The organism is Maribellus sp. YY47, from assembly GCF_023111095.1.
GTDB lineage: Bacteria > Bacteroidota > Bacteroidia > Bacteroidales > Prolixibacteraceae > Draconibacterium.
Window position 1 is genome coordinate 1 of the sequence record NZ_JALGYW010000004.1, and the last position, 115,343, is coordinate 115,343.

Annotated in this window: 104 protein-coding genes (1 of these 104 running past the window's edge); 45 read left to right on the top strand and 59 right to left on the bottom strand. The window is 43.8% G+C overall.

Going from position 1 to position 115,343, the window contains the following annotated elements:
* Positions 1-135: 135 nt before the first annotated feature.
* The 12 genes from nifJ to MR764_RS04080 form a co-directional block, all read right to left on the bottom strand.
* Positions 136-3,699, bottom strand: a complete 3,564-nt coding sequence (gene nifJ, locus MR764_RS04025; protein WP_247978108.1) for a pyruvate:ferredoxin (flavodoxin) oxidoreductase — start codon at positions 3,697-3,699, stop codon at positions 136-138.
* A gap of 42 nt (positions 3,700-3,741) precedes the next feature.
* Positions 3,742-4,854 carry an AAA family ATPase gene (locus MR764_RS04030; protein WP_247978109.1) on the bottom strand — a complete coding sequence of 371 codons (1,113 nt, stop codon included), beginning with the start codon at positions 4,852-4,854 and terminating at the stop codon, positions 3,742-3,744.
* A gap of 199 nt (positions 4,855-5,053) precedes the next feature.
* Positions 5,054-5,626 carry an electron transport complex subunit RsxA gene (gene rsxA, locus MR764_RS04035; RefSeq protein ID WP_247978110.1) on the bottom strand — a complete coding sequence of 191 codons (573 nt, stop codon included), beginning with the start codon at positions 5,624-5,626 and terminating at the stop codon, positions 5,054-5,056.
* Positions 5,627-5,635: 9 nt separating this feature from the next.
* Positions 5,636-6,220 carry an electron transport complex subunit E gene (locus MR764_RS04040; protein ID WP_247978111.1) on the bottom strand — a complete coding sequence of 195 codons (585 nt, stop codon included), beginning with the start codon at positions 6,218-6,220 and terminating at the stop codon, positions 5,636-5,638.
* Positions 6,221-6,299: 79 nt separating this feature from the next.
* Positions 6,300-6,692, bottom strand: a complete 393-nt coding sequence (locus MR764_RS04045; RefSeq protein WP_247978112.1) for a four helix bundle protein — start codon at positions 6,690-6,692, stop codon at positions 6,300-6,302.
* 31 nt (positions 6,693-6,723) lie between these two features.
* Complete coding sequence (locus MR764_RS04050; protein ID WP_247978113.1) at positions 6,724-7,311, bottom strand: RnfABCDGE type electron transport complex subunit G; 588 nt, start codon at positions 7,309-7,311, stop codon at positions 6,724-6,726.
* 1 nt (position 7,312) lies between these two features.
* Complete coding sequence (locus tag MR764_RS04055) at positions 7,313-8,290, bottom strand: RnfABCDGE type electron transport complex subunit D (protein WP_247978114.1); 978 nt, start codon at positions 8,288-8,290, stop codon at positions 7,313-7,315.
* Positions 8,291-8,463: 173 nt separating this feature from the next.
* The gene (rsxC, locus tag MR764_RS04060; protein ID WP_247978115.1) at positions 8,464-9,795 is read right to left on the bottom strand and encodes an electron transport complex subunit RsxC; all 1,332 of its coding nucleotides are present in this window, start codon (positions 9,793-9,795) and stop codon (positions 8,464-8,466) included.
* 10 nt (positions 9,796-9,805) lie between these two features.
* Complete coding sequence (locus tag MR764_RS04065; protein ID WP_247978116.1) at positions 9,806-10,666, bottom strand: Fe-S cluster domain-containing protein; 861 nt, start codon at positions 10,664-10,666, stop codon at positions 9,806-9,808.
* Between the two features lie 3 nt (positions 10,667-10,669).
* Positions 10,670-11,089: a SoxR reducing system RseC family protein gene (locus MR764_RS04070; RefSeq protein ID WP_247978117.1), complete on the bottom strand. Its 420-nt coding sequence runs from the start codon at positions 11,087-11,089 to the stop codon at positions 10,670-10,672.
* A 107-nt stretch (positions 11,090-11,196) separates the two neighbouring features.
* Positions 11,197-13,110 carry a monovalent cation:proton antiporter-2 (CPA2) family protein gene (locus MR764_RS04075; RefSeq protein ID WP_247978118.1) on the bottom strand — a complete coding sequence of 638 codons (1,914 nt, stop codon included), beginning with the start codon at positions 13,108-13,110 and terminating at the stop codon, positions 11,197-11,199.
* Entirely contained in the window at positions 13,103-13,699 is a 597-nt protein-coding gene (locus tag MR764_RS04080; RefSeq protein ID WP_247978119.1) for an NAD(P)H-dependent oxidoreductase, read from the bottom strand. Before MR764_RS04080 ends, MR764_RS04075 begins: the two co-directional genes overlap by 8 nt.
* A 338-nt stretch (positions 13,700-14,037) precedes the next feature.
* On the opposite strand from MR764_RS04080, the gene MR764_RS04085 reads away from it, so the two are divergent.
* The 8 genes from MR764_RS04085 to MR764_RS04120 all read left to right on the top strand — a co-directional run bounded on the left by MR764_RS04085 (position 14,038) and on the right by MR764_RS04120 (position 29,380).
* Positions 14,038-19,560: an Ig-like domain-containing alpha-2-macroglobulin family protein gene (locus MR764_RS04085; protein WP_247978120.1), complete on the top strand. Its 5,523-nt coding sequence runs from the start codon at positions 14,038-14,040 to the stop codon at positions 19,558-19,560.
* 13 nt (positions 19,561-19,573) lie between these two features.
* Positions 19,574-21,934, top strand: coding sequence for a penicillin-binding protein 1C (gene pbpC / locus MR764_RS04090; protein ID WP_247978121.1), 2,361 nt, complete (start codon positions 19,574-19,576; stop codon positions 21,932-21,934).
* A 117-nt stretch (positions 21,935-22,051) separates the two neighbouring features.
* Positions 22,052-23,278, top strand: coding sequence for a bifunctional 3,4-dihydroxy-2-butanone-4-phosphate synthase/GTP cyclohydrolase II (locus MR764_RS04095; protein WP_247978122.1), 1,227 nt, complete (start codon positions 22,052-22,054; stop codon positions 23,276-23,278).
* A gap of 161 nt (positions 23,279-23,439) precedes the next feature.
* Positions 23,440-23,730: a hypothetical protein gene (locus MR764_RS04100; protein WP_247978123.1), complete on the top strand. Its 291-nt coding sequence runs from the start codon at positions 23,440-23,442 to the stop codon at positions 23,728-23,730.
* 164 nt (positions 23,731-23,894) lie between these two features.
* Complete coding sequence (locus MR764_RS04105) at positions 23,895-25,247, top strand: HlyD family efflux transporter periplasmic adaptor subunit (RefSeq protein WP_247978124.1); 1,353 nt, start codon at positions 23,895-23,897, stop codon at positions 25,245-25,247.
* A 9-nt stretch (positions 25,248-25,256) separates the two neighbouring features.
* Entirely contained in the window at positions 25,257-26,648 is a 1,392-nt protein-coding gene (locus MR764_RS04110; RefSeq protein WP_247978125.1) for an ABC transporter permease, read from the top strand.
* A gap of 16 nt (positions 26,649-26,664) precedes the next feature.
* Positions 26,665-28,152, top strand: a complete 1,488-nt coding sequence (locus tag MR764_RS04115; RefSeq protein ID WP_247978126.1) for a TolC family protein — start codon at positions 26,665-26,667, stop codon at positions 28,150-28,152.
* Between the two features lies 1 nt (position 28,153).
* A complete protein-coding gene (locus tag MR764_RS04120) occupies positions 28,154-29,380 on the top strand; it encodes a hypothetical protein (protein ID WP_247978127.1) in 1,227 nt (408 codons plus the stop codon).
* Positions 29,381-29,441: 61 nt separating this feature from the next.
* Here the strand turns inward: MR764_RS04120 and MR764_RS04125 are convergent, their stop codons facing one another.
* From MR764_RS04125 to MR764_RS04140, 4 genes are read right to left on the bottom strand one after another with little or no spacing between them, the layout of a single operon-like run.
* On the bottom strand, positions 29,442-29,915 hold the full coding sequence (locus MR764_RS04125) for a hypothetical protein (RefSeq protein WP_247978128.1): 474 nt from the start codon (positions 29,913-29,915) through the stop codon (positions 29,442-29,444).
* A gap of 1 nt (position 29,916) precedes the next feature.
* A complete protein-coding gene (locus MR764_RS04130) occupies positions 29,917-30,366 on the bottom strand; it encodes a hypothetical protein (protein WP_247978129.1) in 450 nt (149 codons plus the stop codon).
* Positions 30,367-30,421: 55 nt separating this feature from the next.
* Positions 30,422-30,970 carry a sigma-70 family RNA polymerase sigma factor gene (locus MR764_RS04135; RefSeq protein WP_247978130.1) on the bottom strand — a complete coding sequence of 183 codons (549 nt, stop codon included), beginning with the start codon at positions 30,968-30,970 and terminating at the stop codon, positions 30,422-30,424.
* Positions 30,971-31,016: 46 nt separating this feature from the next.
* Positions 31,017-31,763 carry an NUDIX hydrolase gene (locus MR764_RS04140; protein ID WP_247978131.1) on the bottom strand — a complete coding sequence of 249 codons (747 nt, stop codon included), beginning with the start codon at positions 31,761-31,763 and terminating at the stop codon, positions 31,017-31,019.
* 157 nt (positions 31,764-31,920) lie between these two features.
* Here MR764_RS04140 and ychF point away from each other — a divergent pair, with 157 nt between their 5' ends.
* Together ychF and MR764_RS04150 are read left to right on the top strand one after the other, a co-directional pair.
* Positions 31,921-33,021 (top strand): redox-regulated ATPase YchF, encoded by a 1,101-nt coding sequence (gene ychF, locus MR764_RS04145; protein ID WP_247978132.1) that lies wholly within the window; start codon positions 31,921-31,923, stop codon positions 33,019-33,021.
* Between the two features lie 327 nt (positions 33,022-33,348).
* Positions 33,349-35,169, top strand: a complete 1,821-nt coding sequence (locus MR764_RS04150; protein WP_247978133.1) for a cation:proton antiporter — start codon at positions 33,349-33,351, stop codon at positions 35,167-35,169.
* A gap of 76 nt (positions 35,170-35,245) precedes the next feature.
* On the opposite strand, the gene yajC is transcribed toward MR764_RS04150, so the two are convergent.
* The 6 genes from yajC to MR764_RS04180 form a co-directional block, all read right to left on the bottom strand.
* Entirely contained in the window at positions 35,246-35,569 is a 324-nt protein-coding gene (yajC, locus tag MR764_RS04155) for a preprotein translocase subunit YajC (protein WP_247978134.1), read from the bottom strand.
* Between the two features lie 11 nt (positions 35,570-35,580).
* The gene (locus MR764_RS04160; RefSeq protein WP_247978135.1) at positions 35,581-36,012 is read right to left on the bottom strand and encodes a DUF1573 domain-containing protein; all 432 of its coding nucleotides are present in this window, start codon (positions 36,010-36,012) and stop codon (positions 35,581-35,583) included.
* Positions 36,009-36,959 carry a transcription antitermination factor NusB gene (gene nusB / locus MR764_RS04165; protein WP_247978136.1) on the bottom strand — a complete coding sequence of 317 codons (951 nt, stop codon included), beginning with the start codon at positions 36,957-36,959 and terminating at the stop codon, positions 36,009-36,011. The genes MR764_RS04160 and nusB overlap by 4 nt, the downstream gene beginning before the upstream one ends.
* Before the next feature lie 210 nt (positions 36,960-37,169).
* Positions 37,170-38,486 (bottom strand): acyloxyacyl hydrolase, encoded by a 1,317-nt coding sequence (locus MR764_RS04170; protein WP_247978137.1) that lies wholly within the window; start codon positions 38,484-38,486, stop codon positions 37,170-37,172.
* 91 nt (positions 38,487-38,577) lie between these two features.
* Complete coding sequence (locus MR764_RS04175) at positions 38,578-39,294, bottom strand: rhomboid family intramembrane serine protease (RefSeq protein WP_247978138.1); 717 nt, start codon at positions 39,292-39,294, stop codon at positions 38,578-38,580.
* A gap of 27 nt (positions 39,295-39,321) precedes the next feature.
* Entirely contained in the window at positions 39,322-40,356 is a 1,035-nt protein-coding gene (locus MR764_RS04180) for a low specificity L-threonine aldolase (protein WP_247978139.1), read from the bottom strand.
* 108 nt (positions 40,357-40,464) lie between these two features.
* Between MR764_RS04180 and MR764_RS04185 the strand changes: the two genes are divergently transcribed.
* From MR764_RS04185 to MR764_RS04200, 4 genes are all read left to right on the top strand, one after another.
* Complete coding sequence (locus MR764_RS04185) at positions 40,465-41,136, top strand: GPP34 family phosphoprotein (RefSeq protein WP_247978140.1); 672 nt, start codon at positions 40,465-40,467, stop codon at positions 41,134-41,136.
* Between the two features lie 10 nt (positions 41,137-41,146).
* On the top strand, positions 41,147-41,458 hold the full coding sequence (locus MR764_RS04190; protein ID WP_247978141.1) for a hypothetical protein: 312 nt from the start codon (positions 41,147-41,149) through the stop codon (positions 41,456-41,458).
* Between the two features lie 149 nt (positions 41,459-41,607).
* The gene (locus MR764_RS04195) at positions 41,608-42,711 is read left to right on the top strand and encodes a DNA polymerase III subunit gamma/tau (protein ID WP_247978142.1); all 1,104 of its coding nucleotides are present in this window, start codon (positions 41,608-41,610) and stop codon (positions 42,709-42,711) included.
* A gap of 338 nt (positions 42,712-43,049) precedes the next feature.
* Positions 43,050-43,349 carry a hypothetical protein gene (locus MR764_RS04200; protein ID WP_247978143.1) on the top strand — a complete coding sequence of 100 codons (300 nt, stop codon included), beginning with the start codon at positions 43,050-43,052 and terminating at the stop codon, positions 43,347-43,349.
* Between the two features lies 1 nt (position 43,350).
* Here the strand turns inward: MR764_RS04200 and pdxH are convergent, their stop codons facing one another.
* Positions 43,351-43,986: a pyridoxamine 5'-phosphate oxidase gene (gene pdxH / locus MR764_RS04205; protein WP_247978144.1), complete on the bottom strand. Its 636-nt coding sequence runs from the start codon at positions 43,984-43,986 to the stop codon at positions 43,351-43,353.
* Positions 43,987-44,105: 119 nt separating this feature from the next.
* On the opposite strand from pdxH, the gene MR764_RS04210 reads away from it, so the two are divergent.
* Positions 44,106-44,714, top strand: coding sequence for a thioredoxin family protein (locus tag MR764_RS04210; protein WP_247978145.1), 609 nt, complete (start codon positions 44,106-44,108; stop codon positions 44,712-44,714).
* A gap of 82 nt (positions 44,715-44,796) precedes the next feature.
* On the opposite strand, the gene rsmD is transcribed toward MR764_RS04210, so the two are convergent.
* Genes rsmD through MR764_RS04225 form a run of 3 tightly spaced genes read right to left on the bottom strand, consistent with a single transcriptional unit; the run spans position 44,797 to position 46,779 of the window.
* Complete coding sequence (rsmD, locus tag MR764_RS04215; protein WP_247978146.1) at positions 44,797-45,330, bottom strand: 16S rRNA (guanine(966)-N(2))-methyltransferase RsmD; 534 nt, start codon at positions 45,328-45,330, stop codon at positions 44,797-44,799.
* 4 nt (positions 45,331-45,334) lie between these two features.
* Positions 45,335-46,141: a DUF3822 family protein gene (locus MR764_RS04220; RefSeq protein WP_247978147.1), complete on the bottom strand. Its 807-nt coding sequence runs from the start codon at positions 46,139-46,141 to the stop codon at positions 45,335-45,337.
* A gap of 5 nt (positions 46,142-46,146) precedes the next feature.
* Positions 46,147-46,779, bottom strand: a complete 633-nt coding sequence (locus MR764_RS04225; protein WP_247978148.1) for a hypothetical protein — start codon at positions 46,777-46,779, stop codon at positions 46,147-46,149.
* A 92-nt stretch (positions 46,780-46,871) separates the two neighbouring features.
* Between MR764_RS04225 and MR764_RS04230 the strand changes: the two genes are divergently transcribed.
* Entirely contained in the window at positions 46,872-48,290 is a 1,419-nt protein-coding gene (locus MR764_RS04230) for an AAA family ATPase (RefSeq protein WP_247978149.1), read from the top strand.
* A 10-nt stretch (positions 48,291-48,300) separates the two neighbouring features.
* On the opposite strand, the gene MR764_RS04235 is transcribed toward MR764_RS04230, so the two are convergent.
* The 3 genes from MR764_RS04235 to rpsA are packed head-to-tail and all read right to left on the bottom strand — an operon-like array spanning position 48,301 to position 51,521.
* The gene (locus MR764_RS04235; protein ID WP_247978150.1) at positions 48,301-49,212 is read right to left on the bottom strand and encodes a ribonuclease Z; all 912 of its coding nucleotides are present in this window, start codon (positions 49,210-49,212) and stop codon (positions 48,301-48,303) included.
* 7 nt (positions 49,213-49,219) lie between these two features.
* Positions 49,220-49,573 (bottom strand): STAS domain-containing protein, encoded by a 354-nt coding sequence (locus tag MR764_RS04240; RefSeq protein WP_247978151.1) that lies wholly within the window; start codon positions 49,571-49,573, stop codon positions 49,220-49,222.
* Positions 49,574-49,613: 40 nt separating this feature from the next.
* Complete coding sequence (rpsA, locus tag MR764_RS04245) at positions 49,614-51,521, bottom strand: 30S ribosomal protein S1 (RefSeq protein WP_247978152.1); 1,908 nt, start codon at positions 51,519-51,521, stop codon at positions 49,614-49,616.
* A 305-nt stretch (positions 51,522-51,826) separates the two neighbouring features.
* On the opposite strand from rpsA, the gene rfbA reads away from it, so the two are divergent.
* The 8 genes from rfbA (at position 51,827) to MR764_RS04285 (ending at position 58,936) form a co-directional block, all read left to right on the top strand.
* Complete coding sequence (gene rfbA, locus MR764_RS04250; protein ID WP_247978153.1) at positions 51,827-52,708, top strand: glucose-1-phosphate thymidylyltransferase RfbA; 882 nt, start codon at positions 51,827-51,829, stop codon at positions 52,706-52,708.
* Positions 52,709-52,720: 12 nt separating this feature from the next.
* The gene (rfbC, locus tag MR764_RS04255) at positions 52,721-53,266 is read left to right on the top strand and encodes a dTDP-4-dehydrorhamnose 3,5-epimerase (protein WP_348773069.1); all 546 of its coding nucleotides are present in this window, start codon (positions 52,721-52,723) and stop codon (positions 53,264-53,266) included.
* Position 53,267: 1 nt separating this feature from the next.
* Positions 53,268-54,137: a dTDP-4-dehydrorhamnose reductase gene (gene rfbD / locus MR764_RS04260; RefSeq protein ID WP_247978155.1), complete on the top strand. Its 870-nt coding sequence runs from the start codon at positions 53,268-53,270 to the stop codon at positions 54,135-54,137.
* Positions 54,138-54,177: 40 nt separating this feature from the next.
* Complete coding sequence (locus tag MR764_RS04265) at positions 54,178-54,360, top strand: hypothetical protein (RefSeq protein ID WP_247978156.1); 183 nt, start codon at positions 54,178-54,180, stop codon at positions 54,358-54,360.
* Positions 54,348-54,644: a type II toxin-antitoxin system RelE/ParE family toxin gene (locus tag MR764_RS04270; protein ID WP_247978157.1), complete on the top strand. Its 297-nt coding sequence runs from the start codon at positions 54,348-54,350 to the stop codon at positions 54,642-54,644. Before MR764_RS04265 ends, MR764_RS04270 begins: the two co-directional genes overlap by 13 nt.
* A gap of 14 nt (positions 54,645-54,658) precedes the next feature.
* Positions 54,659-56,401, top strand: a complete 1,743-nt coding sequence (locus tag MR764_RS04275; protein ID WP_247978158.1) for a phospho-sugar mutase — start codon at positions 54,659-54,661, stop codon at positions 56,399-56,401.
* A gap of 108 nt (positions 56,402-56,509) precedes the next feature.
* Complete coding sequence (locus MR764_RS04280; protein WP_247978159.1) at positions 56,510-57,265, top strand: DUF1080 domain-containing protein; 756 nt, start codon at positions 56,510-56,512, stop codon at positions 57,263-57,265.
* Between the two features lie 54 nt (positions 57,266-57,319).
* On the top strand, positions 57,320-58,936 hold the full coding sequence (locus tag MR764_RS04285) for a CotH kinase family protein (protein WP_247978160.1): 1,617 nt from the start codon (positions 57,320-57,322) through the stop codon (positions 58,934-58,936).
* Between the two features lie 33 nt (positions 58,937-58,969).
* Here the strand turns inward: MR764_RS04285 and MR764_RS04290 are convergent, their stop codons facing one another.
* From MR764_RS04290 to MR764_RS04305, 4 genes are all read right to left on the bottom strand, one after another.
* Positions 58,970-59,788 carry a hypothetical protein gene (locus tag MR764_RS04290; RefSeq protein WP_247978161.1) on the bottom strand — a complete coding sequence of 273 codons (819 nt, stop codon included), beginning with the start codon at positions 59,786-59,788 and terminating at the stop codon, positions 58,970-58,972.
* Positions 59,763-60,473, bottom strand: coding sequence for a L,D-transpeptidase (locus tag MR764_RS04295; protein ID WP_247978162.1), 711 nt, complete (start codon positions 60,471-60,473; stop codon positions 59,763-59,765). The genes MR764_RS04290 and MR764_RS04295 overlap by 26 nt, the downstream gene beginning before the upstream one ends.
* Positions 60,470-61,588: a L,D-transpeptidase gene (locus MR764_RS04300; protein WP_247978163.1), complete on the bottom strand. Its 1,119-nt coding sequence runs from the start codon at positions 61,586-61,588 to the stop codon at positions 60,470-60,472. The genes MR764_RS04295 and MR764_RS04300 overlap by 4 nt, the downstream gene beginning before the upstream one ends.
* A 79-nt stretch (positions 61,589-61,667) precedes the next feature.
* A complete protein-coding gene (locus MR764_RS04305; RefSeq protein WP_247978164.1) occupies positions 61,668-62,270 on the bottom strand; it encodes a hypothetical protein in 603 nt (200 codons plus the stop codon).
* A 151-nt stretch (positions 62,271-62,421) separates the two neighbouring features.
* Here MR764_RS04305 and MR764_RS04310 point away from each other — a divergent pair, with 151 nt between their 5' ends.
* Together MR764_RS04310 and MR764_RS04315 are read left to right on the top strand one after the other, a co-directional pair.
* Positions 62,422-62,991 carry an RNA polymerase sigma factor gene (locus tag MR764_RS04310; protein WP_247978165.1) on the top strand — a complete coding sequence of 190 codons (570 nt, stop codon included), beginning with the start codon at positions 62,422-62,424 and terminating at the stop codon, positions 62,989-62,991.
* Between the two features lie 55 nt (positions 62,992-63,046).
* Positions 63,047-63,454 (top strand): hypothetical protein, encoded by a 408-nt coding sequence (locus tag MR764_RS04315; protein ID WP_247978166.1) that lies wholly within the window; start codon positions 63,047-63,049, stop codon positions 63,452-63,454.
* Positions 63,455-63,690: 236 nt separating this feature from the next.
* Here MR764_RS04315 and hutH read toward each other — a convergent pair whose 3' ends face one another.
* Together hutH and hisS are read right to left on the bottom strand one after the other, a co-directional pair.
* Positions 63,691-65,202, bottom strand: a complete 1,512-nt coding sequence (hutH, locus tag MR764_RS04320; RefSeq protein WP_247978167.1) for a histidine ammonia-lyase — start codon at positions 65,200-65,202, stop codon at positions 63,691-63,693.
* A 212-nt stretch (positions 65,203-65,414) separates the two neighbouring features.
* Positions 65,415-66,776, bottom strand: a complete 1,362-nt coding sequence (hisS, locus tag MR764_RS04325) for a histidine--tRNA ligase (RefSeq protein ID WP_247978168.1) — start codon at positions 66,774-66,776, stop codon at positions 65,415-65,417.
* 173 nt (positions 66,777-66,949) lie between these two features.
* Between hisS and MR764_RS04330 the strand changes: the two genes are divergently transcribed.
* From MR764_RS04330 to MR764_RS04345, 4 genes are all read left to right on the top strand, one after another.
* Positions 66,950-67,411, top strand: a complete 462-nt coding sequence (locus MR764_RS04330; RefSeq protein ID WP_247978169.1) for a GAF domain-containing protein — start codon at positions 66,950-66,952, stop codon at positions 67,409-67,411.
* Positions 67,412-67,554: 143 nt separating this feature from the next.
* Positions 67,555-68,130, top strand: coding sequence for a hypothetical protein (locus MR764_RS04335; protein WP_247978170.1), 576 nt, complete (start codon positions 67,555-67,557; stop codon positions 68,128-68,130).
* A gap of 159 nt (positions 68,131-68,289) precedes the next feature.
* Entirely contained in the window at positions 68,290-68,880 is a 591-nt protein-coding gene (gene msrA, locus MR764_RS04340; protein WP_247978171.1) for a peptide-methionine (S)-S-oxide reductase MsrA, read from the top strand.
* Positions 68,881-68,894: 14 nt separating this feature from the next.
* The gene (locus MR764_RS04345; protein ID WP_247978172.1) at positions 68,895-69,299 is read left to right on the top strand and encodes a YciI family protein; all 405 of its coding nucleotides are present in this window, start codon (positions 68,895-68,897) and stop codon (positions 69,297-69,299) included.
* 360 nt (positions 69,300-69,659) lie between these two features.
* On the opposite strand, the gene MR764_RS04350 is transcribed toward MR764_RS04345, so the two are convergent.
* Positions 69,660-70,028 carry a YccF domain-containing protein gene (locus MR764_RS04350; RefSeq protein ID WP_247978173.1) on the bottom strand — a complete coding sequence of 123 codons (369 nt, stop codon included), beginning with the start codon at positions 70,026-70,028 and terminating at the stop codon, positions 69,660-69,662.
* Between the two features lie 2 nt (positions 70,029-70,030).
* On the bottom strand, positions 70,031-70,159 hold the full coding sequence (locus tag MR764_RS20220) for a hypothetical protein (RefSeq protein WP_282189125.1): 129 nt from the start codon (positions 70,157-70,159) through the stop codon (positions 70,031-70,033).
* Between the two features lie 176 nt (positions 70,160-70,335).
* Between MR764_RS20220 and MR764_RS04355 the strand changes: the two genes are divergently transcribed.
* The 3 genes from MR764_RS04355 to MR764_RS04365 all read left to right on the top strand — a co-directional run bounded on the left by MR764_RS04355 (position 70,336) and on the right by MR764_RS04365 (position 72,774).
* Entirely contained in the window at positions 70,336-70,746 is a 411-nt protein-coding gene (locus MR764_RS04355) for a secondary thiamine-phosphate synthase enzyme YjbQ (protein WP_247978174.1), read from the top strand.
* Positions 70,747-71,122: 376 nt separating this feature from the next.
* Positions 71,123-71,389, top strand: a complete 267-nt coding sequence (locus MR764_RS04360) for a cupin domain-containing protein (protein WP_247978175.1) — start codon at positions 71,123-71,125, stop codon at positions 71,387-71,389.
* 59 nt (positions 71,390-71,448) lie between these two features.
* Positions 71,449-72,774, top strand: coding sequence for an alpha-L-fucosidase (locus tag MR764_RS04365; protein WP_247978176.1), 1,326 nt, complete (start codon positions 71,449-71,451; stop codon positions 72,772-72,774).
* 8 nt (positions 72,775-72,782) lie between these two features.
* Here MR764_RS04365 and MR764_RS04370 read toward each other — a convergent pair whose 3' ends face one another.
* The 7 genes from MR764_RS04370 to ligA all read right to left on the bottom strand — a co-directional run bounded on the left by MR764_RS04370 (position 72,783) and on the right by ligA (position 81,577).
* Positions 72,783-73,208: a Rieske (2Fe-2S) protein gene (locus tag MR764_RS04370; protein ID WP_247978177.1), complete on the bottom strand. Its 426-nt coding sequence runs from the start codon at positions 73,206-73,208 to the stop codon at positions 72,783-72,785.
* 66 nt (positions 73,209-73,274) lie between these two features.
* Positions 73,275-76,499, bottom strand: coding sequence for a UvrD-helicase domain-containing protein (locus MR764_RS04375; protein WP_247978178.1), 3,225 nt, complete (start codon positions 76,497-76,499; stop codon positions 73,275-73,277).
* A gap of 165 nt (positions 76,500-76,664) precedes the next feature.
* A complete protein-coding gene (locus MR764_RS04380; RefSeq protein WP_247978179.1) occupies positions 76,665-77,198 on the bottom strand; it encodes a hypothetical protein in 534 nt (177 codons plus the stop codon).
* Between the two features lie 122 nt (positions 77,199-77,320).
* Positions 77,321-78,199 (bottom strand): 4-hydroxy-tetrahydrodipicolinate synthase, encoded by an 879-nt coding sequence (gene dapA, locus MR764_RS04385; protein ID WP_247978180.1) that lies wholly within the window; start codon positions 78,197-78,199, stop codon positions 77,321-77,323.
* On the bottom strand, positions 78,196-78,714 hold the full coding sequence (locus MR764_RS04390; protein WP_247978181.1) for a hypothetical protein: 519 nt from the start codon (positions 78,712-78,714) through the stop codon (positions 78,196-78,198). Before MR764_RS04390 ends, dapA begins: the two co-directional genes overlap by 4 nt.
* A gap of 9 nt (positions 78,715-78,723) precedes the next feature.
* Positions 78,724-79,305, bottom strand: a complete 582-nt coding sequence (locus MR764_RS04395) for a hypothetical protein (protein ID WP_247978182.1) — start codon at positions 79,303-79,305, stop codon at positions 78,724-78,726.
* 262 nt (positions 79,306-79,567) lie between these two features.
* On the bottom strand, positions 79,568-81,577 hold the full coding sequence (ligA, locus tag MR764_RS04400; RefSeq protein ID WP_247978183.1) for an NAD-dependent DNA ligase LigA: 2,010 nt from the start codon (positions 81,575-81,577) through the stop codon (positions 79,568-79,570).
* Between the two features lie 131 nt (positions 81,578-81,708).
* Between ligA and MR764_RS04405 the strand changes: the two genes are divergently transcribed.
* The 5 genes from MR764_RS04405 (at position 81,709) to MR764_RS04425 (ending at position 88,401) form a co-directional block, all read left to right on the top strand.
* Positions 81,709-82,293 (top strand): thioredoxin family protein, encoded by a 585-nt coding sequence (locus tag MR764_RS04405; RefSeq protein ID WP_247978184.1) that lies wholly within the window; start codon positions 81,709-81,711, stop codon positions 82,291-82,293.
* 216 nt (positions 82,294-82,509) lie between these two features.
* Positions 82,510-84,081 (top strand): arylsulfatase, encoded by a 1,572-nt coding sequence (locus tag MR764_RS04410; protein WP_247978185.1) that lies wholly within the window; start codon positions 82,510-82,512, stop codon positions 84,079-84,081.
* Positions 84,082-84,129: 48 nt separating this feature from the next.
* A complete protein-coding gene (locus MR764_RS04415) occupies positions 84,130-84,474 on the top strand; it encodes a hypothetical protein (protein ID WP_247978186.1) in 345 nt (114 codons plus the stop codon).
* 38 nt (positions 84,475-84,512) lie between these two features.
* On the top strand, positions 84,513-86,789 hold the full coding sequence (locus MR764_RS04420; protein WP_247978187.1) for a TonB-dependent receptor: 2,277 nt from the start codon (positions 84,513-84,515) through the stop codon (positions 86,787-86,789).
* 295 nt (positions 86,790-87,084) lie between these two features.
* Positions 87,085-88,401 (top strand): amidohydrolase, encoded by a 1,317-nt coding sequence (locus tag MR764_RS04425; RefSeq protein ID WP_247978188.1) that lies wholly within the window; start codon positions 87,085-87,087, stop codon positions 88,399-88,401.
* A 36-nt stretch (positions 88,402-88,437) separates the two neighbouring features.
* Here the strand turns inward: MR764_RS04425 and MR764_RS04430 are convergent, their stop codons facing one another.
* Both MR764_RS04430 and MR764_RS04435 read right to left on the bottom strand, forming a co-directional pair.
* The gene (locus MR764_RS04430; RefSeq protein WP_247978189.1) at positions 88,438-89,208 is read right to left on the bottom strand and encodes a hypothetical protein; all 771 of its coding nucleotides are present in this window, start codon (positions 89,206-89,208) and stop codon (positions 88,438-88,440) included.
* A 213-nt stretch (positions 89,209-89,421) separates the two neighbouring features.
* Positions 89,422-92,697 (bottom strand): S41 family peptidase, encoded by a 3,276-nt coding sequence (locus MR764_RS04435; protein ID WP_247978190.1) that lies wholly within the window; start codon positions 92,695-92,697, stop codon positions 89,422-89,424.
* 683 nt (positions 92,698-93,380) lie between these two features.
* Between MR764_RS04435 and MR764_RS04440 the strand changes: the two genes are divergently transcribed.
* Positions 93,381-93,848, top strand: a complete 468-nt coding sequence (locus tag MR764_RS04440; RefSeq protein WP_247978191.1) for a hypothetical protein — start codon at positions 93,381-93,383, stop codon at positions 93,846-93,848.
* A gap of 168 nt (positions 93,849-94,016) precedes the next feature.
* On the opposite strand, the gene gnd is transcribed toward MR764_RS04440, so the two are convergent.
* The 8 genes from gnd to MR764_RS04480 all read right to left on the bottom strand — a co-directional run bounded on the left by gnd (position 94,017) and on the right by MR764_RS04480 (position 103,897).
* Positions 94,017-95,471 (bottom strand): decarboxylating NADP(+)-dependent phosphogluconate dehydrogenase, encoded by a 1,455-nt coding sequence (gene gnd / locus MR764_RS04445; protein WP_247978192.1) that lies wholly within the window; start codon positions 95,469-95,471, stop codon positions 94,017-94,019.
* 90 nt (positions 95,472-95,561) lie between these two features.
* Positions 95,562-96,692 carry a 4-phosphoerythronate dehydrogenase PdxB gene (pdxB, locus tag MR764_RS04450; RefSeq protein ID WP_247978193.1) on the bottom strand — a complete coding sequence of 377 codons (1,131 nt, stop codon included), beginning with the start codon at positions 96,690-96,692 and terminating at the stop codon, positions 95,562-95,564.
* Between the two features lie 63 nt (positions 96,693-96,755).
* Positions 96,756-97,763 (bottom strand): Gfo/Idh/MocA family oxidoreductase, encoded by a 1,008-nt coding sequence (locus MR764_RS04455; protein ID WP_247978194.1) that lies wholly within the window; start codon positions 97,761-97,763, stop codon positions 96,756-96,758.
* Positions 97,764-98,035: 272 nt separating this feature from the next.
* Positions 98,036-99,322 (bottom strand): lactate racemase domain-containing protein, encoded by a 1,287-nt coding sequence (locus MR764_RS04460; protein ID WP_247978195.1) that lies wholly within the window; start codon positions 99,320-99,322, stop codon positions 98,036-98,038.
* Between the two features lie 122 nt (positions 99,323-99,444).
* A complete protein-coding gene (locus MR764_RS04465) occupies positions 99,445-100,524 on the bottom strand; it encodes a sugar kinase (protein WP_119439985.1) in 1,080 nt (359 codons plus the stop codon).
* A gap of 87 nt (positions 100,525-100,611) precedes the next feature.
* Positions 100,612-101,835 (bottom strand): mannonate dehydratase, encoded by a 1,224-nt coding sequence (uxuA, locus tag MR764_RS04470; RefSeq protein ID WP_247978196.1) that lies wholly within the window; start codon positions 101,833-101,835, stop codon positions 100,612-100,614.
* 136 nt (positions 101,836-101,971) lie between these two features.
* Positions 101,972-102,823: an SDR family oxidoreductase gene (locus tag MR764_RS04475; RefSeq protein WP_247978197.1), complete on the bottom strand. Its 852-nt coding sequence runs from the start codon at positions 102,821-102,823 to the stop codon at positions 101,972-101,974.
* A gap of 12 nt (positions 102,824-102,835) precedes the next feature.
* Positions 102,836-103,897, bottom strand: coding sequence for a LacI family DNA-binding transcriptional regulator (locus tag MR764_RS04480; protein ID WP_348773070.1), 1,062 nt, complete (start codon positions 103,895-103,897; stop codon positions 102,836-102,838).
* 1,124 nt (positions 103,898-105,021) lie between these two features.
* Between MR764_RS04480 and MR764_RS04485 the strand changes: the two genes are divergently transcribed.
* From MR764_RS04485 to MR764_RS04495, 3 genes are all read left to right on the top strand, one after another.
* Entirely contained in the window at positions 105,022-106,284 is a 1,263-nt protein-coding gene (locus MR764_RS04485; RefSeq protein WP_247978199.1) for an AbiH family protein, read from the top strand.
* 190 nt (positions 106,285-106,474) lie between these two features.
* Positions 106,475-106,729, top strand: coding sequence for a hypothetical protein (locus MR764_RS04490; protein WP_247978200.1), 255 nt, complete (start codon positions 106,475-106,477; stop codon positions 106,727-106,729).
* A complete protein-coding gene (locus tag MR764_RS04495) occupies positions 106,726-106,968 on the top strand; it encodes a hypothetical protein (protein ID WP_247978201.1) in 243 nt (80 codons plus the stop codon). Before MR764_RS04490 ends, MR764_RS04495 begins: the two co-directional genes overlap by 4 nt.
* 158 nt (positions 106,969-107,126) lie before the next feature.
* Here MR764_RS04495 and MR764_RS04500 read toward each other — a convergent pair whose 3' ends face one another.
* Positions 107,127-107,729 carry an aminotransferase class IV gene (locus MR764_RS04500; RefSeq protein ID WP_247978202.1) on the bottom strand — a complete coding sequence of 201 codons (603 nt, stop codon included), beginning with the start codon at positions 107,727-107,729 and terminating at the stop codon, positions 107,127-107,129.
* Entirely contained in the window at positions 107,710-108,720 is a 1,011-nt protein-coding gene (locus MR764_RS04505; protein WP_247978203.1) for an aminodeoxychorismate synthase component I, read from the bottom strand. The genes MR764_RS04500 and MR764_RS04505 overlap by 20 nt, the downstream gene beginning before the upstream one ends.
* 196 nt (positions 108,721-108,916) lie before the next feature.
* On the opposite strand from MR764_RS04505, the gene MR764_RS04510 reads away from it, so the two are divergent.
* The 3 genes from MR764_RS04510 to MR764_RS04520 are packed head-to-tail and all read left to right on the top strand — an operon-like array spanning position 108,917 to position 112,894.
* Complete coding sequence (locus MR764_RS04510) at positions 108,917-109,591, top strand: YggS family pyridoxal phosphate-dependent enzyme (RefSeq protein ID WP_247978204.1); 675 nt, start codon at positions 108,917-108,919, stop codon at positions 109,589-109,591.
* A 54-nt stretch (positions 109,592-109,645) separates the two neighbouring features.
* Complete coding sequence (locus MR764_RS04515) at positions 109,646-110,635, top strand: dihydroorotate dehydrogenase-like protein (RefSeq protein WP_247978205.1); 990 nt, start codon at positions 109,646-109,648, stop codon at positions 110,633-110,635.
* A gap of 12 nt (positions 110,636-110,647) precedes the next feature.
* Positions 110,648-112,894 carry a PKD domain-containing protein gene (locus tag MR764_RS04520; RefSeq protein ID WP_247978206.1) on the top strand — a complete coding sequence of 749 codons (2,247 nt, stop codon included), beginning with the start codon at positions 110,648-110,650 and terminating at the stop codon, positions 112,892-112,894.
* A gap of 257 nt (positions 112,895-113,151) precedes the next feature.
* Here the strand turns inward: MR764_RS04520 and MR764_RS04525 are convergent, their stop codons facing one another.
* The 3 genes in view from MR764_RS04525 to MR764_RS04535 are tightly spaced (at most 46 nt apart) and all read right to left on the bottom strand, a layout consistent with a single transcriptional unit that may run on beyond the window.
* Positions 113,152-114,132 (bottom strand): type IX secretion system membrane protein PorP/SprF, encoded by a 981-nt coding sequence (locus MR764_RS04525; protein WP_247978207.1) that lies wholly within the window; start codon positions 114,130-114,132, stop codon positions 113,152-113,154.
* Between the two features lie 46 nt (positions 114,133-114,178).
* Positions 114,179-115,153, bottom strand: a complete 975-nt coding sequence (locus MR764_RS04530; protein WP_247978208.1) for a type IX secretion system membrane protein PorP/SprF — start codon at positions 115,151-115,153, stop codon at positions 114,179-114,181.
* A gap of 12 nt (positions 115,154-115,165) precedes the next feature.
* Positions 115,166-115,343 carry the end of a HEAT repeat domain-containing protein gene (locus MR764_RS04535; protein WP_247978209.1) on the bottom strand. Its footprint extends 329 nt past the window's final position, so only the last 178 of its 507 coding nucleotides appear in the window; its start codon lies beyond the right edge, outside the window; its stop codon occupies positions 115,166-115,168.

Sequence of the window (115,343 nt, forward strand, 5' to 3'; positions counted from 1 at the left end):
CACAAACAAGATACCATTAAAATTAAAAGCTATAAAAGAACAGACCGTTTCAAAGCTAGCTTTGAAACGGTCTGTGAATCTATTAACTTAGTCCAATAATCTGTAACGCTTATTTAGGACTAGTCAAGGTTTTTTTTATGCCTCTACTTCAGCTTCTGGCTTCGAGAAGTCCATGGCTGCCAATCGTTTGTACGATGCGTAACGCCATTTTGCGTTGTCTTCGGCTGCAACAAACAGTTCGTCGGCAACGGCCGGGAACGATTTCTTGAGTGAAGTGTAACGTACCTCGCCATTCAGGAACTCCTGGAATTTAGTCCATTCAGGTTCTTTTGAATCCAACTGGAACGGGTTTTTACCTTCGGCTTCCAACAGCGGGTTGTAGCGGTACAAGTGCCAGTATCCTGATTCCACTGCTTTTTTCTCTTCTTCCTGAGTACGACCCATGCTCGCGCGCAGACCGTGGTTGATACAAGGAGCGTAAGCAATGATAATTGACGGACCCGGATATGCTTCAGCTTCGCGCAGCGCTTTGAAGTACTGCGACTGGTTAGCGCCCATGGCCACCTGTGCCACGTAAACATAACCATAGCTCATCATCATGGCGCCCAAATCTTTTTTGCGAACACGTTTACCGGCTGCAGCAAATTTAGCAACGGCACCTACCGGAGTAGATTTTGATGACTGACCACCGGTGTTTGAATACACTTCGGTATCCATTACCAGTACGTTTACATCTTCGCCGCTGGCCATTACGTGGTCGAGACCACCGTAACCGATGTCGTATGCCCAACCGTCACCACCGAATACCCAGATTGATTTTTTCACCAGGTATTGTTTCAGGCTTTTGATTTCAGCTGCGTATTTGCTATCGCTGTTTTTGATTACTTCCAATACTTTATTGGATGCAACAATTGAACCTTCACCGTCATTCTTTTGAGCGATCCATTCAGCAAAAGCTTCTTTTTCAGCTTCTGATGCACCGTTCGAAAGGGCAGTGGTCATGATGTCTTCGATACGGTTGCGTTGTGCAGAAACACCTTCAGCAAAACCAAAACCGTATTCGGCGTTGTCTTCGAACAGTGAGTTTGCCCATGCCGGACCGTGACCCGATTGTTTGTGTTTACAGTATGGAGTTGAAGGAGCCGAACCACCGTAGATAGAAGAACATCCGGTAGCGTTGGCAACCATCATGCGCTCGCCGTACAACTGAGTGATCAGTTTAATGTATGGAGTTTCACCACAACCTGCACAAGCTCCCGAGAACTCGAACAATGGCTGAGCGAACTGTGAGTTTTTAACCGATTTGGTTTTGTCAACCACGGTTTCTTTCACCGTTACTTTGCTGTCCATGTAGTTCCAGCGCTCTATTTCAGCCTGCTGTGTTCCAAGCGGCTTCATAACAAGTGCTTTTTCTTTTGAAGGACAAACATCGGCACAGTTACCGCAACCTGTACAGTCGAGTGGCGATACCTGGATACGGAAATTCAATCCGCCAAACATTTTTGAAGGAGTGGCAGTTTTTACTTCAGTTCCGGCTGGTGCTGCGTCCACTTCTGCTTCATCCATCAGGAACGGACGAATAGCAGCGTGAGGACAAACGTACGCACACTGGTTACACTGGATACAGTTGTCGGCCTGCCATTCAGGTACGTTAACAGCGATACCGCGTTTTTCGTAAGCAGCTGTTCCGAGCGGAAATTGTCCGTCTTCCGATCCAACAAAAGTTGAAACAGGAAGATCGTCACCACGCTGGCCGTTGATTACGTCAACAACTTTGCGGATGTATGAAGGACGTGCTGATTCTTCATCGTCGCCTTTCAGTACGATGTTTTTCCATTCGGCCGGTACTTCTACTTTTACCACATTTTTACCACCGGCGTCAACTGCAGCGTAGTTCATGTTTACAATGTTCTCGCCTTTTTTACCGTATGATTTTACAATGGCTTTTTTCATTTGTTCCACCGCCATTTCATAAGGAATTACTTCAGTAATTTTGAAGAATGCCGATTGCATGATGGTGTTGGTACGGGTTCCCAATCCAAGTTCTTCACCCAGTTTGGTACCGTTGATGATGTAGAAGCTGATATCGTTTGTTGCCATGTATTTTTTCATACTGTCAGGCAACTGATTTTTTGTTTCTTCTTCGTCCCAGATCGAGTTCAAAAGGAAAGAACCTCCTTTTTTCAAACCTTTCAATACATCGTACAGATGAATGTAGGCAGGAACGTGACAGGCAACAAAGTCGGGAGTGGTTACCAGGTAAGTCGAGCGAATAGGTTTGTCGCCAAAACGCAGGTGAGAACAGGTAAAACCACCCGATTTTTTTGAGTCGTACTGGAAGTAACCCTGACACATTTTGTCAGTTGCACTACCGATAATTTTGATCGAGTTTTTGTTGGCACCAACCGTTCCGTCAGAACCCAAACCGTAGAATTTAGCCTGGTAAGTTCCTTCCGGAGTCATGTTGATCTCTTCTTTCATCGGGAGCGATGTAAAAGTTACGTCGTCAACAATACCGATGGTAAATGCATTTTTCGGCTCATTCATTTCAAGGTTTTCGTAAACCGAAAGAATCTGAGCAGGAGTAGTATCTTTTGATCCCAAACCATAACGGCCACCAACGATAAGCGGCGCATTTTCTTTTCCGTAGAAATGAGAGCGGATATCGAGGTACAATGGTTCTCCGGCAGCTCCCGGTTCTTTTGCACGATCGAGAACAGCAATTCTTTTAACTGTTGAAGGAAGTGCTTCAACAAAGTGTTTTGCTGAGAATGGACGGAACAGGTGAACCGAAATCAAACCTACTTTTTTACCCTGGGCAGCCAGGTAATCGATGGTTTCTTTGATGGTTTCGGTAGCCGAACCCATTGCAATAATGATGTTTTCAGCATCCGGCGCTCCGTAATAGTCGAACGGACGATAGCTGCGACCGGTAATTTTGCCTACCTGATCCATGTAGTCGGCTACAATATCAGGAACTGCATCGTAAAATTTGTTGGCAGATTCTTTTGCCTGGAAGAAAATATCGGGGTTTTGAGCTGTACCGCGGGTTACAGGATGTTCAGGATTCAACGCTCTGTCGCGGAATGCCTGTATCGCTTCCATATCTACCAGCGGAAGCATGTCTTCCATTTCAATGGCTTCGATCTTCTGGATTTCGTGTGATGTGCGGAAACCGTCGAAGAAAGCCAGGAAAGGAACTCTTGATTTCAGGGTAGCCAGGTGAGCAACACCTGCAAGGTCCATTTCTTCCTGAACAGAACCGGCAGCAAGCATAGCAAAACCGGTCTGGCGTGCAGCGTAAACGTCGCTGTGGTCACCAAAGATCGACAAAGCATGACCTGCAAGAGCACGTGCACTTACGTGGAATACGGTTGGAAGAAGCTCGCCTGCAATTTTATACATGTTAGGAATCATTAATAACAATCCCTGAGAAGCAGTATAAGTTGATGTTAATGCTCCTGATTGCAATGCTCCGTGAACAGCGCCTGCTGCACCTGCTTCACTTTGCATTTCTGCCAAACGTACCGGGCGTCCGAACATGTTTTTCTTACCAAAAGCAGCCCATTCATCCACATACTCAGCCATAGTTGAAGACGGTGTAATAGGATAGATACAGGCAACTTCACTGAACATGTAACTCATATGCGCCGCAGCGTAGTTTCCGTCACATGTAATGAATTTTTTTTGTTTTGCCATTTTTATTTGCGTTTTTAATTTATTAGTTGCTTGATTTTTTTCTTAGTATAAAAATCCGAAAAGCCATAATGGAATTTTTTTGCCCTGTCCGATTTCAATGACATCAGACGCCGCATAAACATCACCTTCTGCTTGCAGTTTTCTACCTCCCACATTAAACGGATATTTACCGTCGACACAGAAATCGGCGACCGGCGATTTCGACAGTGTTCTTTTATAACCTACCTGGTTGTAAAAGAAGGTCTGGCGCATGGTCAGGTTGTCGGTATTATCGGGCGCAATCGCATGCAGCAGGTTGGTATTGTGCATGTATACTTTGTCCGGTTTTTTCATTTGATCTTCGTCTCCACCGCCGTTGGCGTATAGAAGATTGATCAGCCTTGCGTTTTTGAGGTATTTCAGGTAATTCATTACCGTTGCACGCGAGGTCTCAATCGATCCGGCCAGTTTACTTACATTCGGTGTAAACGGTGTTTCCGAGGCCAGTAAAAGAAGCAATTTTCTTAGCTTCGACAAGTATTTGAATTCGATTTGGTTGATGTACGGTACATCAATTTCCAAGGCAAAATTTATGTTTTTGAGCAAGCGGTCAGTATAGAAATTCGGATCATCCATGTAATACGGGAAATATCCGGTTTTCAGATAGTCGTCGAAATAGGCCAGCGGGCGAATTTCCCCTACTATTTCCTGAGCGATGGCTACATGATTGGCCAATATGTCTTCGAAACGATATACTTTAAAATTCTTGCCGGTTTGGTGATTCAGGTATTCTCTGAATGAAAGTCCTTCCAGGTGATAAATCTTTGCAAGTCCTTCCAAATCCGGGTTTCCTTCAGTAATTCTTAATACAGGCGAAGATGAAAAGATGATCTGAATTTCAGGAATTTCATCCATACATTTTCTAAGATCTTCCGACCAGTCGGGGTATTTCTGAATTTGATCGAGTACCAGTATTTTTCCACCCCTTTTGGCAAATTCATCAGCAAACGAACTGATTTTTCTTTTGGTGAAATAGAAATTGTTGAGGTTCAGGTACAGAACATCGTTACTGTCGAAATGATACTTACGGATATAGTCCAGCAGAAAGGTTGTTTTTCCAACTCCTCTGAATCCTTTGATACAGATTAAGCGGTGGCTCCAGTCTATATTGTCCATCAGTTCCCGTTTGATGGTTTCTTTCTGACTGACGAGCAAAGATTTATGTATCTGCTGAAAAAATTCCAAGGTATTTGCTTTTTATGAGGTTGCTAAAATTGCTATCTATACATAGCAAAAATAGCAAAAATTTGTCATTTACTGAAGTTGATAATGAGCAGTTCGCTCTTTTATTTTGCTTATTAATGTACAGTTAAACTTACACCAAACCCGAGAATCCCATAAACGCCATTGCCAGGATACCCGCTGTAATTAAGGCAATTGGAGTTCCTTTTAATCCCTTCGGAACATTTTGTAAGTCGAGGTGTTCGCGAATACCTGCAAAAAGGATCAGCGCGAGTCCAAAACCAATAGCATTTGAAACGGCGTAAATCACCCCTTCCACCAGGTTAAATTCTTTTTGTATGGTCAAAATCGCAACACCCAAAATCGCACAGTTAGTGGTGATTAACGGAAGAAAAATACCCAGAGCCTGGTAAAGTGGAGGGCTTACCTTTTTCAGAATAATTTCAACCAGCTGAACCAGTGCTGCAATTATCAGGATAAATGCAATGGTTTGCAGATAAGCCAGGCCGAATTTGTTCAAAACATAATTTTGAACGAGGTACGTAACGATGGTTGCCAAAACCATTACAAATGCTACTGCACCTGTCATTCCGACGGCGGTAGAGATACGTTTGGAAACCCCCAGAAACGGGCAAATTCCCAAAAATTTCATTAGTACAATGTTGTTGACTAATATGGCGCTTATTGCAATTACTAAATAATTCATTTTTCCCTCCTAGTTCTTTTTCATTCGGTTGATGATGGCAATTAAATAGCCCAGTACGATAAAGGCACCCGGTGCCAGTACAAAAAGAAGTGTTACAAAATTTTCAGAGTACAATGTCAGGTTGAAGATTTTGCCGCTTCCGAGAACTTCCCTGATACTTCCAAGCAGTACCAGTGCAAAGCTGAATCCCAATCCAATTCCCAGTCCGTCGAGTGCCGATGAGAGGGGATTGTTTTTCGATGCAAAAGCTTCGGCACGACCCAGTACGATACAGTTCACAACGATCAGGGGGATGAATAACCCAAGACTTTTGTACAGGGCAGGAACAAAGGCCTGCATCAGTAACTGAACAACCGTAACAAAAGCGGCAATGATTACAATGAAAGCAGGAATCCTTACTTTGTCAGGAATAACACCTTTTACAAGCGAAATGGCGATGTTCGACATCATCAAAACAAAGGTGGTGGCCAGGCCCATTCCCAAACCATTTATGGCTGAAGAAGTAACCCCCAGAGTAGGACACATCCCGAGTACCAATACAAATACCGGGTTTTCTTTTATAAATCCTTTCGAAAAATTTTTCCACTGATTCATATTTCCTTAGTTTAGAGTTTAGTGTTCAGTGTTTCGAGTTATTCCTCTTATCAACTAAATCTACTAAACTTATACTTATTTACTTTTTATATTTTTCGCCTTTCAGTTCGCTTTCCTTTAAATGACTGATTAAGCCTCGGTCCAATTTTCCGACTTCATCGGCTAAATCGTATGCCTTTTGGAACTCTTCCTGATTAATATATTTGTTGTCCAGAGCACGATAAAGTTGAGAACGAACTTCTCCGACAGAACCTTTAGAGATGAACAGAAATTGAACAAACTCTTTATTCCCACCTCTTTCAAATCCTTCTGCAATATTATCCATGGCTGAACCCGACGAACCTTTTATTTGATTCACCAGTTTAAAGTCTTTTGAAAAAGCATCGTAACCCGTGTAAACGTTAATGAGTTTACAAAGCTCTCTGGCTTTTTGCCAGGCGATGATATCTTCAAATTGATTAAACGTTGCCATTTTCTTTGAACTTTAAACTCTGAACTCTGAACTATTTTTTCTGTTCGTAAGCGGTGTATCCTCTGCGTATAGCGTCGAGGAAAGCACGTGAAGAGATGGTTGAAGCGGTGATTGCGTCAATGTCGCCACCATCTTTTGTTACCGTGAGATTTGTGGTCTCCGGGTTTTTCCCAATTACGTTCTGCTTTGTCTTTGCAGGGTCCGGATTTCTAAACCAGGTATCCATTTTTGATCCTAGTCCCGGAGTCTCTGCATGATCAAGGACCGAGTAACCTGAAATATTTCCATCCTTGTCGATACCGACCATAATTGAAATGTTACCGCTGAATCCAAGTCTGGTATAAGTGCTGATGGCTGTTCCTACAAGTTCGCCTCCCTTGAATGCAGGGAACAATTGGATACTGTCTCCACCGGCTTCGGTCAAAACTTTATAACTGGTCCCCAGTTCGTCAAATTCAGGAAGAACCTGGGTGATCGCTTCTGTTTGTGCTTTAATTTTTGCTGCTTCGATAGGCGCTTTGGTAAAGTCGTACACATAACCCAGTGCAGCGGCAGCAATTCCGGTTACTAAAACCAGGGTTACTACCATATTTGTAAAAGTCGATTCTTTCTTTGCCATCTTATTGTCCTCCGAATCGTTTGGGTTTAATGTAATAGTTGAGTAGCGGGGTTACAGCATTCATAATCAGAATCGCAAATGAGATACCTTCGGGGTAGGCACCAAACATACGAATGTTGATGGTGATCAGCCCAATTCCAATTCCGTAAATGATCTGTGCTTTCGGATTCATGGGTGAAGTCACCATATCGGTTGCCATAAAAACAGCACCTAACATTAATCCCCCTGCCATAATGTGGTAAACCGGATTAACGTACATTTCAGGATTGATCATCCAGAAGATTCCGGAGAATACCAATACTGTGGCCAGAATTGATACAGGAATATGCCAGGTAATTACCTTTTTCCAGATCATATAAATTCCACCTAAAACCAGCAAGAACGCCGATACTTCTCCCAGCGAACCGGCATTCATACCAAGTGCCATATCAGTGAGGTCGGGTAGTCCCTGTATTTTCGAGATCGGAACTCCGTTTTTTACACTTTCTTTAATCAATGCCAGAGGCGTTGCAGCAGATACTGCATCAACCGATGCCAGTTTTATCCCTGGCCACGAAGTCATTTGAACCGGGAACGACAACAACAAAAACACACGACCTACCAAAGCCGGGTTAAAAATGTTGCTTCCCAGGCCCCCAAACGAAAGTTTACCAATTCCCATCGATGCCAGCGCACCAATAAGAATGATCCACCACGGAAGGCTCGACGGAACGTTAAAGGCCAGTAATATACCTGTAATAATTGCCGATCCATCGGTAACCGAAGGTGTAACTTTCATCAGGTATTTTTGAATAAGGTATTCGAAAGCCACACAGGCTGCAACCGCAATCAGTGTTACGCGCAGAGCATCAACCCCGAACATAAATACTGACCAGGCCAACGCCGGAATCATGGCGTAGATCACCCGGTACATGATTTTTTGTGTCGAGTCGCTCGAATGTACGTGCGGCGAAGGCGAAACTGTTAATAATTTACTCATTATGCAGTTTATTGTTTATAGTTCAAAGTTTAAAGTTCAAAGATTCTTGTCGCGATGTTCTTCTGTGCGAAAATCATTTCTTCTGTAACTTTAGACATTTTTGTTTATTATTTCAGAATAATATTTTAAACTGGCCTCTATTTCCCCTCCTTGGGAGGGGTTCGGGGAGGCATTTATTTTTTTCTTGAACGAATGATTTGACCCACTTTCCCTTTTCCAAAACGGATGTAGTCGAGCAGTGGCCGGTTGGAAGGACAGGTGTAGCTGCACGAGCCACATTCGATACAGTCCATAACCTTTTCTTTTTCGGCGCGGTCAAAAATTTGTTTTTCTCCCAAAGTCATCAAAAGGAAAGGTTCCAGGCCCATCGGACAAACCGAAACACAACGGGAACAACGAATACAGGCGATGATTTCTTCCCGTTTCGATTCTTCTTGTTTCATCAGCAGTATGCCCGAAGTTCCTTTTGTTACCGGAACATCCAGTGAGCTGATGGCGCGTCCCATCATTGGTCCGCCGCTGATGATTTTTCCTGTGTTTTCAGGTAATCCGCCTGCTGCTTCCACCAATTCTGAAGTAGCCGTTCCAATCCTAACCAAAAAGTTGGAGGGTTGTGAAACGCCTTTACCAGTAATGGTAACTACGCGTTCAAACAGCGGTTTATTTTTTTGTACTGCTTCGTAAACGGCAAAAGCAGTACCCACATTGCTTACTACAGCGCCAACTGCAATTGGTAGTGCACCTGACGGAACTTCGCGACCGGTAACGGCATTGATCAGCTGTTTCTCACCTCCCTGGGGGTATTGAACTTTCAGCGCAACAACACTTATTCCGGCAACTGACTTGCATTTTTCGGAAAGGAGCTCAATCGCGTCAGGTTTGTTGTTTTCGATTCCGATTACCGCTTTGTCCACATTCATGGCCTTCATCAGCAATTGGATACCCACCATAATTTCATCGGCCTTTTCCAGCATTAAGCGATGATCGGAAGTAAGATAAGGCTCACACTCCACGCCATTGATCAGCAGTACTTCGGCTTTCATTCCCTTTGGAGGAACCAGTTTTACGTGGGTAGGAAAGGTGGCGCCACCTAAACCTACAATACCGGAATCCTGAATTTTCCTGACGATTTCAGCGCCATCAAGCGAAATTTCACTTACCAGTGTTTCTGAACGGTCGATGTCTTCCATCCACTCGTCGCTTTCCACATCGATAAAAATTCCTTGTTTGGGATAACCCGAGCTGTCAGCCGAGAAATCTATTTTTTTAACTGTTCCTGAAACGGAAGAATGAATGTTGGTGGAAACAAAGCTACTGCTTTGTGCAATGATCTGTCCCACTTTTACTTTGTCGCCTTTTTTCACAACCGGTGTTGCCGGTGCTCCGATGTGCTGTGCCACCGGAATAAATACCGCCGACGGAATCGAAAGAACTTCGATTTTCCGGTCTTTCGACAATTTATTTTCGGGAGGATGTACTCCGCCTATTTTGAACGTTTTTAACATCCTTAATTATTTAGCTATTGGTTTCAACTTCTACTTCGGGTTTCACTTTTCGCGGAGGAAAGTTCAGCTCGATAATTGCATTGGTTGGGCAAACTGCCACACATTTGCGACACAGTTTACATTTGTCGGAGTCGATAAATGCCAGGTTGTTTTCCATGGTGATGGCATCAAACGGACACTCTTTGAAGCATTTGCTGCAACCGATACAGGCAACGCTACAAGCCTTTTTCGCAGCAGCGCCTTTGTCCTGGTTACGACAGGCCACCACTACTTTCCGGTCTTTTGGCATTTTCTTGCGCAGTTCGATCAGGTTTTTCGGACAGGCATCCACGCATGCTCCGCAGGCCACACATTTGTCGTCGAGGATGAGCGGAACGCCCATGCCGGCGCGCAGGTCGATGGCATCGAAGTCGCAGGCATCCACACAATCGCCGTAGCCCAGACAGCCATACTGGCAATCGGTTTCGCCACTGTATACCGACGATGCGATGGCACAGGTTGTTGCGCCGTCGAATTGACTGGTTTTTGGACGGTTGTCGCAGGTTCCGTTACAGCGGATAAAAGCCACACGCGGATCTTTCTTAACGGCTTCCAGCCCCAGAATAGAGGCTACTTGTCCCATGGTTTCGTTTCCTCCAACCGGACAGTTCAAGTCGCCCAGTTCGCTGGCCTTCACACAAGCTTCGGCAAAAGCCCTGCAGCCTGCAAAACCACATCCTCCGCAGTTGGCTCCCGGAAGCGCCCCTTCTACATCGTCGATACGCGGATCTTCAAAAACCTTGAATTTTTGTGCCACAAAGTAAAGGATGACAGCCGCAGCTCCACCGATTACAACAAGTGTGACAATGGTATATACAACAGTGATACTCATTTGTTAATCAGTTTCTTCAAGTTCGAATTTGAATATTTTTTTTAATAGATGCCTAAAAAAATATAATGTTATATAGTATGGAATCAGAATTGCCAGCGAAATCAGCCCCGATTGTAATTCATTACCGGTAACCGATTGCATAACGATCAATGTCAACATTACGAAGAGGAAGGGAACGATGTACCCCCAGAGCAGCGCTGCAAAACCTTTTGATTCCTTAAAGAGAATGGTGACTTCCTGTCCGACTTTGTAATCACCCTTGTAATCAGTGATTTCAATTTCCTTGTCCTGGTAGTCGGCTACAGTGCAGGCTCCCTGAGCATGGCAGGAAGAACAAGCCGACTGGTTAATGATGGTGACAATTAACGAGCTGTTGTTCACTGCTTTTACAAAACCTTTATGTCGAATATCTGTAGTCGTCACTTTAAATTTTGCTATTTAGAGATTGCAAATGTATGCATTGGTTTGAATCTACAAGTGACAAAAAATTAATTTTTCTGAAATCTCAGAAATTTAGAAATAGTCTAAATTTAGTTTTCTGTACCTTCCATTTTTGAATTTGAAAGTTCTTCTTCTTTTATGGAATTAATATCCCAGGCGCATTCCGATTCGTGTATCAGATAGTTCTTTTCTGCCTGAAGCGTATCGGAGACCTGTTCCGAGAATCGTCTGCTTTCTCTGATAAAACGGTTGTGGTCTTCGAGCCAGTGTTCGTACAATTCGTCGGTGATCTGGTCTTCGTGATGTTTGAATGTGCGTGATATTCGGTAAGCTTCGTAGCGGTTAAAACCAAGCTCAACCAAGGCTTTTGCTCCCAGTTCGTTGGCCGAATCAAAGGTTTCACGCTGAACGATACGAACATTTAAGTTGTAAAACTCGAAGGTGTGAAAAATGTCTTTTGCCCGCGCCAGAATTTTCACCTTCGGATATTTCTCCCGCACATATTTGGCCACTTTTAATGCATCGTCGTGCTCGGCCATACTGAGTATCAACATGCGGGCATTTTGAATTCCCGCCTTTTCTAGCATTTGTGACCGGGTTACATCTCCGAAATAGAGCTTGAACCCATATTTCCGCAGCACTTCAACATTACTTGGGTTGTTGTCGAGAATGGTAACTTTTATGTTGTTAGCCAGCAGAATACGACCAATCACCAATCCGAAACGGCCAAACCCGGCAAGTATAACCGGGCTTTCCTGTTCGTCGACTTCGTCGTATTCCGGTTTATTTTGACGGCGTGCCAAAATCGGACTTACCGCTTTGTCGTTAAAAATCAGCAGTAAAGGCGAGATGGCCATCGAAAGTGTGACGATTAACAATAGCATGGAAGCGGTTTTTTCGTCGAACAACTGGTTTTGTTTCGAAAAGGAAATCAAAACAAAACTGAATTCGCTGGACTGTGCGAGTAAAAAGGCAAACAGAAACTCAAAACCTTTTCTCAATCTGAAAATGCGTCCCAAAATCAACAGAACTATGAATTTTACGACGATCAGCAAAATGACAAAAAAGACAACTGTTCCCGGATTTTCGACGAGTAAGTTAAAATTTATACTCGCGCCAACCGAGATAAAGAATAAGCCAAGAAGCAGCCCTTTAAACGGATCAATCGTAATCTCGAGTTCGTGGCGGTATTCGCTGTCGGCCAAAACCACACCGGCAATAAAAGTTCCCAACGCGGGGGAAAGACCGATTTTGTCCATGCCAAGCGCGATCCCGATGACCATCAGCAAGGATAGGGCAACGAACACTTCGTGTAAGCCTGTTTCTGCAATTAACCGGAAAACATAACGCGCCATAAAACGCCCCACAACCACCAATGCAGCAATGGCGCCGATAATGATTAAAAGCTGCAGCCAGCCGGGGAGTTGTGCCATTCCTCCAATTTTGCTCAGGCTCGAGTCAGACAAAGCGGCCGGTTGCCCCAAAGTGGCAATAAGAGGTAAAAGCGCTAGAATGGGGATAACTGCCATATCCTGAAACAGTAGAACCGAGAAAGCAGATTTTCCGGCAATGTTTCGCATTAATCCTTTTTCCGACAAAGTTTGAAGCACAATTGCAGTGGAAGATAAAGCAAAGATCAGCCCGATGGCAATAGCGCGGTTGATTTGAAAGTTGAATGCCAGCGAAATAACGGTAATAACTCCTGCGGTAATCAGAACCTGCAGTCCGCCAAGCCCAAAAATGGATTTTCGCATTTTCCACAAAAGGGATGGTTCCAGTTCCAGGCCGATTATAAACAGCATCAATACCACACCAAACTCGGCAAAATGCATTACATCGTCGGCATCGTTACCGATAAGTCCCAACACAAACGGCCCGATAAGGATTCCTGCCAGCAAATAACCCAAAACAGAACCCAGTCCGAGTTTTTTGGCCAGCGGAACCGAAATAACTGCCGCTCCCAGGTAAATGAGTGCCTGTGTGAAAAAATCCTGATTATGCATTTGATGTTGTTAAGTGGTTGAAATATTCTACGTTTTCAAAATCCTTTTCAGGATACTTTTCGTCTCTCAGTCCCGTGATTGCTTCTAGGTAACGGGCAGCTTGTTTGTTTAGCTCAGCTGGCGTGATGGTGTGCGCGCCATGTGTTACAAAAGGGGGCAGGTATCGCATTCTGCACAGCGTTGCCGATTGTTTGAACGGGATCAGGAATTCGTTTACAGAGTAATGATGACTCCCGGTTTCGGTGTACACTTCCTGCCGCCCACCCGTCGACACGGCCGACAGGACCCATTTCCCTTGTAAGGCACGCCCGGTTCTCCCGTAGGCAAAACCATGTTGGAGGACCAGGTCCATCCACTCTTTTAAAATGGCCGGAGCGCTGTACCAGTAAAAAGGATGGTGCCATACGATGATGTCGTGTTCCACCAGCAGCTTTTTTTCTTTTTCGACGTCGATAAAGAAATCGGGGTAATTTTCGTACAGTTCGTTGATCGTTACATTTTCGAGTCCCCGCACCGCACCAATCAATGCGCTGTTGATCATCGATTTATGAAAGGCAGGGTGGGCAAATAAAATCAATATCTTCTTCATATTTGTCGGCGGATATTTCGCGTTGTTCGTATTGTGCTGCTATTATGGAGTAAAATAATCATTTTAGAAATGCCTTCAAGAAGAAAAATTGAAAAAGCTTGCATGTTTTTTGTAAGAATGGCCAATCGAAAAACGGTAGCATATGTTAGGCTTTATAACTCAAATCGGTTAAATAACATAATTTATTGTGTGAAAAACTCTTCCTTGCGGGAAGGTAAGTGAAACATATTAGCTACTTTTAAAATGCCGCAGAGATCAATCCTTGTGAAAATAATGCATTGTTTTTGATGCCCGGTCCAAATTCATAATAAAACTGAAAAACGAATAACGATAACCCAATGAAAAAATTGATTTTCCCCATCGTAGCTTTGTTGATCATGGCTGTTTCGTGCACAAAAAGCGAGAGAAAAACAGTTACAACCGATGTTGCATTTAGCCGCTATGTGCAGGCGTTTACCAGCGGTGTTATTTCCAGCGAATCCACCATTTCGGTGTACATGTCGCAGCCTGTTGAAGGTGAAATAAACACTGAAGATCTGTTTCGGTTTAAACCGGAAGTTAAAGGAAAAACAGTGTTGGTGGGAGGACGCATTTTTGAATTCAGGCCGGATGAAGCGCTAAAGCCCGGAACCAATTACAAAGCCGAGTTTGCATTGGGCAAAGTTCTAAAAGTGGAGAGTAAATTTCAGCAATTGCCTTTCGAATTTGCTACCGTAAAGCAAACCTATTCGATCACCGTGGAGGGACTGAGAAATTACGAAGGGTTGAATTCCACGCAAATGCAGTTGACAGGATATGTTTTAACGGCAGATGTTGCCGATTCGGACCCGATTGAAAAAATTGTAACGGTTACCGCCAATGGAAAAGACCTGCCGGTAGCCTGGAATCATGACAGCAACCGTCGCAAGCACTTTTTTACGGTCGACAGCATTGCGCGCATGCAGGACGATGCAGGAAAAGTAATCGTTAAATGGGATGGCAGCCCGCTGAATGCCGATGTTTCAGGAACAAAGGAATTGGAAATTCCGGCGTTGAGTACGTTCAAAATATTGGAGGCGACTGTTGTTCAGCAGCCCGAGCAGTATGTAAGTGTTCGTTTTTCGGATCCGCTTTTAAAGACTCAGGATTTGGAAGGATTGATTGAGATGGATAACACCAAAGACCTGCGGCTGGAAATTGATGGGAATGTGGTGAAAGTGTGGCCCGGTAAACGTGTTTCGGGAGTAAGGACGATGAATGTGTATGAGGGGATAAAAAGCGCGAATTATGCCCGTTTAAAATCGGCAGAGACTTTCATTCTTAAGTTCACCAATGCCGAGCCGGCACTGCGTTTGATCGGTAAAGGAGTGATTGTTCCGGAAAACGACCACCTCGAATTTCCTTTTGAAGCCATTAGTCTGAACGCTGTGGATGTGCGTTTAATTGAAATTTACAAGGATAATATTGCTCAGTTTTTACAGGAAAACCGATTAAACGGAAGTTCGGAGTTGAAACGTGTCGGGAGATTGGTGTACGAAGGAAAGGTTGATTTGATGGCCGACAATCCGGTAAATTACAACGAATGGAATACTTTCAAAATTGATCTGGCCAAACTGGTTAAACTTCAGCAGGGGGCCGTTTACCGGGTAGAACTTCGCTTTTGCAAGGAGTATTCGCAATATGTTTGTCAGGAGGATTCTGCGAAGGAGGAAATTCCCGAAATCAGCTTGTCAACCGGTGAAGATTACGAAACCGAGTGGGATGCGCCGGGTTGGTACAGCGACTATTATTATCCTCCGGGGTATATTTGGGAAGAGCAAGACAATCCGTGTCACGTTTCCTATTACAACTCCGATCGTTTTGTGAGCCGGAACATCATGGCGTCGCAACTTGGTATTATTGCAAAGGAAGGTCGCGATCACCGCATGTTATTTGCCGTCTCGAACCTGGTTTCAACCAACCCGGAAGCGGATGTTGAACTCCAGCTTTACAATTATCAAAACCAATGGATTGAAACCATCAAAACGGATGCAAGGGGATTTGCCAGCGTTGATTTGAAAAAGAAACCGTTTCTTCTGGTCGCAAAAAAAGGCAGCCAGTTTGGCTATCTGCGCCTTGATGACGGAACCTCGCTTTCGGTGAGTAATTTCAATGTGGCGGGACAGGAGATCACCGACGGGATGAAAGGTTTTATATACGGCGAACGCGATGTGTGGCGGCCGGGTGATACTTTATTTGTGAACTTCATTCTTGAAACAGCGTCAGATAATCCTGAAAATCATCCTGCAATTTTCAGCCTGATCAATCCAAAGGAACAGGTGGTTGAACGACGCGTGATTACCCATAACGAAAATGGTTTTTATCAGCTGACGACGCAAACCAAAAAAGATGCTCCTACCGGAAACTGGCGGGCTGAAGTACAGGTAGGCAATAGCACCTTTTCAAAACGGGTAAAAATAGAAACCATTAAACCGAACCGCTTAAAAATTGAACTCGGTTTACCCAAAGATAAGTTACTCGGAGTTGATGATAAGAATTTGCCGATCAGCGCTTCCTGGTTACATGGAACTCCGGCAAAATCGTTAAAAGCCAAAGTCGAAGTACTGTTTACAAAAAGTGCGACACAGTTTGCCGATTTTAGGAACTATACTTTTACCGATCCGGCAACACGGTTCTCGAACAAGGAAGAAACCATTTTCGATGCTCAACTCGACGAAACCGGAAAAGGAACGATTCCTTTAAATCTGGAAGGCTTGGACAATGCTCCGGGAATGTTGAATGCCTGGTTTACCTCGCGGGTGTTTGAATCCGGTGGCGATTTTAGTACTTCGGTTACCAAAGCCCTTTATTCTCCGTATTCCACGTATGTGGGAATTCGCATGCCCGAGTCGGAAGATAACTGGTACAAAACCGACACCGAATATCTGCCCGAGATTGTATTGGTCGATAAAAACGGGAAAGCAGCTTCGGGCGACGATCTGGAAGTGCGCCTCTACAAAGTGAACTGGCGCTGGTGGTGGGAGTCAGGTTCCGAAAGCCTTGCTCACTATGTTTCCGGAAGTTATTATCAGCCGGTTGCTTCGTGGGCCATTAAAGATGCCAAACCAAAATCGCAGGTCCGGTTGAACGTAAAATACAACAACTGGCAAGACAACGGCCGTTACTTCCTGTGGGTGAAAGACAATACTTCGGGGCATTCCGCGGGTATTACATTTTACATGTCGGAGTGGGGTGGCTGGCGTTCCGACGGGATGACGGAAGGCGCTACTATGTTGAGTATCCGCGCCGACAAGCAAAAATACAATGTAGGCGAAGACATTGAAGTGATCATTCCTTCGTCAAAAACCGGAAAAGCGCTGGTAAGTCTAGAAAACGGAACCGGGGTACTCGATATGTTTTGGATGGAAACTTCCGATAAACAAACCCGCTTTACCATAAAGGCTAAACCGGAAATGGCACCCAATTTCTATGTTCATGTGAGTTTAATCCAGCCTTTTGGAAGTACTGAAAACGATGCACCGCTGCGGCTTTATGGCGTAATTCCGGTGGAAGTGGAGAATCCGGAAACCATTTTGAAGCCGGTAATTAAAGCTCCGGATGAAATTGAACCGGAAACAGACTACACGGTGGAAATTTCGGAAGCCAATAACAAGAAAATGACTTACACATTGGCCATTGTTGATGAAGGCTTGCTGGGACTGACGAATTATTCTACACCAAATCCACATGCAACTTTTTACCAGCGCGAAGCTCTGGGCGTGAAAACCTGGGATTTGTACGATTATGTAGCCGGCGCTTACGGCGCCCGTCTCGAAAAAGCTTTTGCCGTAGGTGGCGATGACGAAATGGTAGACTCTGAAAAGAAAGAAGCCAACCGTTTTAAACCTGTGGTGCAGTTTGCCGGGCCGTTTACACTCGAGGCCGGGAAGAAACAAAAGCATACTTTCAAAATGCCGAATTATGTGGGCGCAGTTCGAATGATGGTGGTGGCCGGAAACCAGGGGGCTTACGGTGCTGAAGAGGTTTCGGTGCCTGTTCGGAAGGGCTTGATGTTGCTGGCAACAGTTCCGCGCATGCTGGCTCCACTCGAAACGTTTGATTTGCCGGTGGATGTTTTTGCGATGAAAAGCAATGTGAAAGATGTTTCGATCACCGTAAAAACCAACGATTTGTTTGAAATCGTTGGAAGCAAGGAGAACAAGCTTCAGTTTACCGAAACGGGCGAGAAAATGAGTTATTTCAAACTGAAAGTGAAAGCTCAAAGTGGTGTTGGAAAAATTGTGGTGGAAGCAAAATCGGGTAAAGAAATGGCGAGTTACGAAGTAGAAGTTCAGGTGCGCAATCCAAATCAGGCTGTTACCGTTCAGCAATCGAAACTGGTAAAAGGTGGCGAAAGCTGGAATTCAGAATTGCAAAACCCGGGAGAACCGGACAGTAACGAAGCCTGGGTGGAAGTTTCCGGATTTCCTCCGCTGAATCTGGCAAAATACCTCGATTATCTGATTCAATATCCGCACGGTTGTGTGGAACAGGTAACGTCTTCTGTTTTTCCACAGCTGTTTTTGGCGAATCTGACAACGGTTTATGCCGATCAGAAACTGAAGATCGAAACCAATATTCGTCAGGCTCTGATCAAATTACAGTCGTACCAGTTGGGAAGTGGTGGATTTAGTTACTGGCCGGGTTCGTCGTATGCCAACGAATGGGGGACCAGCTATGTAGGGCATTTCTTGGTTTGCGCTGAAAATGCCGGATATTCTTTGCCTTACGGAATGAAGGACAAGTGGGTGCGCTACCAGAAATCGGCGGCCCGTAACTGGAAAAAGGAACAGAGCAACACGAATATTTATTATTACCGGAATTACGATCTGAATCAGGCGTATCGTTTATACACGCTGGCTTTGGCCGGAAACCCTGACCTGGGGGCAATGAACCGCCTGCGCGAGAAAGGTTCCAAATCTCCGGATGTGCTTTGGAGGCTGGTTTCGGCGTATGTTTTGGCGGGTAAAAAGGAAATTGCACAACAATTGGTTGCCGGTTTATCGAGCGAAGTAGAAGAGTACAACGAAATGGGCGGAACATTTGGTTCGTCGCTGCGTGATAAGGCAATGATTCTGGAATCGCTTGTTTTGCTAGAGGAACAGGAAAATGCCTTCAGCATGTTACAGGAAATTTCCGACGACATTAATAAAAGTAGCTGGCTAAGTACGCAAACCGCTGCCTGGAGCCTGTTTTCTGCAGCACAGTTTTCTGAGAAGTTTTATAAAAACGGTAGCGAAACCGCTTACGATTTATCCGTTAACGGAGAAAAATCGAATGCCCGTACCCAGATTCCGGTCATTAAAATTCCGGTGAAAAATGGAAAAACAAAGCAGTTTTCGCTCAATTATAAAAATACAGGGGCAAATGCCACTTTTGTGCGTTTGGTTGCCAAAGGAATTCCGGCAGGAGTGGATTCTTCTTCTGCTGCAAGTAATTTATTGCTGGAGGTCAAATATCTTGATGCGGCCGGCAAGTCAATCGACCCGGCTTCCATTCAGCAGGGAACCGATTTCAAAATGGAAGTTACGGTGAAACACCCGGGCAAAAAGGTGAATTACGAAGAGATGGTGCTTTCCACTTTGGTTCCGTCGGGTTGGGAAATCCTTAATAAACGGTTGGGTGACGCTCCTCAAAACGATGCAAATTTCGAGTACCAGGATATTCGCGACGACCGGATTTATACTTATTTCGATCTGGAAATGGGCAAACAAAAAACATTTACGTTTTATCTGAATGCAGCGTACAAAGGCGAATTTTATCTTCCGCCGGCAAGCTGCGAAGCCATGTACGATAACAGTGTAAATGCCCGTCTTGGCGGAAAAATGGTGACGGTGAAGTAGAAATATGATCTAAGTGTTTGGAAGGAAAATTTATATAAAAAGAGCAGGGAGAAAATTATTGATCTTCCTGCTTTTGTTCCTGATGTTGTTTTTCATCGGAGGATGGCTGGTGCCGCGTCCGCTTTTCAAAACATCCTATTCAACTGTATTGGAGAGTAGCGAAGGCGAGTTGCTCGGCGCCCGCATTTCAGATGATGAACAGTGGCGTTTTCCGCCGGTGGATTCGGTTCCCGTGAAATACGAAAAATGTGTGCTGAATTTCGAAGACAAATATTTTTATTTCCATCCCGGAATTAATTTGTTTTCCATGGCCCGCGCTGTTTTTCAAAACATACGGGCGCGGAGAATCGTTTCGGGCGGTAGCACCATTACCATGCAGGTTTGCCGCCTGGCGCGCGGGCAAAAGGAACGAACGATAAAAAATAAACTGATCGAGATTTTCTGGGCACTACATGTGGAATTGCGGTATTCCAAATCCGAAATTCTGGAAATGTATGCTTCTCACGCACCGTTCGGAGGAAATGTGGTGGGGCTTGATGCTGCTGCCTGGCGTTATTTTGGCCGCGATCCCGGTCAGTTGTCGTGGGCCGAGGCAGCTACATTGGCGGTATTACCCAATGCTCCGTCGCTCATTTATCCCGGGCGTTTAGATCAGCGCTTAAAGCAAAAACGCGATCAGTTACTGAATCAATTGTTATTTGAAAACGAGATCGACAGCATTACGTATGATTTAGCCATTTCGGAGCCCTTACCTGAAAAGGTAAATGCGTTGCCTGAACTGGCTTTTCACATTACAGAAAAGGCGAATGCCGAAAAACACGGGCAAAGGATTCATTCGACACTTCGTTATGAACTTCAAAACCGCGTGAATGAAATTGTTGCCCGGCATCATCAGCGCTTGAAATCCAATTTTATCCATAACATGGCGGTGCTGGTGGTCGAAATTCCGTCGAAAAAAGTATTGGCTTATGTGGGAAACACAGCCAGTACCGATAGCACAGCGCATGGAAACCAGGTGGACGTTGTACAGGCGCCGCGAAGTACCGGAAGTATTTTGAAACCCTTTCTCTATTGCAAAATGCTAGACGATGGTTTGCTTTTGCCAACCATGTTGGAGCCTGATATTCCTGTTCGTTTGGGAGGTTTTACGCCTGTTAATTTTGATAGGGAGTACAACGGAGCTGTTCCGGCTGAAGAAGCGCTGGCGCGTTCTCTGAATATTCCGGCCGTTCATATGTTAAAAGATTACGGTGTCGGCCCGTTTTATTCTTTTCTGAAAAAAGCAGGGATGAGTTCCTTAAAAGAACAACCCGAACATTATGGTTTGTCGCTGATTTTGGGTGGGGCCGAAGTTAAATTATGGGACTTGGCCGGAATGTACGCATCGCTGGGAACCATTTTGAAACGATACGATGAGGAAGATGGGTTTTATTCATCCGATCCATTTAGCCCGTTAATCTGGGATGAAAACTTACAGATAACAGAAGAGGAACGGACACAGCCACTTGTACGGGCAGCATCGGTTTATTCCACATTCGATGCTTTGCTAAAAGTAAAACGCCCGGAGAGCGAAGCGGGGTGGGAGCATTTCGCACATTCACGAAAAATTGCCTGGAAAACCGGAACCAGTTTTGGTTTCAGAGATGCCTGGGCGGTTGGAGTTACTTCGCGGTATGTGGTGGCGGTTTGGTGTGGAAACGCCGACGGGGAGGGCCGTGCTGGTTTGACGGGTGTTACCGCAGCTGCACCGGTAATGTTCGATGTGTTTTCGTCACTTCCTTTTTCGGAATGGTTTCCGGTTCCTGTAGACGAAATGACAAGCATTGAGGTTTGTGCTGAGAGTGGTTATCGTCCGGGAAAATTTTGCCCTGAACGAAAAGTGGTGCAGATCCCGACAGGAAATAAAATAGGTGTTTGTCCGTGGCATCAGCGCATTCACTTAAATAAAGAGGGAACGCACCGTGTAAATGCCGATTGTTACCCGGTTTCGGAGATGCAACACAAAAGCTGGTTTGTTCTTCCTCCGGCCATGGAGTATTATTACAAACGTCAGAATGTTTTGTATGCAACTTTACCGCCGTTAATGCCCGGTTGTTCAGAAACAGAGCAGCAGCTGGAGTTTATTTATCCGCGCGAATGGAACCGGCTCTTTATTCCGGTTGATCTCGACGGAACTCCCGGAAAAATAATTTTTGATCTGGCTCACCGGTCAAATAATGTAACCGTGTACTGGTATCTAGATAATCGTTTCCTGGGGACAACAAAAAACGTACATCAGCTGGAACTGAGGCCAGACGAGGGCTGGCATAATATTACGGTAACCGATAATCTTGGAAATTCGTTGACAAAAAGGTTCAAAGTAGTTAACCGCTGACCGTTCAATTTCAGAGAGATGTATGTTATTATAATCCAAACAGGTTTCTCTTATCACTTAAATCATGAACTGATTTCGTAAAAGTTTGTAATTTTGCACCTGATTTTAGAGACAGGTATGACAGACATCAAGCTTAATACGATACCCGAAGCCATCGCTGCCATCAAAAATGGTGAGATGATTATTGTGGTAGACGATGAGGACAGAGAGAATGAAGGGGATTTGATTGTTGCTTCTGAATTGGTGACAACCGAGATCGTAAATTTTATGGCTAGTCAGGCGAGAGGCCTGATTTGTGTAGCCCTGACCGAAAAAAGATGTCAGGAACTCAGCCTGGATTTAATGGTGGGAAAAAACACATCGTCGAACGAGACTAATTTTACGGTTTCTGTCGATGCCATTCATCCCGAAGTAACAACGGGTATTTCTGCAGCCGACAGGGCGATCACCATCCGTATGTTGGTGGACGATAAAACCCGACCGGAACAACTCGGCCGCCCCGGACATATTTTCCCGTTAAAAGCAAAAAACCGCGGAGTGCTTCGAAGAAGCGGGCACACCGAAGCGGCAGTCGACCTTACCCGTTTGGCCGGATTAAAACCATCGGGAGTTCTGGTCGAAATAATGAACGAAGACGGAACAATGGCACGCTTGCCTCAATTGTACGAATTCTCTCAAAAACATAACCTGAAAATTGTAACCATAAAAGATTTGATTTCTTTTCTGTTTCAGAGCGAAAGCCTGATCGACAGGGGAGAAGAGGTCGAGTTACCTACTCAATTTGGAGATTTCAGAATCGTACCTTTCCGTCAGAAATCGAACGGAGCAGAACATGTCGCGTTGATCAAAGGCACATGGGATACTAACGAGCCCATTCTGGCGCGTGTGCATTCATCGTGTATGACCGGAGATATTTTTGGTTCGATGCGATGCGAATGCGGCGACCAGTTGCACAAGGCCATGGAAATGATCGAAAAAGCCGGGAAAGGTGTGATCGTTTATATGATGCAGGAAGGCCGGGGAATTGGCTTGCTCAATAAAATTGCAGCCTACAAATTGCAGGATCAGGGACTGGATACTGTGGAAGCTAACCTTCATCTGGGTTTTAAAGCCGATGAACGCGATTACGGTGTGGGAGCACAAATACTCTCGAATTTGGGTGTTACCAAAATGCGCCTGATGACCAACAACCCGGTGAAACGCGTGGGATTGGAAGGTTACGGGCTGGAAGTGACCGAAATTGTACCGGTTGAAATTCCGCCAAACGAACACAACCAGCGGTACATGAAAACCAAACGTGATCGAATGGGGCATCACCTGAAAGGTTTCAATTACGACAAATAACGGAACAGATTTCTTTGTCCACAACCCCAGAAAGAAGCTGCCTTTTGGGGCAGGAAGTATTGCTGAAAGGTAAAACGGGAAAGATTTTGCTTAAACTCATCTTCCCTTTTGTTAAATAACATTTCATTGCTTATTTTAGTCGAAATTTAAATCTCGAAACAATGGATGGAAAAACAAAAGCAATTGTTGCGCACATTTACTGGATTGGCTGGGTAATTGCGCTTATTTTGAATTCGAACGACAAGGATGAACTTGCCAGTTTTTACATTCGACAGCTGCTCGGCTTATTTTTGCTGAGTATCGTATTGTTATTTATTCCTATTATTGGTTGGATTGCGAATATTGTTGTGTTCGTATTTTGGATTATTAGCCTGATCGGAGCAATCAATGGTGAGAAAAAACTAATTCCTTTAGTAGGGAACTTATTTCAGGATTGGTTTAAAGCCCTGTAATAACATTTTTATTTTTCTGATTTAATCTTTCGATATCAGCATTTATGGTGAAATGGGTTGGAATTCATTTTCAGCTCATTTTTATTTTTTTGATTATGTTAATGGCATAATCTTTGTCGGAACTGATTCCCATATAATTCGTAACAATCAATAACCTATCTTATATGATCCGCCGAATATCCATCGTCACAATTTTAGTCGTTTTGGCCGTAATTATTTCGGTATTTGCGTTAAGCCCATCAAACGACAATGAAGCATTGTTAACCACAATTGCACAAAAAGGTAAATTCGAATCTTTAGTTTACTCCTCCGGGCAACTGGAATCACAGGAAGCTGACTATATTCCTGTTCCGGAAATTTTTAGGGATAACCGACTAAGGATTTGGGAAATTACAATTGCCGATATGATAGAAGAGGGCTCTTCTGTCGATTCAGGTGATTATGTCGCTACCGTTGACCATTCTGCAGTAGACGAACAGTATAAAAATGCAATGGACGAACTTGACCAGCGTTTTACTGAATACGAAGACAGTAAAATTGATTCGAACCTTACGCTTAGTAATCAGCGCGACCTGATTGTAAATGCACAACTCGATCTGGAAGAAAGAGAGATCGTGATAAAAGAATCGGCTTATGAGTCGCCATCGGTAAAAAGAAAAGCCGAAATGGACTTTGAAAAAGCCGAACGTAAACTGGAACAAATGAAGCAGGCTTACGTGTTGAAACAGCAACAGGAAGCCAATAAGGTAGATCGAAGATTTATCAACTACAAGCAGGCAAAAGAAAGGGTTGATCTGTTGAAAAGCGTTTACGATGCGTTAACGATTCGTTCACCAAAATCCGGAATTATCGGGTACTACCGCTATTCGGGAAGAGGAGCTGCTATTCAGGCCAATTCTACCATTTCTACCCGAAGTCCCGCCATTGCAACTTTCCCGAAAATGAATACGCTGATATCTACAACCTATATCAACGAAATTGATATTTCCAGGATTAAAACCGGGCAGAAAGTTGACATCGGGATTGATGCTTTTCCTGAAAAAATGCTGGAAGGCGAAGTAAGTTCCATCGCAAATGTGGGGCAATTGCTCCCGCGAAGTGATGCAAAGGTTTTCGAAGTGAAAATAAAGGTAATCGGTGATGATGAAGAATTGAAACCATCGATGACCACCAGTAATGTAATTCAAACCGGTTATGCCGAAGATGTGGTTTATGTACCGCTGGAAGCTGTTTTTACCAACGATTCGCTGAGCTATGTTTATTTGTCTGACGGCGATGGTCGTAAGATGGAAAAGCAGGTGATTGAACCCGGAATCCAGAATGAGAATTATATGGTGGTGCTGCAGGGAGTCGCAGAAGGTGACCACATTGCACTTTCTGAACCTGAAACTGCCGAATCCATGGATTTTCAAGGGATGGAGATCTATGAAGCAATAAAGGTTAAGGAAAATCAGCCAGCTGAAGAAAATTCAAAGGAAGCATCTGTAGCCAAAACAAATGAGTTCACCTCCAAATAATCCAATCTCATGTTTATAAAACGTTATCTGCACGACATTGGCATTGCCGTAGAAGCGATTATTGCGAATAAAGTGAAATCGATACTAACGGCGCTCGGTATTATATTCGGAGTAGCTGCGGTTATCAGTATGATGGCCATAGGCAACGGAGCCGAGCAGGAAATTCTGGACCAGATAAAAATGGTCGGCGTAAACAACATCATCATTACTCCAAGCACACTCACCGTGGAAGGGGGAGCCGGTGGTGGTGGCGATACCGGAGACGACAAAGCCGGAGCAAAAAAGTTTTCACGGGGCTTAACCCTTATGGACGCAGAGGCCATTCAAAAAATTGTGCCTTCGGTTCAACAGTTGTCGCCTGTCATTTCATTTAACTACTCTGCCTTGCTTGATGCTCACTCCAAGCCGGTTGTGCTGGAGGGAGTAAATAACAACTACTTCGATTTGTTTAATATTCAATTGAGCGAGGGAAACCAGTTTAGCGATCAGCAAAGCGAAAAAGGCTATCCGGTCTGTATTATCGGGGACAATATAAAAACCGAATTTTTCAGAGGTAGGGAAGCCGTGGGCGAACTAATCAAATGCGGCCAGATATGGCTCAAAGTGATAGGCGTTGTAGAAAGGCGCGATTTTACCGCTTCGGCATCCGATGAACTGGGAATCAGCAGCTCCGATAACAAAATATTTATTCCGGTACAGACCATGTTGCTGCGCTTTAAAAACCGGTCGCTGGTAAGAGCCGATGAAGTAGCAAAAGCAAATAAAGGAAGCGGTCCCGGGGGCGGCGGAATGGTGGTGTACCGGGTTGGAGATAATTCTTCGGAGGAAGAATACGAAGAAACAGATTCGAACCTGAACCAGTTGGATAAGATTGTTGTACAGGTAAAAGAAACTGACCAGCTAAATGAAACAGCTTTGTTAATTAAACGGATGCTGTTGCGGCGCCATTCCGAACTGTACGACTTTGAAGTGACCATCCCGGAATTGCTCCTGAAACAACAACAAAAAACCCGTAACATATTTAACATCGTGTTGGGTGTAATTGCGGGTATATCGCTTGTAGTAGGCGGAATTGGCATCATGAATATTATGCTGGCTTCGGTAATGGAACGTATTCGGGAAATCGGTGTAAGACAAGCAGTTGGTGCCAAAAAGAAAGATATTATAGCCCAGTTTTTGGCTGAATCGACTTTGATCAGTCTTACCGGTGGTTTAATCGGAATCGTTCTTGGTATTGTGCTTTCAAAGATCATTACGGGAATGTTCGATATCAAAACCATCGTTTCTTTTTTCAGTGTATTTATTGCGTTTGGAGTGTCGGTGCTGGTAGGAATAACTTTTGGTTATCTCCCGGCCAAACGAGCTTCCGACAACGACCCGGTTGAATCATTACGTCAGTAAACAAAAAAACTATCTTATGAAACAATTTATTATAGCGCTGTTTTTGTTAGGCATAACAGCTGTTCCGGTTTATTCTCAGAATCAATCACTTCGGTTGACATTGCCTGAGGTGATCGATCTGGCAACAGAACAATCCATTGATGCATTCCGAAATAAAAATATGTATTTGGCCCGTTACTGGGAGTTCCGGTATTACAAAGCTGATCGCTTACCCGGGTTGTCGCTTAGTTCGTCGCCCATTGATTTGAACCGATACAGCCGGAAGGAATATAATTTTAATACCAACCAGGATGAATACCGAATGCGGGAGTATTTTAATTCCGACGTATCGTTATCGCTGGTGCAAAATGTTGCACAAACCGGTGGTCAGCTTTTTTTGCGGTCGAGTTTAGGGATGGTAAAAAACCTCGGAGATGGGGGATCTACTTCTTATGCTGCGACTCCTATCAGTATCGGTTATTCTCAGGAATTGAACGGATACAATGCTTTAAAATGGAAATCGAAAATCGAGCCGTTGAAGTATGAAAAAGCAAAAAAGCAATTGATAGAGAACAACGAAACGTTAAAGCAAAAGGCGGTTTCTGTATTTTTTAGCCTCACTCGTGCTCAGATCCAAAAATCAATAGCCGAAACCAATTATGCCAACGCCGATACCTTGTATAAAATCGGGCAGGGGCGTTACCAGGTGGGTACGGTTACTCAGGATGAATTGCTGAAACTGGAGTTAAGTTTGTTAAATGCCAGTCAGGCGCTGAACCAGGCCAACGTGAGTGTAAAACGTTTACAATCGTCGTTCAACTCATTCCTGGGCCTCGAAAAAGAAACAAACGTAGAATGTGTTATGCCTGAAGTGATCCCGGATTTTAAGGTGAATGCCGATAATGCTATTTCACTGGCTGTGGAAAACAACCCAACGATTATCGATCACCAGCAACGTACGTTGGAAGCCAACCAGGCAGTGGCTTCTGCCAAATCGGAGACGGGTTTAAATACTTCCGTTTATGCTTTGTATGGCCTGAACCAGGATTCAGAAGAATTTTCAGATGTTTACGGAAAGCAAAATGAAAGTCAGCGTTTTAACCTTGGAATAAACATACCCATTGTAGATTGGGGAAAAAGAAAGGGACGGTTTGAAATGGCAAAATCAAACCGGGAGGTTGCCCTGGCTGTAATTGAACAGGAAAGAATTGATTTTGAACAGGAAGTATATCAACGTGTTCTTGAATTCAATCTTCAGGCCGGACAGGTATACAATGCCGCAAAGGCCGATACCGTGGCTAAAATGGGATACGATGTTACTTTTCAACGTTTCCTTATCGGGAAAATTGATGTGGTGAAGCTGAATATCGCCAGCAACGATCAGGAAAGTGCACGCATACAGTATGTGGATGCCTTGAATCAGTTTTGGACCAAATATTATCAGCTGAGAGGGCTGACACTGTACGATTTCGAAAGAAAGGAACAGCTTATTGTAGAATACGATAAAATCCTCCAAAAACAGTGATATGAATAAAAAGCGAATAATTACTGCCGGGATTATACTGGTTTCAGTCGTTGCCTTGTTTCTTATTTTCAGAAAAGAGGTGACAGGTGAGGCAAAAGGAATTTACACCGTCCAGAGCGGGAGTTTTGAAGAAGTTATCAAATGTAAGGGTGAGATCAACAGTGCAGATGTTGTTGAAATACGACTTCCGAATATACTGGCTGATCGTTCTCTTCGGGTATGGTCGTATCGTATTCTTGATATTGTAGACGAAGGAAAAGCGGTAAAAAAAGGTGACTTTATTGCACAATTAGACCAGAGTCAGCTGACCACACGAATGCGTGAAGTAACCCAGGAACTGGAACGTTTGAATGCCGATTTAAAAAATGCGGTGATCGATAGTACCGTATCGCTCACTCAGCTTCGGGAAGATATTAAGGATGCCGAACTCGATTTGGAGTACAATAAAATCGACCTCGAACAGTCGGTTTTCGAATCAGAGGCTTATCAGCGTAAGATTCAAATGGCTTATCAAAAAGCAGAAATTGGAATTGAAAATAAGCGACGGAATTACCAGTTGGAAATCAACAGAAGAAAAGTGGGTATCAAACGCCTTGAAAATTATGTGGAAAGCCGAAACGAAGAAATTGGAAAGATTCGTGAGGCAATTGCGGCTTGTCGTATTACTTCTCCAGATAGTGGAATTGTAATGTTAGCCAAAAGTCCGTTTGAGGGGAAAAAATTCAAACGCGATGACTACTGTTATCCTTTTATGCCGGTGCTTGCTGTTCTTCCTAATCTGAATAAAGCAAACTCTGAAGTGTATGTCAAGGAAATTGACATTTCAAAGATCGCTGTTGGCGATAGTGCCAGGATTTCATTTGATGCCTTGGAGGGAGTTACCCTAAAAGGAAATGTAGTTTGGGTTGCTTCAATGGGAGAAGACCATAAGGATTTTGACATGAAAGTTTTCAAAGTGTTTATTCGGCTCGATGAATCGGATTCGGATCTTAAACCGGCGATGACCAGTAGTAACGAAATCATAGTAAGCAACCTGGAAAACGTTCTTACTGTACCAGTGCATGCGGTATTTACCAGCGACAGCGGAAAATTTGTATGGTTGAAGCAGGGAGGGAGTTTTGTTCAGCAGAGTGTCACTATCGGCCCGGAAAATGAAGAGTCGATTGTAATTACCGATGGAATTAAGGAAGGAGATAAAATTGCGACTGAGGCCCCTGAAATGATATAAGCAAGCAGTGAATAATTCATAAAAAAAGGCTCAATCAGAGCCTTTTTTTATGAACTATCAATTAATTCCGTTTGTCGTCTCCTCCTCGTTGATCGCGGTATTTTCGGAACATATACATCCTGAATTCACCTTCGGTCTTGTATAGTTTCAGCACTTTCTGGGGCGGGAGAATTTTCAGAAACTGTTCGTTGTATTTTGTTGCGAGTGTTCCTTCCTCGTCCATTGTCTGTGCAAATTCACGGGTCAGTTTTATGATCTCTTTGTCCGAAAGGGTTTCAGCTGCATCGCGAACCTGTTGTTCCAGTTCTCGTCTGGCCATCTGAGCGTCGAGTCTTTCCTTCTCCATTTTGTTGTAAACGGGCCAGAAGTTTTGTGCTTCTTCGGGGGTAAGATCCAGTTTAGCCGTTAAAAAGGAGATTTTTTCAGCTCTGAATTTTTCCCACCTGTCCTCTGGTTTTTCGTGTTGTGCCAAGGTGGCAAACGAAAAGGTCAGAAACAGAAGACTAATGCTTAATGTGTATAAGTATTTTTTCATTTTAATTACTTGTCAGATTTTCAAAAAGTTCATAATCACTAAAGTTGGCACTTACATAAAGCGCCAGGTCATCGTCGGTTAAATCGTTTTCAGATTCACTGTCGTTCAAGAGCGCAACAAAAGTGGCTTCGTCTATTTTTTCAATAATATTCAGAAAATTGGTATCTGTTGTATCTGTCACTTCTGCTACCTGATTTATTTTATCGGGCGTAAATATGCGTAAGGGGACGTATACCAGCATCATAATCAATGCAAAACTTGCGGCAAGGCCGAGTGCAGGTTTTAGCAAATGAATAATTCCTGACCTGCGGGGAACGGAAGGTGCTGCTTCTGCTTCCATCCTGACTTGAAGACGGGCAGAAAAATCGTCAAAATAATGATTGGGAGTGCCAAACGGATTCTCCTTGGTTATTTCTGACAATTTCGGTGCGTTATTTTTTAATTCATCCATTATCCCTGATTTTTAATATTGACTGTACATTTACAAAAAGGTTTAATACTTTCATTTACTCGTTGTTCTTTAAGTAATCCTCTACTTTTTTTACCGCATGGTGGTACGAAGCCTTAAGGGCTCCAACCGAAGTGTTCAAAATCTCCGCCATATCATCGTATTTCATTTCATCAAAATATTTCATGTTAAAAACCAAACGCTGTTTTTCGGGAAGACGTACGATCGCTTCCTGTAATTTCATTTGAATCCGGTCTCCTTCAAAATAGGGGTCCGACATTAGGTTTTCGAGCAGATACTCGCTTTCGTCGTTAAGTGGTAACAGGTTTTTTTTCTTTTTCGAATTCAGAAAAGTGATCGATTCATTGGTAGCAATCCTGTAAAGCCAGGTAAATAAGCTCGATTCCTCTCTAAACGTATCGATATTCCGCCACACTTTCATAAAGGTATTCTGGAGCACATCATCGGCGTCATCGTGGTTTAAAACCATTTTTCGGATATGCCAGTACAACCGCTCCTGGTAGGTTTTAACCAGCATGTGAAACGCAAGATTCCTCTTGTTTTCATCCTTCAGGTCTGCGATGATATGTTGATCGTTATCCGACATAATGTGATTTACAATAAGACTTGCCTGGCGGGTGAAAGTTTAATAATTAAATGCTAAAATTTAAACCTTCTTCCCGAAGTTTATTGTACATCTCCATATCAAAAGAAAAGAGTTTGGCTGCCCGGTGAGCAACATGCTTTTGTTTTTCTCCGGTGTCCATCAGCAGATTCATATTTAGTATTTTTTTTCTGAAATTACGGGTATCCAATGTTTTCCCCAAAATTACCTCATAAAGGGTTTGCAATTCATTTAGTGTAAATTTATCGGGCAGCAGGTGAAATCCAACCGGGTGATACTTTGCTTCTTCTCTGAGTGTTTTTAAAGCATGTGATATGATATCTTTTGCATCGTAAGCTACATCGGGCAAATTATCTATATCAAACCATTTTACCGCTTTGGCCACAGGCGAAAGTTTTAAATCATGATATTCAGGGTTTATCAAAGCGTAATAGGCCACGGTCAGAACTCTTGTGTGCGGAATCCGGTTTATACCTCCAAATGTTTGGAATTGTTTCAGGTAAATGTTTTGTAGCCCGGTAGCCATTTCCAGAATCTTTTTGGTGTAGTCATTCAGGTCTTCTTCAACCGGTAAATGCATGCCGATTAACCCCCAATGTTTATCTGATTTTAACGCGGGATTATTTTCATAGATTTCTTTAAATTCCAGGTATACATCATTCAATATCAGGAGTTTTTTGACGATCTCCGGCTCTGGCTGCCAGAGTAAAACATTTAATTTATTATCCCTGAAACCAAATATTACGCAGTCGATCGAAAGGTTTTTGAATATCATGAGTCAGAATGTTTGCACAAAAGTAATGAATCGTCAGGTTTTTTCAAGGATTTCAGTTTGTGCACAGTATATTAAGTCAGCCTGGGGGAATTGGACTGTGCGTAAATAAAATCAAAAAAAAATTACCTTTGCAGCGCAAATTTTTTAATCAAGTAAAATGGCTTTGAAATGTGGAATCGTTGGTTTGCCAAACGTGGGGAAATCAACGCTGTTTAATTGTTTGTCGAGTGCAAAAGCTCAATCAGCGAATTTCCCTTTTTGTACAATAGAACCCAATGTTGGAGTGATAACGGTTCCGGATGACAGGTTAACAAAACTGGAATCATTGGTAAAGCCGCAGCGTGTGGTGCCAACCACTGTCGAAATTGTGGATATTGCCGGACTGGTAAAAGGTGCCAGCAAAGGTGAAGGTTTAGGAAATAAATTTCTTGGAAACATTCGTGAAACCGATGCGATTATTCATGTTTTGCGTTGTTTTGACAATGACAATATTACTCACGTAGACGGAAATATTAACCCCGTGCGCGACAAGGAAACCATCGACATTGAACTTCAGTTAAAAGACCTGGAAACAGTGGAAGCCCGAATTGCCAAAGTGGAAAAACAGGCCAAAACCGGTAACGATCAGGAAGCGAAAAGGTTGTTCCGTATTCTTTCGACTTACAAAGATGTGTTGATGGAGGGGAAATCGGCGCGTACAGTTGAGATTGATCCCGCGGATGAAGCCCTGGTGAAAGGCCTGCAATTGCTGACCAATAAACCGATCCTTTATGTTTGCAACGTGGACGAACCTTCAATAGCAAAAGGGAATAAACACGTGGATGCAATAAAAGAAGCCATCAAAGACGAAAATGCCGAAATGTTGATGATTGCAGCTGCCACCGAAGCAGATATTGCTGAACTGGAGGACTATGAAGAGCGTCAAATGTTTTTGGACGATCTAGGACTGGAAGAATCGGGCGTAAGTAAATTGATTAAAGCGGCCTACAAGTTACTTCAACTGGAAACATATTTTACAGCAGGGGTAAAAGAGGTTCGTGCGTGGACATTCCGTAAAGGATGCAAAGCACCGCAGGCTGCGGGTGTAATTCACTCCGACTTCGAAAAAGGATTTATTCGTGCTGAAGTGATCAGTTATAACGATTACATTACTTTGGGTTCGGAACAGGCTTGCAAGGAAGCCGGAAAAATGTCGATCGAAGGTAAGGAATATGTTGTGCAGGACGGAGATATCATGCACTTCAGATTTAATGTATAGCGTACAGAAGTTATACTAAATACTATTCAGTAAAGGTTGGTTGCATGAAGCAGTCAACCTTTTTTTCTGAAAGTCAATTTTAAAAAAATATCCAGTTCTCAATTTTGAATGAAAAACAACCAACAAAATCCGGAAAATCAGATTTTGGGAATTTTACATTGGATATTCTGAATTAAAAATAATTCCCAGATAGGAGTATAAATTTTTACTTTCATTCCTTTTGATGATTCCTGATAATCATGATTGTTTTAGTGCTCGTTTCTTCCGAAAAATAATGTTCCTGTTAAATCACACCTAAATGTCTTAATTGCGAAATTTTCTTATCTTGTGAGAGGAGGAATTAAGAAAGAATTTATGGAAGAATTTCACATTAACATACTCAATATTGCTGCAGTTTTGCTGGCAGCATACGGGGGGGGGGTACTAATTCGTAAAATCGGGTATCCGGCTATTTTAGGTGAGTTACTGATTGGGATAATACTTGGGCCCGGCATGTTGGGAATTCTCGAATTTACCGAGTCAATCAAAGTCTTGTCCGAAATCGGTATCATTTTGCTCATGGTGTACATTGGCATGGAAATCGATTTTCATGATTTAAAGAAGGCTTCGTGGCCCGGGCTTCTGGCTGCCATCGGCGGATTCTTTGTCCCTTTTGCTCTGGGGTATTTTACCATCGTATATTTTGGCGGAACAGCCATTTCCGGTTTGTTTGTGGCCATTGCTATCGGAGTTACATCGCTGGCAACCAAAAGCCGCATACTTATCGATTTAAAGCTGCTGAACACAAGGATAGCCTATGTGTTGATGGCCGGAGCGCTGATTTCGGACACCCTGGCACTGGTGATTTTTTCGGGGATCACCAATTTTGCTGAAACCAATGTTGTCAATATTCGGGAATTGCTGATTATCAGTTCAAAAATTCTTGCATTTTTCGGTGTCACCATAGTGGTCGGTTTGTTCGTCCTTCCGCGCTTGGGAACTTTTATTTCAAAATCGAAGATCAATAACAGCACCATGTTTTTTACGCTTATCCTGATCGTAACTTTTGGGTATTGCGAGTTGGCCGAACTGGCTGGTATGCACAGTATTCTTGGGGCATTTATGGCGGGATTGTTTCTTAAAGCCAATTTGTTTCCAAAGAATATTTCCAAAGAATTGAATAAGGCTTTTTACGATGTATCCATTGGTTTTATGGCACCGATTTTCTTTGTGTCGGCCGGTTTTTTTGTAGATGTTTCGGTATTTCGCACTGATCTGATGTTGCTGATAACTGTTACTGCACTTGCTGTGGTCGGTAAGATTGTCGGTACGGCATTGTTTTATCTTCCGTCAGGAAACGGATGGCGTGAAGGTTTAACCATCGGAACCGGGATGAACGGACGAGGTGCAGTGGAGATTATCATCGCTCAAATCGGGCTCGAAATGGGAATCATTGATAAAACAATCTTCTCCATCCTGGTATTCATGGCCATTTTTACCACACTTACAGTACCGGTATTATTAAGTTGGACTGTGAAATGGTTAAGGCGAAAAGGTGAACTGGTATACATGGATAAACGCAAAGGGATACTTATTCTTGGAGTTAATCCGGTAAGTTTGTTTCTTGCACGCTTTCTCTCAAAAATTGTTCCCGTGACTCTGATTGACAACAACTACGAGATGGCAGAACAAGCCAGGGCTATGGGGTATAAATGTATCCACGGGAATGCCCTGAACGAAGAGGTGCTAACAGAAGCCGCGCCTGAAAATATTGCTACGTTTATTGCCATGACTCCCAACAACCAGGTAAATCTGCTTGCAGGGCAACTGGCGTCAGAGGCTTTCCAGATACCGAATATTAACCTGGCTGTTTCGGCTGCCGATGTAAACCACAGTCCCGAGTTACTAAAGAAATTAAAAGCGTCCACTTTGTTTGGTATTCCTGTTAATCTCGAAAAATGGTTCCAGCGGTCGGGCATCGGAGAAAATACGGAGACCAGCGAGCCGGCAAAAAATGAAATCAGCGGCAGGAACTACGCAGAAAAACAAGCCGTGGCGACAGAGCACAATCTTCCTGTTCTGATTGAGAATACTTCTGGTGAATTCAGACTGTTCCTGTCTGAAGAAAAGATTCTGGTGGGAGAGAAAGTGGTTTCGCTGAAAGATTAATAATTCGACTTGACGCCATAAAAAAAGGGTTGACCATTTGTTTGATCAACCCTTTTCTATTTTTTCTCAAAGCGTATTAGCGTTGTGGTTGAGCATCGCTCATGTCTTTAATAATGCCAGCTTTATCTACTTTGATTTGAACATCTTTTGCAACTTCAAGAATTACATAAGTATCTTTAACCTCAGCAATTTTACCATAAATTCCTCCGGTAGTTACTACTTTATCGCCCTTGGCCAACGACTCGCGAAATTTGCGGGTTTCTTTCTGGCGTTTCATCTGTGGGCGGATCATAAAAAAGTAAAATACAACAATAATGAGCAACAGTGGCAGGAAACTCATTAGTGGGTTCGCATCTGCACCTTCTGGTTGTTGCATCATCAATAAAATACTATTCAACATGTCGGTAATTTTTAATATTTAATTTTCAATAATTCGTTTTCGACTATCGCAAAAATAGCTAAATGTTTTAATTCCTTGCTATTTCCTTTGATTTCAATTGCCTTATATTCGCGGCCAACCATTCCCGATGAGTCGAATTCGATTTCAATGTTTCCTGTTTGTCCAGGTTTTACGGCTTCCCGTGGAAATTGAACCGATATACATCCACATTCCGTATCAATACTATCGATCAGATAATCAGTGTTCCCGGTGTTGGTGAATGTAAATGTGCACACCACAATTTCGCCGGCTTTCAGCGTACCGAAATCATACACCTCCTGATCAAAAGCAACTGTTGTTTTTTCGTCGGATGTTGTTTTTTCAGCACTCTTTTCTTGCTGATTTTTTCCGCCCGAGCATGAAAATGTCAACAGGATTATAAGTATACCGGCAATGCGTTTCATTCTTCCCCAATCAGTCCCCGGCCTGCTTTGGTCACTTTTTCGGTGCGTTTCAGGTCTTTCAGGGTTTTATCCAGAATACCGTTAATGAAATTCCGGCTTTTTTCGGTGCTGTAAAACTTCGACAATTCGATGTACTCGTTCAGCGAAACTTTTGTCGGAATTGTCGGGAAATAAAGGAACTCGGTAATGGCCAGCTGCATAATCAGAATATCCATAAACGCAATTCGTTCAACATCCCAGTTTTTAGAGTGTTCGCGAATAAGTTCACGTAATTCATCGTGATTTAGAATTGCCTTTCTAAACAGGTCTTTTGTAAACTGCCGGTCTTCTTCGTCTTTGTAGAGCGGCATTAATTTCTGATCGTTGTCGGAAAGCTCGTGAAAGCGTTTCAGTGTTTTGGTGATCATCGAAATGACAAACTCCACGTCGTCGTTCCAGTAGATGCTCTTTTCTTCCAGAACATTGTAAAGGTCTTCTGAAACCAGAATTACTTTGTTAAACAGTTTTTCGATGAATTTCCGGTCGTCGAGGTACGAACGTGTTTTGTCGTTCATATAACCGTTATACGATTCTGAATCGGTCATTAACAGGTACAATTCCTTGATCAGCTCTGGATTGTCTTTCCAATGCAATTTCTTCTGATCGAGGTAGGTATTCAGCTGTTTGTTAGTGCGAAGTTGTTCAATTACCTGGTTGGAAATAAACTTCGTATTGGGATTTAAGTCTTCGTAGGTTGGCTGATGTTTGTTCTTTTTGATTTCGATCCTGCTTTCGGCATAATCCGCAATTTCAATTACCAGGTAAAACAGGTAGTGGTAGAGGTCGTAGGCTTTGTGGATACAGAAGAAAAGTTCTTTTTCTGTGTTGTTGATTGACTTATCTTCTGTTGAATAATAGGCGTACAGCACTTGTAACACCTTGGTACGGATAATCCTTCTGCTAATCATTGTAATGAACTTCGTGGTATATTTTTGTGCAAAATTACATCTTTTTTTGAATACCAATAAACTTGTTTTTCGAAACGGCGAAACTTAAAAAAATTGTGAACTCGGTATTGTACGGTTTGGGAATCGGTTCCTGTTCAAAGAGAATGATTTCTATTGCTAATAAACAAGAAATAGTTGAATTTAATGTCTGAAAGCCAATGGTTTGGTTGGCTATCTGTAAAATGTGGGGTACTTATTGTTTAAGCGAAAACCGACGCCCAGCATCAGGAAATTGGGTTCGTGAAAATCTTTTAAACAGTAGCCGATGTGAACAAACGAGCTTCGGGTAACTTCAATTTTAAGTGCTAGTGTCTGGTAAATTGCCTTAAGATCTCCCTTGCTGTGAAACAGATTCTGCCCGAGTCCCAATCCTACGGTGAAGAAGGGCATAACGTATTCAACTCTTCCTGAAATTCCAAATGCCACCTGTTGGTTCAGCGGTGGTTTAAAGAATTTCTGATCGGGGCCGGCGGCATAATCCTGCGTGTATACATTGGCGCTGCCATCGTAAACCGCGTCTAATGCCATTCCCAGCCGAAGTTTATAGCCATAGTTGTACATGGGCGCTACCGAAACACCCAAAACCGGGTAGGCTTCGGGCGAGGCAATCTTCATGTCCATAAAATCAACACCGGTCCGGCGCCACGAACCAAACAAAACAACATCGTAGCTGATGTGTCTGGTAAAAGCGGGGAGCAGCAGAGGTTGAGTGTTGGAACTATGCGAATTGTTTTCCCGGTTGAAATTGTACACCAATCCGGCTTTTACTCCCGCTGTGTTCAATCCGGCGTTTGGAAATTTGGTGTTGCCGTTGGAAAAATGGGTGAGTGAAAGCCCCGTGTTAAAATCCAGTCTGGGCGATAGTATCCAGCTGAAATAAAAATTTGTATTGATGTAAGCATTGGCTTTCGATCCAATTACGGTGTTATGTGGATTTTCTTCATAGTCGTAAGGTTTCCAGCCAAACGATAAACCGAAGTTCCATTCGTAATTTAACGACAGTTGTGGACTAATCTGGCTGATTCTTGCTCCCTGGAACAAATAGAACATAAAGGGATTTCCCAGTTCCCGGGTGTTTCCAAATTGATAACTGGCCAGTCCGATACCCTGATAGGCAGCTCCGTATATTTTGTCGGTATAGGTGTTGGGGCAAAAACGAAAGGCATATTTGAGGTGCGTGGAGAACGAAGCCCTGATGGGATTCCATGATTCATTTTCTCCCCGCAAAAACGGATTGGTAGGCAAAATGTAGCTTGGGCGAATTTCGAAGCCCAGCTGGTGTAAAATGGGCGCTGAAAACAAAGATGAATCAGGTTCGGGAGCCAAGGAAGCAAGAGGCAGATCTTCGGAAGGATGTATTGCTTTGTCTGTGTTAGCCTGTATAACGTTGTTTAAATTCTGGTCCTGGGCCGTTGCCAGCACAGCAGCAAAAAGCAAAACTTTTAAAGTAAACACTACTTTTAAATTCCATTTTTTGCTTATCGTCATCCCTGCAAGTCTGTTTGATTCAATTCGTCCGAATTCGAAGAGGAACAAATATACATTTTCTTTATTTAATCAGGTCCTGATTCAACGGTGTTTAATGCGTCGGACGGACGGAATCCTCAGCAGAGTTTTCCGCCTGACTTTCATCGTCCGGTAACTCTTCATCTTCTTCATCCTCTTCTTCTTCCCAGTCATATTTATTACGCCTGATGATGTATTTCCGGTAATAAAAAGCCAGGACGACACCCGAAATGGCTCCCCATAAATGCCCTTCCCACGATATTTCAGGACGAATGGGCAATAAACCCCAAACCAAACCACCGTACAGAAAAACCACCATTACCGAAAGGGTGAGCAGGCGTACATCGTTTCTGATAATGCCACTTACGAAGTGAAAAGCTGCCATGGCGTAAATCACACCGCTGGCGCCAATATGCCAGGCTTCCCGACCTGTGAGCCAAACACATATCCCCGATAAAATATAGAGTTGGAAAAAAATGCGGTACGAAACACGCCGGTAGAAATAGATGAGCATAAACATGAGGATAAAAAACGGGATGGAGTTGGAGATCAGGTGCTCAAAATCGGCGTGAATAAACGGCGTTAAAAGTATACCCGGCAAGCCCTGCCAGTGTAACGGATAAATTCCAGCCCGTACAAAAGTAAATCCCATGGATTGTTCGATGATTTCCACAATCCAAAATGCAAGCACAAAAGCTGCGGGGAAAACCAGGCTGTGGAAAAAGATACGTTTTTCCATTTCGGGGTCCAGTTTTGTCGGATTGCTGGGATAATATCTGAACAGGCTCATTTTTATCTTCGGGAAACCCGGGTTTCTTTATGTTTTTAGTAATTGCTTAATTAGTTTCACAAAATCATAAATCTCTTGCTCGCTCGTGTCAAACGAAGTCATCCAGCGTACTTCGTTTATGGATTCGTTCCACATATAAAAGAAGAATTGCTCTTTCAGCGGTTCAATAATTTCGGGTGGAACAATGGCAAAAACGCCGTTTGCTTCCACTTTTTGGGTGAGTTTGATTTCCGGGATTTTGGCCACCTCCGATTCTAAGAGTTGCGCCATTTGGTTCGAATGAGCTGCCGTCTCTTTCCATAAATCATTTTCGAGGTAAGCAATAAACTGGGCGCTGGTAAACCGCATTTTTGAAAACAGCTGCATGCTTTGTTTGCGAATGTATTTGGTGTACTTGGTTAATCTCGGATTGAAAAACAACACCGCTTCGCCCGACATCATTCCGTTTTTGGTTCCTCCAAACGAAACAACATCAACGCCACTGTCGCGGGTAAAGGCCCTGAAATCGAGATCGAGCGAAACCGCTGCGTTGGCCAGCCGTGCGCCGTCCATGTGCAGAAACATATTGTGTTTATGCGCCAAATCGGCCAAAGCAATAATTTCTTCCGGCTGATAAACCGTGCCCATTTCTGTTACCTGCGAAATGGAGATCACCCGGGGTTGAGAATGGTGTTCAAATTCGAACCCTTTCAGGTGAGGCAGAACTGCTTCAGGAGTAACTTTCCCATTCACCGGTTCCACCGGGATCAGTTTACATCCGGTAAACTTTTCCACTGCGCCACATTCGTCTTCCTGGATATGCGCGGTTTCGGCACAAATAATCGAATGATAGCTTTGTGTAATGGTCGATAAGCTCAGAACATTGGCTCCTGTGCCGTTAAAAACAAAAAATACCTCGGTATCGTCACCAAAGCGTTTTTTGAAAAGTTCCACAGCCTTTTCTGTATATGGATCGTGTCCGTAACCGCTAACATGGCCCTGGTTGGCTGCCTCAATGGCTTTTAAAATGGTCGGGTGAATTCCCGAATTATTATCGCTTGCAAATCCTTTTCTGATCGTCATGATGCTGGTATTAAAAAGAATGTTTGTTTGATATAAGCTTGTTTATTTGTAATTTTTCCTGGTCTTTTTAAGACGCATAAAGTAAGAAAAAATCAAAGTCAATTGAAAATGGAACCGGCACTTCCTCTTGCTCAAAAATTATATTTTTTAGCGATCCGGCCTGGTAAGGGTGGAATCAGTCAGCAAAGTCGTTCTGTGCTCGATTATATATTGTTGGGAGCGCTGTTTATGGAGCTTTATCTACTGAAAAAGATAAGGTTTGAAGATAAAAGAATGGTTGTTTTGAACACCAAAGCAGAAAATGAAGTGCACCGTTTTCTTCTGTTAAAAATGAGCGAAGCAAAAAGTCCGCGAAAAATATCTCGCTGGATCAGTAAGTTTTATTATTCGCTGAAATACATCAGAGGTGAAGTTCAGAACGGTTTGGTGGATCGGAGATTGATTCGCATGGAGGAAAAACATTTTCTTTTCTTTAAATGGGAAAAACCGTTTGTAGTAAATATACCGGCACAAAGAAATCTGGAAGCTGAAATTCGGGAGTTGATAATGAAAGGAACCCGGGACGAAGAGCAACTTATTCTGTTGTCGTTTTTGGTGCCGGGTGGCTTGTTGCACCGATTGTTTTCGGAGAACCAACAACGCCGGGAGGCCAGGCGGCGCTTAAAAGCAATGGTGCTGGACAATCAGGTTTCGGTAGCGGTTCGCGAAGCCATTGCTGCTGCTCACGCAGTCGCAGCTTCAGCGGCGGCGGCTTCTGTTGCTGCAACTTCAGCATCTTAAAAACAGTACAATGACAAAACTTAAAAAGATTGTATTAATGGTAGCAGGACCAGGCGTATTGCTGGTCGAGGCAGTGGCAGTATTTGTTCATCTTTTTACGGCGCGCAATGCCAACGCTGTTATTATCGGTGGCTTGGCTGTTTTCTTTCTGATCTTTATTCCCTTGTATTCGATCGAATATTTCAGGCAGGAATTTCAACACGAGAAAAAGAAAAATCTTCACTTTAAACGAAAAAATACGCGTACCGAATGGCGGGGCGGAAATATTCACGGAAAAGTGCCACACGAAGAGGAAAAACCCGGTAAGTTTTTCAATAAATGAATACCATGCTTTGCTAATTTTTCCGAGCATCACATCTAATGGCTTTGAATTCAGTAGATTGTGGCTATGTGGGGAAACTGTTAATAAAAAATCGGCTGTTTGAAGGCAGATTTGGTTATCTTTGGACTTCCGCAAAGCAGGGTGCACTTATGGAGAATTTTATCGTATCGGCAAGAAAATACAGACCTGATTCTTTTGAAACAGTTGTGGCGCAGGCCTCTATTACAGGGACACTGAAAAACGCCATCAAAAGCAAACAGCTGGCGCATGCCTATTTGTTCTGTGGTCCGCGTGGAGTGGGGAAAACTACCTGCGCACGTATTTTTGCCAAAACCATCAATTGCACCAATCTTTCTCCGGAAACTGAAGCCTGTAACGAATGCGAATCGTGTAAAGCTTTCAACACCAGCCGTTCGTTTAATATCCACGAATTGGATGCGGCATCGAACAACTCGGTAGATGATATTCGAACGCTGACCGATCAGGTGCGGGTTCCCCCACAGATGGGAAAATACAGCGTGTACATCATCGATGAGGTTCACATGTTGTCGTCGGCGGCGTTTAATGCTTTTCTGAAAACGCTGGAAGAACCGCCAAAACATGCGCTTTTTATTTTGGCAACCACCGAGAAACATAAAATCATTCCTACGATTTTATCGCGCTGTCAGATTTTCGACTTTAACCGTATTGGTGTTGCTGAAATTAGCAGTCACCTGGAATATGTGGCGAAAAGCGAAAGCGTGGAAGTGGAAAGTGCCGGGTTGAACATCATTGCTCAGAAAGCCGATGGCGCCATGCGCGATGCACTGTCTATTTTCGACCAGATCGTTAGCTTTTCAGGCAAGAAAATTACCTACCAGGATGTGATCACCAACCTAAACGTGTTGGATTATGATTATTATTTCCGGCTGGTGGACGAATTCCTGAAGAACAATGTGACGGAAGTATTGATGATCTACAACGATATTCTGAATCATGGATTCGACGGTCATCATTTTATAACCGGTTTGAGCAGTCACCTGCGTGATATTCTGGTGTGTAAAGATGCCGTTACGGTTCAGTTGCTCGAAGTCGGTGGCGAAATCAAAGAGAAATATAAAGCGCAGGCAATGATCGCTAACAGCGATTTTCTTTTGGAGGCTTTGCAGATTGCCAATGAGTGCGACATGAACTACAAATCCAGCCAGAACAAACGACTTCTTATTGAGCTGGCTCTTATTCGGATAGCGCAGCTAACCTTAAAAAAAAAATAGCTGACGGCCCGGATGATATCCTGGAACCTATTTTTACCGGAGTTGATGTTCAGGGAGGAACCTCAATAGAACAAGCACCGAAGCCGGCTTCGAAACCTGTAGCTACCCCGGTACAACCGGAAACTACTGCAAAAACGCCCCCACCTACTGTACAACGCGTTGCAAAAAGAAAAGGAAGCCTGGGAACTCCATCTATCAAAAGAGCTTTAAAAGGCGAATTTGATGATGAAAAGAAAATTTCTGCAAAAGAACAGCACGAACTTTATTCAAAGGCCGGCGAAACGAATGCGTTTACCCAGGAGCAGTTAACCGAGAAATGGAATGCCTTTCTTCCCAGGGTGGAAGACCGTCCAAGTATCAAGGCCACTTTGTCGGCCGTTCCAAAAATTCTGGAAGACTTTTCGTTGTTGCTTGAAATTGATAACCGTATTCAGGATGAGATGCTGGCTGAGATACGCCCGGAACTTGTTTCGTACCTGAGAAAAGAACTGCGTAATTCAAACATCAATTTGAAAACCGTCATCACCGAAATCAAACGCGAGAAGATTATCTATTCCGATGTCGAACGCTACCAGGCGATGGCCAGTAAAAATCCAAATCTAGCATTGCTGAAACAAACCCTGAATCTCGATTTCTAGGTTAGGGAGCCAGTCGTTTGATAATCCAGTTATCCGCTTGTTTTTCGTAGACCATGCGGTCGTGTAAACGATTCTCGCGGCCTTGCCAGAATTCAAATTTTACAGGACGTACCAAGTAACCACCCCAGTGTTCCGGTCGTTCAGGATCGTTTCCCTTGAGCTGATTTTTTAAATTCGAAAACTTCTCTTCCAGGTAATCCCGGGAAGGAACTTCCGAACTTTGGGCCGAAACAGCCGCTGCAATCTGGCTGTCGAGCGGGCGCGAATGGAAATATTGTTCCGAAGCCTGAACCGGTGTTTTTTCCGCTATTCCCGAGATTCGCACCTGGCGTTCAAGTTCCGGCCAAAAGAAATGAAGGCTGATTTTCGGATTCAGCGAGATAGCCCGTCCTTTTTCGCTTTGGTAATTGGTGAAAAAGGTAAATCCATCAGAATTGAAATCTTTCAGCAGTACAATTCTCGACTGCGGAAATCCATCTTCGCCAACGGTTGACAACGCCATCGAGGTGGCGTCACGAAGGCCAGCAGAAAGGGCTTCATGCATCCATTTTGAAAAGAATTCTGTGGGATCAGTGATCAAATCTTTTTTGGTGAGCGATGCCCGTTTGTAGTCTCTTCTTATCGAATCCAGCTTCATAATTAAAAGTTTTCATCCAAGAAACCATGTACATCGGTTTTTGTTTACCGGATGAACCAATAATTATTCCTGGTTGTTTAAATAGCAGACAACTAAGTATTTTATTAAAACAGAGAATTATGAAGAAGTTAATGGTTTTTGTGATGGTATTGGTAGTGTTTTCGAGCTATGCCGGAAACAATCCCGGAAAACTTTCGATTGGAGATAAAGCTGTTCTGACCGATGTAAAAATGACGGATGTTTCGGGAGCAAAAGTTTCGTTGAGCGACGTGAAAAAGGAGAATGGACTGTTGGTTTTGTTTTCGTGCAATACTTGCCCTTTTGTGATGAAGTGGGAGGGAAGGTACAACGATATCAAAGCCTGGGCCGATAAAAACAAAGTTGGAATGATCGTTTTGAATTCAAACCATCAGAAACGGGATGGAGAAGATTCGATGAAAGCCATGAAAGAGAAGGCCGAAAAGCAAGGCTACCAATTTTACTATGTAGTGGATGATGATTCGCAGGTTGCGAATGCTTTTGGCGGCCAAACAACACCTCATGCCTTCCTGTTCGACGGAGACTTTGAACTCGCCTATAAAGGTGCCATCGATGATAACTACGACAGTGCCGATGATGTGAAACAGGCTTATGTGAAAGATGCAATGTCCAGTTTGTCGAGTGGAAAGGAGATTGCTGTAAGTGAAACCAAGCCTGTTGGCTGCGGAATTAAACGAAAACTGGATTAATACCGATTATCATTTGATAATCTTTGATATAAGTGGATTGAAAAGGAAATGGAGGAAAGCTCTCAATTACGGTTGGGGGCTTTTATTTTTCAAAAAAGCTAAAATGAACTTTACCGTAATGCCTCATTTCCTTGAAACTGGGGTGAGTGCTAAAGTCGTATTCCTTCGGATGCTCTAGGATAAAAACACCCTCGGGAGTCAGAAGATCGGTCGAAAGCACTGCTTCCGGAACCGCTTCAAAATTCGGTAAATCATATGGCGGATCTGCAAAAATGATGTTGAAGGAGTCGCGCGATTTCTGCAGAAACTTAAAAACATCGGCCTTAAAAACTCGGGCATTTTCAATGTTTAAAGCTTCCAGAACTTCCAGGATAAACTTGTAATGGTTGAAATTGCTTTCCACCAGCGTAACCTGCCGGCTGCCACGGCTAACAAATTCATAACCCATACTTCCCGTTCCGGAAAAGAGGTCCAGTACTTTTTTGGTTGAAAATTCGTAACGGTTTTCAAGAATATTGAACAAGCCTTCCTTGGCCACATCGGTGGTCGGACGTGCTTTAAACTTCTTTCCCGGATGAAACATCCTTCCTTTATATTTTCCTCCAACTATTCTCATCTCATTAAAATAAGCACGGGTATTCTGATAGTGTTTTTTGATCGACTCCGGTATTATGCCTTACGTACGGGACAAAGTAATCTACTGAGCGGAAATATTTTTCGAGCATTTGCCACGAATCGTTCATGTATGTCGATTTTCCTGCAATGCACAGGGGAGTGTTGCTCAAGGGAACCTGAAATTGTTTTAATGCGGTTAGCGCATAATAAACAACATCGTTGGCATGTTTTATACTGAATGCGTTGCACAGCATGAGCTCTTGCTCGTTGAAATACACAATGTACAGGTCTTTTTCATCGAAGAATATACGAACCTGTTTGCCGTCTTCCTCTGATTCTTCTTTTTGAATCAGTTTTTCCACTCCATGTTTTAACTGAAAAACTTCAAATTTCTCATTCAGCATCTTTTTCAGCTCCTGCGACACCAAGAAAAGAAGATTTGCATTCAACTGCTTTATTTTCGAAATGGAATAATCTTCCGTTTGAGTTGAAAACAGTAATCGGATAGTATCCGAGTAGATTTGCTCGTCGTCTAGGTTGGCAGGGAGTAGCGTGAAATGATTGCTCAGTACAATGATCTCCTGCGATTTGTATTTTTGCTGTAAAAGTTCTTCTTCCAGTATCCAGTCCTCCAACCTTCGGGTAAGAAGTTGTTCGTTACTGATTTTTAATGCTGTATGTTTAAAAACCAGTAAGCTTCCGTTGTCGGGTTTGCGGATACAAAAAGAAAATCCATTCAGGCTAACCTGAATGGATAATTTGTATTCTGATGATTCTTCTTTACGAAATGATTCGTCTAAATAGTCATACATGTGATTTATTCCCAGTTTCCTGCGTTGTTGTTAGCTTCTTCCAGTGAACCCACTTTTAATCCGGGATATTTATCGTTGGTACGACGTTGGTCGTTAAGGTTGATTAGCAACTGCTCATCTAATCCGCGAAGAATAACATTGTTGTGTGCTTTAGCTTCGAAAACCGGAACCTTAATACCTGAACCTGTTGTAAGAATAGTTTGAGCTAAATGGAATTCAGTTGGTTCCCCGGGAACCGGAACATAACGAAGGCTGTTAGCGTCGTATTTTCCGCCAAAAAGTGCATCAATAACACTAACCTTCACTGTATCACGGATGATCAGTCCCATTTGGATAGCTTTCTTTTCCGTAATTTTCGCTTCGATCATGCTATCGGTTAATTCACCAATTGCTCTTACGTTGCGTACAGAATCATGAGCTACAAAATCAACCAGAGTGTCCCAACTTCCGGTGTATTGTCCATGGATATTTTTATAAGCATCCTGAGCTTTTCGGATGTCTTTAAGCTTTTGAATGGTTGCTTCATAACGAGCTTCTTTTGCCTTGTCAAATTGAATAGGGCGTTGAACGCTTTGATAAATTAAGTAAGTTATAACAACAGCACCAATGACCAGTAAGATCTGAATTACGGTTCTCATTTTTATTTTTTTATAGGTTCATTTTTCGTTTGCCTGCAAATTTATAAAAAAAAATAGATTAGCTTCCTTTACAAAAAGTTATTTTAGCCGGCATGATCAAAAATCACCTGATAAATCTTCTCACGTCAAAATTGCCCTTCGAACCCACCGGGAGTCAGCGTCTTCTTATCAATATATTAGCTGATTTTATTGCCTCGGATGAAACGGATGAACTAATGTTAATTAAAGGCTATGCCGGTACCGGAAAGACAACCATGATGTACTCGCTGACACAGGTGCTGGATTCGCTCAAAATAAGATCGGTTTTAATGGCTCCCACGGGTAGGGCAGCTAAGGTTATGGCCGGCTACACCGGAAAACCTGCGTATACTATTCACAAGACCATTTACAGGCAAAAATCCTCTTCTGATGGTATGGCCGGATTTGTTTTGAATAAAAACTTATTCAAAAATACTTATTTCATTGTAGATGAAGCATCGATGATCTCGAATGCTTTGGCCGAAAACTCTGTTTTTGGGAGTGGCAGGGTCTTAGACGATTTACTCGAATATGTTTATTCGGGCGTAAACTGCCGGTTGATTTTGGTGGGTGACACCGCACAGTTACCTCCGGTTGGTTTAAGCATCAGTCCGGCGCTGGAAGCCGCGGTGTTGGAAGATTATGGTTTCGGAGTACGCGAAATTGAACTCACCGATGTTGTTCGCCAGGCCGAAAACTCAGGTATTTTAAGCAATGCCACAGAAATACGAAGTATCATTGGCGACACTCCCGATTTTGAAGGATTTTTTCCGATACACATCGAAGGATTTGACGATGTTGTTAAAATATCGGGGGGTGAACTGATCGAAACACTGGCAACGTGTTACGATAAATATGGCTTGTTTGAAACAACAGTTGTTACGCGTTCCAATAAACGGGCGAACCTATTTAATAAGGGAATTCGCGGATCGATCTTATACAAGGAAAACGAAATAGAGAAAGGGGATTTGCTCATGGTGGTTAAAAACAACTATTTCTGGGCAACTCCCGATTCCGGAATTGAATTTATTGCCAATGGCGACATTGCTGAAATTATTACCATTAATGGTTATGAAGAGTTGCATGGTTTTCGCTTTGCCGATGTGAGTCTTCGGTTTGTGGATTACGAAAATGTTGAAATAGACTGTAAGATATTTTTGGATGCACTGGCATTGGAAACCGCCTCTCTTTCAGCCGAACAAAACAGAAGTTTATTTGAGTCGGTTTCGGAAGACTACCAGGAGGTGCGAAACAAACGCGAGCGATGGAAGAAAATCAAGGAGGACCCGTATTTTAATGCCCTTCAGGTGAAATATGCTTATGCCTTAACCTGTCATAAAGCGCAGGGGGGGCAGTGGAAAGCGGTTTTTGTGGATCATGGCTACCTGGTGGAAGACATGCTTGATACTGAATACTATCGTTGGTTGTACACTGCTTTTACACGCCCTTCAGAAAAATTGTACCTGGTAAATTTCGATAAAGGGTTTTTTTGAAGATTAGGGTTTAAATCAGGTATTTGTTTCCTTCTTGTGCAGCCTCGGTATTGGGAAACACTTCGCGAGTTTCCTGTACAAAACGCGAAACATCCTTATAACGGGCAGAGTAATGCCCAATCAAAAGTTTGCCGGCATTCGAAAGTTTGGCCATTTCACCGGCCTCTTTTGTGGTGGAGTGAAGTGTTTTGTTAGCCAGTTCCCGGAGTTCTTCCAGAAAAGTCGCTTCGTGATACAGCAAATCAACCCCATTTATTATTTCAGCAATTGGTGGAAAGTAAGCCGTGTCGGTGCAAAAGGCGTAGGATGTTGGTTTTGGTGCCGGAATCGTAAGATCGGTGTTGGAAATAACCTGTCCGGTTGAAGTGGTGAAATCAGCTCCTGCTTTAATCTCCTTGATGGAAGCAATGGGGATGTTGTATGCCTGGATCATTTCCTTGCGGATATTCGCCGGTTTTTGTTTTTCCCTGAACAGGAACCCACAGGTGGGCAGACTGTGTTTCACCGGGAAAGACAATACTTCTACTTTTTTCGATTCAAAAATCAACTGAGGCTTTTTGAAATTCAGGGGATGAAATACCGGTCTGACCGTCATGTCTCCCCGGATGAAATCGAGCTGGGGCTGAATCAGGTCTTTTAATGAAGAATGGGCGTAAATGTGCAAGTCGTTTTTGATCCCCATCAGGTTCATGGTGGAGATTAAACCGATCAACCCGTAATAGTGATCGCCGTGAAGGTGTGAGATGAAAATATGCCTGATCTTGCTGAAACTGATCTTGTTGCGCCTCAGCTGAATTTGCGTACCTTCTCCACAATCGATCAAAAAACAAAACCCAGGTACTTCAAGTACCTGGGCTGTTGGATATCTGTTCGAAGTTGGTAATGCTGAATTACTTCCCAATATGGTCAGTTCGAAAGACATTTTTGTTCTACAGGTTATCTTTCTTTTCCAGTAAACTTTCGGCTTCTTCAACAGTATCTGTAATTAACAGTACTGTGTGCAGCATCGAAATTTTAACCAGGTTTTCCACATCAGGTTGAAGGCCACAAAGGATAAATGTTCCGATGGCATCTTCACATAGCCTGTTGGCAACCAAAACTGCTCTCAAACCTGAAGAATCGCAATAAGTAACGTTACTTAAGTCGAGAACGATGTTTTTCTCACCTTCATTATTTACAAGAACCAATTCCGATTTTAGGTCGGGTGCATTGTTGGTATCTAATCTGTCGGCGTTTACTTTTACCAAAGTATACGATCCGCATTTCTGAATGTCGAACGTCATGGTTTCAATTTACGAAATTCAGGTTGATATTACCAACTGCTTATTTGTCTTTTTTCTCTTCTTGCTCCATTTGAGTTTTCAAAGCAGCCAATTCGCTGATGTCGCCAAGAGTCGTTTTCTCGATGTTATCGCTTACCGATTTCATCGTCCGTTTGTTCGAACGTGTTTGAGTTTTACGAGTCTCAGTTTCTTCAGCACGTTTTACGTCTTCGGAAATTCTAGAGTGAGAAACAATGATACGTTTTGCCGACTTGTTGAATTCGATTACTTTGAAATCCAGTTTTTCATCCTGTTTTACAGAAGAACCGTCTTCTTTTACCAGGTGACGTGGAGTAGCAAAACCTTCAACACCGTAAGGAAGGGCAATTACAGCGCCTTTGTCCATCAACTCAACCACAGTTCCTTCGTGGATTGAATCAGGTGTAAAGATGGTTTCGAATACATCCCATGGATTTTCTTCCAGTTGTTTGTGGCCAAGGCTCAAACGACGGTTTTCTTTATCGATATCAAGAACTACAACTTCAATTGCATCACCGATTCCGGTAAATTCTGAAGGGTGTTTGATCTTTTTGGTCCAGCTCAGGTCTGAGATGTGGATCAAGCCGTCAACACCTTCAGTGATTTCAACGAATACACCAAAGTTAGTGAAGTTGCGAACGGTTGCAGAATGTTTGGTTCCAACACCGTATTCAGTATCGATGTTTGACCATGGATCTTCTTTGAGTTGTTTGATACCCAGTGACATTTTGCGTTCTTCACGGTCAAGTGTCAGGATAGCAGCTTCAACTTCGTCGCCAACGCTTAAGAAGTCTTGTGCACTGCGCAGGTGCTGGCTCCAGCTCATTTCTGAAACGTGGATCAGACCTTCAACTCCGGGAGCAATTTCAACAAATGCACCGTAGTCGGCAATAACAACAACTTTACCTTTTACTTTGTCGCCAACTTTCAATTCTGCATCCAGGTTATCCCATGGGTGAGGAGTAAGTTGTTTCAAGCCAAGAGCGATACGTTTTTTGTCGTCATCGAAATCAAGAATAACTACATTCAGTTTCTGATCCAGCTCAACGATTTCGCTCGGATGGTTAATACGTCCCCAAGAAAGGTCAGTAATGTGGATTAATCCGTCAACACCGCCAAGGTCCATAAATACTCCGTAAGAAGTAACGTTTTTAACGATTCCTTCCAGTACCTGGCCTTTTTCAAGTTTAGCGATAATTTCTTTCTTCTGTTGTTCCAGTTCAGCTTCGATAAGCGCTTTGTGAGAAACAACAACGTTACGGTATTCGTGGTTAATTTTAACAACTTTGAATTCCATTGTTTTACCCACAAAAATATCGTAGTCGCGGATCGGTTTAACATCAATTTGTGATCCGGGCAAGAAGGCTTCGATTCCGAATACATCTACGATCATACCACCTTTTGTACGGCATTTGATGTAACCTTTGATGATTTCGTCTTTTTCCAAAGCTTCGTTAACACGTTCCCAAGAGCGGGTAGCACGGGCTTTTTTGTGCGACAGGATCATCTGTCCTTTTTTGTCTTCCAGACTTTCGATGTAAACGTCTACCAAGTCGCCTATTTTCAGTTCCGGATTGTAACGGAATTCGTTCAAGCTAACGATACCGTCTGATTTGTAACCGATGTCAACAACAACTTCACGTTTGTTCAACGAAATTACTGTTCCTTCCAACACTTCTTTTTCTGAAACGGTGTTCAGCGTGTCGTTGTAAAGGTTTTCCAGGTCGCCTCTTTCTTTTTCAGAATAAGCATCTCTGCCAACTTCCAGGCTTGCCCAGTCAAATTCTTCAGTTTTGTTTTCTGTTTTGGCAGGTTTTGCCTTTGCTGCTGCTGCAACAACTTCTTCTTTCACGGCTTCTGCTGCCGCTTCTTCCTGAACAGGAGCATTTTTTACTTCCTCTTCAAGATTTACTTTTTTTTCTTCTGTCATGTAATTCTAAATAAATTAATGAGTTAGACATTATATTGATTGAAAATCGCGCGCAAAATTAAAACTTAATTCAATCCGCGCAAAGTATTTTCGCTATTTTATTGGTATTGAGCGAAAAAATACCTTTCAGTTTACAGATTAAATACAAGAATCGATACTTTAAAAAACTTAATAATGCCAAATGGCTCAAAAGTGGTACATTTGCTCGCATAATTACATAACGGTTCAGGCTCTTATGAGTTTCAAAACACCGGGAAAACTTTAATGCACAGTATTTAACTTTTGAACAAAACAAGTTGTATTATATGAAAGGAATTATTCTTGCCGGAGGCTCCGGAACGCGTTTGTATCCGATTACCCGTTCCATTTCAAAACAAATAATACCAGTATACGATAAACCGATGATTTATTATCCTTTATCGGTGTTGATGTTGGCCGGAATTCGCGAAATTCTGATTATTTCAACTCCAACAGATATTGGTTTATATAAGAATCTTTTTGGCGATGGTTCGCAACTGGGATTAAAATTATCCTATGTAATACAACCATCGCCCGATGGATTGGCACAGGCTTTTATTTTGGGTGAAGAGTTTATTGGCGACGATAATGTTTGTATGATTCTTGGCGACAATATTTTTTACGGGTACAATTTCAGCGGAATTCTTGAACAGGCTGCCGGCTTGAACGATGGTGCCATTGTTTTCGGATATTATGTGAACGACCCGGAACGCTACGGAGTGGTTGAATTTGACGAAACCGCGAAAGTGATCAGCATTGAAGAAAAACCGGAAAAGCCCAAATCGAATTATGCGGTTACCGGTTTGTATTTTTATTCGAACGACGTGGTCGGAAAAGCCAAAAGTTTAAAGCCCTCGAAAAGAGGAGAACTCGAAATTACCGATTTAAACCGGCTTTATCTCCAGGAAGACCGGCTGAATGTAAAACTTCTTGGCCGCGGATTTGCCTGGCTCGATACCGGAACACACGACAGTTTGCTGCAGGCGTCGAATTTTATTGCGACCATTGAACAGCGGCAGGGTTTAAAGGTATCGTGTATCGAGGAAATCGCCTTTAAAAAAGGATTTATCGATAAAGATCAATTATTGGAATTGGCAAGACCTTTAAGTAAAAATCAATACGGACAGTATCTTTTGAGCCTGGCCGAAAAACAAATTATTTCTTTTTAATCAATGAATGTAATGGAAACCGGATTGCCGGGTTTGCTGATTATTGAACCACAGGTGTTTGATGACAGCAGAGGTTATTTTTTTGAATCCTACCAGGCAAACCGCTATGCGGAGGCCGGAATTGGAGCTTCTTTTATTCAGGATAATGAATCGAAATCGGGAAAAGGTGTTGTTCGGGGACTTCATTATCAGCTTGGCGAGTTTGCTCAGGCAAAACTGGTGCGGGTAATTCAGGGCGCCGTGTTTGATGTAGCGGTTGATTTGCGCGCAGGTTCTCCTACTTTCGGACAGTGGTTTGGCGTGGAACTAAACGCTGATAATAAAAAACAGTTATTTATTCCGCGCGGCTTTGCACATGGCTTTTCGGTTTTGAGCGAAACCGCTATTTTTACCTATAAATGCGACAACGTATATAATAAAGATGCCGAAAGATCAATTCACCCGTTTGACCATCAGTTAAATATCGACTGGAAAGTGGATGAAAAACTGGCAGTTGTGTCGGAGAAAGACCGGGAGGCGCCTCAGTTTGTTGAAGCTCAAATGAATTTCAGATTTTAAAATGCGAATTGTAGTAACCGGAGCATACGGACAGCTTGGGAGCGAGATCAAAACGCTCAGTACAGAATACCCCGGATGGGATTTTCTGTTTACCGATGTCGACAGTTTAGATATAACCAATGAAAATGCGGTGGATCAATTCATCGCGGATAAAAATATCGACTTCGTGATCAATTGCGCGGCATACACTGCCGTTGATAAAGCCGAATCAGATCGTGAAACGGCCCGAAAAGTAAATGCGCTTGCGCCGGAAATTTTGGCGAAAGTGACTCAAAAATACGGCGCCCGGCTTATTCATGTTTCTACCGACTATGTTTTTGCCGGAGATGCCTGCGAGCCGTATACCGAAACGGATGAAGTAAATCCGCTGGGAGTTTACGGTCAGACAAAGTTGGACGGAGAGAACAAGATTCAGGCACAAAATCCTGAATCAATAATTATTCGTACAGCCTGGCTCTATTCGGTTTACGGAAACAATTTTGTTAAAACCATGTTGCGCATAGGCCGCGAAAGAGGAGAGTTGGGCGTGGTGTTCGATCAGGTTGGATCGCCAACCAATGCTGCCGATTTGGCGGCGGCAATTCTTGAAATCATTCGTTTATCGGAAAAGGATTCAAAAGGATTTGTCCCGGGTATTTATCATTTCTCCAACGAAGGAGTTGCCAGCTGGTACGATTTTGCAGTGGCTGTTTTTGAAATAGCGGGAGTAAAATGCAAGGTAAATCCGGTAACCAGCGAACAGTTTCCAACACCTACTAAACGTCCGCATTACAGTGTGTTGAATAAATCGAAAATAAAGAACACTTTTAATATTCGGATTCCCTATTGGAGAGACAGTTTACAGCTTTGTCTTCAAAAAATGACCGAATAATTTCTTAATTTGTAACTTCGTTTTGTAAAAAATATCTGTGATGTTGACAAAAACAAGATTACTGGCTGAAATGGATAAGTTCCCGGAGGAATTTTCAATTGATGAACTGATTGAGCGGCTCATTTTGATTGAGAAAATAGAAACCGGAAACCGGCAATCTGAAAGCAATCAGGTGGTTTCGGAAGCAGAAATGGACTATGAAATAAAAAAATGGTTAACATAAACTGGACCCTTCAGGCAAAATCCGATTTGAAAAACATTGCTGATTTTATTGCAAAAGATTCGGTAAAGTATGCGAGGATTCACGTAATGAAAATCAGAAAACTGACAGAGGTTCTAAAAACACACATGCAAATAGGGAGAGTAGTTCCTGAAATTGGAGAACCTGAAATTCGGGAGTTGGTTTTTCGTAACTATCGGATTATTTACAAAATTGTGTCTGAGAATAGAATAGATATTTTGACCATTCATCATTCAGCCCGAGATCTGAAAAAAGAGAAATATTAATAAAACATATTGAAATGGAGAATAATGAATTACTGGAAGTAAAGGCGAAAGCAAAAGAGTGGCTTTCTGGTACTTACGATGCAGAAACACGCGAAAAGGTGCAGGCCTTGCTCGATGCCGAAGACCCGGCAGAGCTGGTAGATGCTTTTTACCGAAACCTGGAATTCGGAACCGGTGGACTTCGCGGCATCATGGGCGTTGGCACCAACCGAATGAATATTTATACTGTTGGAGCTGCAACGCAGGGATTAAGCAATTATCTGAAAGTAAATTTTGCTGACCTGGATGAAATTAAAGTTGCGATTGGTCACGATTGCCGCAACAACAGCCGCTTGTTTGCCGAAACCAGTGCCAGAATATTTGCTGCCAACGGCATTAAGACGTATTTGTTTGAAGATTTGCGCCCAACGCCTGAGCTTTCATTTGCCATTCGCGAATTAGGTTGTCAGAGTGGAATTATTCTGACGGCTTCTCACAATCCAAAAGAATACAACGGCTACAAAGCGTATTGGGAAGACGGATCTCAGATTGTTGCTCCGCACGACGTGAACATTGTAAACGAGGTGGCTAAAATCAAACCGGAAGACATTAAGTTTGACGGACCGGATGAGCTGATCGAAATAATGGGAGATGAGATGGACAACAAATTCCTTGAAAACGTTAAGGCTGTTTCCATTTCGCCCGATGTGATCGAACGTCACAAAGACATGAAGATCATTTACACACCTATCCACGGAACGGGAGTGAAACTGATTCCTGCGGCATTAAAAGCCTTTGGATTTACAAACATTGTCAATATTCCTGAACAGGATGTGGTGAGCGGTGATTTCCCAACGGTTGTTTCTCCCAACCCGGAAGAACCCGCAGCTATGGAAATGGCAACAAAAAAGGCTGCTGAAATAAACGCGGATGTGGTATTGGCTTCCGATCCTGATGCTGACCGAATTGGTGTGGCGGTTAAAAACGATAAAGGTGAATACGTTATCCTAAACGGAAACCAGACTGCCCTGCTTTTCTTCTATTACATTATTGTAAACATGAAGAAAGAAGGAAAATTGAAAGGCAACGAGTTCGTGGTGAAAACCATCGTTTCCACCGAAATGATTGCCGAAGTAGCCCGTAGAAACAACATCGAATATTACGACGTTTATACCGGATTTAAGTTTATTGCTGAAGTGATTCGTGAAAACGAAGGTGTAAAAAAATACATCGGTGGTGGCGAGGAAAGTTTTGGGTTTATGCCTTCTGATTTTGTTCGCGATAAAGACGCTGTTTCTTCGTGTGCGTTAATGGCTGAAATTGCAGCCTGGGCAATGGATCAGGGAAAAACGTTGTACGAACTGCTGCAGGATATTTACCTCGAATACGGATTCTCGCGCGAGAAAATGAAGTACGTGGTTCGGAAAGGAAAAACCGGTGCCGAAGAAATTCAGCAAATTATGACCAAATTCCGCAACGATCCGCCAAAAGAACTGGGTGGTTCGCCAATGGAATGGGTAAAAGATTATTCCACGCTGGTAGCTAAAAATCTGATTACGGGAGAAGAGAAAAAGATTGATCAGAAGATCACTTCGAACGTGTTGCAGTTTTTTACCAGGGAAGGAACAAAAATTTCGGTCCGTCCATCGGGAACAGAGCCCAAAATTAAGTTCTATTTCGAGGTAAAGGGAGAACTGAAAGGAAGAGCCGATTTTGATGCGGCAGAACAAAAGGCCGATGCAAAAATCGATGCCATTATGGATGAACTCGGTCTGTAGTTCCTGTTAATTATACTTGATATTCTGTGTTTAAAACATAGTAAGGTGGCCGAAAAAGCCGGCCACCTGCAACGAAACATAAAATTTAATAACCAATACAACTAAATCATGAAAATCATTTCTTTAACTTTCGTTTTAATGGTATTCGGTGGTTTTGTAATGGCTCAGGAAGAGGAGTCGATACAAATGAAACCGGAAATGACTGAAATCTGGGATCCGGAAGTACCGGTAATCACTCCCGGAGAAAAAACTACCGATGCACCTTCTGACGCAATTGTTTTGTTCGACGGCACCGATCTGGGTCGTGAATGGACCAATGGTGACGGAGCTGAGCCGGGCTGGATTGTTGAAGACGGTTGTGTTACCGTTAAAGCCGGAACCGGAGTAATCAAAACAAAACGTGTTTTTGGCGATGTTCAGTTGCACATCGAGTGGCGTACACCTGCCGAAGTAAAAGGCGAAAGCCAGGGACGTGGCAACAGCGGAATCTTCCTTCAGGAACTCTACGAATTGCAGGTATTGGATAATTACAACAACCGCACATACCGCAATGGTCAGGCAGGTAGCCTTTACAAACAACATGCTCCACTGGTAAATGTCTGCAAAGGTCCGGGTGTTTGGCAAACCTACGACATTATCTACACAGCCCCGCGTTTTAACGAGGACGGAACTTATTTTACCCCGCCAACGGTAACGGTTTTGCAAAACGGAGTGTTGGTTCAGAACAATGTGAAATTGCGCGGACCAACAGAGTACATCGGTATTCCCGAATATTCAATACGTAAACATGGAGACGGAAGTATCATCCTTCAGGACCATGGCAACCCGGTTAGCTACCGGAATATCTGGATAAGAGAGTTGTAAAACATACCCGGCCCGGAATACTGCTTCCGGGCTTTGTTTTTAACACAAAAACCAATGCTAACTAAAACTACCGGGATTATTCTGTCCGTCTTTTTGTTGATGAGTACATTGTCTTCAGCACAGAATATTTCCTTTACCAGCCAGTTACCCATTTTTTACCTGAACACCTCCGGACAAACAATTCCTGACGATCCGAAAATTCAAGCCCGTTTGGAAGTTGCCTGGAAAAAGGGTGGAACCAATTCAACATCCGATACACGCGATCATTTTAAGGGCAATATCACGATTGAGGTTCGCGGCTCTTCTTCTCAGTCGTTTCCAAAAAAATCGTATGGTTTTGAGTTAAAAGACGATCAGTGGGTAGACATGGATTTTTCATTGCTTGATTTACCGGGTGAGGAGGACTGGATTTTATATGCACCGTATTCAGATAAGAGTTTGCTTCGAAATGTATTGACTTTTACATTGGCAGCCCAGCTAAGTGACGATTATGTGCCGCGTTGTCGATTTGTGGAATTATTTCTGAATAATAATTACGAAGGCGTGTATGTTTTGATGGAGAAGATAAAACGGGGGAATGACCGTGTGGATATTGCCAGGTTAAGAGCAGAAGACATTAGCGGCGAAGAACTGACCGGCGGATACATTGTAAAAATTGATAAATCGACAGGAAGTGGTGGAGATGGCTGGTCGTCGGATTATTTAAACAGAAGTAGCAGGCAAACATTTTACCAGTACGAGTATCCGAAGGAAGACGAAATTCTTCCGGAACAAAAGGCATACATACATCAGTACATCGACGGCTTCGAAACAGCGGTTAAAAATTTGTGGCACGGCGAAACCAACGGGTACCAGAATTACATAAACGCGAAGAGCTTCTATGATTATGCAATCATAAATGAATTTACACGGAATATCGATGGCTATCGTTTAAGTTCTTTCCTCAATAAAGACAAGAACGGGAAATTAAATGCAGGCCCAATCTGGGATTATAATCTGGCTTATGGAAATGCAAATTATTACGACGGCTGGAAGACTTCCGGACTCGTATTGTATGAGGATATTGGCAGCGACAACTGGCAGATTCCTTTCTGGTGGATAAAACTGGTGGAAGACGATGCTTTTGTAAACCCGATGCGGTGCCGGTGGGAGGCCTTGAAGGAGACCGTGCTGAATGAAGCAAACGTGATGGCAGTAATGGATAGTTTGACCAATTACCTGGGAAATGCTGTGGATCGAAACTTTAACCGTTGGCCGATTCTGAATACAAGTATTTGGCCCAACTATTATATAGGCGGAACATATGCGAACGAAATTGATTGGATGAAAGACTGGATTAGTGCGCGCTTGAACCGGCTTGATGCTGAATTCCCCGGCACATGCGATCAGGCAACCGATGCATCTGATTTTGAAAATGAGAATGTGTATGCTTTTTATCCGAATCCTTTTTCAACCGAGTTAAACCTGAAAGTTGTTTCCCGAACGAATGTAACCTGTCAATTGGCTGTATATAACATTAACGGAGCCTTGATTCAACAGCTTGAACTTCCGGTGGTAACGGGTGTAAATCATTTCGATCTTTCGCATCTGGCTTTGAAAAACGGGATTTACCTCTGCCGCATTACTCAGGGTGGAAATGAGCTGTATACCAACAAGCTGGTAAAACTTTGACCGGGTTGTTTACAGGACTGATGGAACAGAAATTTATAACCTGATGCAAACTCTGGGCTGGCGGGGCAGGGCACGATATATGGCTTTGGCATCGTTTTCTGAAATCACCAGTTTGATGGTCGGATTATATTGCGGAACCTCAAATTTCAAGGTTTTGGCAAAGTTGTTTTTGATCTGATGATAATCCTGTTTTAGCCAGAACTTGTTATGCCACGCATTCGAAGTGCGGGTGGTATCGGTTCCTTCCACTCTTAACTCAATCCCGTTATCGAGCATGATCAGCCAATGGACATCCTCTCTCTTTAAGGTATCAACCACATGGCTTTGGGCTGCATATTCCAGGGTGTCTTTGGGCGCTTTTTTTACAATCAGCGGAATTTTCTCAATGGTTGCCTGCATCTCCCTGCTGGCAGTTTCTTCGCCAAAATAATGATGATAGGCCACCGGATTTAGTTCTTCGAAGAAACGATCAGCATGAAGTTCAATAATGGGAGTGGTTTTAATCACAACTCCTTTTAATTCTAATTGTAATATGCTGTCTTTCAGGTTGACCGATAAGCTGATCGAATCGGTTTTCGATGTTTCCAGCCTGCATTCGATCCAGTTTCTGTCTTTGAATGCGCTGATCCAGGCGGAGTCTTTCACATCATAAAAGGGTACATCAACATCTTTGATCTCTGAAACCATTTTTAAGTGTTCCTGTACCGAAATTGTTGATAACGTGGCGTACTGAATGCTAACAAGCAGCAAAATGACAGGCAGTAAAAATGCCAGCCATCGTTTTTTTGAAGAGGTTTTAGGTGCTGTTCCTTCCTGATTTTCCATTTTAATAAATAAATACTTTTGCGCCATTTGGCAGCGTTTTAAATACAAGCTCCAGATCTTCGTCGCCCATTCTCACACATCCATGCGTGACGGGCATTCCGAGAAAACGTTTGTAAAGTGTACCGTGTATCAGGTAGCCGTCTCCCAAACTAAGGGCATAATCTCCCAAAACTCCGTATTCGTAGCGCGACGGATCTCCCGCTGGTGGCACGGGTAAGCCCTCTTCAATAAATGCCCAGTCGGGTTTTCTCCAAACCGGATTTACGGTTTTCCCTTTGATGGTGAATACTCCTTTGGGAGTTTCAAAAAGCCAGTTTTTATCGGTTTCAGTTTCCAGTTTTATGTAGCTTCCTGTGGAGCAAACTCCCTCGCGAATCAACTGCCTGTTTTTGTATAGGAAGAAGGTATTGTCGGTGGTGTTGATGACCAGGTAAACTCCACCGGGTGTAAGTCTGTCGATCTTTTTTTGCAGTTGAATGGTTTCGATCTGAAGCATCTTTACATCGGTGGGCGATACGTTGCTTGCTTCCCGTTTGGGTAGAAAACGGTAAAAAACAGGTTGATTGATTAACCATGGAACTACCGAAAAAAGCATCCATATGAAAACGATGAGGGTGAAAAGCTGAATCAGTGTAAATCCCAGCCAACCTTTTAAAAGACGGCCTAACTTTTCAAAAAATTTATTCTCCACTATAAATTGATTCAGTTTCATTCTGCTACGTTTTTTCCTGTTACTTCATTTAGCGACCTGATCGATCCAACAATGACCACAGGTGTGCCAACCGCCACGAGTTGATACAGTGCATCCATTTCATCATTTCTTAAGGCAACACAGCCATCGGTCCAGTCTACTCCTTTTCCTCCCAGTCCGTGTATTTCTATCAAGCCGCCAATGTCGGCTTTCGACGGAATAATTCCGGCTTTTTTGTTTTGCTGAAAGCGTTGACGATCCTCGTCATTCGGATAGTTGATCAGCAAAGCCTTATGGAATTTTGTATTACCTCCGCTTTTCTTTTGGGTTATTTTGTAGTTTCCTTCGGGAGTGGCTTTGTCGCCTTTCGATTTTTTGTCTCCCATCCAGTTCACACCAAGTTCGGCATCAAAAGTCCGTATTGCTTTTTTATTCTGATAAACCGTGCAGGTATGTGCCAGCTTGTCAACAACAATTACTTTTTTCCCGTTTGCCGATTGTGCAATGGCCGCTTTGGCTAATTTTTGCCAGGCGTTGTGCCCACTAAACCATGATGTTAGCAGCTTTTCTGCTTTGTTGCTGGAAGCATTTATCAATTCTTTTGCCTGTTGAAAGCTTTTCTCTGCTTCACCAAAACGTTTGTTTTCCCAGGCAAATTTTGCTTCCGAAAGTTTGATTGATCCTTTATGATGCGCTTTTGTTACGCTTGAGGGTAAGGGCAGGCGTTTGTAAAACCGGTTGTAGATTTCAATTTTCTTTTCCAGAATTGAAATTCCCTGTTGTAATTTATTTCCTGCTGATTTTGACCTTTTCCCCGACAGCTGTTCGGCTTCTGCTGCCTTTTCGATGGTTACCGAGATCCACCTATTTAACTCCGTATAATCTCTGAACAAAAAGAGGCGTTTGTTTTCTTCTGCCCAGCATACCATTGCCGAATCGTATGCCTGTTCAGCTGCTTTGTAGGCATCGTGGGCGTAGACCTGTGCCTCGGCTTTTTTCGCCTCGCTCAAACGTTCAAGGGCTATTTTCATTTCATCGAGCGGAGGTTCAGGTGCTGTGTAAATCCCAAAAGCCACTCCGGCAGCCGCCAGTCCAATTATTCCTACTCCTGCAATCGTCCTTCTTTTCACCTTCATCCTAAAAATAGCCCTGAAAAAAATCCCCGGAACATAGTATTCCGGGGAAGAGTTACAGGTTTTACTTGGCTAAACTCTCTTATTTTTTCCTGTTTTTGCTGTATTTGGCAATCACCTCGTTTAACTCGGTGTTGAGTGCTACCGCTTTTTCTTTTGCTGCTTTTGCTTTGTCAAGCGCAGGCAATAACTGGTCGGCTGCTACCTGGTTGGCAACATCGGCAATGCTGGCTTCAACCACACTAATGTCACCTTTAATGGCTTCCAGTGCAGCTGTACCTTCTTTTCCTTTTGGTGCCTGGGCAACGAGTTCGTTGTTTTGAGCAACCAAAGCGGCAACTTCAGCCTGAAGAGCAGCTACTTCCACTTTCACTTCTTCTTTACGAGCTTCAGTTTTTGTTTTAACTTCAGCTGTCAACTGATTTACAACGGCCAGTTGTTCAGTTACTTTGCTGTAGTTTTTAAACAGTTTACCGTTCTGCGCTTCAACACTCTGGTTAACGGCAAGCATCGAATCTTGTAAAGCTGTAAAAGCTTCAGCTACATAAACATCAGCTCCTGCAGTTTTTACTTCTTCAATAGCAGCGTTAGCAGCATCAATTTCAGCTTGTGGAACTTTTCCGCAACTGCTTAACAATACAGCCACGCTCAGGGCTGCGATCAATGTCAAAAATTTTGTTTTCATTTTTAAAACGTAATGGTTCTTTTTTGTCATCAAATTGATTTGAAAAACTAAATTCGCTTTACTTTTGCTTCAAAGCAGAATTTACATTTAGACGGGAGTAACTTTTGAAGTAACGCAGGTAACGAATTTTTTTTTCTTCTCTGTTTGAATTATGGTGAAAGAAAATCTGGAAGGGATTGACGATGAGGAGCTGGTAAGGCGAATAATCGTGGAAAATAGGACGGCGCTTTTCGGAGAACTGTACAGTCGATACTATTTAAAGGTAGTGGATAAATGCTTCAGTTTTATCAAGAATCGCGATCAGGCAGAAGATTTTGCCAACGATATTCTTTCGAAGGCGTATGAGAAATTGCCTGGATTTAAAGGAAATTCAAAGTTTTCGTCGTGGCTTTACGCGATTACCTATAACTATTCGATCGATTATTTGCGGCACAAGAAAAAACTGCACTATCCGAACTGGAACAGTGAAAACGAGATCCCCGATATTCCGGATGAAGAAGAAACCGATCTGGAAAATCTGAGTTATGAAAATCTTCTCAAAATTCTGGAAATGATTCACCCCGAGGAAAAGGCATTGTTGCTGATGAAGTACCAGGATAATCTACCCGGAAAACAGATTGCCGAGACACTCAGAATTAGCGAGGATGCTGTTAAAATGCGTTTGAAAAGAGCACGTACCCGGGTCGTTTACTTGTTTCAGAAAGAGTTTAATAAAGCGTAGATGAAATGAGTTACTTTCGAAGATTTCATCGTCAAAACAGTTGAACAGAAACATTATGGAGATAAAACAATTTTTTCAGAAAATATTTTCAGCAAGTAAAGAAATACAGGTTCCGGAGGCAGTAAAGAATCATTTTTCGGAACATTTTTCAGATACTTTAAATACTGAATGGCAACAAACCGGCGATTTGTTCGAAGCCGTTTTTTACAAAGAAGAACTGGAGCACATCGCCTCCTATCAGCAGGACGGTGCATTTGTTTGTTTAAAAATAAACCAGCCTTTATTGGAGCTGCCTGATAAAATAACAAAAGCAGCTGAAAAGCACGGCGAATTAATGAATGCCATACTGATTGAATGTGAAGATCACAGGGAATACGAACTCATAATTCGCGATGCTGAACTTATCCGCTATTTCTTTTTGGTAGATGAAGACGGAGCTGTAAAGCGAAAAGAAAAACTTTAAAAAAGATTGATTTATTCTCCAATTTAGGCTTAGAATCCTGCAATTTATTGTTGCTACTTTAGTTGCTGAGACCTGTAATTCTTCGCTTGAAGCATGAAGCCAGAAGTATAAGTCAAAGTTCTTAAAATCGTTCTTCAGGCTTCAAACTTCCGTCTTCGGTTCAATTTGGATTGGCAAAACGAATTGCATTTATAATACAACCTGTGCATTTTGAATCCACAGCGGTTTGTGTTAGTTTATCTGGCCAGTCTTCTTGTTTGCGTATGATTTAAAAAATCGATGGTTTTATTAATTCCCTCGTACATAACCGTGTCTTGTTCCACAAAACTTACCTTTTTTCGGTAATCTTTCAGGAAATTCTCCAGGAAAGGAGATGTTTTTACCGGTCTTCTGAAATCCATTGCCTGCGCTGCGTTGTACAATTCAATGGCGAGGATCTTCTCCGTATTTAAAGCCACTTTTAGCGCTTTTGTTGCGGCATTTCCTCCCATACTTACGTGGTCTTCCTGTTCGTTCGACGATGGAATGGAATCGACCGAAGCCGGAGTACATAATTGCTTGTTCTGACTAACAATAGATGCCGCTGCATACTGCGGAATCATAAAGCCTGAATTCAATCCGGGATTGGCTACCAGAAACTCCGGAAGCTTGCGTTCTCCCGAAATCAAACGATAGGTTCTTCGTTCCGAAATACTGCCGAGTTCGCTCAGGGCCATGGCCAGAAAATCGAGCGAAAGTGCCAGCGGCTCGCCGTGGAAGTTACCGCCCGAAATAATCAGGTCTTCATCCGGAAAAACGGTTGGATTGTCGGTAACCGAGTTGATTTCGGTTTCAAATACTTTGGAGACATAACGCACCGCATCGCGCACAGCGCCGTGTACCTGCGGAATACACCGGAAAGAATAAGGATCCTGGATGTGTTCCTTGTGTTTGGACTGCATTTCGCTTCCCGCCAGCACATGCCGGAAATTGCGGGCCGTTTCTGCCTGCCCTTTGTGAGGACGAATGCGCTGGATGTTTTCGGAAAAAGGTTCCAGCAAACCGTCAAAGGCATCGAGCGAAAGCGCCCCGATAATATCGCCCTGATCGATGATTCGGAAGGTTTTAAGTAAGGTGTAAACACCGTGTGCACTCATAAACTGTGTCCCGTTTAAAAGAGCCAATCCTTCTTTGGCTTCCAGCCGGATGGGGTTCCATCCAAATTTTTCGAGAACTACTGCGGAATTCACTTTCTTCCCTTCAAAATTTACTTCTCCCAAACCCAGCAGAGGCAGGAATAACATCGCCAAAGGAGCGAGGTCGCCACTTGCACCCAAAGATCCCTGTTCCTTTACAACCGGAAGCACATTGTTGTTGAAAAGATCGATGATGCGCTGAACGGTTATTAACTGAACAGCAGAGTTCCCTTTCGAAAGAGCGTGTGCTTTTAGCAACAACATCAGTTTAACCACATCGGCCGGAACTTCGGTTCCCAGGTTGCAGGCATGCGAAACCACCAGGTTTTCCTGTAGTTTACTCAGGTCTTCCTTCGAAATCTCGATGTCGCACAAAGCGCCAAAACCGGTATTGATCCCATACAGCGGTTTTTCTGCACGTTCCAGTTTGCGGTCGAGGTATTTTTTGCTTTTTTGAATGAGTTCTACCGATATATCGGAAAGTTTCAGTTTTACATCGTTCTCCAGAATGTCCTGAATAATTTCGTAATTAAGCTTATTGGGAGATATTTCAAAAACGCGTTTTGTCATCATAGTAATTAGTTTAAAGGTAATTCGGAAATTGTTATTGGTTCAACCAATGAGTGTGAAGGGCAATTTAAAGCAAAAATTGCACGAAAGGGAAATTGCGTCAATGAAAATATCAGGGAAAACGAACGTCTCCGCCAAGGATTTTTACAAGCCGATCGGGTACCGGAATATTCATATAAATGATTTATTCCGGCAATATCATATAATTGAAATTATTAAGACAGGACTTTTATCAGTTCTTCTGCACTTACCGACTGTTGATCACCGGTTTCCATGTTTTTTAGCGTGAACTTTTTAGCGGCTATTTCTTCTTCTCCCGCCAGAACAACATAAGGAATTTCTTTCCGGTTGGCATAGTTCATCTGCTTTTTCATTTTACCACTTTCCGGGAAAATCTCGGCATTTACACCAGCCTTTCTAAGTCGCGCTAAAACCGGCAAACAATAGGCCTCTTCCGTTTCTCCAAAGTTGATAAACAGCGCTTTGGTGGTTTCCAGCGAGTCTTGCGGGAACAAATTGAGTTGGGTAAGAACGTCGTAAATACGTTCGGCTCCAAAAGAAACGCCCACACCCGAAACATCGGGCATGCCGAAAATCCCGGTCAGGTCGTCGTAGCGGCCGCCGCCACAAATGCTCCCGATTTGCACATCTTTCGATTTTACTTCGAAAATAGCACCGGTGTAGTAGTTTAAACCACGCGCGAGTGTCAGATCAAGCTCCACTTCGGTTTTCAAATCAAAGTTTTTGATGTAGGCAAACAGTGTCTGCATTTCCGAAATACCTTTCGCTCCAACTTCTGTATGCCCGATAACGGCGGCAATTTGCTCCAGTTTTTCGGCCGTGCTGCCTTCGAGTTTTAAAATGGGCTGCAGTTTTTCAATGGCAGTTTCTGAAATTCCTTTTTCAAGCATTTCTGCATTTACTTTCTCCAAACCGATTTTATCCAGTTTATCGATGGCTACGGTAATGTCCACCATTCGGTCGGCTTCGCCAATGGCTTCGGCAATTCCGGCCAGTATTTTCCGGTTATTGATTTTGACAACGGTATTAATTTGCAGGCGCTGAAATACATCGTCGATAATCTGCACCAGCTCCAATTCGTTTAGCAAACTGTCGCTGCCAATCACATCCACATCGCACTGGTAAAACTCGCGGTAACGTCCTTTTTGAGGGCGGTCGGCACGCCAAACCGGTTGGATCTGGTAGCGCTTAAACGGAAAAACAATGTCGTTTCGATACTGAACCACATAACGTGCAAAGGGCACAGTCAGGTCGTAACGCAGTCCTTTCTCTGAAATTTGAGTAGTGAGTTTGTTCGAATTTTTTTCTTCGATCAAATCTTGCGGAACTTTCGAAATAAAATCACCTGAATTCAGAATCTTAAACAACAGCTTGTCACCTTCTTCCCCGTATTTTCCCATCAGTGTCGACAGGTTTTCCATGGCCGGCGTTTCAATCGGCTGAAATCCGTACAAACGAAAAACATCTTTGATGGTATCGAAAATATAGTTTCTTCTCACCATTTCAACCGGTGAAAAATCGCGGGTACCTTTTGGTATCGAAGGTTTCTGTGCCATGATTCTTAGAATTAGGCCGCAAAAATAAAGAAAAAGAACGAAAGATGTAATTCAAAGCAAAACAGAGTTTCGATACTTAACACAGGCTTATGTAATCTGCGATAAAAAGCTGGTAGACTGCTTTAAACTCGGTCATTTTTTGTTATTTCGTGCAGATATTTATGTTGACGGTTATGGAAGACAAAAAGAAAGAAGGACGTTACGAGCGGATTTACAAACAGTTGAGTGAACTGGTTCTAAAAAGTCAAAATACAGAGGCGAGAATGGCAACCATCATTGCCGTGCTGCATCATAAAATGGAGTATTACTTCTGGACCGGTTTTTATCTGATCGATGAAGGGAAAATGACGGTGAGCATGTATCAGGGACCAGTTGCCTGCCAGATTCTGGAAAAAGACAAAGGTGTTTGCTGGGCGGCATTTAATCAGCAAGAAACGATTGTTGTGGAAGATGTACATCAGTTTCCCGGTCACATTGCCTGCGATTCGCGTTCCAACTCTGAAGTTGTTGTTCCGTTCAAAAATAAATCAGGGGAAATTATAGGTGTTTTGGATATCGACAGTAAAGACAAAGCTTCATTCTCGGAAGTGGATGCCCGGTGGCTGGAGAAAATTCTGGAACTGGTTTGGAAATGATCAGATTCTACTGTTTCTGCTAAAATCACTTTTATTATCTTTTTAATGAACCGTGTTGGGCATTGTTGTTGCTCATCGAGAAAGTTTCATCCTGAATATCTCTAAAATAATTGTATTTTCGGTCAACAAAACAGAAACCAGTCATGAAACTTAGTCCACGAATGCAATTTCTTGTGCGCAACGGCCTCAAAGGCTTTTTATGGCTGACTGTATTGTTAGCGGCTTACTTTCTTTTCAGGGAAATCGTGATCACGCATACTCCTGATGCCTGGGTCGAACGTTTTTATGCCCGCCCGATGATTATTTACATGATCTACTGTTTCTCTGAGTTCTTTTTCGGAATCCTTCCTCCCGAATTATTTATGATTTGGGCGGTGAACAAAGCCGACACTCTGCATTACTTGTTTAATTTGTCCCTGTTTGCAGGTATATCTTATTTGATGGGCTATATTAACTTTCTGATCGGGAGCTTTTTTTACAAAAATGAGGCATTCAAAAGTCTGAAAAAACGTTTGCTCAAGGATTCGGTTCAGCAGGTAAAGAAATACGGTATTTTCCTGATCATTGTGGCTGCACTTACGCCGCTTCCCTGGTCAGCCGTGAGTTTACTGGTAGGATCGGCCGGTTATCCTTCCAAACGTTTTCTAAAATACGCCCTGTTTCGTCTTTTACGGTTTGCCGTTTATGGGTACATCGTTTACCAAACCCACCAGATTTAGAAATTCAAACTCGTTATCCTGCAAACATACTTCATCTCTGTTTTGTTACTTTAGGTAAATGGGAAGTGTTTAAGTAGAGGTTGGTTGGGCAACAATTGATCTTCAGCAGGTCAGGCATTTCCTGTAAATAATGATTTTGACAGAAATAAACGGGGAATCATGAAAAAGTCTATCGTAATTATATTTCTTATTCTATCAACAACAGCTATGGCAAAAGAAGTAGAGAAAGCAACATTGGGTGGCGGATGTTTTTGGTGTACAGAAGCGGTTTACCTGGAATTAGAAGGAGTAGTGGATGTAAAGCCAGGTTACAGTGGCGGACATGTAAAAAATCCTTCGTATAAAGAAGTTTGTACGGGAACTACGGGTCATGCAGAGGCGGTTCAGATTACGTTTGATCCGGAAGTGGTTAGCTACAGTCAGATTCTCGAGGTGTTTTTTGCCACACACGACCCAACCACGCTAAACCGTCAGGGAAACGATGTTGGCACGCAGTACCGTTCGGCGATTTTTTACCATAACGAACAGCAAAGGGAAACAGCCGAAAAAGTGATTCGTGAGCTGGAGGAAGAGAAGGTTTATGACCGGCCCATTGTTACTGAGATTACCGCATTCGATAAATTTTATGTTGCCGAAGATTATCACCAGAATTACTATGCCCGAAACAAATCGCAGGGCTATTGTCAGTTTATTATTGCTCCAAAGCTCGATAAATTCAGAAAAGTATTTAAAGATCAACTAAAGAAATAACTAAAGAACGGCTTATGACGAAACTACTTTTTCTGCTGCTGCTGACTGGTTTCACGATGATTTCTTTTGCTCAGGATCAACGTGAATTTTCCTATTCAGAGGGAGACACTACTTACGTTGTGAAGCGATATGTTTTTATGCTGTTGAATAAAGGCGAAATGCGGAGTCAGGATTCTTCTGAAGCGGCACAAATTCAAGAGCAGCACCTCGCACATCTGAATCATCTTTCAGAAAGTGGAAAACTTATTGTTGCCGGGCCGTTTGAAGAAGCCGGAGACTATCGCGGCTTACTGATCTTTGACGTGGAAACGGTGGATGAGGCATTAAAACTGGAAGCCGAAGATCCGGCAGTGAAATCCGGTCGTCTCAGTATGGAAGCCTTCTACTGGTGGGGCGCCAAGGGAACGGTGATCAGGTGAGTTTAGAGTTCAGAGTTTAAAAATTCAGAGTTGAGTGGCGTCGTTTACGGTGTAATTCGTCTAAAAAGCAAGCCGCGGGTTTCAGGGATTGAGGGATTTTAGTCGCAGTTTTCAGTCACAGTTCACAGTTGCAGTTTTTAGGGATTGAATGGTTGAAGGATTGATGAGATTGCATGCCTGCTAACCAATGACTAATGCCTAATGACCAGTGACAAATCGCTCGAAGCAGGAAGTTCCATCTTCCTATGTTTAACCGTTTTTCAGTTTAACAATCTATCACTTGCTCGTGCCCCAAAAATTTCAAGTTTAATCAACTCCTTCAGTCCCTCAATCCCTCAGTTCTTTAGTCCCTCAGTCCTTTTATGCCAGCCTTCTTCCAAACGGTGTGAGTGCAAGTGAAGCCATTTTAAAGTGTTGGCGTGCCCATGGAATCCCAATGATGGTAATTCCGAGCAGCAATCCGAAAAGGATGTGTGTCAGCATGATCCAAAATCCGCCGATAAACAGCCACAGAATATTCATAATGGTGGAAAGACAGCCTGGAGCATAATCCATGTATTCAATTTTTTGTCCGAAGGGCCATAGCGCCAGTACACCCAGTTTGAACGATTGGATGCCAAACGGAATTCCAATTATGGTGACACACAGAGCGAGGCCTGCAAGCATGTATTCCAGGAAAATGGCGAAGCCTCCGAATATCAGCCAGATGATGTTGCCCAAGAATTTCATAATTATCGGTTAAATGGTTTTTCATTTTTTACCCGGACTTTTACTGTTTCCGGTTTTACTTTATTTCTGGTGATCCATTTGTTCCAGGCCAGTGTACCCAGCAAAATTATTGTCGCAATTGTCAGTATCATTTTCAATGGATTTAAAATTCATGCGGAAAATACTTAATAGATCATTACCAGCGCAAAAATAAAAGGTGAACGAGCCATTTTTACAGGTAAAAAGGAGAATTCAGGATACTTTCAAAAAAATACAGGAGGAGGGTGTTTTAGAATAGTTTGTATTTTTACCTCAAAGGTTCATACTTATGATTCAGCAAAAGGAAATTACATTACCCGCATTTAGAAGAGGTTACCACCTGATTACCCGACTTATCGAAGAAAAACTGCCGGAACTTCCCGAAACCGGTTTACTACATATTCTGGTAAAGCATACATCGGCAGGAATTACACTGAACGAAAATGCCGATCCAACCGTAAGAACCGATTTCGAGAACTTTATCAACAAAATGATTCCCGAAGACGACCCGGTGTACATTCATACTTACGAGGGAAGTGATGATATGCCTGCCCATTTAAAGTCGACATTGATTGGCGCTGAAGTTACGATTCCGATCACCCGGCACCGCCTAAACTTGGGAACCTGGCAGGGGATATATTTTTGCGAATTCCGCGATTACGGAGGCACTCGCCGCCTGGTTCTGACCATTTACAGCTAGAACGAGAGTCATCCTTTTTTTCGGTGTTGGAAATTTTGTTGGAAAGCCAATCGCTTGGTTTTGGATGGCGGGTTGTGAACTCGGAACGCATTTTTTTCGACAATTTATAGGTCTTGCTGCAACCAGGAAAGATTAGTTGATTCACTTCCAAAGTATTGCTTTTACTCGGTTTTTTACCCTCCGGAAACAAAATGAACCGGGCGAAAAGAAAAGTTGTTTTCCGGGTTTCATAATTTGATTCTTGTGATAAATTTGTAGTCCTATAACAGAGAGTAACAGTATTGATTATTAACACCGATTAATTTATATTTAATCTGAAATTTAGACAGGGGTTTCTTCACTGTTCTGAAGCGTATAACAAAGTAAATTTTATTCTATGAAGATTGATGTTACACAATATTCTCAGGACGAATTAGAGCAAGAGGGCGTTTTTAACTGGCCGGTTTGGGAGCGCGATGAAGAAAAATTCGACTGGTTTTATGATCAGAATGAACTGTGTTATATTCTGGAAGGAGAAGCAGTTATCACCACTGAATTTGAGTCGGTTACTATAAAGGCCGGCGATTTTGTAACTTTTCCAAAGGGTCTGGAATGTGTTTGGGACATTCAATCGGCCATCAAAAAGCATTATTCATTCGAATAATATTTGAGATTTTAAAAAATTTTACAAAGTTTGCATAGAATTATAATTTTCAAATGTCTATGCAACGATTATTTTGGACTTTGGTTGCTTGTGTGCTCTTTTTTAAAGGAGTAGCTCAGGAAGATGCAGCCGCCAGGGAGAAGAGAATGCAATGGTTTGAAGACGCTAAATTGGGCATCTTTATCCATTGGGGAATATATGCTGTAAACGGAATCGACGAAAGCTGGTCGTTTTTTAACGGGTATATTTCGCACGAAGATTATATGAATCAGCTCGCGGGATTCACAGCCAAGAACTACGACCCGGTAGCCTGGGCAAAATTGCTGGCCGAGAGTGGCGCGAAATACTCGGTAATAACCACAAAACACCACGATGGGGTGGCATTGTGGGACACACATTGCAACGATTTAAGCGTAGCAAAAAAATCTCCGGCACAAAAAGATCTGATTGCCCCTTTTGTAAGTGAACTTAGAAAAAATAAACTGAAAGTTGGATTGTACTATTCGTTACTCGACTGGTCGCATCCCGATTATCCGAATAAAACACGTGTTGAAAAACGCTACGAGAACGATTCTTTACGTTGGAACCGTTTTGTCGATTTTAATTTCTGTCAGCTGGAAGAATTATCTAAAAACTTTAAACCCGATTTGTACTGGTTTGACGGCGATTGGGAAGCTTCGGCCGAAAAATGGAAAGCCCGCGAATTAAGTGAGAAGCTGAGGGAATGGAACAAAGGCTTGATTCTAAATAGCCGGATTCAGGGTTACGGCGATTATGCCACACCTGAGCAGGGACTTCCGGTAACCCGGCCGCGCAGCCGTTACTGGGAGCTTTGCATGACCATGAACGACAGCTGGGGCTATCAGCACAACGACCATAACTACAAAACGCCCAACCAGGTGATTCGTATGTTGGTGGATGTGATCAACAAAGGCGGAAATCTTTTGCTGGATATTGGTCCCAAAGCCGACGGAAGTATTCCCGAGGAGCAAGTGAATATTTTGAAGGAACTCGGACGTTGGACTAGCAAGCACGCAGAAGCAATTTACGGAACGCGTGCCGGAATTCCCTGCGAGCATTTTTACGGCCCCACAGCTTTAAATAAAGGAGGGGACATTCTTTACCTGTATGTGCCACACAAGCCAAACGGTCCGCTGATTTTAAAAGGAATAAAAAACAAAATCAACCGGATTTGGGTGGTTGGCAACGGTACCAAACTGAACTGGGATGTGAAAATGAAGCAATACTGGAGCGCCGTTCCGGGAATTGTTTACATCGATGTTCCGGAGAAAGTACTCGATCAGCAGGTAACGGTCATTGCAGTTTTGCTCGACGGGAAAGTGGACCTTTACCGCGAGGAAGGACAGGTGATTGAGAGCAATTAGCCTGTTAATCAGGAAATAGTCAGGACATCTCCGTTTTTACTCACCGAATACTTTTTAAGATTGGCAGTCGCAGGTCCGTTTATAACTACACCTGCAGTGGTGTATTTTGAACCGTGGCAAGGACAAGGGACATTGCCGTCGGCATGACTGTATGTTACATCGCAACCTTGATGTGTGCAAATCTTCGATAAGGCGAGATAATTGTTTTCACCGGTTCTGAAAACCATAATGTTGCCTTTGTAGGCATAGCCACCAACGGTTCCCAAAGCTGCGTAAGCTGATGCAGTCAGATCGACGGTGATTGGCGACGATCCACCCGGGTCGTTGTTGTTACCCATGTCTTCGTCTTTCGAACAGGCGTTAAAAAGCATAGGAGAAGCCAGAAGGATACTACCCCCAACGGCAAAGTTTTTAAGAAAGTTTTTTCGTTCCATGATTATTTCTTTAGATTAGAATTAAAACACCTAAAGGTGTTTTAATGTTTTCATCTAATTCAAAAATCAATACTCACAAATTTTTTCTACTTCGTTGGTTGCCAGGTACCACAGGTAGCCGCTTACTCTTTTAAAGCCACTTTCTTTTAAGGTTTTGGCATAACGATTTACCTGCTTGTTGTATTTCGTAGGAATCTTTTCGCCGGTCTTGTAGTCAACCACAATCGCATTATCGCCCGAAAACATAATACGGTCGGGACGAAGCAATTTTTGCCCGGTTAGCAGATCGCGCTCATTCAGAATTTGAAGGCTGCCATCGAACCAGCTTTTCACTTCAGGAAGTTGCAGGTTTTCATCAATGGTTTTTTGAATTTCTACCATTTCTTCGTTGTCAATTCTTCCTTCGTTCAACGCTTTCAGGCAAGCCGCTTTCACATCTTTAACCGTTTCGATGCCCGAAAGGATTTCGTGTACCAGTTTCCCCAGATTTTTCTCGGAATGGTGCTTGTCACTCGACACTAAAAAGTCCTCTCCCGACAAGCGCAGGTTGATTCTGTCGCCCAGGTCAGAAAAATGGTAATTGGTGACGGTAATGCTTTTTGATTCCTCCTTTTTCCCTAAGCTCGGAGAAACGGATCCAAATTCGAAAATGCCTGCTTCTTCATCAAAACAAGCGCTGAACATTGGATTGGAAGCTGTTTGCTGAACGGCCAGAAATAGCAACAAGTCCACATCAGAACCCGAATATTCGCCTTTTTGATTAAGCTTTGGCTGGGGACAATTAATCAGCAACGCCGATTTTGCCCGGGTAACTGCCACGTAAATCAGGTTGAGCGAGTCGATATAGCTGCTTACTTTTTCTTCGAAATGCGCCGGAGCAAATTCCGAAGCTTCCATTTCCTTTCCGCTTTTGATGGGCAACAGCGGGAATTTATTAAACGGTTCGCTGGTTGGCTGGCACCAGATAATATCGCCGCTACGGCTGGTTTCCCACTTAAAATAGGGGAGAAGCACAGCCTTAAATTCCAAACCCTTTGAACTGTGGATGGTCAGTAAACGAATGGAACCTGTTCCTTCATTTACGCTTACCGACGTAGTTGAGCCCTTTTCGTTCCACCAAAAGAGCAGGTTCGACAAATCGTTGGAGAGCGATGTCTTAAGTTCGCCGGCTTTGTCAATCAGGGTTTGAATGTAGGGAAGCTCGTTTTGAAGTTTTAATAAGCCAAACAAGGAAGCAATTCGGGTAACCGTCTCATCGAGCGATGAAAGCAGTACCTTCTGTTTTACCTGCTCCAGTTTTTCGCCCAGTTCACTTTCAAAAAGTGCATCGTAATCATTTCCAAGCTGCCATTTTTCGGTTGGTTCGGGAAACAATGTATTTTCGAAACCTTTTTGCGTAGGTTTTAGCCAACTCATCCACAGGTGCAGCAGCGTAGCTTTGTTGATTTCGCTCAGCGGATCTACCAGCCATTCAATGGTGTGAATGATAAACAGTACCGCTTTGGAGGCAAAAAGGAACAGCGAGTCATTCGAAAGGACGGTCAGGTTGTAAGCCTTGTTCTCTTCCTGTTGAGCTGCTTCCAAAAAGGCTTCCACAATGCGGGTGCCTTCTCCGTTTTTCCTTACAAGTATGGCAATTTCTTCAGGTTTTATTCCCTTATCCTGCAACATTTTTACCTGCTCAACCAGCGTGTTGGTGGCCGTTTCATAAAAATCGTCGCCCGGCAAAAAGTTCAGTTGAACATAGCCTTTGGGGTCAGCTTCCTTTTTCCCCGGTTTTTGCTGAAATGAAGCATAAATATTTCTGAATTTATTCAGGTACTGTTCATTGTCGGGAATGGCCGAGAAAAGTCTCGATTCAAAAACATCGATCAGGCGGGCAATGATTTCGTTGTTAAAATCGATGATGTTTTTATCGCTTCGCCAGTTGAAATCGAGGTGTTCTTCTTTTTTCTGTGCTTCCGTAAAATCGTGATCCAGCTCTTCTGCCAGAATGTTCCAGTCGCTGTTTCTCCACCGGTAGATCGACTGTTTAACATCGCCCACCACCAGGTTCGCGTGACCCTCAGAAAGCGAGTTGACTACCAGTGGTTTAAAATTTCGCCATTGCAAACCCGAAGTGTCCTGAAATTCATCGAGCATAAAATGATGATAGAAATTCCCGATTTTCTCGTAAACAAAAGGCGAATCGCTTTCCCCGATAATTTTACTGAGCAGGAGGTTGGAATCCGACAATTGGAGCATTTCCTTTTCACGCAGCAAGGCTTCAATTTCTTTTCGCAGGTCGGTTAAAATGCCCAGTGTGCGAATCTGTTTTAATACTGCGATGGTTGTATTGTAACGGGTAAAATGTGTAGTGAAATAGTGGATCAGATCAGCCAGGCCGGGTTGAAGATTTTGCTGAACCAAAGCTCCCAGTTCGGCCGCTTGTTTGTGGCTTTTGGCAAACCATTTCTCCACGTCTTCCGAAGCCGAAATGGCTCGCCCGGTTGGTTCTTTGATTGCTCCACCGGCCACCGCTGCAATATAACCAGCCACCCCGGTTTTTTTATATGAAAAATCGTCTACACTGAAACCGTGATTTTCGATGGACTGCAAAAGTGAGTACGCTTTTTTCTTTAGCGTATTTTCAAAACCACTTTTTAATTGTTGCAGCTCTTTCCCAAATTCGTTAAGCGTTTGTCGGTTGTAAACCGATTCTCCGTCTTCGGGAAAGAAAACCTGGAAACGTTCCTTGAAAAGTTCTTTGCCAAGGTCTTTGATGTCTTTATCTATCCGCTGACTGTAGTTCCCTTCAATTTTTTCGCGGCTGTATTCCTGCAGCCATTTCAGCAAATCGCGGTCCTCGCCCAAACGGGCCAGCATCCGTTCAGTAGCCTCTTCCAGAATAATATCGGTATCCAGTTCCAGCGAGAAATTTGGCGAAATCCCCAGTTCGCGGTTAAACGATTTTATTACTTTCTGGGTGAAGGAGTCGATCGTATTGATCGTAAACCGGTTATAATCGTGCAGAATATTTTTGAGTACCTGCCGGGCCCGCTGGCGGATAAATTGCTCGGAATAATCGCCTTCTTTCTGAAGTATTGCAATATAGTCGGACGGTTGATTATCGGCCAGTTTGTGGAGCTGTTCCAGAATCCGGCTCTTCATTTCGTTGGTGGCTTTGTTGGTAAACGTCACCGCCAGAATATGTTTGTAGTTGTAGGGATTGCCCAATATCAGTTTCAGGTATTCAACTACCAGCTGAAAGGTTTTTCCTGATCCTGCAGAAGCTTTGTAAACAGTGAGCATGAAAGAGTTTCGAGTTTAAAAATTCAGGTTTAAAGATAATGAAAACTTGGAGTTCAGTGTTCAGTGTTCAAAGTCTGTAAATTACCAGGACATTTGTCACTGGTCATTGGTTGGAATGAATTCAATCTTTTCGATCTAATTCAATCTCATCAATCCTTCAGTCCCTCAAAACCCCGGAGGTCCCTGTTGACGGCCGACACTCACGCTGGTTTCGATCTTAAAGTTTTTCGAAACTTTATACTGCATAAACATGGTAGAGCCATAGGTGTCGAAATAAGTTTTGTTGGCATTGGGAAGCGGCGCCGAAAAAACGGAATTGGCACCGTAGCTAAATCCCCCGATGGTGAATTTGTCGCTGAGTTGAGTTGCCGAACCACTTAATACCTGTCCGTTTACCCAAAAGGGTGAAGTAAAATTAAAGGATATTTCCGGGATCAATTGTATACTTGGAAATGCCGTGATTGAAGGATTTATTGCGTATCGCTTTATAAATTCCTGTTCGATATTTAATCCGGGAAGTTCCAGATGGTTCATAAACAGATCGCTTCCCGGTAATCCGGTAGTCAGCCTGAAATATTCGATTTTGCGTTCCAGTTCCAATTCAGTCGAATCCTGCTTTGGCATCAAAAGTTGCGGACCTTCCTGCGCAAAGGCACCGAAACCGATAAAAAGCAATATGACCAACAGAAGGTTCTTCATTCGATTTGATAATGGGCACGAAGTTACTTCTTTTTTGCGACAGCCCTAAAACGGCAACCGTTAAAAAGTGCAAAGCAAAGCTTCTGCTTCACTTAATGGGGAATAGTCTGCGTCTGTTTGTTTTAGGAAAGCTTTTCGTAGCGCGCTTTAATCTCACCGATCAAACCTTCGGAGATAGGATAAAGCGGCAGTCGCAATACATTTTCAATGGTTCCCTGGAGATTCATCAAGGCTTTCACGCCTCCCGGATTTCCTTCTTTAAACATCAGCTGGAACATTTCAATCAGTTCAAAATGAATTTTCCGGGCTTCGGCATAATTGTTTTCCATTGCCAGGTGCATCAGTTTGCTCACTTTCCCAGGCAAAGCGTTGGCAATAACCGAGATCACTCCTTTACCCCCGATGGAAGAAATAGTGATCGCCAGAAGATCGTCGCCCGAGATCAGCGTGAAATTATCCGGAGTATATTTTAGGATCTTAGTCATTTGAGAATGTTCGCCGGACGCTTCTTTTATGGCAACCACATTGTCAGCAGCTGCTACAATTCGGCCAACGGTCTCTGCTTCAAGATTGATTCCTGTACGTGATGGGACATTGTATAAAATCACCGGTACCGGACTGGCTTTGGCCACTTCCACATAATGGCGGTACATGCCTTCCTGCGAGGGTTTATTGTAATACGGGGTAACCACAAGAATCCCCGAAATCCCATCAAAATTAAAATTATCTATTTGGTTGATAATGGCGCGGGTGTCGTTGCCACCCATTCCCACAACCACGGGCAAACCGGCCGACTTTTCTTTAACCAGCTCAACCACATTCGATTTCTCGTCCTGTGTTAGCGTGGCGGTTTCGGCGGTTGTACCCAACGCAACAAGGTAGTCCATTCCTCCCTTCACCTGATTTTCAACCACTTTTTCAAGCGATTTGTAATCCACATGACTTTCCTTTGTAAACGGGGTAATTAATGCAACACCTGCACCTGTAAAAAGCTGACTCATTTGCTCGTATTTTTATTTAGCTGCGCAAGATAAAAAATTTGTTGTTTGGCAAGGAACATCGAATCCTGATTTTCCCCAATGTTAATGTTTAAGTCGAAGTAATTGTTTTCATTGGGCGACCAACCTACTTTTAAATCGGCATGAGCGATGGCTGTGATATAATCGAGCACAAAATTTTGTTCCAGCGCAATATTCAGCAGCACATCAAAATGCATCTGAAGAAAATCCTGCGTTTTTTCAGGCTTGGGAATGCCCCACCAGTTCAGATCGTTTACGGTCAGGGTATTGTTGGCTTCGTTGGGGTTGCTCAGTTTATCAAATACACAGTAGGTACGAAAAATAATGTGGTTTTTGTTGAAATAGTTTTTCAGGTAATTCACTGCCTCTTTTTGCGAAGGCTGCCAGATAACGCCTACTTTCTTAACATCGTCGATGTTGTGAACCACCGGTTCACGTTGTATTTTTGCAAGCTCTTGCCTGAGTTTTCGTTCGCGGTATTTTTGTTTGAATCCCATCGGTGCTTGTTATTGGTTTCTATTCTTTTTTTTCGACGGTTTACAGTCTTTACAAAATTCGTTTAATTTTTCCAGTTCCTGGAGCACCCATTCGTTCCAGCGCTTTATTTCGTCCATACTGGCCCCATGAAAAGTCTCACTTTCCACTTTTCCGAGTAACACGGAATGCTCCGCTGCCACTTCCTGGTACAGAAGACCCGGGCCTTTGGTGAGGAGTTTTCCTCTTTCATCATAGAATTTTTTTCTAAGATTGCGGGCCTGCAACTCGTAAACATTAAAAATTAGTTGCTGGTAAGCCAGCAAACGGTTAGTGGTTGCCGCATCGGCACGGTCGATGTACGACGCATTTTTCTGAAAGTTGGCATGCACATACTGATTCAGGTTTCGGGTGGAAATCAGGCTTAATCCTCCAAATTCGTAAGAAACAGAGAAACTTCCTGAAACCGTTTGCATTTGCCCGTTGTTGGGAGCCGGTGCTTCAAAATCTTTTACCGTAAGCGGATGATCTTCGGACCATTCCAGCATATTTTGAGCCCAAACAACTGTCGCGGTGAACGCAAAAAGAACAAGGAATAAAAGTTTTTTTATCATGGCTGTTTTCAAACTTAGAGTTGAGAAAAGCAAATGTAGTTACATTTTTGAAAATGGCTGAATACGAGAATGCATAAATACGGTAATGCTTAACTGCTTTAATATTCGCTGCCAGCGGTTTTTTTCGCGAATCGAAACTCCTTCATTTTTCAATCCACCAGACCTTGCGTTTCTGAAAACTGAGACTGTTAAACGTCATTCAATCTACCATTGCTCTCAGGTTTCTTCTTTAAAAAACCTTATTCTTCGCCTCAGCCTTTGCCTACTGTTGTTCCAGCATTTCCAGGAAATCGTCTTCGCTGATCATTGGGATGCCCAGTTTATTTACTTTCTCCAATTTACTTGGGCCGATGTTTTCGCCCGCAAGAAGATAGCTCGTATTTTTTGAAATGGAACCAACGTTTTTACCACCGTTCATTTCGATCATTTTTTTCAATTCGTCACGCGAATGTTTTTCGAAAGTGCCTGAAATGACGATGTTCAATCCTGCCAGTTTTTCTGTTCTTCCGGCCAGCTGTTCTTCGCTGATGGCAAACTGCAAACCTTTTTCTTTTAGTTTTTGAATGATTTCCTGGTGTTCCGGTTTTGAAAACCAGTCCACCACGCTTTCCGCAATTCTGCTGCCTATTTCATCAATCTCAGTCAATTGCTCCAGTGTCTGGCTTTGGATGTTTTCGATGGTATGAAGTTTTTTGACCAGCGTTTTAGCCACTGTTTCCCCCACAAAGCGAATTCCCAGGGCAAACAACACCCGCTCGAAAGGAACTTTTTTCGAAGCTTCGAGCCCGTCGAGGATACGTTGCGCCGATTTCTCTGCCATGCGATCGAGGTTTTCGAGCTGTTCTTTTTTCAAATCATAGAAATCGGTAATGTTATGAGCGAGGCCTTGTGAATAAAGCAGTTCAACGGTTTCTTCCCCAATTCCGTCAATGTCCATCGCTTTTCGGCTGACAAAGTGCTCCATTTTTCCTTTGATCTGAGGCGGGCAACCATCTTCGTTGGGGCAGTAGTGCGCCGCTTCTCCCTCTTTGCGAATCAGCCGTGTGCCACATTCCGGGCAGCTTTCAATAAATGTAACCGGCTGAAACATCGGGTGACGCTTAGTGGCATCCACTGCGGTTATTTTAGGAATGATCTCGCCGCCTTTTTCCACAAAAACGGTGTCGCCCAAATGCAGATCAAGATTAAGGATGATGTCGGCATTGTGCAACGAGGCTCTTTTTACAATGGTTCCGGCAACGGGAACAGGTTCAAGATTGGCCACCGGCGTCACAGCTCCGGTTCTTCCCACCTGGTACGAAACCGATTTCAGAATAGTGGAAACGCTTTCCGCTTTAAATTTGTAGGCAATGGCCCAGCGCGGCGATTTGGCGGTAAATCCAAGATTATCCTGCAATCGTTTTGAATTGACTTTAATTACCACACCGTCGGTCGCAACAGGAAGATTAAAACGTTCGGTATCCCATTTCCGGAGAAAATCGAAAACATCCTCCAGACCTGGGCACAGTTGCATGTGTTCCGATATTTTAAAGCCCCATTCCTTTGCTTTTTGCAGGTTTTGGTAGTGGCCGTCTTCGGGCAGGTTTTCACCCAGCAAGTAATACAAATAAGCATCCAGTTTACGGGAAGCCACCACCGAGGAGTTTTTCATCTTCAAAGTCCCGGCTGCTGTATTTCTGGGATTTGCCAAAAGCGCTTCGCCACGTTCCTCCAATTCGGCATTGAGTTGATTGAATACCTCGAAAGGCATCAGTATCTCGCCCCGCATTTCAAAACTATCGGGATAATCATTTCCGCGCAATTTTAGCGGAATCGATTTAATGGTGCGCACATTGGCGGTGACATCGTCGCCTTTTACGCCGTCGCCGCGTGTTACCGCCCGCACAAGTTCACCGTTTTCATAGGTCAGGCTAATCGACGAGCCGTCGTATTTCAATTCACAAACGTATTCACATTCGGTACCAATCAACTTTTTAACACGGGTGTCAAAATCCCTGATTTCTTCTTCCGAATAAGCATTCGAAAGCGACAGCATCATGTACTTGTGTTCCACCTGCTCGAAGTCGCTGCTTAAGTCGCTTCCCACTCTTTTGGTGGGCGAATTCGGATCATTAACACCGTATTCTTTCTCCAGACGTTCCAGCTCTTTCAGCTTCATATCAAATTCATAATCGCTGATCGAAGGTTGAGCCAAAACATAGTAATTGTAATTGTGCTCTTCAAGTTCTGTCTGAAGTTCTTTTATTGTTTTTAATGCCTGTTGCTGATCCATTTTTTGTGTTGATTATGATAATGCCGGCCGATTTTTCCGATCAAGGCTAAAAATAGAGAAAGATTTTGTTTCTGATTAAACAAATAAGTGCCGAAATATCTTTTACTTTTAAACAACTAAAAAGTGAAGCTATGGCATTTACGCTTGAAACAGGAACAAAAGCAATTGATTTTAAATTACCTGCAACCGACGGGCAGACCTATTCGCTCGACAGTTTCAGCGATTCGAAATACCTCGTGGTGTTTTTTACCTGTAACCATTGTCCGTATGTAATCAACAGCGACGAAGTAACCCGTGCGACTGCGGAAAAGTATGCCGAAAAAGGCGTTGTCTTCGTTGGGATCAATTCGAACAGTAAAAACACCTATGCTGAAGACGATTTTGATCACATGGTGAAACGAATAGAGGAACACAATTTCCCGTGGAAATATTTGTACGACGAAACGCAGGAAGTTGCTTTGGCGTATGGAGCATTACGCACGCCTCATTTTTATGTATTTGATGAAAACCGGAAACTGGTTTATACCGGCCGGGGAGTAGACAGTCCGCGAGATATTTCAAAAATGACCGTAAACGATTTGGATCGGGCTTTGGAAGAATTGACATCGGGCAAGCCCATTTCTGTTCCGCTTACGAATCCCATTGGATGCAATGTAAAATGGGACGGCAAAGACAAACACTGGATGCCGGCCGATGCCTGTGATCTTGTTTGGTAAGTTCGCTCCATAAAACAATCATGATTCTCAGGAATCACCAACAGATATGAAAGTAATGACTTTTACTCTCCCTCGCTCCCTCTCTTGGATAGAGAGGGAAGATTGTGTCGCAGGCACAATCAGGGTGAGTCAGACAATATTGAAACTTCTTTTGCTATTGATTTTCGATAGACTTTCAGAAAAAAAATAAAACCAAATAAAAACCGACTTTTAACGATGTATCTGATTAAACCGATTTACCTATTCGCAGGTCTTCTCCTGTTGATGAGTTGCTCGACCAGTAAAAAACAGGAAAAGAAAAATCCCAACATCATTTTTATTCTTGCTGATGATTTGGGCTATGGCGATGTTTCGTGTTTCAATCCGAATTCAAAGATTCATACGCCAAACATTGATGATCTCGCAACTGACGGTGTGATGTTTACCGACGCGCACACCAGTTCTGCCGTATGCACTCCGACCCGTTACAGTGTGTTGACCGGTCGTTACAATTGGCGTTCAACCTTAAAAAGCGGGGTTTTGAGTGGTTACAGTAAAGCCCTGATCGATCGCGAGCGGCTGACACTTCCGGCCTTTTTAAAAGAAAACGGCTACCATACGGCGTGCTTTGGTAAGTGGCACCTGGGTTGGGACTGGAAAATCATTGAAAATGACTCTTTAAGCAAAGATGATCTGAATGCCCTTCCCAATGTTGATTACGCAAGCCCGGTTGAAAATGGCCCCAAAACACGTGGTTTCGACGAGAGCTATGTTTTTTGCGGTTCGCTGGACATGGCACCCTATGTTTGGGTGGAAAACGATGTTCCTACCATGGTTCCCACTAAATACACTGTAAACACCGGTAAACAAACCTGGTGGAGAAACGGTCCCACCTCCGATGATTTTCAGCACGAAAATGTTTTGCCCAAAGTGGCGGAGAAAACAGTGGAATATATTCGGAAGCATGCAAAAGACCAACATCCGTTTTTTGTGTATATGCCGCTGCCTGCGCCGCATACCCCAATTCTACCAACCGAGAAGTTTAAAGGGAAAAGTGGTTTGGACAATGCCTACGGCGATTTTGTAATGATGGTGGACGACGTTGTTGGCCAGGTAATGAAGGCTCTGGACAAAGCAGGAGTTGCAGAGAATACATTGTTGATTTTTACCAGCGATAACGGATGTTCGCCTCAGGCCGACTTTGAACAACTGGCGACCAAAGGGCATCATCCGAGCTACGTTTTCCGGGGGGCGAAAGCTGATATTTACGAAGGAGGCCACCGGGTTCCGTTTGTGGTGCGCTGGCCCGCAAATGTCGCAAGCGGCGTTTCAAAGCAGTTGGTTTGCACTACCGACCTGTTTGCCACCTTTGCCGAAGTAATCGGGGTTGCTTATCCGGATAATGCTGCCGAAGACAGCTACAGTTTTTCCGCTGCGCTCGGGCTGGAATCTCAGGCTCCGGAACGGACAAGCATGGTACATCATTCGATCAACGGTTCTTTCGCCTTCAGAAAAGGTAAATACAAGGCAATCTTCTGCCCGGGATCGGGTGGTTGGAGCACTCCACGACCAGGATCGCAGGAAGTAAAGAATTTGCCGCCGGTTCAGCTTTATGATTTGGAAACCGATATATCGGAACAGAAGAACCTCGAAAGCGAATTTCCTGAAATTATTGAAGAATATCGTTCTGAGCTGACTGCCATTGTAAAGAATGGAAGAAGTACGGTGGGCGTTCTTCAAAAAAACGATGGCCCTGAAACATGGCCGCAGTTAAAGTGGATGAAGGAATCTGCCGAACTTACTGAGTAACATTTAATAAAATTGAAACCTTTTCTTGCATCCATATTGATTTTTTCTATGCTGAGTTTTCAACTGTCGGAACTCATGGTCGTGGTTGGATTTAAACTGAGACAGGATTACATCGCCAAAAATCTTTGTGTAGAGAAAGATGTGGAAGGATCAACGTGTAAAGGATGTTGTCAGCTAAAGAAAAGGCTGAATGAGCAGCAGGAACAGAAAGAAGAATTACCGCCTGTTCAAACGGAAAAGGAGAATATCTTTATAGTTCGGCAAACGCTGGAATGTACGCTTTCCTATTACCCTTCCAAACATGAGTTAACAGAATCGATCAGAACTGATTATAGTTTCTTACTAGCCGTTAAAATTTTTCATCCTCCCAAAGTTTTAGGTTTTCTTACATAGTTCTTCAATGTTATCGAAAACTTTAAAATCATTTGGGAATGAAGATAAAATCTTTGCTTTCCGGAACGCGCATGTTCTTTTGTGTGGTGGTCTTTCTGGCTATTGGGAATGATGCGTATTCACAGGGAAAGAGTATTAAATTAATGGATAAACAGGATGGGACACCGATCCCTGATGTTCATTATACTTACAATGGGCAATCCGGAATATCGGATGAACAGGGTGTGATCCTCCTTCATTTGAAACTAGGCGAAACGCTGTATCTGTCGCATGTGCAGTATGGTAAACAAAGCATTGCGTCGTCAGATGTAATAAGTGCGGGCAACAGCGGAATATTAAAAATTCAGGAGGCAGAAAATTATCTGTTGCCGGTTACACTGGTATTGGTTCGGCCCGAAACGGGTGGTGCCGGAACGCTGGAGTTTTCAGCACAAAGTAAACTGGCTCACGATGCGGGGGCCTTGCTCGAATCGGTATCGTCAATATCAAGCATTCGTAAAAGCGGCACCTACGGTTTCGAACCGGTATTGCGGGGCTTTAAGTACGATCAGATCAATCTGGTGCTGGATGGAGTTCAAACGGCTTCAGCTGCCTGTCCCAATCGCATGGATCCGGGAGCGAGCCAGGTGCCGATTAATATGATTACACAAGCCGAAATACTTAAAGGTCCGTATAGCTTGCGGTATGGAAACGTTTTTGGAGGTACAATAAATTTCAAAAGCAGCGAACCTGAATTTAGGGAAAAAGCGACACCGGTTGGCCGTTTGGGGACAAGCTACGAAACCAACGGTACGATTTTACGAACCGAAGGTGTGGCAGGAGTAAGCGGGAAAAAGGCTGACTTTCGGGTGTTTGGTGCCTATTCGGTGGGCGATGATTATACCGATGGTGAGGGTGTAGATATCGCTGCCCGTTTTAACCGCCTGAATTGGGGAGGAAAGCTTGGTTTGAAAATCAGTGAGGCGCAAACACTGGGGGTGATGGTTTCCAATAATTTTGCGAAAGATGTTGATTTTCCGGCCTTACCCATGGATTTGCGAAAAGACAATACCTGGCTGATCAACGCCAGTCATTCAGCAACGTTTTATGAGCATTCGTTGTCAACATGGAAAACCAGTTTGTACGGAACATTTGTCAATCATGAAATGGATAATCTGGATAAAGTGCTCGATCCGAGGATGATGGATGCCTACACCGATGCTTCCACCCAAAATTATGGAGGGCGTACCGAGTTGCGTTTTAATTTTGACAGAAGTCATGTGTTTGCCGGGTTGGATTATCGTTCTGAATCGGCCGAGGGGCACCGGACACGCGAAATGTTGATGGGGCCGATGGCCGGGAAAGTTTTCATCGACAATGTGTGGCAGGATGCAGAAGTGCACAGATCCGGATTGTTTGGCGAATGGCACGTTCACAGGACCGGTTATCAGCTGGTGTTTTCTGGAAGGCTCGACATGAACAATTCGACAGTAAACGATCCTGATGCGCGTTTTTCATCCATCTACAATGACCTGGAATCGAATACCGTTCATCCTTCGCTGAGTGTGGGGGGAACCCGCTTTTTCAACGAAAAAATTTCGCTGGGTTTGTGGCTGGGCCGTGCATCACGAAGTGCGGGAATTGCCGAAAGGTATATCAATCAGTTTCCGGTAGGCCTCGACCCGTATGAGATGTTGGGTAATCCGAACCTCGATCCCGAAATTAATAACCAGGTGGATTTGATTCTGGCTTTCCAGGAGGGTAGCATGCGCTTAGATATCAACGTGTTTGCTTCGGCGCTTCGCGATTATATTTCGTCGGAGATCAGGCCCGATCTGCAACCTGCCATGTCGAGTGCCCCGGGAGTACGCCAGTTTGTAAACATCGACAAAGCGCTGATGACAGGTTTTGAAGGAAGTTGGAAACAACAATTTTCGGACAACCTGAGCCATGATTTGAGCGTGGCTTTCACTTACGGCCAAAACAAAGATGCAGACGAAGCGCTGCCCGAAATACCACCGCTGGATGTGCGTTATCGTTTGACAGGTAGCTTTGCGGACAACAAAATCCGGCCTGAAATTCTGTTGCGGCATTCATTTAAACAAGACCGGGTGGCAACATCATATGGTGAAACCAAAACTCCCGAATTTACTGTAGTTGATGCAAAAATTGCCTGGCAAATCAGCGCTCCACTGAGTCTTTCGGGCGGCGTGTTAAATTTGTTGGATACGGCTTACTACGAGCATTTGGCCCGCTCGGTGCGGAGTGCGGAAGCACGACCCATTTATTCGCCCGGAAGAAGTTTTTATATTACACTGTCATTGAATTTTTTATGATACCGTTGAACCGTTCTGCATGCAGAACGGTTCTTTTTTACGCTTTTACGTTTCTGACAGAAACCAAAACTTTTTTAAATCAGTGATACTCTGATTTCAGGAGCGATATTGAACTGAAATTAAGAAGTCGAACTCCTGCCCGTCCGGCAGGCGGGGATCCCGATTGCTGTGCATCGGGATCTAATGGGCTGTCTTACCTGCCCTTTTTGGGGAATTGAGAAATATCATACCTTTGGGATACTCCTTCTGCTCTGCGGCGGGGCATTTCATTCAAGCCACATTAAAAACTGATCCGATGAAGATTGTACTTTTTATTCTTTCCATATGCGCGGGTATCCCAGGTATTGCACAGAATTCCATCAGCAAAAAAATAAAAACAGCGGCTGAGCAGCAAAGTGTTTACGCTTTTGAGCTTTGCAAACATCTTCATCAGAACCCGGAGTTGTCGTTTCAGGAGTTTGAAACGGCTAAACGAATGGCAGCAGAACTAGAGAGCATCGGTTTTGAAGTAACTCCCAACTTTGGAGGTAACAGTGTGGTGGGTGTTTTGAAAAACGGGGAAGGCCCAACGGTATTTTTACGTACCGATATGGACGCTTTACCCGTGAAGGAAGCAACCGGTTTCGCCTTTGCGAGTACAAAAACTGCCGATTTAAACGGAGATGAAGTTTGGGTAATGCATGCCTGCGGGCACGATATCCATATGTCGACCTGGACAGGCACCTTGCGAACGCTGGTTCAACTTAAATATGAATGGACAGGTACTTTGGTGGTTATTGCCCAGCAAGCAGAAGAGTACAGCGGTGGTGCCGGAAACGCAATTGATGCAGGGTTGTTTTCAACTTTTCCGAAACCTGATTATGCACTGGCGTATCACATCAACCCGGAGCTGGAAACCGGGCAGATTGGTTTGCGCGGCGGGCCTGTTTTTGCCGGCGTGAAAACAGTGGAAATAACGGTTTACGGAGTGGGAGGACACGGCGCTTATCCGCAAAAGTGTATCGATCCCATTGTTATCGCATCTAGAATTGTAACTGACCTGCAAACGATCGTCAGCCGCGAATTAAGCCCGACTGAACCTGCCGTGGTGACGGTTGGTTCGATTCACGGTGGAACACGGCCCAACATTATTCCGAACGAGGTGAAACTTGAACTTACCTTACGTTACTTTTCGGATGAAACCATAGCGAAAATTATTGCATCGATAAAAAGAATCAGCAATGCGGCAGCCAGCATGGCCGGAATGCCCGATGACAAGCTTCCGCTGGTACATGTGTTGCCGGTTGAAACGCCCCCGGTTATTAACAATGCGGCTTTGAGTGAAAAAGTAAAGCACTTTGCGTCGGATATGATTGGGGTCGAAAATATTGTGGAAACACAACCAGAAATGGTGGGGGAAGATTTTGGAAAATACGGGAGGACGCCTGAAAATATTCCGATTTGTTTGATATGGTTGGGAAGCACAAGTCCGGATTTGATGAAGCAACTGGAAGCCGAAGGAAAACGCCCGTCGCCTTTGCATTCGCCCACACTGGAACCCGATTACGAAAATACGATCAGAACCGGTATTGAGGTAATGACTTCGAATGTTATTGGTTTATTAAAAAGGTAGAGGCGCTTCCCGAAAGAAACGCCCCTTTGCCTTATGCTAATTGTCAGGTAGATAAGAGTGATCAAAGTCGATAAAGCCCAAATGATGTTCTGTCCCGGAAATCAGCGGCTTTACTTCTTCCCAAAGTTGAGTGCCCTCTTCCCCGAATTTTTGCCATTGTTCTTCGTTTTTGGTGTAGTAATCAACGGGGTTACTTCCCAGTTCATCAACAAAATATACAACCGACATATCGGGGGCAAGCACCGGGTAAAAGGTATAAAAGGGCTGGTTGTACCCGTGCTTTTTTCTCAATTCCACATATTTTTTGGTAGCCGCCTCAAATTCCTTGTATTTCCCGTTTTTCAGATGGAATTTCTCATAAACCCGAAACTTGGTGCCGCTCGTTTGTGTGCTTGGTTGTTCGGGCATTACTGAAAGATTGGGTTGTAACTCAAGCACCAGTGCTCCTACTTTTTGATAGGTGTTTTCAAAATTTTTGCCCAGAGCTTCCATCTTTTCTGCATTGGCTTTCCATATCTTTTGTTCAGCTTCCCGCATTTTGTCAATGTCTCCCAGGCTTTCGATGGGCGAAGAAGCCCACAGGTATCCGTCGTTGGTACGTTGGATAAGTTCACGGTAGGGATAGTCTTTTTCTCCCAGGAAAGAATGCATGGCATCGAGTGCGTTTAGCAGCAAATCCATTTGTGCCGGTTCAACACAAACCTCCCAAACAACATATCTTGGTTTGGGAGCTTCTTCTTGTGCGACGACTGATTGTATAGAGAATACAACCAACAAAATCAGTGACGTGGTAATCAATTTCTTCATTTCATTCAGTTTTAATATTACACAGTTAAAAAAGAAAGCCCTGTTGGACTCAACCGGGCTTATATACAAGTTATTAAAAATGAACGAATTCTAAAAATAAAAACACCGAAAGGTATTTTTATTCTATTTGATCTGGGTTCGATATATATTTTAGCTGCTTAAAAAAAACCGTCTTAAAAATTAAGACGGTTTTTAATATATGTTGCATTCTGACTATTTTTTTATCGCAGGAGTGGGATACGGCGGAGGCGTAAAATCTTTTATTCCTTTTTCTTCCACCATTTTCAATACTTCTTTTACAGCTCTTTCCAATTGCGGATCAATGCCTTTTTCAAGTGATTGGGCATCCTGGCGAACTGCAATGTCGGGCGCAATACCTTCGTTTTCCCCGATCCATTTGTTGTTCACAGGATCAAAGACTGCGTTTGTTGGTGCTGTCAGGTAACCTCCGTCAACCATTCTATAGTGAACGGCGGAAGAAACAAGCCCTCCCCAGGTGGTCGCTCCAATCAGTGGTCCTGCATTTTGATGGCGGAACACCCAGGGGAAAAAGTCTCCTCCCGATCCTGCTTTTTCGTTGATAAGTAGGGCTTTGGGACCTAAAATTCCTGCAGGAAGGATAAACGGTTTTCCATTGGGGGCCTCGTTGGTTACAGCTGCTCTTATGTTGCGGGTCATCAAATCCACCATGTAATCGTCGAGCAGGCCGCCGCCATTGAAACGTTCATCAATCACTGCACCCTGTTTATCCTGTTGTGCAAAGAAGTAGCGGTTAAACGAAACAAGCCCAGGAGTCCCGGTGTTTGGTACCCAAACGTAAGCCAGCTTTCCTTTCGAAAGTTCGTCTACTTTTCTGCGATTGTCTTCCACCCAGGTGCGTTGGCGCAAGGCATTTTCATTCGATATTGGTTTTACTGTTATTTTCCATGCACCTTCAAATTCCGGTTTGTCATTGATTTGTAGTACTGTTTGTGTGCCTGCAGTTCCATCAAGAAACGCATAAGGATCGTCAGTACTCTTTAGCTCTTTGCCGTTTACTCCAACCAGATAATTGCCTTCTTCTACTTTTAATCCCGGTTCTTCCAGTGGGCTCGACAATTCCGGATTCCAGTTCTCGGTAGTAAAAATCCGTTCAATCTTCCAGTATCCTTTTTCAGTTGTAAGATCAGCTCCCAATACTCCAACTGTATTCTTGTCGGTTGAGGGGTAATCGCCACCACCCACAAAACTATGACCTACCGAAAGCTCTCCGTTAACCTGGTCGAGTATATAGGTAAGATCGGCGCGATGTTTAATGTAAGGCACCAGCGGGGAATAACGGTTGTACACTTCATCCCAGTCTCTGCCATGCATATTGGATGCGTAGAAATAATCGCGTTCGTAACGCCAGGCTTCTTCAAAAATCTGATTCCATTCCTGCGAGCGGTCCAGTTTCATTTTTAGTTCCGGATCGAGCGATTTCCCATCTTTTCCGGAAGCGCCTGAGGTATCCATAATTTTCCACGAAGAACCGGCCCGTGCCAACATCTTCTTGCCATCGCTGGAAACAGAAACGCTGCTGACTCCACTTACAAATTCTTTTGCTTCTCTGTCTTTTAAGGTGAACTTTTGAAGCGTTAATCCGGATGTGTTGGGTACAGATTCTCCAATAAAAGCAGTTCCTTCGGGTCCGGTAACAATCATTCTGTAATTCCGTTTGGGCATCGGAAGGGCTATGGTTCTGCTTTCGATACCGTCAAAGTCAATTTTTATTGAATCGTTCTTTTCTTCGGATTTCTTATCCTCTTTCTTGTCCTCTTTTTTATCCTTTTCTTCTTTTTCTTCGCCTTCGCCTTTGTCATTTTTCTCTTCCTTTTTCACTTCTTCTTCGTCGCTTCTTAATTTGAAAGGCGAATCTTCTTCTTTCTGAAGATTAATCACATATACGCTGTAACTGGCATCGGCCGTCATTGCACTGGTATTAGCCCAACCCGACCCAAGTGCGAGGTCGGTACTTGCGAGAAAGTAAAAATGCTTTTTATCACGGTCCCAAGCGGGAGAGATAGCATTGGCAAAGTTGTTGGTAAGCTTGTGAATACTGTTGTCTTCGAGCGACCAAAGCGTAATTTGGCTGAAGTTATTGGAAGCGCCCTTTGCATAAGCCAGCCATTTGGAATCGGGACTCCAGGTCAAACCCATTCCTCCGCGCTCCAGGTTATTATTCCCTGTGTCAATGGTTTGAATGGTTTTCGCTTCGATATTCACTACACGGATTCGGGCTTGATCATCATTAAAAGCAATGTACTTTCCATCAGGTGACCAGGTTGGTTCCCATCCAAGTTTTGATTCGCCAATGGAAATGCTTTGGGGTTCAGATAAACCATCCTGATCGGCGATCAGTAATTCGTATCCTTTTCCGCTGCGATCGGAAAACCACGCCAGTTTAGCTCCGTCGGGCGACCACAATGGTTCGCGGTCGGCCACTCCCGAAGACTGAGTGATGTTGCGGGTATCACCATGCTCCGCAGGTATTGTAAAAATCTCACCACGCGCTTCAAATATGGCTCTCTTTCCTGTGGGGGAAATGGTTGCAGCACTAACCGAACTGCTTACGTCTTCCCACTGTGTTTCAGCCCACGGGAAATCGGCTGTAATAGAAATATTTAGTTGAGTGATTTCTTTGGTGTTCACATCCATTAACAACAGGTAGCCGTCACGTTCAAAAGTCAGGGTGTTTCCTTTTCCTGATAACCATTTTACATCCGATCCTTCAAACTGTGTTAGCTGTTCCAGTGCTTTTGTTTTTGTGTTGTATGACCAGATATTGCTTACAAAATCGCGATCGGAAAGGAAATAGATATTATCTCCGAGCCAAACCGGATGAATGTCAGTCTCTTTGTTGTTGGGTAGCAATTCTTCCGAAAAATCTTTCAGGTTCAGAATAATCAGCGGTGTGTTTTGTCCGCCTCGGTAATCACGCCATTCCACGTCCCAGCGCGAAACACGGTCGATAACGATCTTTTTGCCGTCGGCAGAGTATGAACCGTCGTTGCCAAATTGTTTGGTGAGCAGGGTAGAAGGGCCGCCGTCTTTTGATACCGTCCACAAACGACCGTAACCAACAGGTGCTGTTTCCCTTGATGAGGTATAAAGAACCTTCTCTCCATTTGGTGTCCAGCCTCTTACGTTCGCCGCGCTCGGATACCAGGTTAAACGTGTTGGTGTGCCGCCTTCCACCGGAACGGTGTAAACAGCCGTGCTTCCGGAACGGTTGGAACTGAATGCAATTGTTTTTCCGTCGGGAGAGAAATGCGGATCGCTCTCAACAGCTGCGGTACTGGTTAAGCGAAGGGTTTGTCCTCCTGTGAGATCCGAAACCCAAAGGTCGCTTCCATAAATGTAGGCAATGTGCGAATCGCTGATGGAGGGTTGACGCAGTAATTTTGTTTCCTGCGCAATTGCTGAAGTGATGGTCGCCAGCAATAAAAGAATGATAAACAGTTTCTTCATATGGTATTTTTTGTTGGAAATTCTCAGAAAGCATATATAACAGGCACTTTGTGCATCAGTTCACGTAGAAGTATAGCGAGTGACGGTTTTATCATCAGGACTTGTTTGTTAGCCAATTCTATTTGTATGATTTGCTTTATGTGTCAACGATATGACTCACAAATTACAGCAAGGTTACATAAACGAAAGAACCTCTTCCCTGCGCTTAGCAGTTTTATGCTGCTTAGCGCATAAATGAGCAATTGAATTTGGCTGGAGTATAAAAAGTATGGTCTTTCGCAGAGTATACGCTAAGCGGTTCTAACCGCTAAGCGCATTCGCCTGTTTGTTAACGATCTGCAACGGCGCTTAGCAGTTCCCAACTGCTTAGCGCATATTAAGAGAGTTCCCCACTGTTTTACCAGACAGAGAGCGGACTTGCTGTAAAGTATATGCTAAACGTATTAAGGGATGATCTGCGAATCCATTGCCACAAAGAACAGAAGATAAGTGCTAAATTACTTATCTTTAAAAGAAAAATGCATTTCGAACCCGACGCGCTTTATCATATTTGCAACCGATCTAACGATACCGTTTTTTATACCCGGGAAAACTATCTCTACTTCTTAACAAAGACCCGGAAGCTTATCTTTCCTTATTGCAATATTCTGGCATGGGTGTTAATGCCCAATCATTTTCATTTTTTGATTCAAGCAACCGATGCTAGTTGCAAAAATGCGGCAAAAGAGAATCAGATTCCTTCTCAGGTACTTTCGAAAAATTTAGGGGCTCTATTGAGCAATTATGCTCAGGCAATTAATAAACAGCAAAACAGGCGAGGAAAACTATTTTCGCACAATACCAAAGCTAAAAACCTGAATGAAGCGACATTACATGACACGTTTAACGGCTCATCTCATTCTTCCTGTCGAAAAACAGATTATGCAACCGCCTGTTTTCTTTATATTCATCAGAACCCAATAGTCGCAGGCTTGGTGCCGCGATTAGAGGATTGGGAATTCTCTTCTTTTCGCGATTATGCCGGATTGAGGGATGGCCGATTGGTACAAATGTCGCTGACAAATGAAATTATCGAACTTGATTTTGATGACTTTCTGCGTCAGTCAAATACTTTGGTTGATGAAGAGTTGTTCAGGAAATTGTATGAATAAGGTGTTGATCGCTTAGCAGTTTTATGTTGTTTCTTACCTGGCAGGGAGAAGGCTTACTTGGAAGTATACGCTAAGCGGTTCCAACCGCTAAGCGCATCGTAGCATAAACAAAAGAACCGGCCTCTGTTAAAAGACCGGTTCTCAGTTATAGTTGTTATTAATTTACGCTTAAACGTTGTAGGTAGACGAGGCTGTATCGCCGCCACGACCTGTCCAGTTGGTGTGGTAGAATTCACCCCGCGGTTTGTCGGTGCGTTCGTAAGTGTGTGCACCGAAATAGTCGCGCTGTGCCTGCAATAAGTTGGCAGGTAAACGTTCGCTGCGGAAACCATCGAAATAACACAATGCTGAAGTAAGCGCCGGAACCGGAATGCCATTTTCAAGCGCTGTGGCACAAACCCTGCGCCAGCCGGCCTGAGCTGCTTCCACTTTTTCTTTGAAGAAAGGATCGAGCAGCAGGTTCGGAAGTTCCGGGTTGTTGTCAAACGCTTTTTTGATGTCGCCCAGGAAGGCCGAACGAATGATACAGCCGCCTCTCCACATCAGCGCAATACCTCCGTAGTTCAGGTTCCATCCGTATTCTGCAGCCGCTTCCATCATCAGGTTGTAACCTTGTGCGTACGAAATGATCTTCGCACCGTATAACGCCATTTTCAGATCGTCGATCAGCTGAGCTTTGTCGCCTTTGAAGTCAGCTTCAGGACCCGAAATTACTTTCGATGCCTGTACACGAAGGTCTTTTTGTGCTGACAAACAACGCGCAAACACCGATTCGCCAATCAAAGTCAACGGAATACCCAGATCGAGTGCCGATACTCCGGTCCATTTTCCGGTACCTTTTTGTCCGGCAGTATCCAGGATGAAATCAACGGTTTCTTCGCCGTTTTCATCTTTGTATCCCAATATGTCACGTGTAATCTCGATCAGGTAACTGTCGAGCTCTTCGGTGTTCCATTTTTTGAAAACCTCGTACATTTCATCGTTGCTCATACCTAGCAATTCTTTCATCATGTGGTAGGCTTCGTTGATGATCTGCATGTCGCCGTATTCGATTCCGTTGTGCACCATTTTTACAAAGTGGCCGGCACCGCCTTCACCTACCCAGTCGCAGCAAGGTGAACCATCTTCCACTTTTGCAGCCACTGCCTGGAAAATTTCTTTTACATGGGGCCATGCAGCAGGCGATCCGCCCGGCATCATGGAAGGGCCTAACAGTGCACCTTCTTCGCCACCCGACACACCGGTTCCGATGTACAACAGACCTTTGCTTTCCACGTATTTGGTACGACGGATGGTATCAGGAAAATGTGAATTTCCACCATCAATGATAATGTCGCCCGGTTCCAGGTGAGGAATCAGCATATCGATGAAATCGTCCACAGGAGCACCGGCTTTTACCAGCATCATCACTTTACGCGGACGTTCGAGTGATGCACACAAATCTTCGATGGAATGTGTACCGATAAATTTCTTTCCGGCACCACGACCGTTCATAAAATGATCTACTTTTTCTACTGTACGGTTAAAAACGGCTACCGTAAAACCTTTGCTTTCCATGTTCAATACCAGGTTTTCGCCCATTACGGCCAACCCTATCAAACCAATGTCTGCTAATTTTTTCATATTGTATTCTATTGTAATTTATTGATACTTATCGTAATTGATTGTGACTAATTGTTTTGGAAAATAACAATCAATCACAATCAGTTTCAATCAATCTCTTGTGGTTTTAAATCCCAACAATCGTAATTTTTCCAAAGTCTTTTCCTCCATATTCTTAGCCTTCACCGTGTACGAACCAAACTCCCGACGCACGGGGTAATTGCCTCTGAGTTTTTCAAACAGATGAGGTGCGTCTTTTAACGCTTCATCATCGGTTTCAATATCGTAAGTGGAAAGAATCGCCTCTGCCAAAATTGAATATTCGCGTCGCTGATTACCGTCGATTTCAATAATGGGATGCGCAGGTTCTTCCACTCCCGAAGCTTGCCAGTCGTCGATACCCAGGTTAAAAAAGCGGCTGATTGCCTGCACGCTCATTTGAGTACCGTTGGCTTTTCCGTCTTTTGAATAACCGGCAATGTGTGGTGTCCCAAACTCGGTTTGATTGAGCAGGTCCAGGTTGATGTCGGGCTCATCTTCCCAGCAATCGGCAATGTAAGCCTGAATGTCCTGCGCCTCAAGTGCATCGTAAACAGCTTCGGTGTCAATCACCTCTCCGCGACAGGAATTAATGACCAACGGTGTTTTTCCTAAATGCTGAAAGAAGGTTTCACTACCCAAGTGATACGTTTTGTCTTGGCCGTTTAAATTGAGCGGAACATGAAAAGTGATAATATCGGCTTCCTGCTGGATCTCTTCCAGCGAAACAAACTTCTCCGGCCCCTCCATTCTTTCGCGAGGCGGATCGTTCAACAGAACTTTCATGCCCAGTATCTCGCAGGTTTTAGCCACCCTGGAGCCAACGTTTCCAACTCCCACAATTCCAATGGTCAGTCCTGCGAGGTCAATTCGTTTGCGCATCGACCAGGAAACAAGCGCCGAAGCAATATACTGATTCACACTTTCTGCGTTGCAACCCGGAGCGTTGGTCCATTGTATGCCGGCCGATCTGCAATAATCGGTATCGATATGATCGAAGCCAATGGTGGCGGTGGCGATAAATTTTACTTTCGACCCTTCGAGCAGGTCGCGGTTGCAAATCGTGCGGGTGCGGGTAATGATCGCATCAGCATCTTTTACTACTTCCGCGGTGGTTTTGTTGCCCGGCAGGTAAACGACTTCGGCATAAGGTTCCAGAGCGCCTTTTATGTACGGTATTTTATTGTCGATGATGATTTTCATTCTTTTTGATATTGGCTCTTTGTCGTTGGTTTTTTTTAGAACAGAACTGAATACTGAGACTGATTACTGCGACTTGTAATACTCCTTCACCAGTTCATCCAACACCCAACTGGTTCGCGCAGCCGATTCTCCGGTACTTGGAGATTTCCCTTTTCCCAGTAATTCTTCGGTTACCTGTTGTACTAGGTTCTGCGAAATGTGTTTTGGATTTTCAAATTCCAGTTCTTCTGTTCCGTTCGCTGTTATTACTTTCATTTTACCATGCAAAAAACAAGGCAAACAAATTTCACCTTTTTCTCCCACAAATTGGATATAATCTGCAACAGAATTTTTATCAACCACAAAACACCAGCTTCCGGTTCCGATAACGCCCGATTCGTGTTTCCATGTTCCTGAAACCGTATCTTCAGCAGGATAGAGTCCCGCTAAATTTGCAGCATTTCCCTTTACTTCGGTGATCTTCCCCAGCACAAAATCGAGGAAATCCAGCTGATGCGATGCCAAATCAAAAAAATGTCCGGCACCCGCAATCTCCGGATACACATGCCAACTCATTTCATCCGGCTTTTTCCCTCTTTCTCCGGCTTCCTTGTAGAGCTTAATGTTTACCATCAGCGGCTTTCCAATAACACCCGATTCAATCAACTCTTTTGCTTTCAGAAAGGCAGGCAGTGTTCTACGGTAGTACGCCACCCAAATGGGCATTTCGGTTTCTTTTGAAACTTTTAGCATTTCCTGACATTCAGAATAATGGCGCGCCATGGGTTTTTCCACATACACCGGTTTTCCGGCACGCATTGCTTCAATGGCATACGAAGCGTGCGAATCGGGTGGGGTAGCAATGTACACCGCATCCACGTCGGGATCGTTGATGAGCTCCGAAGCATCGGAGTACCATTTGGGAGTATGGTGGCGCCGTGCATAATCGGCAGCTTTTTCGGCATTGCGGCGCATCACGGCCACCAGCTGCGAGTTGGGCACCTTGTAAAAGGCAGGCCCGCTTTTTACTTCGGTTACATTTCCAACTCCGATAATTCCCCAGCGGATCGTATGTTGCGATTTATCTTTCAATGGGTATCCAGTGTTTTAGTTATTTATGCATCTGTGACGGATTTTAGTTTTCAGTCACAGTCTCAGTTTTCAGTATTTGTTTCGTATAATTCGCTATCTGATATCCGGTAATCAGCGTCTTGTAACCAGCCTTTGGTTTTCAATTCCCGATAATCAGTGAGCGACTTCCGGTAATCAATGACCAATTCCCGGTATTCAGTGCTTGAAAACCGGTATTCAGTGTCCAATTCCTGGTAATCAGGGACCGATTCCCAGCATCCAGCATTCAATATCTAGTACTCAAATCTATCCCTGAATGCCCACAAACCAATGGCGGGGTTGGAAATGTAAAACACTTCTTCGCCGTCGGGCATGGTATTGTAACCATCTTTCAGTTTATTCGGATCGTATTTAGCTGTCATTTCATCAAAGTCGGCCCAGTTAAAACCCACACTTTCAATTTCTTCTTTGGTCAGATTCTCCGGACCTTGCCCCGGACAATAGGTAATGCTGAAACGTCCCTCCGATGATCCGTGGATCAGGTGGGCAGCAGCACCGAGGTTATTCTGCAGGTCTTCGTTATCTTTTACCAGTTGCAGGGTGTGCGGTGTCCCGAAATACCCGTATTTGCGAATCAGTTTATCGATCTGCTTGTCTTCTCCAAATTCCTTTAACGCCGGAGCCAGTACGATCAGTTCTCCGTCATCGGCCAAGGCCATGCGGGTACGGTAAATACTTTTGTTGCCAAGCCAGGTGCTTTTGAATTCTGTAGGATCGAGCCACACCACTGCTTTTTTGATCGGTTTATCGAGCATTTCAAAATTCACTTCGAGCGAGAGTTTGGCGGCTTTGTCAAACACCTCAAAATCGTCACCGATAAACAGACCGTAGGTTTGTAGTTTGCCCTGTTTGTTCAGGCCCACCACAGTTTGCACATAAACAATCGGTAAATGATTGGAGAAATTCTCGGAAGCATAGTTAAATACTTTCCGAACAGGCGTGTCGGCACGTCCCATCATCTTTTCCATTCCGTAAGCAGCGCCAATATAGTGGCTTTTGTTGATCCCTTCGGCACCGCCTGTTCCCACAAAAATATTTTTGTTGTAGTTGGCCATTCCCACCACTTCGTGGGGTACTACCTGACCAATGGAAAGGATCAGGTCGAAATTTCCTTCCACCAGCAGCTTGTTTACCTGCGCCGGCCAGGTGTATTCCACGGCACCTTCCGACACTTCCTTGATGTATTCGGCAGGAACAGTTCCCAGCGTGATCACATCGTTGCGCCAGTCGTGGGCACGGATCAGATCGGTGGGCAATTTGCCAAACATATGGCTGATCTGCTCCATGGTCATCGGTGTGTGCGTACCCAGGGCCGGAAGCACGTCGGTCAGTTTTTCCCCGAAATACTCCCAGGCGAATTCGGTCAGATCGCCCGCTTTCGATGGCAGACGGGTATAGTCGGGCGGGATTGCCAACACCTTTTGTTTGGCACCCATTTTATCGAGGGCTTCAAATAAGCCTTTTTTCAGATCTTCCCTCAACAGCGATGTTTCGGTTGAGCCTTTTTCGTAGAATATCATTTCGTTGAAATTAAGGGCTAAAGCCCGTTTTACTAGTGTTTCACATTCCCCGGACTAAAGCCCGGGGCTAATCATATTCGTTTTCCCAAACTCCTCCCCTTTGGGGAGGTCGGGAGGGGCCTCTATCTCTTTACCCTCGCATTTCCGCCCCAGATGCTCCAAACCTGCTCTTCGTCGGCGGGTTGTGCATAGTCGGTGAGGAAGGTAGTGGCCAGTGCACCGGTTGCCCAGCCAAACTGCGCCCACTTTTCGGCTTCCCATTGTTTGAGGATTCCGTAGAGCATTCCACCTACAAAACCATCGCCGCCACCGATGCGGTCGAGTACTTTTATCGGACGGGGTTCAACCACATGCCAGTTCTCGCCTTCGAGCATAATGGCGCCCCACAGGTGCTCGTTTACGCTGATCACCTCGCGCAGGGTGGTGGCAAAAACCGATGCATTCGGAAAAGTCTCCTTCACGCGGTTGATCAAACCTTTAAAACCGTCAATCTTCGCATTCAAACCTTCGCCTCCCGCTTCCGGTCCTTCAATGCCAAAACACAACTGAAAGTCTTCTTCGTTACCGATCAGAATATCCGAAACCGAAGCGATTTCTGTGAAATCCTTGCGCAGTTGTTCTTCGCGGCCTTTCCAGAAAGACGCCCGGTGATTCAGGTCGAAAGAAATGCGGCTGCCGTGTTTTTTGGCTGCGCGGGCCACTTCGAGGCAAAACTGTGTCGTTTCGGGCGACAACGCACCGATCAATCCCGATAGGTGAACAATCTGCACGCCTTCTTCACCAAAAATACGTTCCAGGTCAAAATCTTTTGCATTCAAGGTTCTTCCCACTTCTCCGGCACGGTCGTTAAACACACGCGGACCGCGCAAACCGTAACCACTGTCGGCAATGTTGATCTGGTGACGGTAACCCCACGGGTCGCCCTGCGGAACTTCCGGACCTTCGTAATCCATGTTTCTCGACCGCAAATTGCTTTTGATGAATTGGGCAATCGGACTTCCCTTTACAAAAGTGGTGAGTACTTTCACGGGCATGCCGAGGTACGAAGCGATACTGGCTACGTTGGTTTCGGCGCTGGTAGCGAACAAGGTAAACTTGTCGCTGCTGTGAACAGGTTGCCCGTTTTCGGGAGTGATGCGCGTACCCATGCTGGTAGGCACCAACATGGCGTATTTACAGTTTTGTTTTAGTTGGATACTCATATTTTTTGTTTTATTAACCGGCCAGGCATTGCAGCCCGACCGGCTTCATAGGTTTATACTTTTTTACTTCGGAAACTCCGAAAAATTTTATTCGCTGAAAACCGCTCCGCTTCTTTTTATACCCATTTCCAAGCCGCGAAGTTCGGCCATTCCGCGTAAAAGACCAATAGCCGAGTAACCCGGATTGGTTTTTTTCTTGAGGTCGTCGAGGATGGTATGACCGTGGTCGGCACGCATCGGAATACGGTAATCGGGACGGTACACTGCCTGGCGTTTGCGCTGTTCTTTCAAAATGGCGAGCATCACGCCGTACATATCCACATCACCTTGCAGGTGGCTGGCTTCGTGAAAGCCGTTCAATTCATCGCGTTGGGTACTGCGAAGGTGGGCGAAGTTTAGTTTAGCGCCGTGGCGTTTTACCATGCCCACCAGGTCGTTGTCGGCACGCACACCGTACGAACCGGTGCACATGGTAAATCCGTTGTAAACACTGTCGTAAATATTCAAAATGAATTCCAGGTCTTTTTCGGTACTGACCACCCGTGGCAACCCAAACAACGAGAATGGCGGATCGTCGGGGTGAATAGCCAGTTTAACGCCGCTCTCTTCGGCAACCGGAGCCACTCTTTCCAAAAAATACTTCAGGTTTTCGCGGTAGGTAGTATCATCGATGTTTTTGTACTCGTCGAGTTTCGCCTGAAACTGTTCCAGCGTGTACGATTCTTCCGCTCCCGGCAACCCGGCAATAATGGTTTTTTCCAGTTCGTAACGCTGTTCACTGTTCATACTCTCGAAGCGGCGCTGTGCTTTTTTCAGCAGTTCAGCACTGTAGGCTTCTTCGGCTCCCTTTCTGCGGAGGATAAACACATCAAACGCCACAAAGTCCACCATGTCGAAACACAATGCGCGGGCACCGTCTTCCAGTTCCATGTGGAGGTTGGTGCGTGTCCAGTCAACCACCGGCATAAAATTGTAGCAAAGCACCGGTATCCCCACTTTTCCTGCGTTTCGGATACTTTCGATGTAGTTTTCGATCAGCCTGTCGCGATCGGGGCGGGCCTGTTTAATATCTTCATGAACGGGAATGCTTTCGATCACCGACCAGGTGAGTCCCCGCGGGCGGGCAGGGGTGCTGCTGTCGTCCCATTCAATAAAACGTTTTCTTTCTTCCAGCGCTTCCACGCTCCAAACTTCTCCGTTTGGAATCTCGTGCAGAGCCGTTACAATGCCTGTTGCGCCTGCCTGCCTGATGTCCTGCAAAGTTACCGGGTCAGAAGGCCCGTACCATCTCCATGTTTGTTCCAATGACATTCTTTCAATCCTTTTTTTCGATTACTATTTTTGATTTTTGGTAGATCGTTAGCGTTAACGAAGCTTTTGTTTTAAAAAGCCGGAGCAGCGCTCCGACTTCTTTTATGTTTTGGTTTTTACTGATTACAAGTAGGATTTATACTCCGCCAAAAGCGCTGTATCCGCCGTCAACCGGGATAACGATACCCGTGATGAAGTTGGAAATATCCGAGATCAGGAACAAGGTTGCTCCCTGCAGGTCTTCGGGTTCTCCGAATTTCCCCATCGGTGTATTGTCCACAATTTTTTGTCCGCGCGGCGAGTAGCCACCTGTTTTTTCATCGGTAACCAGGAAACGGTTCTGGTGTGTGATAAAGAATCCCGGAGCGATGGCGTTTACCCGGATACCCACTTTGGCCAGGTGAACAGCGAGCCATTCGGTGAAATTGTTGATCGAAGCTTTGGCTGCCGAATAGGCCGGAATTTTAGTCAGCGGTTTGTAAGAATTCATCGACGACACGTTTAGCACCACGCCTTTGCGGTTTTTGAGCATATCGGTTGTGAAAACCATGGTTGGCAGTAGCGTGCCTTTGAAATTCAGTGCAAAAACCTTGTCGAAACCTTCCATTTCCAAACCGTAGAAACTGTCTTCCAGGTTGTCAATGTTTTCTTCCAGTAACTGCTCTACTTTGGTGGTGGCCTGCGGACTGTTGCCACCGGCTCCGTTGATCAGGATATCGATCTCGCCCAGTTTATCGTTGATCTCGGCTTTGGCTTTCTCAAGCGAAGCCTTGTCGAGTACGTTGGCTTCAACGCCAATAACCTGTGCTCCCGATTCGGCTGCAATTTCAGCTGCTACCTTATCAGCTACTTCCTTGTTAATGTCGGCAATGGCGATTTTTGTGCCCACCGAAGCGATGGCTTTAACCATGGCGCTTCCCAAAACACCGGCGCCCCCGGTAATAACACAAACTTTTCCCTGTAAATCGTTAAATGATAGTGGATTCATATTCTTTTCGGTTTATTTGAATTCTTTGTAATAGTCAACGTTTTCTTTGGTAATGATATCGATCGACGTGTAGTTTTTTTCTTCGATGGTTCGTTTCTGCACCACGCTTCTGAACAGTTTGTTGATGGCTTCGTAACCCTGTTCCTCGGGACGTTGGCAAATCAAGAAATGCACCAGTCCTTTTTTCAGGTAACTGACGTTCTCTTTAAGCAGGTCGTGCCCGATCACTTTAATGTCGTTGATTCCCTTTTTTTCCAGCAGGCTACCCACATTGAAAACCTTCGAGTTGGTCACAAAAATTCCTTTAATGCCGTTCGAACGTATTTTGTCGGTGATTTTGTCTTCCCATGCCGGATCGTCGGTATCGGCCACATCGGTAGTAAAAAGCTGGTGAGGTGATCCGGTTTGTTGCGAGAACCAGTCGTAAAAAGCCTTTTCGCGCTGGATAAGGTGGTTCTGGTTGTCCATTTCGCGGGCAAAGTGGATCACCAGGATGTTCCCATCGGGTAAGATCATATCGAGCAGTTTGCCCGATACCAGTCCGCTTTGGTACGAATCCTGCCCGATGTAGCTCAGCTGGCCGGCATCCCGTATTTCGGAGTCGATAAACACAAAGGGAATGTTCAGTTCCTTCAGCTGATCGATAAAACGCAGCGCTTCTTTTTTGAAAAAAGGCGCTAATGCCACACCGTCGGGCTGCAGTTCGAGTATCCGTTGGGCTTCTTTTTCAAAACTTTTGGAGTCGCCCTGGTTAAACATAAAAGGCTGCATCTGAAGTCCGTACTGCCGCAATTCGGCAATTCGCTTTTGTGCGCCCTTTGATGGTTTGCTCCAGTATGCATCTTCCGACAGCGGCTGAGGCATTAAAGTGGCAAACACAGCCGATTTCTTCGATGCCAGGGTACTGGCCAGGATGTTGGGCTGGTAATTCAGCTCCTCCACAATTTCGAGGATTTTTTTCCGTGTCGACTCGGCTACTTCGCCCCGGTTGTGGAGCACGCGGTCGACGGTGCCTATCGAAACCCTTGCCCGGGCTGCGATATCTTTGATTCGTATTTGCTTATTTGATTCGATAGCAGTTTATTTTATACGTTTTTTTAGTCTGATCTGTTTGTCAGGATGAATGCAAAACTAAAGAAAAATTCCATTTGTCGTGTTCGTACACGGAGAAAATATGTGCAATTTGCCAAATGTGTTAAATGAAGGAGGAAATGCTTGTTTTGGGGGCTTGTGTGTAAAGATAATTATTTTGGGGCAAGGTGCTGCTTGGTATTATGTGCTAAGTGGTTCCAAACCGCTAAGCACTTTGTTCAGATCAACGCAGGAGACAAGGGTTGGATGCTTTTAAGCATGTAAGTAGGTAAAATGGTGTGTCCTGTAAGGTTTTAATTCGCCCAGTTGGTCAGCAAGCCCTCTTGTAAGCTGTTGGCCTTCCCTGTTGCGTTTTTGCCTCTTCCTGTAGAACAGGACGGGAAAAATTGTAACAGGATTTAAAAAAAAATGCAACAGGGCGACAGAAAGTGTTACAGGACGCCACAAAAAACTACAGGAATTCGAAAAATAGCTACAGGAACGCAAAAAAAAACACAGGGCGTTGAAAAATGTTGCAGGGCGACCCGAAAACATGCTGGGGATCGAAAAATTGTTGCAGATAGGCAACAAAGATCGTTGGATGGTCACCGGATTAAAGAAGAGGAGTGACCTCCCTAAGAAACATCAGCGTGAGATTATGCGCTTCGTGGTTCAGAACCGCTTAGTGTTAGTTCCCGGGAGGCAAGCCTGGAATTAAGGAACCATTCTTTTTTTGAGAACGGTTCCTCAGGCACAGGGAAATCATAACGGCGGACTGTTCCGGCGTGGTGCAGACGCAGGATATTATGTTTCGGGACTGTTCCATAATCCTTCCGGACAAGGAAATTACTCCTCCTGTATAGTCCGGAATGACTCTGGATAAGGAAATTATCTTTATTTTCCGGGTAAAGTAGTCTTTCTGAGTACCCGAAACCCGCAACACATCAGTAAAAGCACTGGTAATCAACCTGTGTTTGTAAAATTGTGATGTTAAATAACGGTGACGTTTGTTTTTCTTGTTATCTTCGGAAAAACGAAAATTAAACCGCCAACGATGATCTGGCTCCCGACAAAAATTTCACTTCTGCATAAAAGGAATACCAGTATTGATTTACTGCAATTACCATTTGCAAAAGCTTATCCTATTTCCGGAAGGGGAGTTATTGTTAGCATTCATAGGAAAAGAAGAAGACATTAACTACTTAAAGTTAAATGGTAAAGAATGTTTTTACTTAGAGGTAATTATGAAAACAGAAAAAAAAACAGGTTTCAATAGATTAATCCTAATTGGGAATGGTTTTGATTTATTGCATGGGTTGAAAACGAGATACAGCGACTTTGTCAAAGATTATCTCACTTATTCAATAAATAGCTTTTTCATTAATAGTTACTACTCAGATGAGCTGATTGAAATATCCTATACGGATTCTTATAAACCTACCCCATTACCTAGTTATAATCTTGAGAATATCTTTGACTTTTTTGAAGATTTTAAACCAAGAGTTAATAATCTTGTAAAAGTTAACTTCAAAATTAAATCAACATTCTTTAGCCTAATCTATAAAAGTTTAAATCTAGGGTGGGTCGATATTGAGAAGATATATTATTCCCGTTTAATTGACCTTTATAAAATTATAGGCAATGACAGGAAACAAAACGAGAATGTCCTTTCAATGGTTAAGAGGTTAAATGCTGACTTAAACGTTATCCGGGAGTTATTGCGAGAGTACTTGAAAAAAGAACAAGAAAAATATATAATACAAAATGTAACTAAACGTGCAAATTTGAGAATAGCATTTCAAAATCCAGAAGAAGATGATTTTCCTCAGAATGGGAATTGGAAAGGTAAAGAAATAAGTAAAGTGCTATTTCTAAATTTTAACTACACCGAACCAAATTTTACAGACAATATGCTGGCAGTAAATGGTTTTGACTGGGATGTAATTAATATCCATGGCACCTTAGTCGATGAAATGGTTTTTGGTTATGGAGACGAGTTGGACGAGCATTACAAAATGATTGAAAAACTGGGTGAGGATGAATGGTTAAAAGGATTTAAATCTTTTGGATACCTTCAAAATCACAAATACAACAATCTTCTTGGGTTTATTGAAGATACTGAGTTTCAAGTATACGTAGTTGGACATTCTTGTGGATTAAGTGACAAGACTCTTCTAAATCAAATATTTGAACATAAAAATTGTAAGAACATAAAAGTTTTTTATCACTCCTTCGAGGAAGGTGGGAGAAAAGGTGAAGACACATTTAATGATACAATTTATAATATTGCTAGAATTATGGATGATAAAGTAAAAATGAGAAGTATTATCTCTAAAAAGACACAATCTTTAGGACTAAAAACTCTTCATGATTTAGCTCCATCAAAATGATAAAAAGGCTATGAAAAGCTAACACCATGCCATATTGCATTGCTGGCTTAGTGGTACACCAGTTGCGCCCCGAGACTTCTAGATTCAGCAGCATGTACGCATCGTTTTACTCTATTTTGATGAAAACCAAACGGAAACAAATGAGTTCTAAAAGCTAATCATTAAACGAACACAAATAAAATCTGATACAATGAAGAAAAACCTAAAATGGAAAAAGCAATTTTTCTCAAGTACTTACTCCATCTATTCTGATGGGCAAATTGTAGGAATGTTAAAAGATAAAACCTTTTCACAATCGGCTATCGGAGAATTATTTGGCAAAAAATACACGTTCAGAACAAAAGGCTTTTTTAAGCAAAACACAGAAATTGTCGATAATAAGGAAGGCAAAGTGATTGGGAGAATAACCTACGGTAACTGGATGACCAAAGCGACCAATCGATGATGGACAAGTCAGTCAACTGGAAATATGATAATGTTTGGAATACCAAGTGGAGTCTTTTTGATCATGAAGGTATTGAAATAAAATACGCAGGATCATCAACTAATGGGCGAATTGAATCAAATTCGGATGATGCTTTACTTTTAATAACCGGATTATTTGTAACCAATTATTACTGGCAGGTATCGGTGGGGATTATGCTCGCAATCTTTTTACCAATATGGTTGAATATACTTCGTTAATAAGGAAAAAAAGGATTTTGTAAATGTACGATGGGCGAGGAGGGTGCGTTGTCTCTGCTCCTTTCATGACCGTCCAGGTACTTTGGACATTGACACTCTCCGAAATCCGCTCCGACACATGTACCAACCGTCATCTGACGGGTTTACCTTTACTAGGCTTATCTCCGGATATTCTCCACTGTTATCACCGGCATATTTTCGAGGTCCTGCATGGCGTTAATCAAGCCTGCTTTGGTGTATTTGTCCAGATCGTCGAGGGTAATGCGGCACACTTTAATCTTTCCATCTGAAAGGAGTCGGGCGCGCTGGGTTCCGGGCAAAAGGGGAGTGTCGGGTGTCCACCATTCGCTGCCGTCGAAAAACACCAGGTTGGCGGTGTAACTGTCGGTAATGCAGTTGTTTTTTACGATCACGATGTCATCGCAGTCGCCTTTCTGGGTAAATAGTTCACCTAGGTTTTCGCGGTCGGCAAATTTATAGCCATAGTCGATGGCCTCTTCTTTTATCACTTGCAGACTTTGAATCGTCCGGTATTCGTGTGGCAGAAACTCGATTTTTTCGATTTGTGCCGAATACAGCACGCGGCATTTAAACAATCCGTTTTGGCACTCTTCGGGCACCTGAATGTGCTCTTTGAGTACAACGGTATCGGTACAACCCAGAAAGTTTTTCCGGACCAGGTTAAAACGGCTTTGGTGGTAAGAGAGGTTATGGAGTTCTCCGTTGATGCAACGGATGGTTTCAATCAATAATTGGGACATACACTTTGTTTAAAAGTTCTTCGTATTCTTTTTTTGCGTCGCTCATAAATGTAATTCCTCCTCCGCTTTTGTACACCAGTTGCCCGTCCATGTTTTCGATGTAACGGATCAGTACACAGCTGTCGAGGTTGCGGCCGTCGAAGTAGCCAAAAATGCCGGTATAGAAACCCCGTTGGTAGTTCTCGGCGGCGTGGATTACCTCCACGGTTTTCTTTTTGGGCGCTCCCGAAACCGATCCCGCAGGCAGCAGCGTAAAAAGGATATCGCCAATGTGTGGGGCATAATCCTCCGGAAGCCGGCCGGTAATTTTTGAGCTTACCTGCCACAAGTCGCGCTGACGGGTTTGGATACGGTCGAGGTACCGGAATTTTTCCACGCTTACGTTTTCGGCGACCAGGCTCAGGTCGTTGCGTATCAGATCGACAATGGTGTTGTGCTCGGCCAGTTCTTTGGTATCGTTCAACAGCTCTTCCTGCGCATTGCTGCTGTTGGCGTCGATGGTTCCCTTCATCGGGAACGAGGCGATGGTTCCGTCGTTGATCTGTACAAACGTTTCGGGCGAAAAGCACACAAAGCGGTCTTTTAGCATCAGCTTGTAGCGGGCCGAACTCAGGTGGAAGATCTCTTCGAGCGAAAGGTTGCATTCGATGGACGTGGGTTGGGTGTAATTCAGCAAATAGGTATCGCCGTTATGAATGTGGTGCTGCACCAGGTCGAATCCTTTTTGGTAGGCCTCAAAAGAAATGGGATGTGTTTTCCATTTTTCGATACGGGCACCTGGCTTTTGCGGGGTGAAATTGGCTTTTGATCCCGCCTGCCAAAGCAGCTGCGAGTCGTCGCCGGGCGGCAGAATGATGGCTTCCTTTTGGTCAAAGTCGATCAGAAAAACAAAGGCTTCGCCCTTGCTTCCCAAAGCATTCATTTTCTGTCCTATTTCCTCCCTGATGTCCATCTTGCGGGCGCAAAGATAAAAAAGCTTACGGGATTTCACATCTGGGTATATTTTGTAAGGTGTTGTGTTGCACGGAGCATCGGGCACGGAACATGAGTCAGAAGCTCGAACACGATGCTTAAAGCCTGCAGCTAGAGGCTCGTGGCTTGAAGCTTGCCCCTTATCTCAAATTCCTTTCTCCGATCGTCGGCGATTCGGCGCATTATTGCTATTTTTACCCCAAATTGCCGGAAGGATGGAGATTGCAAAAAATTTACTGGAAATAAAAAAAGGATTACCGGCCGGAGTGCAACTGGTGGCTGTTTCGAAAACCAAACCCAACGCTGCTATTCTGGAGGCCTACGAAGCCGGACAGCGTGTTTTTGGCGAGAACAAAGTACAGGAGCTGGCTCAAAAGTACGAGGAGCTACCCAAAGATATTGAATGGCATTTTATCGGGCATTTGCAGAGTAACAAAGTAAAATATATGGCGCCCTTTGTAAGCCTGATTCATGGCGTTGATTCGCTGAAACTACTTAAAACAATCAACAAGGAGGCAGCCAAAAACAAGCGGACCATCCGGTGCCTTCTGCAGTTTCATATTGCCGAAGAAAGCACCAAATTTGGCCTGTCGGAAGAGGAAGCAATGGAAATGCTCGATTCGGGTGAAGTTCAGGCGCTTGAAAACGTTGAAATTGCCGGCGTGATGGGAATGGCAACTTATACCGATGATGAAAATCAGATCAGAAAAGAGTTCCGTGTGTTGCACAATATTTTTTCTGCGCTGAAAAATAGATATTTTGCGACTTCCGGTTCATTCCGCGAGATTTCGATGGGGATGTCGGACGATTATCCGATCGCGATGGAGGAAGGAAGCACGATGATCCGGGTTGGAAGTAAAATTTTTGGAGAAAGAAATTATCAGCATTAAAAAATCAAATAGGAGTTTATCTTTGAACTCTGAACAATTAATTTTAAACTATTTATGGCAAATTTTGAAACTACATACCTCGGATTAAAATTGAAAAATCCGATTGTGGCAGCCAGCTCGGGTTTAACGAGTTCAGTTGAAAAAATTAAAGAACTGGCCGAAGCCGGTATTGGCGCTATTGTGCTGAAATCGATCTTCGAGGAGCAGATCAATAACGAAGTGACCAATATGCTGAGTAAAGATCAGCAGAACACTTCTTATCCCGAAGCGGAAGATTACATTAAAAATTACCTGCGCGACAACACGGTTACCAAACACCTCGAACTGGTAAAAAAAGCCAAAGAAGCGGTGGATGTGCCAATTATTGCCAGCATTAACTGTGTAAGCTCGGCCGAGTGGACCAGTTTTGCCAAAGATTTTCAGGAAGCCGGCGCTGATGCCATCGAACTGAATATTTTTTACCTGCCTACCGATCGCAACGAGAAACCCGGGATGGTGGAACAATTGTACATCGATGTGCTGAACAAGGTGAAACAGGAAGTATCGATTCCGGTGTCAGTAAAATTTGGCTTGCATCACAGCAACATCATCGGTATGGCCGATAAACTGAAAGCCAACGGCGCTGCAGGGATTGTAATGTTTAACCGTTTTTATGAACCGGACATTAACCTAGATACACTGGAACTTACCGCTTCGGAAGTGTTCAGTTCGCCGGCCGATATTCGCCGGAGTCTGCGCTGGGTGGGCATTGTTTCGTCGGCGGTTAGTAAGCTCGATATTGCAGCCTCCACCGGTATTCACGATGGCGATGCGGTGATCAAACAATTGCTGGCCGGAGCCAAAGTGGCGCAGATTTGTTCGTCGCTGTATGTAAACGGCTCGGGCGTCGTTCCGAAAATGGTGGATGATATCACTGCTTTTATGAAAAAATGGAACTTTAAAACCATCGAAGATTTCAGGGGCCGGTTGTCGTACAAAAATATTCCGGATCCGCTGATGTACGAACGTTCGCAGTTTATGAAATACTTCTCGAACAAGAAATAATCCGAAAATACAATGATTTCAAAACCGGCTTTCCTCTTACCATTGGTCATTTTTATGGGGATGGCCGGTTTTGTTTTGGGGCAAAACTCTGCGCCGCCGGTATTTGAAAACTCCTCCGGTGTCAGGTTATATTGTGCGAATCCGATTGCCGTAGCCCCTTCCATGACCATTGAAAATGTACAGGTAAATGAAGATACGGAAGGGATTAAGATTTCCATTTCCAATTATATTAAAGGTCAGGATGTTCTGGAATATGAGAAGGTAGGAAGCTTCAGGTATAAATGGGATACCAACACCGGAACTTTGGAGATTACGGGTGTGGGATCAGATCAGGCCTATGAAGAGGCTGCCCGTAAGGTGTATTACCGAAACCTGTCTTCGAATCCTACCGGTGGCATTCGTTCCTTTTCCATTAGTTTGCGTGATGCCGATTATTTGCCGCTTACAGCTGATTCGGGACATTTTTACCGCTATATTCCCCAGCTGGATGTCACCTGGAAAGAAGCCCGTGATTTAGCTGCCAATGATGATTATTACGGATTAAAAGGATATTTGGCGACCATAACATCCAGTGCAGAAAACGATTTTATCTGGACAAAAATTGACGGTGTTGGGTGGATCGGCGCCTCCGATGAAGCCGAAGAAGGAAAATGGATGTGGGTAACCGGGCCGGAAGCCGGTACGCATTTCTGGCAGGGAAATTACCCCAATGGTTCTTCTGTAAATAACAGTTACTCGTTCTGGAACAGTGGAGAACCCAATAATCAGGGCGACGAAGATTATGCACACATTAATTCAAATCCCGGTACCATTCAGAAATCGTGGAACGATTTGCCGAATGCCGGTGGTGGGCCGAGCTCTCAGTACTACCGGGCGCAGGGTTATGTGGTGGAATACGGAGGAACGCCCAACGATCCCGTATTAAAGCTTTCAGCCACTGCTTTTGTGGATGTCAAGGACAATATTTATCCGCAACTCGATTACAACCAGGTGGATACTTTTATTTGCGGACAGTTGTCGCAGTTGTATAAAATCGCCTTTACCAACGGCCATCCCGATATTTTACTCTCGCCGCTTGATTCGCGGGTAACGGTTACTAATCAGGATACTTATGCGCCAACGATTACCGTTCCTGAATTCGGAATTTATCTTTTTCAGCTGAATATGATTGCAGAATCGGGATGTGAATATACCGATACTATACGAGTGGGATTTCATAACCAGCCCGAAGCAAAGTTTGAACTCGACGAAACAAGTTGTGGAGGTTACAACCTTCAATTGTCGTTTCAGGGAACAACGGTGGAAGAAGCCTTGTTTACCTGGTATTATAACGGTGAAGAGTATGCTTCGGAAACGGATTTGACGGAGCTTGAAATACCGCTCGGATTTCAATTAAAGGATCGTTCGGTCGGACTAAAAGTCAACGAGCTGGGCTGTGTCGATTCCTCAGCGGTTCCGGTGACGGTAGCTCCGAAAAATACGGTAGAAGTGGAAGATTCCTTGGGATGTTCACCACATTCAATTCAATTGAGAGCAACTGCTGTTGAGACAACTGAATCGTATGCGTGGAATTTTGGCGATGGTACCGGATCGCTGGAGCAGAAGCCGGTACATGCCTTTGTGAATACTTCGGATACCGTTCGCCGATTTGATGTGGATTTAACGGTGATCGCGAATAACGGGTGCCGCAATTATGAAATGATGGAGGAGCTGATTACTACTTATCCGGTTCCCCGGGCGGCATTTGATGCAGTTCCGGAAGTTGTGCTGATCACCTCTCCCGGAATAAGTTTTTACAACAACAGCGAGGCTGCGGATTCTTATCTCTGGGATTTTGGTGACACCACTTTGGTTTCGGAGGAAGAAAATCCCATACACAAGTACAACGATATCGGCGATTTTAATGTGCGTCTCGAAGCCGTCAACGATTTTGGATGCAGGGATACCGCAGAGCATATCGTTGGGATTGATTTTGACCGTTTTTTTCCGCCCAATGCCTTTTCTCCGAATGCAATCCTTGCAGAAGACCGCGAATTCCGGATTTACGGAAAAGGAATTGTAGAGGAAGGTTATCAACTGATGGTGTACAATCGCTGGGGCGAAATGATCTTCGAATCGAACAGCTCTTCGGTAGGTTGGGACGGGAAAATGAGCAACGGAAATGATGCGCCTGCAGGCGTTTACACCTGGTTGCTTCACTATGTCGATGTTAAGTCAGAAAAGCACACTCAGCAAGGAAATGTAACCTTATTGTATTGAGCATTTTTTTCGAAAAGTTAACATACAACCTTCTCTCTAACATTTTATTTGCCCCCTGGTTTTCGTAACTTGTATTACTCTATTTAGGTGGGTAATATGAATAAAACGGAATGGACCGAAAATGATTTGGCTGACAGGAAATATCAGGTATTTAAAGGGTACCGGGTGAAGATTGTGAGGAAGAAATTAGAGATGATGGAACAACATTTTGTTGTACCATGGGAGATGAAACATGATGAATGCAAAACAGTCACGCATTAAATCATCGGTATCAGCAACTTGTTTTGGATGATTCTTTTTCTTTCAACATTCATAAAAAAAGTCAGTGATATTTCGTGAGAACCGTAGCTGTAATTCGATAATTTTGAAAGGGTGTAATCGAAGCTGTAGCCAAACTGGAATTTCTCGCGGGCAAATCCTATTAATGCAATCAAGGCATCGGGGCGTTTATCCAGGTTGTGTCTGAGCCACCCCCCGAAAACCAATGATTTTTCGATCATATAAATTCCCAGGTTGAGTTGTTTAAAGCTGCCCTGCTGCTGATAAAGTATATTGGGCGAGAGTTTGAATTCGCGCGAGAGTAAGCCATGATGATATTCGCGGGTACGGCTGCCCATATGAACGGTTATTTTTAAAGGAAGCCTGCCTTTTTGGTCTCCTTCAATGATCGATTCGTTGGGTTGATTCAGGTGGTCGACACTGGCTCCCCAGAATACCTGGCGGTATTGTCCTACGGTTCCAAATGCAAAATCGGGAAAAATCTTCCGGTCGTTCGAAACGGTTATGGGTGCACTTCCGGTAATCACTCCTGAAATTTGATCGATGTTGGAGGGGAAAACCAGTTGCCCGATATCAAATTGTTTAAAAATAAATCCAGCCCGTAATCCGAGGGTCATAAAAGTTTCTTTTCCCAATTGAAGATGATGGGAGTAAGCCGCATTGGCTGAGGTTGTATTGATAATATTATTGGGCTCGCGGTCGTAATAAAGCTGAAAACCAATTCCCGACTTCAGGTTTTTGGTCAGGCGGTCGTACGATACCGAATAGTTGGTGTAGGAACTGCCATTCTGCGGCCACTGATTGCGATAATTTACTACGGCCCGCGGAAGTTCAGACGTTCCGGCAAAAGCAGGATTCAGGTGAAGGGGATTGGCAAAAAACTGAGAATACCCCGGGTCTTGAGCAAAGAGTACAATGGGGAAAAAGAAAAGAATATACGCCAGTCTGCCAAGGTTCATTCGATCCCTGTTAAGTTGTTAGTGCGGCCAAAATACAAAATCATTTCTACTTTCTTTTCACTGCCCACGGATTAATTCGGGAGTAATCCATTTCAGGAATGGTAACGCGCAGGGCAAGATCAACACAAAAGCCGATTTCGTCTGAAATTCCCGGTATTCCGGTTCCTGCGCTCAGGTCAATTCGGGTATAGTTGCTGGCGTAGCCAATGGTTGCACCCAGTGCATGCATGTTGTTGGTAAAGTCGTTTTGAATAAATGCACCCAGGGTATGCGAAGTATGTTGGGCAACCAGTTTGAAGCGGCTCACAAAAAAATCAGCATGGTACGAAACAATCAGTTCGGGTATGAGCACATACGGTTTCGACCGGAGCCCGTTTTTATAACCTTCGTTCTTTCTCGAGAGGTACAAAACAAAACCTGCCGGATGATCTGCCGTTTCCAGGGAATCGCTTGCCATTTCCATTTTTAGCGGAACGGTTACGGTCATACCCAAAGTAACAGCTTCTGAGTCCCACAGGAAACCCATTTGCGGTTTGAACAACACATAACGCATAAATTCCCTGCCGGGGAGGTTGGGCTCCAAACCGGGTTCGACTAAGGTCTGGTCGAGTGTTTGCACCCACCATTGTTTAGTGGCCAGCAGTATATTGGCACCCGCTGAAAAACGAATGTTGCCGTTTTTTGTTTTTTTGGGGAACCTGGTGTAGCTGAACCCTGCTTCGGTGGTATTGATATTTCTGCTGCCAATCAATCCCTGTTGAAAAGAGAAGGCTATTCCGCCCTTTAGTTTTTCCGAGTAGGTGTCGTAGGTTGCATAAAACAGGTTATAGGTAAGCGAATCGTTAAGCTGGTAATAATGGTTGCCGGTTCGCAACGATGTGGTCTTATCGAATCCGGCGAATCCCGGGTTGGCGATCACCGGATTCCATAGCGGAACAACATGGCTTTCATCCTGGGCATGCGAAAACATGCTTGCCGATGCAAACAGTAACAAAACCCCTATTTTTGAAACACTCCTCAAGTAGGCTTGTTTTTAGGATGGCATTCGTAAAATCTCTTCCAGGAAATATTGTTTCTTTTCGTCGGCGGTTTTTAGTGCACCGGCAATTTTCAATTGGATCGCTTTGTGTTCTTCTTCCGGTGGAAAATGCTCCAGGTTTTCGATCACCGTAAATGCTTCAAAAGCCACCTCCCAGCTTTCGGTAATCACC

Bases quoted from the DNA above. Each gene is read 5' to 3' on its own strand.
- nifJ (WP_247978108.1), bottom strand. From the start codon at position 3,699: ATGGCAAAACAAAAAAAATTCATTACATGTGACGGAAACTACGCTGCG.
- MR764_RS04030 (WP_247978109.1), bottom strand. From the start codon at position 4,854: ATGGACAATATAGACTGGAGCCACCGCTTAATCTGTATCAAAGGATTC.
- rsxA (WP_247978110.1), bottom strand. From the start codon at position 5,626: ATGAATTATTTAGTAATTGCAATAAGCGCCATATTAGTCAACAACATT.
- MR764_RS04040 (WP_247978111.1), bottom strand. From the start codon at position 6,220: ATGAATCAGTGGAAAAATTTTTCGAAAGGATTTATAAAAGAAAACCCG.
- MR764_RS04045 (WP_247978112.1), bottom strand. From the start codon at position 6,692: ATGGCAACGTTTAATCAATTTGAAGATATCATCGCCTGGCAAAAAGCC.
- MR764_RS04050 (WP_247978113.1), bottom strand. From the start codon at position 7,311: ATGGCAAAGAAAGAATCGACTTTTACAAATATGGTAGTAACCCTGGTT.
- MR764_RS04055 (WP_247978114.1), bottom strand. From the start codon at position 8,290: ATGAGTAAATTATTAACAGTTTCGCCTTCGCCGCACGTACATTCGAGC.
- rsxC (WP_247978115.1), bottom strand. From the start codon at position 9,795: ATGTTAAAAACGTTCAAAATAGGCGGAGTACATCCTCCCGAAAATAAA.
- MR764_RS04065 (WP_247978116.1), bottom strand. From the start codon at position 10,666: ATGAGTATCACTGTTGTATATACCATTGTCACACTTGTTGTAATCGGT.
- MR764_RS04075 (WP_247978118.1), bottom strand. From the start codon at position 13,110: ATGCATAATCAGGATTTTTTCACACAGGCACTCATTTACCTGGGAGCG.
- MR764_RS04080 (WP_247978119.1), bottom strand. From the start codon at position 13,699: ATGAAGAAGATATTGATTTTATTTGCCCACCCTGCCTTTCATAAATCG.
- MR764_RS04085 (WP_247978120.1), top strand. From the start codon at position 14,038: ATGAAAAAATTGATTTTCCCCATCGTAGCTTTGTTGATCATGGCTGTT.
- MR764_RS04095 (WP_247978122.1), top strand. From the start codon at position 22,052: ATGACAGACATCAAGCTTAATACGATACCCGAAGCCATCGCTGCCATC.
- MR764_RS04100 (WP_247978123.1), top strand. From the start codon at position 23,440: ATGGATGGAAAAACAAAAGCAATTGTTGCGCACATTTACTGGATTGGC.
- MR764_RS04105 (WP_247978124.1), top strand. From the start codon at position 23,895: ATGATCCGCCGAATATCCATCGTCACAATTTTAGTCGTTTTGGCCGTA.
- MR764_RS04110 (WP_247978125.1), top strand. From the start codon at position 25,257: ATGTTTATAAAACGTTATCTGCACGACATTGGCATTGCCGTAGAAGCG.
- MR764_RS04115 (WP_247978126.1), top strand. From the start codon at position 26,665: ATGAAACAATTTATTATAGCGCTGTTTTTGTTAGGCATAACAGCTGTT.
- MR764_RS04120 (WP_247978127.1), top strand. From the start codon at position 28,154: ATGAATAAAAAGCGAATAATTACTGCCGGGATTATACTGGTTTCAGTC.
- MR764_RS04125 (WP_247978128.1), bottom strand. From the start codon at position 29,915: ATGAAAAAATACTTATACACATTAAGCATTAGTCTTCTGTTTCTGACC.
- MR764_RS04130 (WP_247978129.1), bottom strand. From the start codon at position 30,366: ATGGATGAATTAAAAAATAACGCACCGAAATTGTCAGAAATAACCAAG.
- MR764_RS04135 (WP_247978130.1), bottom strand. From the start codon at position 30,970: ATGTCGGATAACGATCAACATATCATCGCAGACCTGAAGGATGAAAAC.
- MR764_RS04140 (WP_247978131.1), bottom strand. From the start codon at position 31,763: ATGATATTCAAAAACCTTTCGATCGACTGCGTAATATTTGGTTTCAGG.
- ychF (WP_247978132.1), top strand. From the start codon at position 31,921: ATGGCTTTGAAATGTGGAATCGTTGGTTTGCCAAACGTGGGGAAATCA.
- yajC (WP_247978134.1), bottom strand. From the start codon at position 35,569: ATGTTGAATAGTATTTTATTGATGATGCAACAACCAGAAGGTGCAGAT.
- MR764_RS04160 (WP_247978135.1), bottom strand. From the start codon at position 36,012: ATGAAACGCATTGCCGGTATACTTATAATCCTGTTGACATTTTCATGC.
- nusB (WP_247978136.1), bottom strand. From the start codon at position 36,959: ATGATTAGCAGAAGGATTATCCGTACCAAGGTGTTACAAGTGCTGTAC.
- MR764_RS04170 (WP_247978137.1), bottom strand. From the start codon at position 38,486: ATGACGATAAGCAAAAAATGGAATTTAAAAGTAGTGTTTACTTTAAAA.
- MR764_RS04175 (WP_247978138.1), bottom strand. From the start codon at position 39,294: ATGAGCCTGTTCAGATATTATCCCAGCAATCCGACAAAACTGGACCCC.
- MR764_RS04180 (WP_247978139.1), bottom strand. From the start codon at position 40,356: ATGACGATCAGAAAAGGATTTGCAAGCGATAATAATTCGGGAATTCAC.
- MR764_RS04185 (WP_247978140.1), top strand. From the start codon at position 40,465: ATGGAACCGGCACTTCCTCTTGCTCAAAAATTATATTTTTTAGCGATC.
- MR764_RS04190 (WP_247978141.1), top strand. From the start codon at position 41,147: ATGACAAAACTTAAAAAGATTGTATTAATGGTAGCAGGACCAGGCGTA.
- MR764_RS04195 (WP_247978142.1), top strand. From the start codon at position 41,608: ATGGAGAATTTTATCGTATCGGCAAGAAAATACAGACCTGATTCTTTT.
- pdxH (WP_247978144.1), bottom strand. From the start codon at position 43,986: ATGAAGCTGGATTCGATAAGAAGAGACTACAAACGGGCATCGCTCACC.
- MR764_RS04210 (WP_247978145.1), top strand. From the start codon at position 44,106: ATGAAGAAGTTAATGGTTTTTGTGATGGTATTGGTAGTGTTTTCGAGC.
- rsmD (WP_247978146.1), bottom strand. From the start codon at position 45,330: ATGAGAATAGTTGGAGGAAAATATAAAGGAAGGATGTTTCATCCGGGA.
- MR764_RS04220 (WP_247978147.1), bottom strand. From the start codon at position 46,141: ATGTATGACTATTTAGACGAATCATTTCGTAAAGAAGAATCATCAGAA.
- MR764_RS04225 (WP_247978148.1), bottom strand. From the start codon at position 46,779: ATGAGAACCGTAATTCAGATCTTACTGGTCATTGGTGCTGTTGTTATA.
- MR764_RS04230 (WP_247978149.1), top strand. From the start codon at position 46,872: ATGATCAAAAATCACCTGATAAATCTTCTCACGTCAAAATTGCCCTTC.
- MR764_RS04235 (WP_247978150.1), bottom strand. From the start codon at position 49,212: ATGTCTTTCGAACTGACCATATTGGGAAGTAATTCAGCATTACCAACT.
- MR764_RS04240 (WP_247978151.1), bottom strand. From the start codon at position 49,573: ATGACGTTCGACATTCAGAAATGCGGATCGTATACTTTGGTAAAAGTA.
- rpsA (WP_247978152.1), bottom strand. From the start codon at position 51,521: ATGACAGAAGAAAAAAAAGTAAATCTTGAAGAGGAAGTAAAAAATGCT.
- rfbA (WP_247978153.1), top strand. From the start codon at position 51,827: ATGAAAGGAATTATTCTTGCCGGAGGCTCCGGAACGCGTTTGTATCCG.
- rfbC (WP_348773069.1), top strand. From the start codon at position 52,721: ATGGAAACCGGATTGCCGGGTTTGCTGATTATTGAACCACAGGTGTTT.
- rfbD (WP_247978155.1), top strand. From the start codon at position 53,268: ATGCGAATTGTAGTAACCGGAGCATACGGACAGCTTGGGAGCGAGATC.
- MR764_RS04265 (WP_247978156.1), top strand. From the start codon at position 54,178: ATGTTGACAAAAACAAGATTACTGGCTGAAATGGATAAGTTCCCGGAG.
- MR764_RS04270 (WP_247978157.1), top strand. From the start codon at position 54,348: ATGGTTAACATAAACTGGACCCTTCAGGCAAAATCCGATTTGAAAAAC.
- MR764_RS04275 (WP_247978158.1), top strand. From the start codon at position 54,659: ATGGAGAATAATGAATTACTGGAAGTAAAGGCGAAAGCAAAAGAGTGG.
- MR764_RS04280 (WP_247978159.1), top strand. From the start codon at position 56,510: ATGAAAATCATTTCTTTAACTTTCGTTTTAATGGTATTCGGTGGTTTT.
- MR764_RS04285 (WP_247978160.1), top strand. From the start codon at position 57,320: ATGCTAACTAAAACTACCGGGATTATTCTGTCCGTCTTTTTGTTGATG.
- MR764_RS04290 (WP_247978161.1), bottom strand. From the start codon at position 59,788: ATGGCGCAAAAGTATTTATTTATTAAAATGGAAAATCAGGAAGGAACA.
- MR764_RS04295 (WP_247978162.1), bottom strand. From the start codon at position 60,473: ATGAAACTGAATCAATTTATAGTGGAGAATAAATTTTTTGAAAAGTTA.
- MR764_RS04300 (WP_247978163.1), bottom strand. From the start codon at position 61,588: ATGAAGGTGAAAAGAAGGACGATTGCAGGAGTAGGAATAATTGGACTG.
- MR764_RS04305 (WP_247978164.1), bottom strand. From the start codon at position 62,270: ATGAAAACAAAATTTTTGACATTGATCGCAGCCCTGAGCGTGGCTGTA.
- MR764_RS04310 (WP_247978165.1), top strand. From the start codon at position 62,422: ATGGTGAAAGAAAATCTGGAAGGGATTGACGATGAGGAGCTGGTAAGG.
- MR764_RS04315 (WP_247978166.1), top strand. From the start codon at position 63,047: ATGGAGATAAAACAATTTTTTCAGAAAATATTTTCAGCAAGTAAAGAA.
- hutH (WP_247978167.1), bottom strand. From the start codon at position 65,202: ATGATGACAAAACGCGTTTTTGAAATATCTCCCAATAAGCTTAATTAC.
- hisS (WP_247978168.1), bottom strand. From the start codon at position 66,776: ATGGCACAGAAACCTTCGATACCAAAAGGTACCCGCGATTTTTCACCG.
- MR764_RS04330 (WP_247978169.1), top strand. From the start codon at position 66,950: ATGGAAGACAAAAAGAAAGAAGGACGTTACGAGCGGATTTACAAACAG.
- MR764_RS04335 (WP_247978170.1), top strand. From the start codon at position 67,555: ATGAAACTTAGTCCACGAATGCAATTTCTTGTGCGCAACGGCCTCAAA.
- msrA (WP_247978171.1), top strand. From the start codon at position 68,290: ATGAAAAAGTCTATCGTAATTATATTTCTTATTCTATCAACAACAGCT.
- MR764_RS04345 (WP_247978172.1), top strand. From the start codon at position 68,895: ATGACGAAACTACTTTTTCTGCTGCTGCTGACTGGTTTCACGATGATT.
- MR764_RS04350 (WP_247978173.1), bottom strand. From the start codon at position 70,028: ATGAAATTCTTGGGCAACATCATCTGGCTGATATTCGGAGGCTTCGCC.
- MR764_RS20220 (WP_282189125.1), bottom strand. From the start codon at position 70,159: ATGATACTGACAATTGCGACAATAATTTTGCTGGGTACACTGGCCTGG.
- MR764_RS04355 (WP_247978174.1), top strand. From the start codon at position 70,336: ATGATTCAGCAAAAGGAAATTACATTACCCGCATTTAGAAGAGGTTAC.
- MR764_RS04360 (WP_247978175.1), top strand. From the start codon at position 71,123: ATGAAGATTGATGTTACACAATATTCTCAGGACGAATTAGAGCAAGAG.
- MR764_RS04365 (WP_247978176.1), top strand. From the start codon at position 71,449: ATGCAACGATTATTTTGGACTTTGGTTGCTTGTGTGCTCTTTTTTAAA.
- MR764_RS04370 (WP_247978177.1), bottom strand. From the start codon at position 73,208: ATGGAACGAAAAAACTTTCTTAAAAACTTTGCCGTTGGGGGTAGTATC.
- MR764_RS04375 (WP_247978178.1), bottom strand. From the start codon at position 76,499: ATGCTCACTGTTTACAAAGCTTCTGCAGGATCAGGAAAAACCTTTCAG.
- MR764_RS04380 (WP_247978179.1), bottom strand. From the start codon at position 77,198: ATGAAGAACCTTCTGTTGGTCATATTGCTTTTTATCGGTTTCGGTGCC.
- dapA (WP_247978180.1), bottom strand. From the start codon at position 78,199: ATGAGTCAGCTTTTTACAGGTGCAGGTGTTGCATTAATTACCCCGTTT.
- MR764_RS04390 (WP_247978181.1), bottom strand. From the start codon at position 78,714: ATGGGATTCAAACAAAAATACCGCGAACGAAAACTCAGGCAAGAGCTT.
- MR764_RS04395 (WP_247978182.1), bottom strand. From the start codon at position 79,305: ATGATAAAAAAACTTTTATTCCTTGTTCTTTTTGCGTTCACCGCGACA.
- ligA (WP_247978183.1), bottom strand. From the start codon at position 81,577: ATGGATCAGCAACAGGCATTAAAAACAATAAAAGAACTTCAGACAGAA.
- MR764_RS04405 (WP_247978184.1), top strand. From the start codon at position 81,709: ATGGCATTTACGCTTGAAACAGGAACAAAAGCAATTGATTTTAAATTA.
- MR764_RS04410 (WP_247978185.1), top strand. From the start codon at position 82,510: ATGTATCTGATTAAACCGATTTACCTATTCGCAGGTCTTCTCCTGTTG.
- MR764_RS04415 (WP_247978186.1), top strand. From the start codon at position 84,130: ATGCTGAGTTTTCAACTGTCGGAACTCATGGTCGTGGTTGGATTTAAA.
- MR764_RS04420 (WP_247978187.1), top strand. From the start codon at position 84,513: ATGAAGATAAAATCTTTGCTTTCCGGAACGCGCATGTTCTTTTGTGTG.
- MR764_RS04425 (WP_247978188.1), top strand. From the start codon at position 87,085: ATGAAGATTGTACTTTTTATTCTTTCCATATGCGCGGGTATCCCAGGT.
- MR764_RS04430 (WP_247978189.1), bottom strand. From the start codon at position 89,208: ATGAAGAAATTGATTACCACGTCACTGATTTTGTTGGTTGTATTCTCT.
- MR764_RS04435 (WP_247978190.1), bottom strand. From the start codon at position 92,697: ATGAAGAAACTGTTTATCATTCTTTTATTGCTGGCGACCATCACTTCA.
- gnd (WP_247978192.1), bottom strand. From the start codon at position 95,471: ATGAAAAAATTAGCAGACATTGGTTTGATAGGGTTGGCCGTAATGGGC.
- pdxB (WP_247978193.1), bottom strand. From the start codon at position 96,692: ATGAAAATCATCATCGACAATAAAATACCGTACATAAAAGGCGCTCTG.
- MR764_RS04460 (WP_247978195.1), bottom strand. From the start codon at position 99,322: ATGATATTCTACGAAAAAGGCTCAACCGAAACATCGCTGTTGAGGGAA.
- MR764_RS04465 (WP_119439985.1), bottom strand. From the start codon at position 100,524: ATGAGTATCCAACTAAAACAAAACTGTAAATACGCCATGTTGGTGCCT.
- uxuA (WP_247978196.1), bottom strand. From the start codon at position 101,835: ATGTCATTGGAACAAACATGGAGATGGTACGGGCCTTCTGACCCGGTA.
- MR764_RS04475 (WP_247978197.1), bottom strand. From the start codon at position 102,823: ATGAATCCACTATCATTTAACGATTTACAGGGAAAAGTTTGTGTTATT.
- MR764_RS04490 (WP_247978200.1), top strand. From the start codon at position 106,475: ATGAAGAAAAACCTAAAATGGAAAAAGCAATTTTTCTCAAGTACTTAC.
- MR764_RS04495 (WP_247978201.1), top strand. From the start codon at position 106,726: ATGATGGACAAGTCAGTCAACTGGAAATATGATAATGTTTGGAATACC.
- MR764_RS04500 (WP_247978202.1), bottom strand. From the start codon at position 107,729: ATGTCCCAATTATTGATTGAAACCATCCGTTGCATCAACGGAGAACTC.
- MR764_RS04510 (WP_247978204.1), top strand. From the start codon at position 108,917: ATGGAGATTGCAAAAAATTTACTGGAAATAAAAAAAGGATTACCGGCC.
- MR764_RS04515 (WP_247978205.1), top strand. From the start codon at position 109,646: ATGGCAAATTTTGAAACTACATACCTCGGATTAAAATTGAAAAATCCG.
- MR764_RS04520 (WP_247978206.1), top strand. From the start codon at position 110,648: ATGATTTCAAAACCGGCTTTCCTCTTACCATTGGTCATTTTTATGGGG.
- MR764_RS04525 (WP_247978207.1), bottom strand. From the start codon at position 114,132: ATGAACCTTGGCAGACTGGCGTATATTCTTTTCTTTTTCCCCATTGTA.